Genomic DNA, 112,262 nt, shown 5'->3' with positions numbered 1-112,262 from the left:
CGTGGAGCGTGAAGGGTGCCGTGATCAGGTATTGGTCGGTATCGACTCAGGCGCTAACGTCAACTTCGACCGCCTGCGTCACGTGGCCGAACGTGCCGAGCTGGGTGAGAAGCGCGAAGCGATCATCGCGGTGACCATCCCTGAGCATCCGGGCAGCTTCAAAGCGTTCTGCGAAGCCATCGGTAAGCGCCAGATCACCGAGTTCAACTATCGGTTTCATCAGAACAAAGAGGCGCACATCTTTGTTGGCGTGCAGACCCACCCGGAAAACGATCCGCGTGCAGCCCTGGTGCAGGGCCTGCGTGATCAAGGCTTCCCGGTGCTGGACCTGACCGATAACGAACTGGCCAAGCTGCATATCCGCCATATGGTCGGCGGCCATGCGGCGGCGGTGCCGGATGAATGTGTATTCCGCTTCGAGTTCCCCGAGCGCCCGGGTGCACTGTTTAATTTCTTACAAAAACTCGGTGGCCGCTGGAATATCTCGATGTTCCACTACCGCAACCACGGCGCTGCCGATGGGCGTGTGGTCGCAGGCTTGCAAGTGCCGAGTGGCGAGCGCCATCTGCTGCCGGCGGCGCTGGATGCCATCGGTTACCGCTACTGGGATGAGAGCGATAACCCGGCGTACACACTCTTTCTTGGATAAGCCGGATAACCGGTAGGGCTGAATAAATGGAACATTACCCGTTGCTGAAAATGCTGCACATGCTGCCTGGGATCGTCTTGCTGCTGGGGGTGCTGGCCCACGTGTTTATGCTGTGGAAGGCGTCGCGCAGCGGCGATGCAGCCATTCTGCAGCGCAAGCTAAAGCGTACGCGCCTGATCAGTCTGCCGGTGTTGGGCCTGCTGGCCCTAAGCTTGCCAGTCACGGGCTGGTGGCTGGTTGATTTAGCGGGTTTGCCGCTCAGCCAAACATGGCTGCTGGCCAGCAGCGTGTTGTTCGGCGTGCTGGTGGTGTTCGGCTTGCTACTCAATGGTCGTCTGGCCGCTTGGCAGGCTTTGGGTGAAAGCCCCGCACCGGCAAACCTGAAGCGTCTTGCCGCCGTTTATGCGGTCCTGATTGTTGTGCTGTTGCTGGTGATTATGGGCCTGATGGGTGCCAAGCCGGCTTGATCAAACCCCCATATAAAAACGCCGCCTGATCAGGCGGCGTTTTTATATGGGGTATTTAGCGCAGCGAGATAACCGGCCAGCCGCGCTGTTCGGCCTCGGCGCGGAGTTTCGGGTCGGGGTCGACGGCAAACGGGTGGCTGACCTGTTCCAGCAGTGGCAGGTCGTTCAGCGAGTCGCTGTAAAAATAGCTGTCGTGCAGGCTCAGGCTGGTTTCGCCGAGCCAGCGGTTGAGGCGAGTGACTTTGCCCTCCTTGAAGCACGGCGTGTCGGTCGTGCGACCGGTGTAGCGGCCGTCGGCCATTTCACACTCAGTGGCGAGCAGGGTGTCGACACCCAGGCGCGCGGCAATTGGCGCAGTGACGAAGCGGTTGGTGGCGGTGATGATCAGCAGCTTGTCGCCGGCTTCGCGGTGCTCGGCGAGCAGGGCTTCGCCTTTGGCGAGAATGATCGGCTCAACGCAATCATGCATAAATTCGCGGTGCCACTGCTCAAGCTGGGCCATTTCCGTGCGGCCGAGGATTTCCAGGCTGAAATTCAGGTAGTCGGTAATGTTCAGGCGCCCGGCCAGGTAATCCTGATAGAACGCGTCGTTGCGCGCCTTGTAGGCCATCCCGTCGAGGATGCCGCGCTCACACAGATAATCGCCCCAGGCGTGATCGCTGTCGCCGCCGAGTAGGGTGTTGTCGAGATCGAATAAAGCCAAACGCACAGGACACCTATCTTCGCAAAGGTCTGAGAGGGCTGAGGATAACGGCTTTTAAAGGTCATTCCCATTACGCGACCCGCTCGCGTTGCTGCTGCGACGGCCTTTGTGGAACAATGCCAAAACATGCGTTTACGAGGTTGTGCGCCGTGATCGATTCTGATGGTTTTCGCCCTAATGTCGGCATCATTCTGACCAATGATGACGGCCAGGTGCTGTGGGCGCGTCGGATAAACCAGGACGCTTGGCAGTTCCCGCAAGGCGGGATTAATGACCATGAGTCGCCGGAAGACGCGTTGTACCGCGAATTGAACGAAGAAGTCGGTCTAGAGCAGCAGGATGTGAAAATTCTCGCCTGCACCCGGGGTTGGTTGCGTTATCGTCTGCCTCAGCGTTTGGTGCGCACGCACAGCCAGCCGCTGTGCATCGGGCAGAAACAGAAGTGGTTTCTCCTGCGCCTAACCGGAGCAGAAGACCGTGTGCGTATGGACCTGACCGGCAAGCCGGAATTCGACGGTTGGCGTTGGGTCAGTTACTGGTACCCATTGGGCCAGGTGGTCACCTTCAAGCGCGAGGTTTACCGTCGCGCCCTAAAAGAACTCGCCCCGCGCCTCTTGGCGCGGGACTGACACAGGCTAGAGCCAAGCATGCTCAATACGCTGCGCAAGATTGTCCAGGAAGTAAATGCCGCCAAGGACCTCAACGCGGCGTTGGGCATTATCGTGCAGCGGGTGCGCGAGGCCATGGGCAGCCAGGTCTGCTCGGTCTATCTGCTGGACCCGGAAACCAACCGCTTTGTGCTGATGGCCACCGAGGGCTTGAACAAGAAAGCCATTGGCAAGGTCAGCATGGCGCCCAACGAGGGCCTGGTCGGCTTGGTCGGCACCCGCGAAGAGCCGCTCAACCTCGAACACGCCTCTGAGCACCCGCGCTACCGCTACTTTGCTGAAACCGGCGAAGAGCGTTACGCCTCCTTCCTCGGCTCGCCGATCATCCACCACCGCCGGGTGATGGGTGTATTGGTCGTGCAGCAAAAAGAACGTCGGCAGTTTGATGAGGGCGAAGAAGCCTTCCTGGTCACCATGAGTGCCCAGCTTGCTGGCGTTATCGCCCACGCGGAAGCCACCGGCTCAATCCGCGGCCTGGGGCGTCAGGGTAAGGGCATTCAGGAAGCCAAGTTTATCGGGGTGCCGGGCTCGCCCGGTGCAGCGGTGGGCACGGCTGTGGTGGTGCTGCCGCCGGCCGATCTGGACGTGGTACCAGACAAATCCGTCGACGACATAGTCGCCGAGCTGACCCTGTTCAATAACGCCCTCGAAGGTGTGCGCGCGGACATGCGCGCGCTGTCGGCGAAGATGGCTACTCAGTTGCGCCCGGAAGAGCGCGCGCTGTTCGATGTCTACCTGATGATGCTGGAAGACGCCGCCCTGGGTAACGAGGTGGTCAAGGTCATCCGTACGGGTCAATGGGCCCAGGGCGCACTGCGCCAGGTGATTGGCGAGCACATCAACCGTTTCGAGTTGATGGACGACGCTTACCTGCGCGAGCGCGCCAGCGATGTCAAAGACCTCGGCCGGCGCTTGCTCGCCTATTTGCAGCAGGCGCGACAGCAAACGCTGGTGTACCCAGACAACTGCATCCTGGTCAGCGAAGAGCTGTCGCCGGCGATGCTCGGCGAGGTGCCGGAAGGCAAGCTGGTCGGCCTGGTCTCGGTGCAGGGCTCGGGCAACTCGCACGTGGCGATCTTTGCCCGCGCCATGGGCATTCCTACGGTGATGGGTGCGGTTGACCTGCCGTATTCGAAGATTGATGGCATCCAGTTAATCGTCGACGGCTACCACGGTGAGGTCTTCACCAACCCCAGTGAAATATTGCGCAAGCAATACGCCGAAGTGGTTGAGGAAGAGCGCCAGCTGGCCCAAGGCCTGGATGCATTGCGCGGCTTGCCCTGTGAAACCCTCGACGGCCACCGCATGCCGCTGTGGGTCAACACCGGCCTGCTCGCCGATGTAAAGCGCGCCCAGGAGCGCGGTGCTGAAGGCGTTGGCCTGTACCGCACCGAAGTGCCGTTTATGATCAAGGAGCGCTTCCCCAGCGAGAAGGAGCAATTGGCGATATATCGCGAGCAGTTGGTGGCCTTCCATCCGCTGCCGGTGACCATGCGCAGCCTGGATATCGGTGGCGACAAAGCGCTGAGCTATTTCCCGATCAAGGAAGACAACCCCTTCCTCGGCTGGCGCGGTATCCGCGTGACCCTCGATCACCCGGAAATCTTCCTGGTGCAGACCCGCGCCATGCTCAAGGCCAGTGAAGGCTTGAACAACCTGCGCATCCTGCTGCCGATGATTTCCGGTATTCAGGAGCTAGAAGAGGCGCTGCACTTGATTCACCGTGCCTGGGGCGAGGTGCGCGATGAAGGCACCGACGTGCCGCTGCCGCCCATCGGTGTGATGATCGAGATTCCTGCGGCGGTTTATCAGGTGCGCGAGTTGGCGCGTCAGGTCGACTTCCTCTCGGTTGGCTCCAACGACCTGACCCAGTACTTGCTAGCCGTGGACCGTAATAATCCCCGGGTTGCTGACCTGTATGACTTCCTCCACCCAGCCGTGCTGCAGGCGTTGCAGATCGTGGTGGCAGGCGGGCATGCCGAAGGCAAACCCGTGACCATTTGCGGCGAGATGGCCGGCGACCCAGCGGCGGCGGTATTGCTGATGGCCATGGGCTTTGATGGCCTGTCGATGAACGCCACCAACCTGCCCAAGGTGAAATGGCTGCTGCGGCAGATCAGCATGGGTAAGGCGCAGGAGTTGCTCAGCCAGGTGATGAGCATCGACAGCCCGCAGGTGATCCACAGCACCTTGCAACTGGCCCTGCGCAACCTCGGCCTGGGACGCATGATCAATCCGGCCTCGGATATTCAGGCCTGACAGGCCCGGCGCTGTTGATGCTGGTCAGCAGCTCAGCGCCACCTCGCCCAGATACGCCCCATTGACCCCAAAACTACGCTCCAGCAAATGGCGGCTACCGTCGGCATTGACGATCAATACCGTGCTGGCCCGTGTGCCGTAAGCCGGGCTGGCAATGAAGGCGCTGGACAGTAGACGTTCGCTAGTCAGGCCGATACCGGTTTGGGGCAGCTCAGTGTCTGCGGCTTGGGTTGGGTCTGCCAGCAGGCTGAACAGACGCTGCGGGTGTGGCGCCGTCAGTTCGCGTTGCAACGCGTGTTTAGTTCGCAACAGCTTGGGCCAGGGCGTGTTTAGGTCGGCATTCGAGACCCCATGCACGCCCTCAGTCAACGCGGTGGCGCGCTGCTCCTGGGAGTTGAAATGCCAGAGCTGCTGGCTGTCACCCAGCAGCAAATTGAAACCGCTGTAGTGCGCGCTCTGCGCCTTCAGGTGCTGAAGGAAGTCGGCTGTATTCAGGTCGCCGCCCAGAAACGCCAGCGGCAGCTCACCCCGCGAGCGTGCGCCCATGGGCAGGCTCAGGTTGCGAATGTTGGTGATGGCGGCAAAGCGTCCGTTCGGGCCAACCCCCAGCCAGGTGCCGCCGGCTTGTAAATCGCGCCCGGCAAACACCCCCGGTGCATCGGGCCACTCGTCCAGTGGCTGGCTCGGCCTGGCATAGAACTCATCGCGGTTAGCCGCTACCAGTAGCGGCTGGGCATGACCGGGCCGCCACGCCAGAACAATCAGGCACATGGCTTAGCTCCTCAGTTTCGCCAGTACCCCGGCGCTGTCCAGTTCAGGTCCCATATGCAGGCGCACCTTGCGTGCGCCGCACCCCAGGCCAAGCTCCAGTAAAATGCGTTCCTCGACCTGCGACAGGCCACCTTCCAGGCGCTCCAGTGGTTGAATCAGTAACTGTGGTGGCACGCTCAGGCGCAGGAAGCGCTTGGGCAGTAATTCATCGAGACCACGCTGCAGCAGGTGCTCGGCCGCGGCAAAATCCGCCACCAGCAAGCGCTGACTGCTGAACGGCGGGTCGGCTTGCAGGTGCAGCTCGCGGCCACTTTGCAGGTGCATCTGGTTACAGCTCAGCTTGAGGTACAGGGTCGGGCGCACAGTGCTCTATTCCTTAGAGAGTTCTGGCACTGTACGCAAAGCCCACGAGGACATCCATCGCCCGAAGTAGAGTCCGGCCCTGTGCATCCGTTACCATGCGGGATTGTTTGCGGGGGTGCTGATGGAACTGTTGCTGTATTTAGTCTTGGGGGTTGCTTCTGGAACCTTGGCCGGATTATTCGGCGTGGGTGGCGGCATCATTATCGTGCCGGTACTGGTGCTGAGTTTTGCCGCGCAGGGGTTCGATGCTGCGTTCTTGACGCACTTGGCTGTCGGCACGTCGCTGGCGACCATTATCTTTACGTCGATCAATTCGGTGCTCGAACACCAGCGTAAAGGTGCGGTGCTGTGGCCAGTGTTTGCCTGGATGACCCTCGGCATTCTGTTCGGCGCGGCCATTGGCGCGATGACCGCTACGGCCATTCAGGGGCCGATGCTGCAGAAGATCATCGGGGTATTTGCCATCATCATTGCCATACAGATGGCCCTTGAGCTGAAACCCAACGCCAGCCGTACAGTCCCAGGCAAGCCGGGCCTGACCTTAGCGGGCGTAGTGATTGGCTGGGCGTCGGCCATCTTTGGCATTGGTGGTGGCTCACTGAGCGTGCCGTTCCTGACCTGGCGCAGCGTGCCCATGCAGAAAGCCGTGGCCACCTCCTCAGCCTGTGGCCTGCCGATTGCCGTGGCCAGCGCCCTGAGCTTTATCTGGCTGGGTTGGCATAAGCCTGAGCTGCCGGAGTGGAGCCTGGGGTTTGTTTACCTGCCCGCGCTGGTCGGGATTGCCATTCCCAGCATGTTCTTTGCCCGAGTGGGTGCCCGCTTGGCGCACAAGCTGTCGCCGCGCCTGCTTAAGCGTCTGTTTGCTCTGCTGTTGTTCAGCGTGGGCCTGAGTTTTCTGATTTGAGGAATTGAAATGCTGCCTTACCCGCAGATCGACCCGGTGGCTTTGGACCTGGGGTTAATAAAAATTCATTGGTACGGCCTGATGTACCTGGTCGGCATTGGCGGTGCGTGGCTGCTGGCTTCGCGCCGGTTAGAGCGTTTCGACTCAAGCTGGAGCAAGGAAAAGCTCTCCGACCTGGTGTTCTGGGTGGCCATGGGGGTGATTCTCGGCGGCCGTCTGGGCTACGTGCTGTTCTACGACTTGGCGGCCTATGTTGCTGAACCGATCCGCATGCTGCGTATCTGGGAAGGCGGCATGTCGTTCCATGGCGGTCTGATTGGCGTGATGCTGGCTACTTGGTGGTTCGGCAAGCGCAACAACAAAAGCTTCTTCGAGCTGATGGACTTTATCGCGCCGCTGGTGCCGATCGGTCTCGGGGCTGGGCGCATCGGTAACTTCATCAATGCCGAACTGTGGGGCAAAGCGACCGACTTGCCATGGGCGATGGTCTTCCCCACCGATCCGCAGCAACTGGCGCGGCATCCCTCGCAGCTGTATCAGTTCGCGCTGGAAGGCGTGGCGCTGTTTGCCATCCTCTGGTTCTACTCGCGCAAACCACGGCCGACCATGGCGGTTTCTGGCATGTTCGCCATGTGCTACGGGATCTTCCGGTTTATCGTTGAATTTGTCCGCGTGCCGGATGCCCAGATCGGCTACCTGGCTGGCGGCTGGCTGACCATGGGCCAGGTGCTCTGCGTACCGATGGTGCTCGGCGGCCTGGGTCTTATCGCCTATGCCTACAAACGTCAGGCTGCCCAGGAGGCCGTGCAATGAAACAGTACCTCGACTTAATGCGCCTGGTGCGCGAGACCGGCACCTTCAAGAGTGACCGCACCGGCACGGGGACTTACAGCCTGTTTGCCCACCAGATGCGTTTTAACCTGGCCGATGGTTTCCCGCTGGTGACCACCAAGAAGTGCCACCTGAAATCAATCATTCACGAGCTGCTGTGGTTTCTGCAGGGCGACACCAACATCAAGTACCTGAAGGACAACGGCGTGCGTATCTGGGACGAATGGGCCGACGAAAACGGCGACCTCGGCCCGGTGTACGGTTATCAGTGGCGCAGCTGGCCGGCGCCGAACGGCGAGTCGATCGACCAGATCAGCAAACTGATCGAGATGATCAAAAAGAACCCGGACTCGCGGCGCTTGATCGTTTCGGCCTGGAACCCGGCGCTGGTCGAGCAGATGGCGCTGCCGCCTTGCCACGCGCTGTTCCAGTTCTATGTGGCCGACGGCAAACTCAGCTGCCAGCTGTATCAGCGCTCGGCGGACATCTTCCTGGGGGTGCCGTTTAACATCGCCAGCTATGCCTTGCTGACTCTGATGGTCGCTCAGGTCTGCGGCTTGCAGCCGGGTGATTTCATCTGGACCGGCGGCGACTGCCACCTGTATGCCAACCATATCGAGCAGACCGATTTGCAGCTGAGCCGCGAGCCGCTGCCGTTGCCGACCATGAAGATCAACCCAGAGGTGAAGGACATTCTGGCCTTCAAATTCGAGGACTTCGAACTGCTGGGTTATCAGGCACATCCGCACATCAGTGCGCCGGTGGCGGTCTGATCACGGGGTGAGACGGCCGTATTTGTTACCCTGAGGCGTCTTTTAGTTGGGGGAACAACGCATGCCGAGAGTTCTGATCGCCTTGTGGCTGATGCTGCTGGGGTTAAATGCAGCGGCCGCCGAGCCAAATGAACCGGTCCTGCGGGTGGGCATCAGCGAGGTGCCGCCATTCGTGATCAAAGAGCCGGATGGTAGCTGGCGCGGCATCAGCATCGATTTGTGGAGTACGGTGGCCAGCGCCGCGGGCTACCGTTTCGAGCTGCTGCCCATGCCGTTCGAGCGCTTGCTGCCGAGCCTTGAAGAGGGCCAATTGGACGTGGTGGTGGGCGCGCTGACCATGACCGCCGAGCGTGAGGAACGCTTCGACTTTACCCACCCTTTTTATCGCACCGGCCTGGCCATTGGCGTACAGCGTGATGGCGACAAAAGTGGCTGGATGGCGCTCAGAGGGCTGTTGTCTTGGCAGTTTCTCAGTCTGATCGGCGGCTTGGCCGTGTTGTTGCTGTTGGTGGGGGCGTTGCTCTGGCTGTTTGAGCGGCGCAATAACCAGGAGCAGTTTGGCGGTACGCCGGTGCAAGGCCTGGGCTCCAGTTTCTGGTGGGCAGCAGTCACCATGACCACCGTCGGCTATGGCGATAAAGCCCCGGTCACCTTGGGCGGGCGTTTGGTAGGGCTGGTGTGGATGTTTGCCGGTTTGATCATGGTGTCGACCTTCACCGCCGCGGTTGCCAGCATGCTCACCGTGGGTAATTTACAAGGGGGTATTCAGAGCGTTGAAGACCTGCGCCGCGCCCATGTGGCCAGCGTCGATAACACCTCCGGCGCGCTCTATCTGGAAAGCCAGCGTATTCGTCACAGCACTTACCCCAGCGTGATGAGCGCCATGCAGGCGGTTCAGCGAGGAGAGGCGGAGGCGGTGGTGTATGACTTGCCGATCATGCAGTACCGCAACGGTGAGCTGAATCAAGGCGGCCTGCGCTTGCTGCCTGGTACGTTCGAGAACCAGTCTTACGCGTTTGCGCTGGCCAGTGGCAGCCCCTACCGTGAACCCCTCAACCTGGAGCTGTTGCGCGCCCTGGGCGAGGACGAGTGGGGCAAGGTTCAGCGGCTATATCTGGGCGAGCCCTGAGCCAGGGCTGCTATTCGCTGTTTAGCAGCGTGGCGACCAGTGTGTTGAGTTGAATTTCCCGCTCGCTGTGCTGAAGTTGCGCGCCGGGGTTGAGCGATGACCATTCAGGGTGGGCGCGGGCTTTGTGCAGAGCCTCCGGCAGCTTGCCTTCGCGCCAGCTGGCGTCCTGCGGCGCGGCCAGGTTGATGGCTTCGACGGCCGCATGGCCGCGCGCTTCCAGTGCTTGCAGCAGCAGTTGTTGGCGCAGGGCGAGCAGGCGCAGCACGGCATTGTCCACGCTCAGTTCGCGCTGGCCTTTGAGTTTGCCTTTCAGCCGTTCGCCGTAGTTGCGTAAGGTCTGTGCGCTGCCGCCGATCAGCGCGCCGAGAGCCGCCGCGGCGCCCAGGGTGATGCCGCCGACCAGCAGATCAACACCCACGCCGGTGGCGGCGCCTGCCGCCATACCGCCGCCGACTTTGACGCCAAGTTGTTTGAGGGTTTCTGGGTTAAATAGATCGTCGCCCCAGCGGCCGTCGAGCAAGGGCAGGTCGGCGGCCTTGGCGTCATCCTGACGGAAGCCATACAGGCGCAGCAGAGCCTCTACGCAGCCTTGCTCGCGTTGGCGAATGCTCTGGTGCAGTTCACGGATCGCTTCTTGCTCCGGCAGGCTTTGCACCGCCACGCTGCGGCGGCAGGCCGCGCAATCGAGGAGCAACTCCGCGATCAGCCGTGCGCCGCAGCTGCGGCGCAGTTGCCGTTGCGCCTGGTGGTCGTCGATCAGCCGTTGCAGTTGCGGTCGGGCTTTTTCCAGCAGCAGGGCGAGGCTGTCGTATAGACGGCGCTCGCCATCCAGCGGCGGGGCCACGCTGTCGAAGCACACCAGTGCATGCAGGCCTAAGCGGGCGAGGGCGTCGCGCCAGTCCTGCTCGCGGTGCTGGTGGCTGCTAACGAAATTCAGCACTGGTAACAGCGGCCGGCCGCACATGCTCAGCACGGCCAGCTCGTCGCGGTATTTAGCCAGCACCGGCTCGCGGGCGTCGATCACATACAGGCCGGCGTCGGAAGCGAGCAGTTGCCGCAGTACCTTGGCTTCCTGTTCGAAGCGCTGGCGCGCTTCGCTGCCGTCGAGAAAACGTGTCAGGCGCGCGGGGCCGTCCAAGCGTTCGCCGGGGCGATCCAGGCGCTCCAGATAATCGAGTAGGGCGATGGCGTCTTCCAGGCCCGGCGTGTCGTAAAGCTCCAGCAACGCTTGGCCGTCTACTGACAGGCGCGCGCCCTCGACATGCTGGGTGGTGCTGGGGCGATGGGAGACTTCGCCGAAGCCGACATCGCGGGTCAGGGTGCGTAGCAACGAGGTTTTGCCGACATTGGTGTGGCCGACCACGGCCAGTTTCAGCGGTTTAGTCATGGCCATGCTCCAGCCAGCTGAGCGGTAGGCTGTCGCTATGCGGCAGTTGCAGTTGATCCAATGCGCGGTGCCAATCGCCCAAGCGGGCGCTGTCGAGGGCTTCACCCGGCGCCGGCGGTAGTAGCCAGATACGTGTGCTGCCTGCCGTGCGCGCCAGCTCGCCGAGCAACGCCAGGCTGCCACGGTCTGGCGAGCGGCGTGGGTCACAGGCAATCAGCAGGCGTGCCGGAGGGAAGCGGCTGAGTTGCTCGAGGAGCTGTTTGCGTTGTTCGCGGCTGTCGATCACGCCGGCATGGCCGATGGTTTTGGGTAGCGCGGGGGGCCAGTTGCGTTGTGGGTCCAGCTCGACCCCAACGAGCAACGCGCCCTGACTGTCGAATGCGTTGTGACCGGCCAGGGGCTGATGCAGCTGCGTGGGCACGGCATCGCATACGCCGAGGCGTTCGCTGCTCGGTTGCAGGCGCTCACGCAGTAGGCTGTAGCCGGGCAAGTTGAGGTCCAGGCTCAGCGCGGCATAGCCACGTCGCCAGCGCCACAGGCAAAACAGCAACAATCCCAGGCGTGGCAGCAGACCGTAAACCACCAGTACGCCGACCAACCAGCCGGCCCAGCTCAGCCGCGCACTTTCGTTGGCCAGCGCGTTGTCACCGCTGGCGCGGATCAGATCGGCATCCGGCAGGCTGAAACCGAGCAGCGCCGGCAGGCTGCCGAGAGCTTGGGTGAGGGCAATAAAACTGTCGCCACCGAGCAGGGTGCTTTCCCAAACAAAGCCGTAACGCCGAGTGGCCAGCAAGGCCAGCAGGGTTAGCAGCGCAGTGAGCAGGGTCAGCAGCCAGAAGCCGTGCACCAGCATGCCCAGGCCCCAGCGGCTCAAGCGTTGGCGTTGCAGCATCAGCAGTAATGCCGGCGCCAGCTGCACCGCTTGGGCATCGCGGGCGAGCTTGGCACTCAGCCACAACCACAGATGCCCGAGTGCGCCAGCACTGTCGCGGCTCAGCAGCAGGCCCATCGCCCAGCCCAGCAGCAGGATTAGGTTGAGCCCGAGTAGGCTGCCCAAGGCCCAGAACACATTGACCGGGCGCAAACCGTCGCCCAAGGCCGCCACCGCCAGGCCGCTGCCGCTGAGTATGGCCAGCAGTAAAAACAGCAGCCCGGCCAGGCGCGCACCGTGCAGCCAATGTTGCAGCGCCTGCACCTGACCGTCGCGTTCGCCCAGCAACCAGGCGCGGGTTTGGATACGTTCGCTGAGTTCGCCGCCTTGGGCCTGTGCGCGGCGATTGGCCTCGCTGTCTTCCAGTGGCCCGGCATGCGCTTCACGCAGGCGGATGGTTTCGCTTAGCCAGAGGCGCTGCAGGCGGCTGGGTGGGGGTATCGAGTGGTCGCACGCGATGTTCCGTTGGCGAGTGGTAAACAGAGGATAACCTCAGCCGCTGGTGTATGGCACAGTTGTGCGCGTGTACGCACGCGGCCAGTCCAGCTAGGCTGGTGCAAGCACAGTGGCGGTCTGTCCCGGTGATGGCCCCATGGATGAATAACAATAAAAGCGAGTGCCATCGTGAAGTTACCGCACCTGGAGTGGGTTAATCAGGATTCACCGTACCTGCGTCAGCATCAGCAGGGCTTTCGTTCGCTGAGTTTTGACGGCGAGTTGGAGCAGGCGTTCAAGCGTTATCACGCCAATGTGTTCCTGCGCCGTATGCGCTGGGCACTGCTGGTGGCGACGCTGCTGGCGCTGCTGTTTGTGGCGCTGGATGCGATCAACATGCCCGACCCGCTGCGCGGTCAGGTGCTGGCGCTGCGCCTGGGGGTGATTCAACCGCTGCTGTTACTGGCCTGGCTGGCGACCTATCGGCGTGGTCTGCGTGATCATCTGCAGCTGATTGGCGGCGCTGTGGCGTTGCTCTGCGGGCTGGCCGTGGCGGCCATTATCGGCTTGGCGCGCTATCACAACTTTGCCCTGCCTTATGAAGGCATCATCCTGGTCACGGTGTTCTTCTATTTCCTCACCGGATTGCGTTTTAGCACGGCCGTGCTGTGCGGCTGGCTGACCTTTTTGGCTTACCTGATGGTGGAACTGAGTGTTGGTTTGACCGGTGAGTGGCTGGTGAGCAATGCCCTGTTCTTGGCCCTGGCCAATGTCATCGGCTCGGTGGGCTGTTACTCACTGGAATACGCCACACGGCAGAATTTCCTCGCCCATGGCTTGCTGCAGGACCTGGCCGAAAAGGACTTTTTGACCGGGCTGCTCAACCGCCGCGCCTTCACCGAGCGCGCCGAACGCAGTTGGCGTCAGGCACAGCGGGAAAAGCAGGCGCTGGGTGTGGTGATGATGGATATCGACTTCTTCAAGCGCTACAACGACCACTACGGCCACGCAGCGGGTGATGAGGCATTGCGTCAGGTCGCCCGAGTGATTGGTGAGCACGCCCGGCGGCCGCTGGACTGTGCTGCGCGTTATGGCGGCGAGGAGTTTGTCGGGGTTTGGTATGGCCTGGGTGAAGAGCAGTTGCTGGCCATTTTGCAGGACATCTGCAATGCGACCGAGGCGCTGGCGCTGAGCCATGCGCACTCGGATGCCGCCGGGGTGGTCACACTCAGCATCGGCCTGGCCTACCTGACCCCACAGCCGCACCAGAGTTTGGCTGATGCCCTGCGTCTGGCGGATGTCGCCCTCTACCTGGCCAAGGAGCAGGGGCGTAACCGCGTAGTGGGTAAGCGTCAGGACGGTTGAGTGAACTGAACGCAGGCAAGACTTCAATGATCGCCGCGCAGGCGGTATTCTCGCCGCTATGAAAAATTCCCTGCCCCTTTGCCTGATTGCGGCCCTCGCGGAAAACCGCGTGATCGGCCGCGATAACCAATTGCCCTGGCACTTGCCAGCGGACCTTAAACACTTCAAAGCCCTGACCCTGGGTAAGCCGATCATCATGGGTCGCAAAACCTGGGATTCACTCGGCCGGCCGCTGCCGGGCCGCCTCAACCTAGTGGTCAGCCGCCAGCCCGGCTTGCAGCTGGAGGGGGCGGAAGTGTTCGCCAGCCTGGAAGCTGCAATGGAGCGTGCCGAGGCCTGGGCGCACGCCAATGGTGCCGAGGAATTGATGCTGATCGGCGGCGCGCAACTGTATGAGCTGGGCTTGGCTCAGGCTACGCGGTTGTACCTGACGCGGGTTGCGCTCAGCCCTGAGGGCGACGCTTATTTCCCTGAACTCAGCGCGGCGCAGTGGCAGCTCAGCGAACAGGCCGCCCATGCCGCGACGGCTGAAACCCCTGCCTATGTCTTCGAAACCTGGGCGCGCAAGTAGCCGCAGGTGCTTGAAGCATCACCTGTGTTACTCGAAGTGTCCCGCATGTTGTAAGCCCGCGAAGGCTTGGCGGAAATCCGTGCGACCTTGTTCATCCGTCTTGCAGCAGGTCGGGTCATCGGGCGGAGCCGGCCAGGTACTCCGCCCTCCGGTGGTTACACCTTGAAGTGACTTACCAACTGCTGCAGCTGGTTACCCAGGCGCGCCAGCTCAACACTGGATGCAGCGGTTTCTTCACTGGCGGCGGCGGTCTGTTCGGACACGTCACGCACATTCAGAATGCTGCGGCTGATTTCTTCTGCCACCGAGCTTTGTTGTTCGGCGGCCGCCGCGATCTGCTGGTTCATGGCCTGGATGCCGGAAACCGTTTGGGTGATGTTGCCCAGGGACGTACCCGCCTTGCGCGCCAACGCCACGCTGCTGTTAGTCAGCTCGCGGCTGCTCTGCATGATGCTCGATACCTGGCGAGTACCACTCTGCAAGCCCGCGACTAGGCTCTCAATTTCTTCGGTGGACTTCTGGGTGCGTTGAGCCAGGCCGCGTACTTCGTCGGCGACCACGGCAAAACCACGGCCTGCCTCACCGGCGCGAGCGGCCTCGATGGCGGCGTTGAGTGCCAGCAGGTTGGTTTGCTCGGCCACCGCCTTGATCACGTCCATGACTTTGCCGATGCGCGCGCTTTCCTGCTCCAGCTCGTCCATGGCAACAGCTGAACGGCCCACTTCGTCGGTCAGGCGCTCAATCTGAATAATGGCTTCTGTCACCACGGTGTCGCCTGCACGAGCTTGCTTATCGGCTTCGGTTGCGGCGGCCGAAGCTTCTTCGGCATTGCGTGCGACTTCATGCACCGTGGCGGACATTTCATGCATGGCGGTGGCCACTTGGTCGGTCTCGGTCTTCTGGCTATTGACGCCGGCGCTGGTCTGCTCGGTAACGGCCGAGAGTTCTTCGGCGGCGCTGGCAATCTGGGTCACGCCGTCGCGAATGCCGCCAATCAGGTTGCGCAAGGTGCTGCCCATGCGTTGGATGCCTTGCTGTAAGGCCCCCAGTTCGTCGCGGCGGGTCACGTTCATGTCCTGCGTGAGGTCGCCGGCAGCAATGCGTTCAACCACGGCGAGGGTGTCCTGCAGTGGGCGCGTAATCTGCTGGGTGATGATCAGTGCCGCAAAGAGACCCAGAACCATCGCCAGGGCGGTGCCGCTCAATTGCAGGGTCTGGACCTGGGCGATGTCGTCGTCACGGGCGGCCAATTGGCTGGCGTACATATCCTTGGTCAGGAGGGTGATGGATTCCCCAGCGTCAATGGTGCTTTGCACGGCATTGTCGATTTCGCGGCTGGTGGTGGTGAAGTTTTGCACCGCGCGTTGATAGCCCAGCAGTGCAGCCTCCAGTTGAGTGATGCTGTCGGCATGAGCTGCGCCGAATACGCCATTGAGGGTTGCGATGCCCTTGAGCGCAATATCGAGCCGCCGCGCGGCCGCTTGTTCGGTGCTGCTATTGGGGTTGCCGGTGTAGCCGCGAACTTCATAACGCAGCAGGATCAGGTCTTCCTTGGCCTTGATGATGGCCTTATAGCGGTCATAGCGGCGCTCGTCCGATGCGGGCATGGCTTCGACGTCATCGATGATCTTAGCGATCAAGGCGGCACCTTTAACCGCATTCACCCCCATCTCTTTTCGCGTGGCAGCGTCGTTGCGATAAGCCTCACGCATGGCGTTCAGAGCCATCTGATACTTCGCGCTGGCCTGCTCAACTTGGTCAAGTTTGCGCAGGTTTGCAGGGGTCTTCAGCTCGTCTACTAGGCGTTTTTGCTTGGCGATGAACTGATCCAGTGCCGTCTGGATCAGCGCACCTTTTTGCTCGTCGCCTTTTTCCACTTCGTACTCGAGGCGAGCGCTGCGCAGTTGATCCAGGCGGTCGCTCAGCTCGGTAATGCTGCTCATTCGGTCACTGCGATAGATCAGGGTGTCCAGGCCGGTCCAGCCAGTTATGGCAAGGGCGGCCGTCAGAAGCAGCACGACGGCAAAGCCCAGGGCCAGTTTGAGCATAACGCTGATGTTTGCGAACCAAGAGTTCATGGCATTCCTTTGGTAATAAGCCGCATACGTCAGAAAATGACGCGGTCATCTGGGAAAGCGCATAGTTTAGCTAAAAATTGATATAGATGATTGTATGAATTAAGGCTTATATTGTTGACCGCCAGTGAGTGGTTATATGGCTTATTACGGTTTGGGATGCTGGGTTTCAGGCAGGAACCAGTTCATCAGCAGGGCGCAGATACCGCCGGTGGCAACGCCGGACTCCAGTACATTGCGCAGGGCTGCTGGCATGTGTGCGAGGAATTCCGGCACCTGCGACACGCCGAGGCCCAGGGCCAGGGACACCGAGATGATCAGCAGGGCGCGGCGATCCAGTTGCACGCCGGCAATGATGTTGATCCCCGCGGCGGCGACTGCGCCGAACATCACCAGTGCCGCGCCACCCAGTACCGGTTCAGGCACGGCTTGAATCACCCCGGCCACGCTGGGGAACAAGCCGAGAATCACCAGCATCGCGGCAATCCATAGGCCGATGTGGCGGCTGGCAATACCGGTCAGCTGAATGACCCCGTTGTTCTGCGCAAACACCGAGCTGGGGAAGGTATTGAACAGCCCAGCCAGCAACGAGTTGGCGCCGTTGACCAATACGCCGCCCTTGATCCGCTGCATCCACAGCGGGCCTTCGACCGGCTGACGGGAGATTTTGCTGGTGGCGGTGACATCGCCAATCGCTTCCAGGGACGTCACCAGGTAGATCACCAACATGGGGATGAACAGGCTCCAGGAAAAGCTCAGGCCAAAATGCAGCGGCATCGGCACCTGGAACAACTCGGCCTCGTGCATGCCGGTGAAGTCCAGGCGACCGAGGTAACCGGCCAGGGCATAGCCGACCGCTAGGGCGATGACGATGGCGCAGCTGCGCATCCACACCAGTGGAATGCGGTTGAGCACCACGATCACACCCAGCACCACACCGGACAGCATCAGGTTTTCAGCGTTGGCAAAAGTGCCGTCGGCCATCGCCGAGAAGCCGCCGCCCATGCTGATCAAGCCCACTTTAATCAGGGTCAGGCCAATCATCAGCACCACGATGCCGGTGACCAGCGGCGAGATCAGCCGTTTGACGAAAGGCAGGATGCGCGACACGCCCATTTCGACAAACGAGCCGGCGATCACCACGCCGAAGATCGCCGCCATCACGGCTTCCACAGGCGTGCCTTGCTGCACCATCAATGCGCCACCGGCAATCAGCGGGCCGACAAAGTTGAAGCTGGTGCCTTGCACGATTAGCAGCCCGGCACCGAAGGGGCCAAAGCGTTTGCACTGAACAAAGGTGGCGATGCCGGAAATCACCAGCGACATCGAGACGATCAGGTTAGTGTCGCGCGCCGATACGCCCAGCGCCTGGCAGATCAACAGGCCCGGGGTGACGATCGGTACGATGATCGCCAGCAGATGCTGCAAGGCCGCCAGAAGGCTGATCAGGGGCTTGGGACGGTCTTCCAGGCCGAACACCAGTTCGTCGGTGACGGGCGGCTTGTCGAGTGCGCTCATGGTGGTGCTCCGGAAAAAAGAGCGCGATTCTACTGAGCAATACCCGTCACGCCCAGCGTTGGCTGTTAACTAGCTGCGGGCGTGGCGGGTGGCGGGGCGGCGATATTGCCTGCGGTTTAGCACCGCGAGGCATACCCGGGGCATAAAAAACCCGGCGCAGAGGCCGGGTTTTTGTTGGGCTGGGGCTTAGGGTACCAGTTTCTCTAGCAGCGCTTTGTCGCGTACAGCGCCTTTGTCGGCGCTGGTGGCGAGCAGGGCGTAGGCCTTGAGCGCCGTGGTGACTTTGCGCGGACGCTGTTCCACGGGCTTCCAGCCTTTTTTGTCCTGCTCGTGGCGGCGATGGGCGATTTCTTCGTCGCTGACCAGCAGGTTGATGGTGCGCTCGTGGATGTTGATCAGGATCTTGTCACCCTCCTGCACCAAACCGATGGCACCGCCTGCGGCGGCTTCTGGCGAAGCGTGGCCGATGGACAGGCCCGAGGTGCCGCCGGAGAAGCGGCCGTCGGTGAGCAGGGCACAGGCTTTGCCCAGGCCTTTGGATTTCAGGTAGGAGGTCGGGTAGAGCATCTCCTGCATGCCCGGGCCGCCTTTCGGGCCTTCGTAACGGATGATGACAATGTCGCCTTCTTTTACTTCGTCGGCGAGGATGCCGCGCACTGCGCTGTCCTGGCTCTCGAAGATTTTCGCGTTGCCTTCGAAGACGTGGATCGACTCATCAACACCGGCGGTTTTCACCACGCAACCGTCGAGGGCGATATTGCCGTACAGCACGGCCAGGCCACCTTCCTGCGAGTACGCGTGTTCGACGCTGCGGATGCAACCGTTCTCACGGTCGTCGTCGAGGGTTTCCCAGCGGGTGCTCTGGCTGAAGGCGGTCTGCGTCGGGATGCCGGCCGGGCCTGCGCGGAAGAAGGTGTGCACGGCTTCATCGTCAGTCTGGGTGATGTCCCATTTGGCGATGGCCTCTTCCATGCTGCGGCTGTGTACGGTCGGCAGGTCGGTGTGCAGCAGGCCGCCACGGGCCAGCGAGCCGAGGATGCTGAAGATGCCGCCTGCGCGGTGGACGTCTTCCATGTGGTACTTCTGGATGTTTGGCGCGACCTTGCACAGCTGCGGCACTTTGCGTGAAAGGCGGTCGATGTCGCGCAGGTCGAAGTCGATCTCGGCTTCCTGGGCGGCGGCCAGCAGGTGCAGGATGGTGTTGGTTGAACCACCCATGGCGATGTCCAGGCTCATGGCATTCTCGAACGCCTTGAAGTTGGCAATATTGCGCGGCAGAACCGACTCGTCGCCTTCGCCGTAGTAGCGTTTGCACAGCTCGACCACGGTGCGGCCGGCCTGCAGGAACAGCTGCTCGCGGTCGCTGTGGGTAGCCAGGGTCGAACCGTTACCCGGCAGGGCCAGGCCCAGGGCTTCCATCAGGCAGTTCATCGAGTTAGCGGTAAACATGCCGGAGCAGCTGCCGCAGGTCGGGCAAGCGCTGCGCTCGTATTCGGCAACCTTTTCATCGCTGGCGCTCTCGTCAGCGGCGATCACCATGGCATCGACCAAGTCCAGACCATGGCTGGCCAGCTTGGTTTTGCCGGCTTCCATCGGCCCACCGGAAACAAAGATCACTGGGATGTTCAGGCGCAAAGCAGCCATCAGCATGCCAGGAGTGATTTTGTCGCAGTTGCTGATGCAAACAATCGCGTCGGCACAGTGAGCGTTGACCATGTACTCGACGGAGTCGGCAATGATCTCGCGGCTCGGCAGCGAATAAAGCATGCCGTCGTGACCCATGGCGATGCCGTCATCGACCGCGATGGTGTTGAATTCTTTCGCCACGCCACCGGCCCGCTCGATTTCGCGGGCGACCAGTTGCCCCATGTCTTTCAGGTGCACGTGGCCGGGTACGAACTGGGTGAAGGAGTTGGCAACGGCAATGATCGGCTTTTTGAAGTCTTCGTCCTTCATCCCGGTAGCACGCCACAGGGCGCGGGCGCCGGCCATGTTACGGCCGTGGGTGGAGGTCTTTGAGCGGTAGTCAGGCATGGTGATAAATCCTGCAAAGGCTAATCAGGTTACGCGTTCACAGACACTAGTGCTGTGCTGGCAACGGGCTGTTGGTGCGTATGTTGAGCCGGGTTCAGGCCCAAGGCAAACGCGAGTGAGCATCTGCTGGGCTGGGGCGCTGCTTGGCGCGGTGTGGGCGCTGGCGTGGCCGGGCTACAAGTCCGCCTGGGATGTGGCAGGAGAGTGGCGATTCTAATCCCAGGCGGCGTGAGGCGAAAGCGCGGGGTGCTTATTCAATCTGCTCAATACCGCGCATGCGGGTGGCGCGGCGGCGCAGCAGCTCGATGGTGATCAGCAGCACAATCGACATCAGGATCAGTAGGGTGGCGATGGCCAGGATGCTCGGGTTGATCTGCTCGCGCAGGCCCGAGAACATTTGCCGGGGAATGGTGCGTTGCTGCGGCCCGGCCATAAACAGGATCACCACCACTTCATCGAAAGAGGTGATAAAGGCGAACAGCGCGCCGGAGATCACGCCTGGGCGAATCAGCGGCATGATGATGTCGAAGAACACCCGCAGTGGCGTGGCACCCAGATTCAGCGCCGCGCGGGCCAGGCTGTAGTCGAAACCCGTCAGGGTGGCGGTGACGGTGATGATCACAAATGGTGTGCCGAGGGCCGCGTGGGCGATGATGATGCCCAAGTAGTTACCGGCCAGGCCAAGGTCGGAGTAGAAGAAGAACATCCCGGCGGCAGTGATGATTAGCGGCACGATCATCGGCGACAGCAGCAGGGCGGTAATCAGGCGGCGCATCGGCATATCGTCGCGCGCCAGGCCCACGGCGGCGCAAGTGCCTAGCACGGTGGCCAGCAGGGTGGCGAAGAAACCAATGAAAAAGCTGTTCTTGATTGCCAGCAGCCATTTGTCATCGCTGAAGATGGCGCTGTACCAGCGCAGCGAATAGGCCTCAGGCTGGAAGGTGAGCATGCCTTCGGTAAAGCTGAAGAAGGGCTCGACGTTGAATGACAGCGGAATGATCACCAGGATCGGCATGATCAAAAACAGCAGCACCAGCCAGGAGCTGGTCTTTAACAGCCAGCTACCCAGGTGATACCAAAAACCGTAATAGGCGGGAATCTTGGACATATCAGCTCATCCCAGTTTGATATTGCTGGCACCAACGAAGCGGTCGTAGAGCCAGTACAGCAGCAGGATCAGCGCGAGCAGTAAGGAGCCTAGCGCGGCGGCCAGTTCCCAGTTGTTCGAGCGCTGCATATGGAAGGCGATGATGTTACTGATCATCTGCCCATCGGTGCCGCCGACCAGTGCCGGGGTGATGTAGTAACCCACCGAGATGATGAACACCAGCAGCGCCCCGGCGCTCAGCCCCGGCAGGGTCATCGGGAAATAGATGCGGGCGAAGGCCGGTATCGGTCGTGCACCTAACGACAGCGCTGCACGCAGGTAGCTGGGGTCGATACCGCGCATCACGCTGTACAGCGGCAAAATCATAAACGGCAGCAAGATATGGGTCATCGCGACCACGGTGGCGAACGAGGTGTAGAGCATTTCAATTGGCTCGCCGATCACGCCGACGCCGAGCAGGAAGGAGTTGATCACCCCGTTGGTTTGCAGCAGTGCGATCCAGGCGGTGGTGCGCACCAGCAGCGAGGTCCAGAACGGTAACAGCACCAGCACCAACAACAAGTTGGCGCGGTTTTCCGGCAGACGAGCCAGGTAATAGGCCAGCGGGTAGCCAAGCAGGGCGCAGAAAATGGTGATGACTAGCGCCATGCTCAGGGTCTTGCTGTACAGCTGCAGATAGATCTGCGTGTCTTCGCGTACCTGAATACCGTGCTCTTGGTCGAGTTCAAGGTCGAGCGCGGTCAGGTAGTAATCATAAGTGTAGGGTTTGCCTGCGCGTTGGATGGCGAACCAGATGTCCGGCCTGCTCCATTTGCGGTTGGATTTGAGCAGGATCTCGGCGCCTTGCTGTGCCAACTGCTCGCTATCCAGGCGCGAAAGTTTACGGGCGGTGGATTTGACCACACTGGACATGCCCGCTGAGGCGCGGTTGAACTCTTCGGCGAGTTTGCCGGACTGGCGCACTTTGGCCAGGTCGTGCAGTTCTTGGGCAAAGACGCTCAGGGTTTGTTGATCAGGAACCGTTTTGCCGTCCCAGCGTTGCAGCTCGCTCAGGGTCAGCGGAATCAGGGTGGCCACCGTGGGGTGGTGGACACTGCGCCAGAGCATGCTGGCAATTGGTGCAACAAAACTCAGCAGGATGAAGATCAGCAACGGCACGACAAATAGAAAGGCCGTGAGGCGTTTCTTGTTGCGGGCGCTGGAGGCTTGGCTGGCTTCGGTGCGGGTGAGTGAGGACAAGCGTTAACTCCTTTGCAACCTGAAAGCGACACCCCGCGCCAATGCGACGCGAGGTGTCCGAGGCATTACTTCAACAGCCACTCGTTGAATTTCTCGCCGAGCGATTCGCCGTAGTCCGCCCAGAAGTCCGAGCCGGCCTGGATGCCTTTATCCAGGTGCGCGGTCGGCAGGTGCGGTGCGGCGCTCTGATCGGCCAACGGCATGGAAGACTTGCGGGTCGGGCCGTAGGCTACATCTGGCATGCCGGCCAGTGGCTTGGAACCAGTGGCGTAGGCAATGAACTTCAGCGCGAGGTCTTTCTTCTTCGAGCCTTTGACGATGGCCCAGGCGTCGAGGTCGTAGACGTGGCCGTCCCAGACGATGACGAAAGGTTTTTTCTCCTGGCGGATGGCGTCATAGAAGCGCCCGTTGGCCGACTGCACCAGCACGGCGCCACCGTCGTTGAGTAGCTGCGGGGCTTGCGACCAGGAATCGAACCAGACGATGTCTTGCTTGATGGTGTCTAGTTTGGCAAAGGCGCGGGCCTGGCCTTCCGGCGTGGAGAGCACCTCATAAACGTCGCCCGGCGCTACGCCGTCAGCTAGCAGGGCCCATTCCATGTTCACTTGCGGGCGTTTGCGCAGGGCGCGCTTGCCAGGAATCTTCGTGGTGTCGAAGAAGTCGTTGATGCTGGCAGCCTTGGTGCCACCGATGGTTTTCTCGTTGTAGGCGAACACCACTGACCAGACGATGTTGCCGACCGCGCACTCACTGGCCAGTGCTTCGGGGATAAAGTCTTTAGCGGCAGGGACACCATCGATACCGGCCGGCAGAATGTCGCGCGGGATGGTTTCCAGTAAGCCTTCAGAGCAAGCGCGTTCGAGGTCGATCACTTCGAAGTCGACCACGTCCCACTGGATATTGCCGGATTCGACCTGGGCTTTGATCTCCGCCACGCCGCCGGTGTAATCCTCGAACAGTACCTTGTTGCCGGTGTCTTTCTGGAACGGATCAATCACATGCTTTTGCTGGGCTGCGCCATAGGCACCGCCCCAGGATACGACGGTCAGGGTTTCCTCGGCGCTGGCGGCGAAACTTGCCGTACCCAGTGCAGCTGCGAGGGCGAAGGTGGAAAAGCGGGTGGTCAGTGTTCTAGCCATTGCTGAGCTCCATTGCTTCTTATCGTTCAGGGTGTCGTGACGACGGGGCGATCCAGGGCCTGGCTGTCTTGCGGCTGCCAGGCCAGGGCGACTTCTTCCTTGGCACTGAGTTGCGGGGCGCTGCTGTCATTCATGTTCTTAACCACCAGCTCGGTGCCGTCAGCGGTGATGAAGTGATAGCGGATGTACTCGCCGACATAGTGGCGGGTGACGAACCGTGCCATGACCTGATTGCCGGTGCTGCCAAGGCGTTCGGTAAAGCTGAGCTTCTCCGGGCGAATCGATACGGTGGTGGGCAGGCCGACTTCCGTGCAGTTGGCTTTTAGCGCGCGGACCAAACCGCCGGCGTCCAGGCGCACTTGGACGCTGTCCTCGCTGACGGCTTCGATCACGCCCTTGAGCTTGTTGCTCTCGCCAATAAAATCGGCGACGAACAGATTGGCCGGGCGTTCGTAAAGCACATGGGGTGCCGCGCATTGCTGGACGATGCCGCTTTCGAATACGGCAATCCTGTCGCTCATGGTCAGGGCTTCGGTCTGGTCGTGGGTCACGTAGATCACGGTGAAGCCGAGCTGCTCGTGCAGGCGTTTGATCTCGAACTGCATCTGCTCGCGCAGTTTTTTGTCGAGCGCGCCAAGCGGTTCGTCCATTAATACGATGTCTGGGGCGAAGATCAGCGCGCGGGCTAAGGCCACCCGTTGGCGTTGGCCTCCGGACAGTTGACCAGGGAAGCGGTTGCCGAAATCCAGTAACTCGACCAGCGACAGGTATTCATCGACCTTGGCGCGAATCACGTCTTTGGGCTGCTTACGGATCTTCAGCGGGTAGGCGAGGTTTTCGCGCAGGGTCATGTGCGGAAACAGTGCGTACTGCTGGAACACCATGCCGATATTGCGCTGGTAAGGCGCGATGCTGGTGACCGAGCGGCCATTGATCAGGATCTCGCCACTGGTCACGTCTTCGAAGCCCGCAAGCATCATCAGGCAGGTGGTTTTACCCGAGCCGGAAGGGCCGAGCAGGGTGATAAATTCGCCCTTGGCCACATCCAGGTTGAAGTCCTTGACCACTAGGTTCTTGTGGTCATAAGTTTTTTTCACGTTGGTGAATTGCAGGAACGGTTTGTCCCCTGCTAGGTCAGCCATACCCCTCCCCAATTGTGTGCGTAATAGATAACGGCTTGTGGCCGTTAGCTGAATGCTTGAGTCCGTTGGCCACGGTGTTGATGTGGCGGGCAACGCGTTTGAGTGTTCAAGCAACGCAAGCACTGTGCCATCACTGCTGCAGGGCATCGTAATCACAGCAGTACTGGGGTTTGAGCCTAGCGCAGTGGCGCGGTTGCGCCAGGCGGGTGTGGGGAGTGGTAACAGTGCGGGGTAGAAGGAAGCACCTGCCAAGATGCACTCGGCAGGTGCGCACGCTTAGGCGTGATTGATATATCGGTGCACGTGCTGCGGCATTTAACTGTTGGGCAGCAGGCGCACAGTGAGGCTTTTGATATAGCGGGTTTCGGCAATCGCCGGGTGCACCGGATGGTCCGGGCCTTGGGCGCCGCGTTCGAGCAGCTGGATGTTGCGATCCAGGTGGCGCGCACTGGTCAGTAGGATGTTCTGCAGGTTGTCCTCTTCCAAGTGCATGGAGCAGCTGGCGCTGATCAGGATGCCGTCCTTGTTGAGCAGGCGCATAGCTTGCTCGTTGAGGCGGCGGTAGGCGCCTTCGCCGTTTTTCTGGTCTTTCTTGCGTTTGATAAAGGCGGGCGGGTCGGCGACGATCACGTCGAAGCGCTCTTCTGATGCCTTGAGCTGTTTCAGAGCTTCGAAGACATCGCCTTCAACACAGGCGACTTTATCGGTCAGGCCGTTCAGCGCGGCGTTGCGCTCAACCCCGTCGAGGGCGAAGCCGGAGGCGTCCACACACATCACGTCGCTGGCACCGAAAGCTGCCGCTTGCACACCCCAGCCGCCGATATAGCTGAACAGGTCGAGTACGCGCTTGCCTTTGACGTAGGGCGCCAGGCGTGCACGGTTCATGCGGTGGTCGTAGAACCAGCCGGTTTTCTGCCCTTCAATGACCGGGGCTTCAAACTTCACGCCGTTCTCTTCCAGCGCGACCCACTCCGGGACCACACCAAATGGCGTTTCAACGTAACGCGGCAGGCCTTCGGCGTCGCGTGCGGCGGAGTCATTCTTGAGCAGGATGCCGCTGGGCTTGCACACCTGAATCAGCGCGGCGAGCACCTCATCTTTATGGCGTTCCATGGTGGCGGAGGCCAGCTGCACCACCAGAATGTCGAAGAAACGGTCGACCACCAGGCCCGGCAGCAGGTCGGAGTCGCCGAATACCAAACGGTAGCAGGGCTTGTCGAACAGGCGCTCGCGCAGCGACAGGGCCACGTTGAGGCGGTGAACCAATAGGGATTTGTCCAGCACATGCTTGAGGTCACGCGACAGCAGGCGCGCACAGATCAGGTTGTTCGGGCTCATCGCTACGACGCCCAGCGCTTTACCGCCGGCCGCTTCGAGGATGGCCTGGTCGCCGGCCACAAAGCCGCTCAGTGGCGTGGCGGTGACGTCGATTTCGTTGCTGTAGACCCACAGGTGGCCGGCGCGCAGGCGTCGGTCGGCGTTGGCTTTCAGGCGCAGGCTGGGCAGGGACATGCTGGGGACTCCGAAAAAAGAGCGGAATTATAGCTGGTTCATCAGGCTCTGTTGGCGTTTCCGCTGCGGTCGCGCTGAAAGGTCAACAAACCCTAGCGTCGCGACGGTTACAAAACGCGACTGTGGAAGTGTTGGGGGAATCGCTAAACTGTGGCACACCTCTCATTTCGGTTTTCCCTGTCATGTCTCAAGAGCTCTCCGCCGACTATATCCGGCAAGTACTGCAAGGCATCAGCGTGCCGCCGCAGCCGCAGATCATGGTGGATTTGCAGATGGAGCAGGTGATGCCCGATCCGGACCTGCGCGCCATCGCCAAACTGATTAGCCAGGACCCGGGGTTGTCCGGCGCGCTGCTTAAACTGGTGAACTCGCCGTTCTTCGGCCTGGCCAACCGCATCGCCTCGATCCAGCAGGCGGTCAACTTGCTGGGCTGCAATACGGTGATCAACCTGATCAATGCGCAGTCGATTCGTGGCGAGCTGACGGATGAGGCCATCGTCACCCTCAACCGCTTTTGGGACACTGCTCAAGACGTGGCCATGACCTGCCTGAGCCTGGCCAAACGTATCGGTTACCACTCGCCGGATGAGGCCTACGCGCTGGGCCTGTTTCACAATTGCGGCATCCCGCTGATGCTCAAGCGTTTCCCCCATTACATGAGCGTGCTGGAAGAAGCCTATGCCAGCGCCACCGATGAGCGCCGGGTGGTGGATACCGAAAATCGTCTGCTGAATACCAACCATGCGGTGGTTGGCTACTTCACCGCCAAGTCGTGGAACCTGCCGCTGCACCTGTGCGAAGCGATTGCCAGCCACCACAATGCGCTGGCGATTTTTAGCGAAGACGCCAGCCGCGATGCGCAGCTGAAAACTCTGCTGGCGATTCTGAAGATGGCGGAGCACATCTGTGCCAGCCATCGGGTGCTTGGCAATCAGGCTGAAGACCATGAATGGCAAAGCATTGAGCAGCTGGTGCTGGAGTATGTCGGGCTGTCGGAGTATGACTTCGAGAACCTGCGCGAGAGCATTCGCGACCTGGGGGCACGCTAGCCTGTGGCGTCGTTTTCGGGGCATTCCTGATAAGGTAAGCGCCCGCTCCAATTGCTCAGCTGATGATTCGGTATGCCAGAACTTCCAGAAGTAGAAACCACCCGCCGCGGCATTGCGCCCTTCCTTGAAGGTCAGTGCGTTAGCCGGGTGATCGTGCGTGAGCGCCGGCTGCGCTGGCCGATCCCCGAGGACCTGGATATCCAGCTGTCCGGGCAGCGTATCGAATGCGTCGAACGCCGCGCCAAGTACCTGCTAATCAAGGCCGAAACGGGCAGCTTGATAAGCCACCTGGGCATGTCTGGCAGCCTGCGCCTGGTCGAGTGCGGCCTGCCGGCGGCTAAGCATGAGCATGTGGATATCGAGCTAGAGTCCGGCCTGGCCTTACGCTACACCGACCCCCGGCGTTTCGGTGCACTGCTCTGGAGTGCCGACCCATTGAGCCATGTGCTGTTGAGCAAGCTAGGGCCGGAGCCCTTGACCGAACTGTTTGACGGCGAGCGGTTGTTTCAGCAGTCGCGTAGCCGGGTCATGGCGGTTAAGCCCTTTATCATGGACAACGCCGTGGTGGTCGGTGTGGGCAATATCTATGCCTCGGAGGCGCTGTTTGCGGCGGGCATTGATCCGCGTCGCGAAGCCGGTTCCGTGTCGCGGGCGCGCTACCTAAAGCTGGCGGTTGAGATCAAACGCATTCTCGCTCACGCGATTGAGCGCGGCGGCACCACCCTGCGCGACTTTGTCGGTGGTGATGGTCAGCCGGGGTATTTCCAGCAGGAACTGTTCGTCTATGGCCGTGGCGGTGAGTTCTGCAAGCACTGCGGCAGCACCCTGCGCGAGGTTAAGCTGGGCCAGCGCGCCAGCGTGTATTGCCCGCGCTGCCAGCGCTAAGGTATTTGCGGCGCGTTGAGATTTGACTGCTCGGCCGCAACTGGCAGGCGCTGAGCACATAACAATAAGAAAGACCGAGGTATTGATGTCCGGTAACTATCTACCCCGCAACCGGCTGGCCGAATGGGTGGGCCGCGTGGCGCTGAAACTGATGGGTTGGCGTATCGAAGGCCAGCTGCCGAAACTCGACAAGTTTGTCGTCATCGGCGCGCACCACACCTCCAACTGGGACTTTGTGATTTTTATCGCAGTGAAATTTGTGCTGCGCCTGAATGCCCGCTGGTTCGGTAAGCACACGATCTTTCGCTGGCCCTTTGGTGCGCTGATGCGTTTGTGGGGCGGTATTGCCATTCGTCGTGAGCGCCAGGGCAATACCGTCGAGCAGGCCATACGGGCCTTCAGCGAGCATGAGCATTTTATGTTGATACTCTCGCCCGAAGGCACGCGCAAGAAGGTCGAACGCTGGAAAATGGGCTTCTATCACATTGCCCTGGGAGCCGGCGTGCCGATCGTGATGGGTGCGCTGGACTATCAGAATCGGCGCGTGTTTATCGGGCCGACTTTTATGCCGACGGGGGACGAAACAGCGGATCTCAATGCGATCCTGGCGTTTTACCGGCCCTTTATCCCGAAAAAACCTGAATATGCCTTTTATGGGGATTGACGGGCGTCACGCTGACAATTATCAATGCGCTGTTATAGTTAGTCTCACTGCCTCCTAAACACTGAAGGATCGCCCCATGAAACTGTTCCGCTCAACCGCTGCTGCTCTGGCGCTGACCACTGGCCTGCTGGCGTTGCCAGCCCATGCTGAGGTAGCGCAGCAGAACACTAGCGGCGACCCTCTCTACACCGCCAATGCGCCAAAAGCTTATTCGATGCTGGGTGATCTGCTGATCGCGCGGCCATTGCTGATCGGGGCAACGGCTATTGGCGTTGTAGCCTTTGTTGTCAGCCTGCCGTTTACTGCTTTGGGTGGCAATGTGGGCGAAGCCGCTCAAGCGATGGTCGTTGAACCTGGCAAAGAAGCTTTCGTACGCTGCTTGGGTTGCACCACCAGCGGTTACCGCCAGAACTAATAGCGTTGACAACGCCTGGCTACCGATTCGGGCTGGCGGCCAGGTGTAATGTAAACAAGCTCCGCCAGTAAGCGAATTACTGCGGTGCGGCTGGTTTGACTACCGCCGTGCCGATGCCTCTCGGGTCACTGGCCGCCTCAACCCCTCCGCCTTGTTTGTCCCAGAACAGCACCTGCTGATTCCCGTATTGCCGCCCCGTCGATTTCAATTGATGCCCCAGTGCGTTTAGCGCCGCGCGTTGTGCAGCGCTGAATGTGTTTGGCTCGTGCTCGATCAGGTCCGGGCGGAACTGATGGTGGTAGCGCGCGACACTGGGCCAGCGTTCGATGGGTTGTTGATCCAAGTACTCGAGCATCGCCAGCAGCACCATGCTGGGAATCCGGCTGCCGCCTGGCGTGCCGAAGCTGGCGAAGTCCTCAGGGCTTTCGATAAAGCTCGGGCTCATGCTCGACAGGGGCCGTTTACCGGCGGCAATGCTGTTGGCCTGGCTGCCACTCAGGCCGTAGGCGTTACTGCCTTGTATGTCGGCGGCAAAGTCATCCATTTCGTTGTTCAGCAATACGCCGGTGCCGGGCACGGTGAAGGCGGCGCCGAAGGGCAGGTTGACCGACAGTGTGGCGGCCACTGCATTGCCCTCGGTGTCGAGCACCGTGAAATGCGTGGTGTGATCGCCTTCTTTCCAGGGGCTGCTCGGTGGCAGGCTGTCGCTTGGTGTGGCGTGTTGCGGGTCGATGCTGCTGGCCAGTTGCTTCAGGTAGTCAGGCGCAAGCAGTTGGGCGGCGGGGTTGTTCACAAAGTCGGGGTCGCCGAGTAGACCGCGGTCGCGGTAAGCACGGCGCAGTGTCTCGACCACGAGGTGGGTGCGCTGTACGGCATCACCCTGCTGCCAGGGCAGTTGCTGCAGCATCAGCAGGCTTTGCCCCAAGGCAATGCCGCCCGCTGACGGTGGCGGTGCGCTGATCAGCTCGCGGCCTTGATCAAGCTGGACGCGCAACGGCTTGCGCTCAACGATGCAATAGTCGGCCAAGTCGTTGAGCGACCAGATACCACCTGCCGCCTGTACCGCCTGGACGAGTGTTTCGGCGACCTTGCCGCCGTAAAAGCCTTGATGACCCTGAACGGCCAGTTGCTCCAGTGTCAGGGCCAGTTCGGGTTGACGCAGTAAGTTGAACTCTTGCGGTATGTCGCCTTTTTCGAGGAACAGTCGCGCGGTTTCTGCATCATTGCGCATGGCCTCAAGGCGCCAGCCTGCGCGCTCGCGGTAAACCCGGTCGATGCTGACGCCGCTGCGGGCCAGGCGAATAGCCGGGGCCAGCGAGTCACGCAGCGGTAGGCGGCCGAAACGCTCTGCCAGTTGCACCAACGCCGCTGGCAAGCCGGGAATAGCAGCCGCCAGTGCGCCGTTCAGAGACAGCTGTTTGTGTACTTCGCCATCGACTTTATAGAGGTCGGTGTGGGCCGCCAGTGGCGCACGCTCGCGGGCATCGAGAAAGCGATAGGTGGGCGATTCGCCGGCTTCTCGCAGTAAAAAGAAGCCGCCGCCGCCGAGTCCGGAACCGTAAGGTTCGACTACCGCGAGAGCGGCGCTGATGGCGACGGCCGCATCGAAGGCATTGCCGCCCAGCGCCAGGGTTTCCTGGCCCGCGACGGTAGCGGCGGGGTGCGCCGTGGCAACCGCAATGCGTTCGGGCAGGGCGGCGGCATGCAGCTCAAGGGCGCAGAGTAGGGCAAGCGCACCGAAAAGGGCGCGCCAGGGAAGATGGCCGCGGATCAGGCGGCCGGTCTTCATGCTTTACCGGTAATGATCAGGTACTTCTGCATCAAATCATCCTTGCTCTCGACATTGTTCTCATCGAGCGGGATGCAATCGACCGGACAGACCTGCTGGCATTGCGGCTCATCGTAATGGCCGACGCATTCCGTACACAGGTTGGGGTCGATCTCGTAGATTTCTTCGCCCTGGGAAATTGCCGCGTTAGGGCACTCGGGTTCGCAGACGTCGCAGTTAATGCAGTCGTCGGTGATGATCAGTGACATGTGTAACCACTCCCGCTGCAAACCGATGGCGCAGCCTAGATGTGTACAGAAAGACGTTGGCGCAAATTGTGCCGCATCGGGGCCACGCATGCACGTGGCCATGCGGTAATGACTTAGCGCTTGAAGCGTTCAGTCAGCGCGGCGGCTACGGCCGGGTGTACGAAGTTGGAGATATCACCACCCAGGGCGGCGATCTCACGCACCAGTGTTGAGGAGATAAACGAGTACTTTTCCGACGGCGTTAGGAACAGGCTTTCCACGTCAGGGGCCAGTTGACGGTTCATATTGGCCAGTTGGAACTCGTATTCGAAGTCGGACACCGCCCGCAGGCCGCGCAGAAATACATTCGCACCCTGTTCCTTGGCGAAATGCGCCAGCAGGGTTGAGAAACCCACTACTTCAACGTTGGGCAGGTGTTGGGTGACCTCCCGAGCCAGTTCGACGCGTTGTTCCAGGCTGAACAGCGGGTTCTTCTTCGGGCTGGCGGCGACTGCAATGATCACGCTGTCGAACAGCCGTGCCGCGCGCTCGACCAAGTCGCCGTGCCCCTTGGTGATGGGGTCGAAGGTGCCTGGGTATAACACTCGATTCATCGTGACGTCCTGGCGGGTTCGTTGGGGAGACGGATGGTAGCGCAGCGCTTCACCGTGGCCAAGTCGGGCACGGCGGATCGCCGTGATTCACGGGCGCAGAATGGCCCGTGAATACCCTGTCATCAGGCGTGCTTGAGACGTTCGGCGAGTTTTGTCGCGAGTTTGGCGGTCAGGCCGTAGATCGACAGCTGCGGGTTGGCGCCGATACTGGTGGGGAACAACGAGCCGTCATGGATCGACAGGTTACTCAGTTGGTGATGGCGGCCAAGGCTGTCAGTCACGGCATGCTGTGGGTCTTCGCCCATGGCGCAGCCACCCATGACGTGGGCGCTGCCCAGGCGTGTGCGATACAGCTCCAGGCTGAAGCTGTCGATCAGGCGTTTTGCCTCCGCCAGGGTGTTCACGTAACCGGCATCGGCGTGCAGCGGCAGTACCGCTTTGGCACCAGCGGCAAACTGAATTTCGGCCATGGTATGGAAGGCGCGGCGTATGCCGTCCCAGGTGTAATCGGTCATTTGGTAGTCGAGCACCGGGCTACCGTCGCCGCGCAGCTCAACTTTGCCTTCGGCGCTGTCTGGGTGAAAACCATCGCGCATCAACGCCAGCATCACGTTGGTGTGGGGCAGCTGCTCCATGCGCATGGCGTTGTCGATGCCAAAACGCCCGAGCATTGTGGCGGTGATGGCGGGTTGCAGCGGCGGCACTTCGAGCTTGTAAGAGAGGCGACCTGCCGCACCGTCATCCCATTGGAAGTGGTCGGAATAGATCGATTGCGGCGCGCCATAGAACGGGTTGATCACCTGTTCGAACAGCGCGGCCGAGAAGTTCACCAGGTGCAGATAGGTGCGTTTGCCGGTGCGCTGATGGGGGTCTGGGGCGCCGGAGCGCAGGAGAATGCCCGGCGTGTTGATTCCGCCGCCGGACAGTACGTAATGCTTGGCTTTAACGGTAATTTTGCGGCCATTGGGCGCGACACTGCGCGCGTCCATGCCCAGGCACTCGATGCCCGTGACTGTGTCGCCATCCAGTAGCAAACGTTCGGCGCGCGCCAGATAGAGCAGTTCGCCGCCCTTTTCCAGGGTCGCTGGAATGGTGGTGACCAGCATCGACTGTTTGGCGTTGGTCGGGCAGCCCAGGCCGCAATAGCCGAGGTTCCAGCAGCCGCGCACGTTGCGCGGAATCACTTGCCACTCGTAGCCGAGCTTGCTGCAGCCGGTGCGAATCACCTCGTTATTGGCATTCGGCGGTACGGCCCAAGGGGCAACGCCCAGGCGTTGTTCCATCTGCGCAAACCAGGGCTCCATGTCTTCGGCGCTGTGGCCTTGGACACCATGCTCCTTGGCCCAGTGTTCCAGGGTCGGCGTGGGCGTGCGGAAACTGGAGGTCCAGTTGATCAGGGTGGTGCCACCGACCGCACGGCCTTGCATGATGGTGATCGCGCCATCCTTGCTCATGCGCCCGATGCCTTCCTGATACAGCTCAGCATAGGCCTTGTCTTCGAGCATCTTGAAGTCATCGCTGGTTTTCAGCGGGCCTTCTTCAATCAGCAGCACCTTAAAGCCGGCTGCGCTGAGGATTTCAGCCGTAGTGCCGCCGCCCGCGCCGCTGCCGACGATGGCGACGTCCGCTTCGAGGGTCAGGTCGTTGTCTAGCTGCGAACCGTTGTAGGTCTTCCAGCCACGGGCCAGGCCTTCTTTGAAACTATCGGGTACGGGCATTTGAGGTGCTCTCAGGCGAATTCTTATTAGCGTCCAGCGGTTCCGCTCATTGACGATCTCGCGGCATGGCCGACGCGCAGCAGGTCGTGGTCAAACAGTTGGCGGGCCGGGGTAGCCGCAGTGCGCCCACGACTCGGCGCGGCTGTACCAACTCATCATGACTAACTGCAGCAGCGAGGCTTGGCCCATTTTCAGCAGCGCCAACGAGCTGTTTTGCCAGCGCTCAAAAAACGCCTGTATATCGGCAGCCGAGGCGTTCTGCCAGCTGCCCCAAACCCCGGTCAGTGGGCCGCGGGTGATGGGCAGGGCCAGCACATCGAACAGCTGCACGGTCAGCTTGAGCAGTTCGGGCGATAGATGATTGAGGCTGTAGTCGAGGTTCTCCAGGGTGCCGCTGATGGCCTGCGGCATCTGCGCCGGGGGTACCGCGCCCGCGAGCATCACCGGGATCAGCGCCTGCAGGAAGGGCAGGTCGGTTTCGCGAATTACCGCAAAACCGGCTTTCGGTGTGCTGGCCGAGCAGCCGCTGAGGGTGGCGGTCAGGCCGGCCGTGCCGAGCAGGGCAGTGCCCAGTAGGCCGACTTTGAGCAGGCTGCGGCGTGACAGGTTAGGTGCTTCAAGTGTGCGGGTGTGCATTTTATTGTTATCACCGAATCAGGCTGTGGGCGGGCGCAGGGCGACTGAGCCCGCCCGGATCAGGTCAGCGTACGAACAGCTTGTAGATCAGTTTTTGCAGGGTTTTGCCATAGGGTGGGTAGATCGTTTTGGCGGCGTTGAAGCGCTGCTTGATAAACACCCCCTTGGCCTTGCTAAAGGTCAGAAAACCTTCATGGCCGTGGTAATGGCCCATGCCGGAAGGGCCGACGCCGCCGAATGGCATGTCGTCCTGGGCCACATGCAGCAGGGTGTCGTTGATGCACACACCGCCGGAGTGGGTTTCGTGCAGGACACGCTGCTGCTCGCTCTTGTCGTAACCGAAGTAGTACAGCGCCAGCGGCCGATCGCGCTGATTGATATAGGCAAAGGCGTCTTCCAGTTTGTCGTACGGGATGATCGGCAGCAGCGGGCCGAAGATCTCGTCCTGCATCACCTTCATCTCATCCGTCACATTCAGCAGCACGGCCTGTGGCATGCGTCGGTCCTGGGCTTCTGGGTACAGCGAGATAACGGTTGCGCCCTTGCTTTCGGCGTCCTTCAGATAGCTGTTGAGGCGCTGTTGCTGGCGTTCATTGATGATGGCGGTGTAGTCCGGGTTGTCCGCAAGCGTCGGGAAGAAGCTTTGCACCGCGTGGCGGTAAGCCTCGACAAAGCCGTCCACGCGGTCCTTCGGCACCAGCACATAATCCGGGGCCACGCAGGTTTGACCGGCGTTCATGGTCTTGCCGAAGGCGATGCGTTCGGCGGCGTCACTCAGCGGTACGTCGGCGGAGACAATGGCCGGCGACTTGCCGCCCAGCTCCAGGGTGACTGGGGTGAGGTTTTCGGCGGCGGCACGCATCACGTGTTTGCCGATGCTGGTGGCACCGGTGAACAGCAGGTGGTCGAACGGCAGTTTGGAGAAGGCCATGCCCACTTCCGCCTCACCCAACACCACGGTGACCAGGTCTTCGGGGAAGACCTTGGCCAGCAGGTCCTTGACCAGTTGCGAGGTGGCCGGGGTCGACTCGCTCATCTTGATCATCACCCGGTTACCGGCCGACAGCGCGCCCACCAGCGGGCCGACGGCGAGAAACAGCGGGTAGTTCCACGGCACGATCACCCCAACCACGCCCAGCGGTTGATAGATCACCTTGGCGGCTGCGGGCATAAATTGCATGCCGACGCTGCGCCGTGACGGCTTCATCCATTTTTTGATGCGCTTGGTCGCGTAATGGATGCCATGCAGGCTGGGCATCAGCTCGGCGAGCAGGGTTTCATCGGCGCTGCGGTTGCTGAAGTCCTGGCTGATGGCGCTGATCAAGGCTTCCCGCTCGTTGCTGAGCAGCTCGCGCAGCGCGTTGAGCCACTGCATGCGTTGTTCCGCCGAGGGCATTGTGTTGGCGTTGTATGCCTGGCGCTGACGGGCAAAGCTGCTCTCCAGCTGGCTGATCTGCTGTTGGCTGTTGTGCAGGCTTTGTTCGAGGTAAGAGACGTCGGCGACCATCATGCTGCTCCTTGGCGTTCCGGCAATGCAGTGCATCAGATGAGTGAGGCCACTGCAGAAAAGGGATGCTGGATTTTTAGAGCAATTGCTCTAATCTGTCAAATCGCAGGATACGATCAACCGGCTGGCGCATGCCCGCAGAGTTTAAGCGCGTGATCTGGCTCGGCGCTGGGTAGCTCTTTATGCGGTTGAACGTGTACTTTTGCCGGGCTTTGAATTGAGAACGAGCCGCTATGTCAGCCCCACTTAAAACCCGCGAACGCATCATTCAAGAGAGCCTGGCGCTGTTTAACGCCCAGGGCGAGCGCAACGTCAGCACTAACCACATCGCGGCGCACCTGGGGATTTCACCGGGCAATCTGTATTACCACTTCCGCAATAAGCAGGCGATCATCGCCGAACTGTTTGCCCTGTACGAAAGCCAGGTGGATATCTTCCTGCGTCGTCCGGAAGGTCGGGCGTTGACCGTGCAAGACAAAACCTTCTACCTGGAGGCGCTGCTCGCGGCCATGTGGCACTACCGGTTTTTGCACCGCGACCTCGAGCATTTGCTCGAAAGCGATGCGGCGTTGGCTGAGCGCTACCGGCAATTTGCCCAGCGCTGCTTGGCGCAGGCGCAGGCGATTTATCAGGGCTTTGTCGAGGCCGGCATCCTGCTGATGGATGCGTCGCAAATTGAGGCGTTGACCCTCAATAGCTGGATCATCATGACGTCTTGGGTGCGCTTCCTTTGCACCACGCGCGGCAGCCCCGACGACCTCAGTGAGGACATGCTGCGCCGTGGCATCTACCAGGTGCTGGCGCTGGAAGGCGGCTACACTGCACCGCAAGCACGCGAGGCCGTGGAGGCGTTGTACGCCAAGCTGCATGTGCCGCTTGAACAGGTGATCTGAGTTGTAGCCACCCTACAGTGGCTTGGCCGCCTGCTCGGCCAACCACTGCGGAATGCGCCGCTCCAGGTAATAACCCGGTTTACCCAGGCTGCCTTCGACAAAACCGACATGGCCGCCGTGGGCGTGCAGTTCGAATTCGATGCTGGGCGACAGTTCGCTGGCTTCGGGCAGGCTGTGGGGGAACACGAAGGGATCGTCAGCGGCCTGGATAATCAGCGTCGGTGTTTCGATCTGGCCGAGGAAATAGCGGCTGGACGCGCGGCGGTAGTAGTCCTCGGCATCGGCGTAGCCATGCAGCGGTGCGGTAATGCGGCCGTCGAAGTCCCAGAAAGTGCGCATATTGTCCAGTGGGCCGAGCTTCTCCAGGGTGGACAGGCGATCACTCATGCCCTGATGAGCGAACAGGCGCTGCTTGTCCTTCACGTAGGCGACCATCTCGCGCATGAAATGGCTTTGATAAACCCGAGAAAAGCCCATGCCGATGCGGTCAGCGCACTGATCCAGGCGAAACGGCACCGAGACTGCCGCTGCGCCCTGCAAATGGCTGTCGGCGCCGGTTTCCCCCAGATACTTGAGCAGCACATTGCCGCCTAGCGAATAACCCACCGCATACAGCGGTGCCATGGGGCGCTGGGCGCGCAGGTGGCGCACGGTTTCCGCCAAATCCTCACTGGCGCCGGAGTGATACCCCCGTGCCAGCAGATTGGGCTCACCCGAACAACCGCGCCAGTTCAGCGCCACGCTGGCCCAGCCCTGCGCCGCCAGTGTCTGCTGCAAGCCCAGTACATACAGCGAATCGGATGAACCGGTCAGGCCATGCAACACTAACACCAGCGGGGTATTGGCTTCATGCGGGCCATGCCAGTCCAGATCGAGAAAGTCGCCATCCTCCAGCCACAGCCGTTCGCGTGTGCGTGCCAGTTTCGCCGGTTGGCGACACATCGGGTTCCACAGCGTTTGCAGGTGCGGGCCGGGCAGCCACCACGCGGGTTTGAAGGACGTGCTCATGGTTGCGGTATCAAGAGGGTAAGCGCTCAGGCTAGGGCCTGAGGCGGTGAAACGGAAGCTAAATGCAGCGGCTGAATGGCGGAACCCGACTTAGGTTGGCCTTGCTCTCAGCTTGGTGGGTTACGCCGCGTCTGGCCCAGCGTGGCGGCAGACTGATTTGGCGCGGCTAACCCACCCTACAAAAGCCTTAAGCTGCTGCCGTTCGCTGCCACAACGCGTAATACACCTGTCCCGCTTTTTGCTCGCGGTGCAGGCGCCAGTTGCCGGGCATGCCGAGGCTGGAGGGTGAGTTCTCGCTTTCGGTATAAACCCAGGCATCGGCGGCCAGCCAGCCGTTGTTTTCTAAGGACTGGCAGGCTGGGAGCAGCAGGCTCTGGTTGAACGGCGGGTCGAGAAACACCAGATCGAACGGCGTTGCTGTCGGGTTCTGCAGGTAGAGCAGGGCGTCAGTCTGCTGCAGCTGGCCGTTGTCGCAGTTCAGCGTTTGCAGGTGCCCGCGCAGGCTGTTGATGGCGGCTGGATTGAGGTCCAAGGCCAGGGCGCTGCCGGCACCGCGCGACAGGGCTTCAAGAAACAGTGCGCCGCTGCCGGCGAACAGGTCGAGCACCTTGGCCCCTTCAACGTAGGGCGCCAGCCAGTTGAACAGGGTCTCGCGGACACGGTTCGGTGTTGGCCGCAGCCCGGCAGCCATGGGGAAGTTGAACTGGCGCGAGCGCCATTGCCCGCCGATGATCCGCAGCTGGCCATCGCCACTATGGGCGGGGTTGGCTTTCGGCGGTTTGGGTCGCTTGCTCATTAATGCTCCGGTACTGCAGAAGGTTGCTCGGCGGGGGTGTCGGTGGGCGGTGGCAGTTCTTTCTGCGCCACGGTCGGGCCAGCAGTGACGATCACCAGGGCTTCTGGGTCGAGGTGTCTGGCCATGGCCGCTTTGACCAGCGCCACGTCCAGCGCCTGCACATCACGCATAAAGTCTTCCAGGTAGCTCAGCGGCAGGTCGTAAAACCCCATCGAACCCAGCTGGCCGACGATGGCGGCGTTACTGGCGGTGGACAGCGGGAAGCTGCCGGCCAGCTCGCGTTTGGCGTTGTTCAACTCGTCAGCGGTCGGGCCATCCTTGATAAAGTCGGCCAGCATGCTTTTGACCAGTTGCAGGGTGCCATCGCTGAGTTCGGCGCGGGTCTGCAGGTTGATCATAAATGGGCCGCGCGCCTGCATGGCGCTGAAGCCTGAGTAGACGCCGTAGGTCAGGCCGCGTTTCTCGCGCACTTCGGTCATCAGGCGCGTGCCAAAACCACCGCCGCCGAATACCTGGTTACCCAGGTAAAGCGCGGCGTAGTCCGGGTCGCGGCGGTCAATGCCGAGCTGGGCGATCATCAGGTGAGTCTGGTTCGAGGGGAACTCGATGTGCTGCAAGCCGGCCTTGGGCTCTTGCGGCTGGGCGATGCGTGGCAGCGCCGGGCCTTTAGGCAGGGCGGCGGACACCGCATTGGCTAGAGCTTCGGCATCACTGCGCGAGAGGTCGCCGACCAGTGCGATGATCGCGTTATTGGCGGTGTAGGCTTTGGCGTGGAAGGCTTGCAGCTGTTCACGGCTGATTGCCGGAATCGACTCGGCATTGCCGTCGCTGGGATGCGCGTAAGGGTGCGTGCCGTACAGCCGCTCGAACAGTGCCAGGCTGGCCAGTTTGCCCGGGTTCTGCTTCTGGTATTCGAAGCCAGCCAGTAGCTGGTTCTTGATCCGCGCCAGCGAGTCTTCTGGGAAGGTCGGCTGGCCGATGACCTGATTGAACAGCTGCATGGCCGGTTCGCGTTTGTCCGCAGCGCTGAGGCTGCGCAAGCTAGTAATGGCCATGTCGCGGTAAGCGCCGTTACCAAAGTTGGCGCCGAGGTTTTCGAAGCCTGCTGCAATCGCGCCAACATCCTTACCCGGTACGCCTTCGTTGAGCATGGCATTGGTCAGCATGGCCAAGCCGGCGATGCCGTCGTCATGGCTGCTGCCGGCGGCAAAGGTCAGTTGCAGGTCGAACATCGGCAGCTCGCGGGCTTCAACGAACAGCACCTTGGCGCCTTCGGCGGTTTGCCAGGTCTGGATGTTCAGGTCGCGGCGACTTGGCGCCTGGTCACCCAGCGCAGCCAGGGACTCAATGCTGTCCGACTCGACGGCCGCAGCGGGTGTTGGGCTGCTATCCGGGCGGTTGATCACCAGGGCCAGCAGCGCCAGCAATATCAGTAGCGCTAGGCCGAGCAGGCCGTAACGTAGGCCGTTGCGCTCACTCATTGCCCTTCTCCTCAGGTAGAACATGGGCGACGCTCAGGCGGTCGCGGGTAAAGAAGGTGCTGGCGGCTTTTTGAATATCCGCAGGGGTGACGGCTTCCAGTTCAGCCAGCTCCTGATCGATCAGCTTCCATGACAGACCGACGGTTTCCAGCTGGCCAATGGCGGTGGCTTGGCTGGTGATGGAGTCGCGCTCGTAGACCAGCCCAGCAATCACTTGCGCCCGCACGCGGGCCAGTTCCTCGGCGCTCGGTGGAGTGTTCTGCAGGTCCTCTAGTTCACGCCATAAGCCGGCCTCCACTTGCTCCAGGGTTTTGCCAGTCTGCACGTTAGGCGTGGCGGAGAGGATGAACAGGCTGTCACCACGGGAGAAGCCGTCGTACCAGGCCGACGCACCGGATACCAGTTCCTCGCCGCGCTCCAGGCGCGTCGGTAGGCGGGCGCTGTAGCCGCCATCGAGCAGGGCAGCGGCCAGGCGTAGGGCGTGCACCTGACGCGGTTGTTCGGCGGTGGCCAGGCCGGGCACGTTGAAGCCCATCATCAGGCTCGGTAGCTGGGTTTTCAGGTGCAGGGTAATGCGCCGCTCACCCGGTGCGGCCAGTTCACGCGGGGCTTTGGCGGTGGGCACGCTGCGCTTGGGAATGGCACCGAAATAACGTTCGGCGAGGGTCTTCACTTCGCTGGCACTGACGTCGCCGACCACTACCAGGGTGGCGTTGTTCGGCGCGTACCAGGCCTCATACCAGGCGCGCAGCTCCTCGACGGTCATGCGCTCGAGATCGGCCATCCAGCCGATGGTCGGCGTGTGGTAACCGCTGGCGGGGTAGGCCATGGCCTTGAAGCGCTCGTAGGCCAGGCTCGACGGCTTGTCGTCGGTGCGCAGGCGGCGCTCTTCCTTGATGACCTCGATTTCTTTAGCGAACTCGTCGGCCGGCAGCTTGAGGCTGGCCAGGCGGTCAGCTTCCAGCTCCAGGGCGACGGCCAGGCGGTCACGCGCCAGCACTTGGTAATAGGCGGTGTAATCGTCGCTAGTAAAGGCGTTTTCCTCGGCGCCCAGCTCGCGCAGGATGCGTGATGCTTCGCCGGGGCCAAGCTTGCGGCTGCCCTTGAACATCATGTGTTCGAGGGCATGGGACAGGCCGGTCTGGCCGGGCGTCTCGTAGCTGGAGCCAGCTTTGTACCAAAGCTGGGAGACCACCACGGGCGCACGGTGGTCCTCGCGCACGATGACTTTAAGGCCATTGTCCAGGCTGAATTCGTGAGTCGGCTGCGGCGCGGCGGCAAAGGCCAGCAGCGGTGTGCAGAGCACGCCCAGCAATAAAGCGGCAGTGCGTTGGGCAATTATTGACATAGATTCTCGACCTGTCGGACGGGCCCGCTTGGTCTTAGCGTCGGCGGGCGCGGAGGTGCTAGGATACGCATCCGTTTTACTGACGACCACGCCTACTAAGGCATCTGATTGTTACTGCGTACACTCTTCAGCTTTTAATGCTGCGTGAGTAATGCCTTCAGAGCCTGTTGCTGCGCGCGTCGCTCCTTTGAGATAGCCGTCCTCCATGTTTGGTTCCAACGACGACAAGAAGACCCCCACTCCTTCTGGCGACAAGCCTGCGGAGAAGAAAGACCTGTTCGGCTGGCTGCGTAAAAAGCCGCAAGCGCCGGCCAGCCCTGCGCCGCAACCCGCGCCTGTTAGCGAACAACCGGCTATCCCGGTTGCTCCAGAGGTTGCCGCCCCTGCACCGTTTGAGCCCGTCAACGATGCGCCGGTGCCCGCTGAAAAACCACTCGACACGCCTGTGGCTGAGCCGCAGGTTGCTCCGGTTGCTCCGGTTGCTCCGGTTGAGCAGGCCGCGCCGGCCGTAGCTGCACAGCCTGAAGCCAGCGAAGCGAGCCCGTTGCCACGGCCGTCACGGTTCCGCATCAATGCCGGCAGCGAAGTGCTGCATGCCCATGTTGAGCAGCCGGTGGTGGTGGAGCCGGTCGTTGAGCCGCTAGCGCCAGTGGTTGAGCCGGTCAAGGTAGAGGCGGCGGTCAAAAGTACTGAAGAAAATCGTGCCGGCTTTCTTGAGCGCCTCAAGCAAGGCTTGTCAAAAACCAGCGCCAGCCTTGGCGAAGGCATGGCCAGCCTATTCCTTGGCAAGAAAGTCATCGACGATGACCTGCTGGAAGACATCGAAACCCGCCTGCTAACCGCCGACGTGGGCGTCGAGGCCACCACCGCCATTGTGCAGAACCTCACCAAACGCGTGGCGCGCAAGGAGCTGGCCGACAGTGGTGCGCTCTATAAAGCCTTGCAGGAAGAATTGACCACGCTGCTCAAGCCGGTCGAGCAACCGCTGAAAATCGACAGCAGCAAGCAGCCCTACGTGATTCTGGTAGTCGGCGTGAATGGTGCGGGCAAGACCACCACCATCGGCAAACTGGCGAAAAAACTCCAGCAGGATGGCAAGAAAGTCATGCTGGCCGCCGGTGACACCTTCCGCGCAGCGGCTGTCGAGCAGCTGCAGGTGTGGGGGGAGCGCAACCAGATCGCGGTGATCGCTCAGCACACCGGCGCTGACTCTGCTTCGGTGATCTTCGATGCTGTGCAAGCGGCGAAATCGCGCGGGATGGATGTGCTGATCGCCGATACCGCTGGCCGTCTGCACACCAAAGACAACCTGATGGAAGAGTTGAAGAAGGTACGCCGGGTGATCGGCAAACTGGATGACACCGCACCGCACGAGGTGTTGCTGGTGCTGGATGCTGGCACCGGGCAGAACGCGATCAATCAGGCCAAGCAGTTCAACCAGACCGTCAGCCTCACCGGCCTGGCCCTTACCAAGTTGGACGGCACCGCTAAAGGCGGGGTGATTTTCGCCCTGGCCAAGCAGTTCGCCCTGCCGATTCGCTATATCGGCGTCGGTGAGGGCATCGACGACCTGCGTACCTTCGAGGCCGAAGCCTTCGTTCAGGCGCTGTTCGCGGAGAAATAGGATGATCAAATTCGAGCAGGTCGGTAAACGCTACCCCAACGGCCACGTCGGGCTGCACGAACTGAGTTTCCATGTGCGCCGTGGCGAGTTTCTGTTCGTCACCGGCCACTCCGGCGCGGGCAAAAGTACCTTGCTGCGCCTGCTGCTGGCGATGGAACGGCCGAGTAGCGGCAAATTGCTGCTGGCCGGGCAGGATTTGTCGCATATCACCAATGCGCAGATTCCCTTTCTGCGCCGGCAAATCGGTGTGGTGTTCCAGAATCACCAATTGCTCTTCGACCGCAGCGTGTTCGACAACGTAGCGCTGCCCTTGCAGATTCTGGGGTTGTCCAAGGACGAAATCGGCAGCCGTGTGCGCACCGCCCTAGAGCGCGTATCGCTGGCCGACAAAGCCGAGCAATTCCCCGGCGACCTGTCCACCGGTCAGCAGCAGCGCGTTGGTATTGCTCGCGCTGTGGTGCACCGTCCGGCCTTGTTGTTGGCGGACGAGCCCACCGGCAACCTTGACCCGCGTCTGGCCGCCGAGATCATGGGCGTGTTTGAAGACATCAACCGCCTGGGCACCACGGTGCTGATTGCCAGTCACGATTTGGCGCTGATCGCCCGCATGCGCCACCGTATGTTGACCTTGCAGCGTGGCCGCTTGATCGGCGACGGGGAGGCGGCATGAGCGCCACCCGTATGCCACCGCCGCAACCGGCGCAGCGCGTTGGTGCCGCGGCGAAAAAAAACGAGCCGCCAACCCCGGATGACGGTCCAAGCTTTTCCCATCAGTTGCATGCCTGGTTGGAAAGCCACCGCGCCAGCCTGGTCGACAGCCTGCGCCGGCTGGGCAAACAGCCCATTGGCAGCTTTTTCACCTGCCTGGTGATGGCGGTGGCGCTGAGCCTGCCCATGGGGCTGGCCTTGCTGCTGGATAATGTCGAGCGCCTCGGTGTGTCTTGGCAGCGTGCGGCGCAGATTTCCCTGTTTTTACAGATCGATGCCACTGAGTCTCAGGGGCAGGCACTGCGCGAGCAAATCGCCGAAATGGATGATGTGGCCGAGGCGGAATGGATCAGCCGTGAGCAGGCGCTGGCCGAGTTTCAGCAGCAGTCAGGGTTGGGCGAGGCGCTGAAAGAACTGCCGGATAACCCGCTGCCGGGCGTGATTGTGGTCACCCCGCAGGAAGTCGATAAAGTTGCTCTGGAAGCCTTGCGCTTGCGCCTGGCCGAGTTGCCGCGGGTGCAGCAGGCGCAGTTGGATCTGCTTTGGGTCGAGCGCCTTAGCGCGATGCTTAAGCTGGGCGAGCGCTTTGTCTTCGGTCTGACGCTGCTGCTGGTGATGGCCCTGCTGCTGGTGATCGGCAACACCATTCGTCTGCATATCGAAAACCGCCGCACTGAGATCGAAGTGATCAAGCTGGTCGGCGGTACCGACAGCTATGTGCGCCGGCCCTTTCTTTATATGGGCACACTCTACGGTTTAGGCGCTGGGTTGCTGGCTTGGTTGCTACTGGCCTATGGCCTGGGCTGGCTGAATGACGCCGTGGTGCGCCTGGCAGGTTTGTACGGCAGCGACTTCGCCCTAGATGGCGTGCCGATGGCCGATGGTCTATCCCTACTGCTCGGCGCGGTACTGTTGGGCTATATTGGCGCTTGGCTGGCCGTAGCAAGGCACTTGAACGAGCTTGCCCCAAGGTAGTAAGTTATTGTTTTGCTTGATATTGACTATGTGTAAGGGAACTTGTAGATAGGCACAACGTCTTATTGAGCAGTGCTAGACTGCCACACGATTTCGTAAGTAGGAGGATCCAAATGTCCACTTCCATGCAACCTGTTCATGCTTTGGTTCCGGGTGCCAACCTGGAAGCTTACGTGCATGCGGTAAACGGCATCCCGCTGTTGACCCCCGAGCAGGAGCGTGAGCTGGCGGAGAATCTCTTCTACAGGCAAGACCTCGAAGCCGCCCGGCAAATGGTCTTGGCGCACCTGCGCTTTGTGGTGCATATCGCCCGTAGCTACTCCGGTTACGGCTTGGCCCAGGCTGACCTGATTCAGGAAGGCAATGTTGGCCTGATGAAGGCGGTCAAGCGCTTCAACCCGGAAATGGGTGTACGCTTGGTGTCGTTCGCCGTGCACTGGATCCGCGCCGAGATTCACGAGTTCATCCTGCGCAACTGGCGCATCGTTAAGGTGGCCACCACCAAGGCGCAGCGTAAGCTGTTCTTCAACCTGCGCAGCCAGAAGAAGCGTTTGGCCTGGCTGAACAACGATGAAGTGCACGCCGTGGCCGAAAGCCTAGGTGTTGAGCCGCGCGAAGTACGCGAGATGGAAAGCCGTCTGACTGGGCATGACATGGCTTTCGACCCCGCTGCCGAGGCGGATGACGAAAGCGCGTTCAAGTCGCCGGCCAATTACCTGGAAGACCATCGCTACGACCCGGCGCGTCAGCTGGAGGATTCAGACTGGACCGACAGCTCTAGTGCCAACCTGCACGAAGCGTTGGAAGGACTGGACGAGCGCAGCCGTGACATCCTTTACCAGCGCTGGCTGGCCGAAGAAAAAGCCACGCTGCATGACTTGGCGGCTAAGTACAACGTGTCGGCCGAGCGCATTCGTCAGCTGGAAAAAAACGCGATGAACAAGCTCAAGGGTTCGATCGCCGCGTAAATCGCGCTACTGTCAAAAGCCGCACCTAGGTGCGGCTTTTTTATGGCCGAGCATCACTGGCGGCCACCCTTCGGACCATCGCTGCGCGACGTTAAAAATCGCTTTTGGCGATTTTTATGGTCAAGGAAAACTCGATGAAATTACCGCCCATACGCCCGCAGCACTGGCTGATCTTTGCCGTGGTTGCTGCCCTGTTCTTTGCTTGGGGATCCTGGTTGATGCGTCCGCAGCCGGCCGCGCAACCTTTGCCCTGGCTGGCGCAATGGCAAGCTGAGGTGCTGACGCCCCTGGCCGATGATCGGCTGAGCGTGGTGCACCTGCGTGATGCCCTGGAGGGCGAGCTGTGGCTGCAGCCCAGCCTGGATGGTGCGCGCCTGCTCTATCGCGGTGAATTGCAGGACGGCAATGAAGCGTGGTCGTTGGAGGCGGAGGTGGGGCTGGAGGCCGCTGAGCGCGAGAGCTTGCTGGCGGCCGCGGGGCTAAAACCGACGGATAAGGCGCAGCCACTGGGCAGTCAGCTGCTGGTGTCTTTGGCGAATCGGCCGATTATTGCGCTGACTCTGTTGCCGCCTGCGCCGCTTGATGCGGCGCGGTTAGCGGCCAGCATCGGCCAGCCGCGCCTGACGCTGGAGCTGGCCGAGGGGCAGGCTTGGGTGTATCCCGAGTTGGGCATGACCGCGCACCTGCAGGATGGCGAGCTGTATTTTCTCTACGCCGTACCGCGCCATCTACTCAAGCAGCGCTAGTTTAGAGCCCGCTGGGGAGCCACTCACGCAACCACTCGGGACGGCTTGGCTGTAAACGACTGAGGTAATGATTGCCGCCCAGTTGGCGCATTTGTTGGCGAATCCAGCTGGCACGGCGGCTGATGTGAGCGCTGGGTCGGCTGGCGCTCCATTCGCGCGGGTTGGGCAGTACTGCGGCGAGCAAGCTGGCCTGCTGGCGTGACAGATAAGGGGCGCCGATGTTGAAGTGATGCTGCGCCGCCGCCTCTGCGCCGAATACGCCATCACCCCATTCAACGCTATTAAGGTACACCTCAAGAATCCGCTGCTTCGGCCAAAGCAGTTCGACCAGCCCGGTGAACCACACTTCAATGCCCTTGCGCAGCCAACTGCGGCCGGACCAGAGGAACAGATTTTTCGCCACCTGTTGGCTGAGGGTGCTTGCACCCCGCAGTGAGCCGCCTTGCTGGTTGTGCGCCAAAGCGGCCTGGATCGCGGCGATATCGAAGCCCCAGTGCTCGGCAAATTTTTGATCTTCGCCGGCGATAACGGCCATCTTCAAGTCGTCAGGCAGTTCATTCCAGGGGCGCCAGTTGCGCTGCAGGTCGATGGGCTGGTCGTGGAGCCAGGATTCGACCTTGCGCTCGACCATCAGGGCAGTGCCGGGCGGTGGCATCCAGCGCAGCAATAGCACCAGCAATACCGAGGCGATCATCAACCAGAGCAGGAGTTTGAGCAGTCGGCGGAAGAGGGAGCGAACCATGCGTGCTTGGCCAGGACGAATTTGCCGGCCATTATAGCCAGCCTTGTCTTTATCGCTGGAGTGATGGATGGCGCGTCTGTGGTTATTACTGTCTGGGTGTGCCGGCTTTACCGGTGTTGCCCTGGGCGCTTTTGCTGCGCATGGCTTGAAGAGTCAGCTGACGCCGGCGTATCTCGCGGTGTTCCAGACCGGCACGCAGTATCAGTTGGTGCACGCCTTGGCGCTGTTTGGCGTCGGCCTGCTGGCCTTGCTGCGCCCGGCGCGCCTGGTCAGCTGCGCGGGCAGCTTATTTGCCCTCGGCATCCTGTTGTTCTCTGGCAGCCTCTATGCGTTGACCTTGAGTGGTATCAGTGCGCTGGGCATAGTTACCCCCTTGGGCGGCGTAGCGTTTCTCGCGGGTTGGGCATGTCTGGGTGTCGCTGCCTGGCAGCTGCCGGAGCGCAGCGAGCCCTGACCCGTAAGTCAGAAAACGTGACGGGCAGCAGCCTTTAGCCTTGGTCAACGCCGGTGATCAGGCTAGAATGCCGGCCCTTTTCCCGTTGGGAGCGAGCCGTCATGCGTATTCTGTTAAACGGTGAACCATTCGAATTGCCCGAGGGCGCAACCGTCGACGGGTTGATTGAGCGCCTGGATCTGGCCGGCCGCCGCGTCGCGGTAGAGCTTAATCTGGATATCGTGCCGCGCAGCCAGCACTGCGCCACCGCCCTGCGCGAGGGTGACCAGGTTGAGGTGGTGCATGCCATTGGTGGTGGTTGAAGGGCGTTATCGTCCGCAGCCTGCCCGCCCATTTCAAGAGGATTACCCATGAGCCACGTTCCCAACGACAAACCCTTTACCCTGGCTGGCCGTACCTACCAGTCGCGCTTGCTGGTCGGTACCGGCAAGTACAAAGGCCTCGAAGAAACCCGTCTGGCCATTGAAGCCTCGGGTGCCGAGATCGTTACCGTTGCGGTGCGCCGTACCAATATCGGGCAGAACCCGGGCGAGCCGAACCTGTTGGATGTGATCAGCCCCGAGCGCTACACCATCCTGCCAAACACTGCCGGTTGTTACGACGCCGTTGAGGCGGTGCGCACATGCCGTCTGGCCCGTGAGCTGCTCGACGGCCATAAGCTGGTCAAGCTGGAAGTGCTGGCCGACCAGAAGACCCTGTTCCCTAACGTGATCGAAACCCTCAAGGCCGCCGAAGTGCTGGTCAAGGACGGTTTCGACGTGATGGTGTACACCAGCGATGACCCGATCATCGCCCGCGAACTGGCGGCCATGGGCTGCATCGCGGTCATGCCGTTGGCCGGCCTGATTGGCACCGGTCTGGGCATCTGCAACCCCTACAACCTGCGCATCATCCTCGAAGAAGCCACGGTGCCGGTGCTGGTCGATGCCGGCGTGGGCACGGCTTCGGATGCCACCATCGCCATGGAGCTGGGCTGCGAGGCAGTATTGATGAACAGCGCGATTGCCCATGCACAAAACCCGATTCTGATGGGCGAGGCGATGAAGCACGCCATCATCGCCGGGCGTATGGCCTATCTGGCCGGACGCATGCCGAAGAAACTCTATGCCAGCGCTTCGTCGCCGCTGGACGGCCTGATCAAGTAAGAGCGCGTTTACGCTTTGCTGCGCTTCGGCCCTGCTGCGTTAAAAACAGGCTCGGAATGCTCATTTACAACTCGTAAACTCCGCTTCCTCGCCTGTTTTTGCCTTGCATGGCTCTAGCTCGCGAAATCATAAAAGCACTCTAAAAGCACTTTAAGAGCACAGCATGACTGACTTGCCACAACAGCCCGAGCCGGCTGAAGACACTTCCAAGCACCGCGCGATCAAAAGTTTTGTCATGCGTGCCGGGCGCATGACTGAAGGGCAGCAGCGCGGCCTCGATCAAGGCTGGCCGAAATTCGGCCTGCAACTGGAGGATGGCCTGCGCGACTTCGACCAGCTGTTTGGTCGCAGTGCGCCGCGCACGTTCGAGATCGGCTTTGGCATGGGCCACTCGACCCTGGAAATGGCCGCTGCAGCGCCTGAGCAGGACTTTATCGGGGTTGAGGTGCACCGTCCCGGTGTTGGTGCGTTGCTCAACGGCCTGATGACGCAAAACCTCAACAACATGCGCGTGTACAGCTGCGATGCCATGGAAGTGCTGCGTGACTGTGTGGCTGATGCCAGCCTTGACCGCGTGCTGCTGTTCTTCCCGGACCCATGGCACAAGGCCAAACATAACAAGCGTCGGATCGTCCAGCCGGCGTTTGCCGAACTGGTGCGGCAAAAGCTCAAGGTCGGCGGTGTGCTGCACATGGCCACCGATTGGCAGCCCTATGCCGAGTACATGCTCGAGGTGATGAGTGCCGCCCCCGGCTATCAGAACCTGGCTGAAGATGGCCAGTATGTGCCGCGCCCGACAGAGCGCCCGACCACCAAATTTGAACGCCGCGGCGAGCGCCTTGGGCATGGCGTGTGGGACTTGAAGTTCCAACGCATCAGCTGACTTCCCCGCGCTGCAGCGACAGTGCCGCAAGACCATAAGCCAAGGATGATTGCACTAGATCGGAATAATCCGGCATTCGCCAGGACGGCTCCTCACTAAGACAGCACTTACACCTGGGCAGGATTGCCCGAGCCATAACAACAGCAGCCCTGCCACTGGCCAGGCTGCGAGGAGATCGCTGTGTTGAGAGTATTTACAATTCTGCTACTGGCAGCCTGCACGCTGCAGGCGCAAGCCAAGGTCGACAGTGCCCAGGCCGCCCGCCTGGGCCAGGACCTGACCCCGCTGGGTGGTGAGCGCGCAGGTAATGCCGCTGGCACTATTCCGGCTTGGAGCGGTGGCTTGGCGCAACCGCCGGCCAACTACCAGTCGGGCATGCATCATCCCGATCCTTTCAGCGGCGACCCCGTGCTGTACCAGGTCAACAGTCAGAACCTGGCGCAATATCAGGCGCTGCTGCCGGCTGGGTTGCAGGCGTTGTTGGAAAAGAACCCCGAGTACTTCCTGCGGGTGTTTCCGACCCGTCGCAGTGCCGCCGCACCACAGCGCATCTATGACGCCACGCGTTTCAACGCGCAGGCTGCCGAGCTGATTTCCGGCGGTAATGGGGTCGATGGTGTGGCGGCCGGCATTCCTTTCCCTCTGCCGAAAACTGGCCAGGAAGCCATCTGGAACCACATCATGCGTTACCGTGGCGACCAGATCAGCTTTGTCACCAACCAGGCGGCCGTGCTGTCTAACGGTGCCTACAACCTGCTCAAGCTGGAACGTGATATTTACTTCCTCTACGGTCGTGAAGGCGTCACGCCGCAGGACCTGGATAACACCCTGTTCTACTACAAGTACAAGGTCGTCGCTCCGGCCAAGCTATCTGGCTCGGCACTGGTGGTGCAAGAAACCCTCGATCAGGTGCTGGCGATCCGCAAGGCCTGGCGCTTCAACCGTGGCGAGCGCCGCGTGCGCCGCTTGCCGATGCTGGCCTATGACACCCTGCAGCCCGACACCAACGGCATGGCCACTGCCGACGTGGTCGACGCCTACAACGGTGCGCCGGACCGCTACGAGTGGACGCTGGTCGGCAAGCAAGAAAAACTGGTGCCGTACAACAGCTATGCCGTCCACCAGAAGGGCATCCCCTACGACAATATCCTGCGGCGCAACACCGTTAACCCTGACCTGTTGCGTTACGAGTTGCACCGCGTGTGGATAGTCGACGCCCAGCTGCGTAAAGGCTTCAGCCATCCGTACGCCAAGCGCCGTTTCTATATCGACGAGGACAGCTGGCAGGTGCTTGCCGTCGACTTGTATGACAAGAGCGGTGAGCTGAGTGGCGTGCAGGAAAGCCACCCGATCAGCTACTACAACATGCCGATGTTCGGCAGCACCTTGGAAACCATCTACGACTTCAAAGGCGAGCGTTACTTCGTCGACGGGATGGATAACAACGAGCCGATGTACAACTTCAACGCCAAGCTGACGCCGCGCGATTTCACCCCACAAGCGCTGCGCCGCGAAGGTAACTAAGCCGACGCCCTGGCAATAGCGCAAAGCCGCCCTTGTTGGGCGGCTTTTTTATGCCTGGCAGAAAGCCGGGTGTTGATGCACGGCAGCTCGGGTTTGCTGTACCTGGACTACAGTGATTTCTCCTTACAGGCGGTAATGGAGAACGTTCATGAGCATGATGAAAGCAGCAGTGTTTATCGAACCTGGGCGCATCGAATTGGTGGATAAGCCGATTCCGCCGGTCGGCGCTAACGACGCCTTGGTGCGCATTACCACCACTACTATTTGCGGCACTGATGTGCACATCCTCAAGGGCGCGTATCCGGTCGCCAGGGGCCTGACCATTGGCCATGAGCCCGTCGGTATCATTGAGAAGCTGGGCAGTAATGTGCAGGGCTATACAGAAGGCCAGCGGGTGATTGCCGGTGCTATTTGCCCGAGCTTTACCTCGTATGCATGCCAGGATGGCGTCCCCTCGCAGGATGGCGGTTGCGCCTGCCACGGTTATAAACCCATGGGCGGCTGGCGGTTTGGCAACACAATCGACGGCACTCAGGCCGAGTATGTGCTGGTGCCTGACGCGCAGGCCAACCTGGCGCCGGTGCCTGATGGGTTGACCGATGAACAGGTGCTGATGTGTCCGGACATCATGTCCACCGGCTTTGCCGGGGCCGAGGCGGCGAATATCAAGATTGGCGACGTGGTGGTGGTGTTTGCCCAGGGCCCCATCGGCCTGTGCGCCACGGCTGGGGCCAAGCTGCGCGGTGCCAGTACCATCATTGCCGTCGACGGTGTCGATAAGCGCCTGCAAATCGCCCACAAGATGGGCGCGGATGTCACCCTCAATTTCAATCAGGTCGATGTGGTTGAGGAGATCCTGCGCCTGACCGGTGGGCGCGGCGTGGATGTGGCGATCGAGGCGCTTGGCCTGCAATCCACCTTCGAGAATGCCCTGCGGGTGCTTAAACCCGGCGGGACCTTGTCCAGCCTGGGCGTTTACTCAACCGATCTGGTGATTCCGCTGAGCGCCTTTCATGCCGGCCTGGGTGATAACAAAATCATCACCTCGCTGTGCCCGGGCGGCAAAGAGCGCATGCGCCGCTTGCTGAGCGTGGTGGCCTCGGGGCGGGTTGATCTCGGCGCGCTGGTCACCCACGAGTACCCGCTGGATGACATCGTCGCGGCTTACGAACTGTTCAGCCATCAGCGTGATGGCGTGCTCAAGGTGGCGATCAAACCGTTTTGACGCGTTGCCCCGTCAGCCCAGGCTGGTGGGGCGTCAGTTACGGTCGGCCAGGATGCCGATGATAAAGAACACCAGGATCAGTATTGGCGCCAGGGTGAAGTTGTTGAAGAAGCCCAGGCCCTTGGCCAGGTACGGCGTGGCGAAGATGATCAGCAGGCCGTAGCCGACGGCACAGAGCAGCACGAAGATCAGCGTGCGCAAGATGAAGTTCATGCTGCTGGTATTACGTTGCACCCAGGCATTGATGCCGGGTCCAAATAGCACCAGCAGGGTGGCCATGATGGTCAGTGAAATGTCGTAGAGGTGGCTGCGGCTCCAGCGTGACAGGGTAACGATCAGGTCAAGTAGCAGGTCCATCAAGGTTTCCTTAGCCGTGTGGGCGCATGCGTTAGGGTAGAAAGTGTTGCAGCAGGTCATTGAGAAACAGCTGGCCTTCGCGGGTGGCGCTTAGGCGCGCGGGGTCGCTGTGGAGCAGGCCGCGCTGCTGAGCTTCAAGGCGTGCCGCTGCGAGTTGGCTCAGCGGCAGGCCGGTGCGCTGAGTGAACAGTTCGCTGGCGACGCCGTCGGTGAGGCGCAGCACATTCATCAGAAACTCGAAGGGCAGCTCCTCGGCACTCAGCACCCGTTCGCCCGCATTGAAGCGTTTACTGCTGTCCAGGTAGTCCTTGGGCAGGCGGGTTTTCCAGCTGCGGCTGATGCGCCCGTCCGGGCTGCTCAGCTTGGCGTGAGCGCCGGCGCCGATGCCGAGAAAGTCGCCAAAGGTCCAGTAATTCAGGTTGTGCCGCGCCGCCTTGCCGGCCTGGGCATAAGCCGAGACTTCATACTGCGCGTAGCCTTCGGCGGCCAGCAGGGCCTGGCCGGCTTCCTGAATGTCCCAGAGAATGTCGTCTTCGGGCATCACCGGCGGCTGGTTCCAGAACACTGTATTGGGCTCAACCGTCAGCTGATACCAGGACAGGTGCGTCGGCTGCTGGGCGATGGCGATGCGCAAGTCACCCAGCGCGTCCTCGATGGACTGGTCCGGCAGGCCGTGCATCAGGTCCAGATTGAAATTATCGAAACCAGCGGCGCGGGCCATGTCGGCAGCGTGCACGGCTTCATCGCCATCGTGGATGCGCCCTAGGGCGATCAGCTTGGGTGCCTGGAAGCTCTGCACGCCAATCGACAGGCGATTGATGCCCAGGCTGCGGTAGTCGCGAAATTTGGCTTGCTCGAAGGTGCCGGGGTTGGCTTCCAGGGTGATTTCAATGTCCGGTGCAAACGCCACGCGCTGCTCGACGCCTTGCAGCAAGCGCCCCAGCGCCTTGGCTGAAAACAGGCTGGGGGTGCCGCCGCCGAAGAAAATCGAGGTCAGCGGCCGGCCATGTACCTGCGCCAAATCGGCTTCAAGGTCAGCCAGAAGGGCATCAACATAGGCCTCTTCCGGCAAGTTTGGCCCGGCGGTGTGGGAGTTGAAGTCGCAATACGGACACTTCTTCACGCACCAGGGGATGTGTATATAGAGCGCCAGTGGCGGCAGTTCGAAGCCGCCGCCGGAGGTGTGGCTCATGCCAGCCCCAGCCGTTGTTTCAGCAGGGCCATGGCGCGGGCGCGGTGGCTGATCTGGTTTTTCTCGGCGGCCGGCAACTCGGCGCTGGAGCAGTCGCGTTCGGGCACCCAGAACAGCGGGTCATAGCCGAAGCCTTCCACACCTTGCGCCGCGTGGAGGATGCGCCCGTGCCAGAGGCCTTCGCAGATGATCGGCAGCGGGTCGTCGGCATGCCGCACCAGCGCCAGGCAGCAAACGAACTGCGCGCCGCGTTCGGCATCCGGCACGGCCTTCATCACCTCGAGCAGCTTGGCGTTATTCGCCGCATCGCCCTGGCCATCGGCATAGCGGGCTGAATAGATACCCGGCGCGCCGCCGAGAAAGTCCACCGCTAGCCCGGAATCGTCGGCCAAGGCCGATAAGCCGGAAACACGCGCCGCGTTACGCGCCTTGAGAATGGCGTTTTCGATAAACGATAGGCCGGTTTCTTCCGGCTCGATGGATGAGAACTCACCCACCGAGCGTACGCGCACACTGCTGCCAAGCATGGCTTGCAGCTCTTTGAGTTTGCCGGCGTTATGGCTGGCCAGCACCAATTCGTTGAAGTGGATCATCGGTCTGGGAAAAATTCCTGATTGAAGTCGACGCTGTGCGCTACGCCATCGGCCGCGCGAACAGTGATGGTGAAGCGCAGCATTTCTTGCTGAGTGAAGGGGAACTGCGCCAGGTAATAGATGGCTTCGCCTTCAGTCACCTGCTTGAAGGTCAGCGGCTGGCTGCGCCCGACCAAGTCTTTGACCTCACCGCTGACGCTGGCGTTGCTGGCCTTGCCGTCCTTGAGTACGGAAATGTTGACCACGCCCAGGGTTTTGCTGCGGATCAGGCCGTTGGCGGCGGCAATGTCTGGCTGCAGGAAGCTGGAGTTGAAGGCAATGTAGTGCACATCCAAATCGCCAAAGCTCTGCTTGCGTTCAGCGAGCGCAGGCAGACTTAGGCACAGGGCGATAAACAACAGGGCAATGCGATGCATGGGGAATCTCCTGATTCAATCTGAACAACAGCCCGTTCAGCGGTTGGCGTTTACGCCTAGAGTGTTGCGCCGCTAATCCGGTAAATGCCGATTTCACCTAATAGATTAGGCCAGATACGACTGGCCCAGCCGTGCCGATGGTCGCGATCCACAGCCAGGCGGTCTTTGATTTTGGCGCCCTGGTCGTGGCACAGGTTTTCGAAGTCTTCGAAGGTGCAGAAGTGGATGTTCGGCGTGTTGAACCAGGTGTACGGCAAAAAGTCCGACACCGGCATGCGGCCCTTGCTGGTGAGGTACCAGCGGCAGCGCCAGTGGGCGAAGTTGGGGAAGGTAATGATGCAGGTTTTGCCGACCCGGAGCATTTCCGCCAACACCTTGTCGGGGTAGTGCAGGGCTTGCAGCGACTGGGTCATCACCACCACGTCGAAACTGCTGCTGGCGAAGTTGCTCAGGCCTTTATCGAGGTTTTGCTCGATCACGTTAACGCCCTTGCTGACGCACTGGGCGATGTTGTCCGCATCGATTTCCAGGCCGTAGCCGCTAACCTGCTTGTGCTCGGTCAGCCAGGCGAGCAACTCGCCGTTGCCGCAACCGAGGTCCAGCACGCGACTGCCGGCGGGAATCCACTCTTGGATGATTTCGAGATCCGCGCGCATGACTACACCTTAATCCGTTTCATATAACTGTCGAACGCCTGCAGGTAGCGCGGAATGGGGATCAGGAAGGCGTCGTGGCCCTGCGGCGCGTCAATTTCCAGGTAGCAGACGTTCTTGCGTGCGGCGGTCAGGGCGTCGACGATCTCGCGCGAGCGCGCCGGCGAAAAGCGCCAGTCAGTGGTGAAGGACATCACACAGAAGTCGGCGCTGACCCCGGCCAAGGTTTTGGCCAGGTCGCCATCGTGCTGAGCCGCCGGGTCGAAGTAATCGAGCGCCTTGGTCATCAGCAGGTAGGTGTTGGCATCGAAGCGCGTGGAGAACTCTTCGCCCTGATAGCGTAGGTAGCTTTCCACCTGGAACTCGACACTGTGGAAGTCGTAGTTGAGCTTCTCACTCTTCAGTCCACGGCCGAATTTCTCGCCCATGGCGTCGTCCGACAGGTAGGTGATGTGGCCGACCATGCGCGCCAGCATCAAGCCGCGCTTGGGGATCACGCCTTGTTCCTGGAAGTGCCCGCCATGAAATTGCGGGTCGGTGAGGATCGCCTGGCGCGCGACTTCGTTGAAGGCGATGTTTTGCGCCGACAACTTGGGTGCCGAGGCAATGGCCAGGCAGTGGCGCACGCGCTCGGGGTAGCTGATGGTCCACTGCATGGCTTGCATGCCACCGAGGCTGCCGCCAACCACCGCGGCCCATTGCTGGATGCCGAGGCTGTCGGCCAGGCGCGCCTGGCTGTGCACCCAGTCTTCCACGGTCATCACCGGAAAGTCCGCGCCAAACGGCTTGCCGGTGGCCGGGTTAAGGCTGCTGGGGCCGGTAGAACCGTTGCAGCCGCCGAGATTATTCAGGCTGACCACAAAGAACTTATTGGTATCGATAGGTTTGCCGGGGCCGATGCAACTGTCCCACCAGCCGGGCTTGCGGTCATCCACGCTGTGGTAGCCCGCGGCGTGATGATGGCCGGACAGAGCATGGCAGATCAATACGGCGTTACTGGCCGTGGCGTTGAGCTCGCCATAAGTTTCGAAGATCAGCTGATAGTCAGCCAGGCTGCGCCCGCAAGCCAGCGCCAGAGGTTCTGCGAAGTGCAGTACTTGCGGAGTGACCAGGCCAACAGAGTCTTGGGGGAAAACAATCGACATCGACCCTGCTCGCAATAAAGGAAGAGCCGCAGTCTAAAGAGCGCCGCCCCGTGCGGCAAGCACGCGGGGCGGCGGGTGTATGGCGGATAAGGCGCTGTTGGCTGCGGTTATTCGCCCATGCTCTGCGGCCGGCTAAGCCCTGGCAGGCTGACCACCTTAGCCTGCCGTTGCGCGGGGCCGGGCGGCGCAGAATGCGCAACATGTCGCTGGCCTGCGCCAGTTGCTGCTCCAGCTCGGCGCTGTACCGCGCTAATTGCTGGCCGCGCTGGCGTGCTTGTTGGGTTTCCTGCGCCAGGGCCTTGAGCCGCAGCATGTGGGTTTCCAGCAGTTGTTTGTGTTCCAGGGTGTGCTGCATCAAGGGCATTAGCGCATCGTTGGCCCACTGCTCGGCGTCTTGGCGCATGCGTTGATGCAAGCCGATGACTTCCTGCACCAGGGTGGCGAAGAAGCGTTTGCTCAGGCTGCGCTGTTCGGTCAGCAGGGTTTTCAGCTGCAGGCGGAACTGGTCGGCTTTGCGCTGCTGCTGTTCGAGTTCACGCTTGTAGCGGTTGACGTTGAACTGCGGGGCGTCGACGCCATGCAGTGGGTTTTCCTCGTTGTGCCGCCGGTAGATGGCGGCCACCATGGTGTTGGCCATCTCAGCTTCCTGGCTCAGGTTGTGCAGGTCCTGCTCCACGCTGCGGAAGAAATCCAGGATCGCCTGGTTGATGCCCAGGGTGGTCCAGCTGCCAGTGAGGTCCCGGCGTACGGTGTTGAGGTGTTCATCCAGGCGCTCGCTGCGTGAAGCATGGCGTAGCAAGTCGCCCTGGCGCTTGAGCAGGCGCTGGTTGGTTTTAAGGCCAAGTAGACGTTTGTGGTGCTGGCTGTGGTCGTCCTTGGTCTTAGCGGTCAGCTCAAAGAGCATCTGGCCATTGTCGTGCTGGTGGTTACTCAGCAGTGCCTGCTGCTCGTTGACCTTCTCCAGGCGCAGGTTGAGCAGGTGTTGGCTGTTCTGCAGCAGGGCCATTACCTGAAAGACCACACGGTCTTCGAGCAGGCGCTCTTTCTGCGCGATGATGCGCTCGCACAGCAGGTTTTCCAGGTTGCTTATCTGGCTGCGCGTCAGCAGGTCGGCGTCTTTGCGCACCTTGGCCAGCATGGCCTGTTTGGCCGACAACGGCAGTACGTCTTCAGGCCGGATGCCCAACTGCTTGGCAGTGTTGGTCTGAATGATGCGGATGGCGTTTTGCACAAAGCTCTCGCCCGCCAGGTCATCCCACAGCACGTCGATCTTATTCAGCACGGCGAACAGGCAAGTCTGGGTGTCTTCGTCTAGCTGGCGGATGTGCTGCTGCCACACGGCCATGTCGCTGGCGGTGACGCCGGTGTCGGCGGACAGCAGAAAGATGATCGCCTGGGCGTTGGGCAGCATCGACAGAGTCAGTTCCGGCTCGCTGCCGAGGGCATTCAGGCCGGGAGTGTCGAGGATGCGCAAGCCCTGACGCAGCAGCGGATGGTCGAAGTTGACCATGGCATGGCGCCAGGCCGGCACCAGCACTTCGCCCGGGCGGTGGGTGCTTTCCAGCATGTCCGGGTGAAAGCCCAGGGCTATGGCTTGCTCAACCGGCATGGGCTTGCTGCGGGCCACTTGATTAAAGGCCTGGACCATGTTGTCCGGGTCGCTGAGGTCCAGGGTGATATTCACCCAGTGGCGAGGAGCGCGCTTGAACTGCGCGATGCTGGCTTCGGACACCCGTGTTTCGATGGGCAGCAAGCGAATATATGAGCGTTCCGACTGCGGGTCGAAGAACAGCTCAGTGGGGCACATGGTGGTGCGCCCGGCCTGGGACGGCAGCATGCGCTGGCCATAGGACGAGAAGAACAGGCTGTTGATTAACTCGGTTTTACCGCGCGAGAACTCGCCGACAAATGCCAGGGTAATGTGGTCGGTGCGCAGCAGTTTCAGCGCCCGTTCAAGCTTGCCTTCTACGGCCTCGGAGTTCAGTCGATTGCTCACCAGCCAGCTGCGGTAGCGGGTGATTTCGCGCATCAACTCGCGCTTCCAGGTGACGTAGGCGTCGACCTGCTCACTGAGACGTTGCATGCTCATCCTTGGCTTTCCTCTAGTTGGTTCATCCATTGTGGGGCGGTTGTGTCGCCCGGATGAAACCGTGCACCGATTCAACGATGCCGCGCCTCAGGCTGGCGTGGCCGGCAATGTTTTAACACCTATGGAGTGGCGTCAGGCCCACCCAATCCATGAATAGGCCTGTCGGGCATTATGCGGGTCGCAGCTGTGGCGTCAATTGCATGCCGTCGCACGCCCGCCTTATGGTCGCTCAGGATGGCTGAATGGTTAGTTCGAGTGCGTCAGGTAGTTGCTGCGGCTGTTTGATCCGCACGCGTTTTTGCCGACTCTGCTGGCCGCTTTCCAGGCTGACCTGGCTTTTACTGACGGCCAAGGCGCTGGCCAGAAAGGCCAGCAGGTGGGCGTTGGCTTTGCCGTCTACGGGCGGTGCGGTGAGGCGAATCTTCAAACGATCACCATGCAGCCCGGCGAACTCGTCACGGCTCGCCTTGGGCTGCAGATGGCATTCAAGGATCAGGTCGTTGCCGTCCCAGCGGAAATGACTCATCTGTCGGTTAGATCGCCAGGCTCAAGCCTTTGAGCATGCCGGTCATGATCGCCAGATTGCGGATCACCATCATGTCGATCAGGTTGAGAATTAAGAACGCCACGATCGGCGACAGATCCAGCCCACCCATGCTTGGCAGGATGCGACGAATCGGCGACAGCAAGGGCTCGCATATTTGGTTGACCAAGCCTACCGCGGGGTTTTGGCTGCCTTGTGCGACCCAGGAGAGAATCACGCTGATGATCAAGGCAAAGAAGAACACCTTGAGGAACAGCGCGGTGACGCCAATGATCGACCAGACCAGCAGCTGCACAGGGTTATCCAGGCCATAGCCGAGCAGCATCAGGGTCAGTGCCATCAGCACCAGCTGCACCAGAATCGCTAACACCAGCGACGCCAGGTCCAGCCCGGCCAGGCTGGGGATGACCTTGCGCAGGGGTTTTAGCAGCGGGTGAGTGGCGCGCACGATAAATTGGCTGAGCGGATTGTAGAAGTCCGCACGAACCAATTGCAGGATAAAGCGCAGCAAGACGATCAGCAGGTACAGGCTGCCAATGGTTTGCAGGATATAAACAGCGGCGGTGTTGAGTCCGATCATTTTCGTTCCTTATTGGCCCAGTTGTTCGGCCAGCTCGGCAGAACGGTGGGCGGCAGCGTTAAGTGCTTTTTCGACCAATGCTTCGAAACCATCGGCCTGGAAACTCTTGATGGCGGCTTCGGTGGTGCCGGCAGGCGAGGTGACGCGGCGGCGCAGCTCGCTGGCATCGACATCGCTGGCCACGGCCATGCGCGCCGCCCCAAGGGCGGTGTGCAGGGTCAGTTGGGCGGCGGTATCACGCGGCAGGCCGAGCTTTTCGCCGGCAGCGGTCATGGCCTCGATCAGCAGGAAGAAGTAGGCCGGGCCGCTACCCGATACGGCCGTAACGGCGTCGATCTGCTCTTCTTTATCCAGCCACAGGGCCAGGCCTACGGCGCTGAGCAGCTGTTCGGCCTGCTGGCGCTGGTTTGGTGAGACCTGGGCGTTGCTATACAGGCCGCTGACGCCTTGGCGCAGCAAGGCTGGGGTGTTGGGCATGCAGCGCACGATGGCGCGTGGGCCGAGCCAGTTTTCCAGGCTGGCGCAGCTGATGCCGGCGGCAATGGAAACCACCAGCTGCTGCTCGCCGACATGCGCGGCGAGGTCCAGGCAGACATCTTTCATGACTTGCGGCTTTACCGAGAGCACGATGATGTCGGCATCTTTGATCGCGTCGGCGTTGGCGGCGAAGGTTTCGATGCCATGCTCGGTGCTGATTTTACTGCGCTGTTCGGCTCCACGGTCACTGGCGCGAATGGCGCTGGCGTCGATGCCTTGCGCGCGCAGACCGCCGATCAAACTAGCGGCCATATTGCCTGCGCCGATAAAGGCAATGCGGGGAGTGGTCATAACGGGTTTCCTCAATAAGGCTCAAGACAAGTTCAATCAGGTCTTGCTGTAATCACGTGCGCCGAACAGTGCAGTGCCAATGCGCACCCAGGTTGCACCTTCGGCAATGGCCGCTTCCAGGTCATGGCTCATGCCCATGGACAAAGTGTCGAGGCCCAGGTTCAGGCCTTGCTGCAGTTCGCGCAAACGGGCGAAGGCGGCGCGTTGTTCAATGGGGTCGTCAGTGGGCTCGGGAATGGTCATCAATCCGCGCAGGCGCAGGTTGGGCAGTTGTGTAACCGCTTGTGCCAGGGCCGGGAGTTCATCGGGGTGGCAGCCGGACTTGCTGGCTTCACCGCTGACATTGACCTGCAGGCAGATATTCAGCGCCGGCAAGTGTGCCGGTCGCTGCGCCGACAGCCGTTCGGCGATTTTCAGGCGGTCCACCGAATGTACCCAGCTGAAGTGCTCGGCAATGGCCTTGGTTTTGTTCGACTGGATCGGGCCAATGAAGTGCCAGGTCAGTGGCAGGTCATACAGCTCTGCCTTTTTATCCAGCGCTTCCTGCAGGTAGTTCTCGCCGAAGTCCTGGGCGCCGGCGGCAAATGCTTCACGCACCGCCGCAGCCGGTTTGGTTTTGCTCACCGCGAGCAGGCCGATAGACCCACAATCTCGCTGTGAGGCTTGCGCCGCCTCACGTATGCGCACTCCGACCTTTGCAATATTCTCTGCTATCGTGGACATTACTCGCGCCCGCCGCCTGGGTTTTGCGGCATTCTACCTGCTTGTTTGTCATTAGGGAGTCCCATGGATATCACTGAATTGCTGGCCTTCAGCGCCAAGCAAGGTGCATCGGACCTGCACCTCTCCGCTGGCCTGCCTCCGATGATTCGGGTTGACGGTGATGTCCGCCGGATCAACTTGCCTGCGCTGGACCATAAACAAGTGCATGCGCTGATCTACGACATCATGAACGACAAGCAGCGTAAGGATTTCGAGGAGTTCCTCGAGACCGACTTTTCCTTCGAAGTGCCGGGTGTGGCGCGTTTCCGGGTTAACGCCTTCAACCAGAACCGCGGTTCTGGTGCGGTATTCCGGACGATTCCGTCGAAAGTGCTGAGCATGGAAGACCTCGGCATGGGTGAGATCTTCCGTAAGATTTCCGATGTGCCGCGTGGGCTGGTGTTGGTCACCGGGCCCACGGGCTCCGGTAAGTCGACCACCCTGGCGGCGATGCTCGACTATATAAACAGCAACAAGTACCACCACATCCTTACGGTCGAAGACCCGATAGAATTTGTGCATGAGTCGAAAAAGTGCCTGATCAACCAACGTGAGGTGCACCGCGACACCCTCGGCTTCTCCGAGGCCCTGCGCTCGGCGCTGCGCGAAGACCCGGACATTATCCTGGTTGGCGAGATGCGTGACCTGGAAACCATCCGCCTGGCCCTGACCGCCGCGGAAACCGGCCACCTGGTCTTCGGCACCCTGCACACCACCTCGGCGGCCAAGACCATCGACCGCGTGGTAGACGTATTCCCGGCCGAAGAGAAGTCCATGGTCCGCTCCATGCTCTCCGAGTCCTTGCAGTCGGTGATCTCGCAGACCCTGCTGAAGAAAGTTGGCGGCGGTCGCGTGGCAGCCCACGAAATCATGATTGGCACCCCGGCCATCCGTAACCTGATTCGTGAGGACAAGGTCGCGCAGATGTACTCGGCTATTCAGACTGGTGGTTCGCTGGGCATGCAGACCCTGGATTCCTGCCTGAAGACTCTAGTTTCCAAGGGCATCGTCAGCCGTGAAGCGGCGCGCGAGAAGGCCAAGACCCCGGAAAACTTCTAAATCGACAGCGCTTGGCAGGCTGTCGCCTGTCGGGTTCAGCCCAGCGGCAATACACGCGCCTGCCGCTGGCGCTTGCATAACCGCGTGATGCACATGGGCGAACAAAGATGGAATTCGAAAAACTGCTGCGCCTGATGGTCGAAAAGGGCGGCTCTGACCTGTTTATTACCGCTGGTGTGCCGCCGTCGATGAAGGTCAACGGCAAGATTATGCCGATCACCAAGACGCCCATGTCGCCTGAGCAGACCCGTGAAACCGTGCATGCGGTGATGAACGAACAACAGCGCCGCGACTTTACCGAGAATCACGAGTGCAACTTCGCCATCAGCGCTCGTGGTATTGGCCGTTTCCGCGTCAGTGCCTTTTACCAGCGTAATCTGGCCGGCATGGTGTTGCGCCGTATCGAAACCAATATCCCGACACTCGATGAGCTGAAACTGCCGGAGATTCTCAAGAAACTGGCACTGACCAAGCGCGGATTGGTGTTGTTTGTCGGTGCTACCGGTACCGGTAAATCGACCTCGCTGGCAGCGATGATTGGCTACCGCAACAAGAACAGCAGCGGCCATATCATCTCTATCGAAGACCCGATCGAATACATCCACCAGCATCAGAGCTGCATCGTTACTCAGCGCGAAGTGGGCATCGACACCGAATCTTTCGAAGTGGCGCTGAAGAACACTCTGCGTCAGGCACCGGATGTGATTCTGATCGGTGAGGTGCGCACCCGTGAAACCATGGACCATGCGGTAGCCTTCGCTGAAACGGGCCACTTGTGTCTGGCCACCTTGCACGCTAACAACGCTAACCAGGCGCTGGACCGGATCATCAACTTCTTCCCGGCGGACCGGCAGAATCAGGTGTGGATGGACTTGTCGCTGAACCTCAAGGCCATCGTTGCCCAGCAATTGATCCCGACCCCCGACGGCAAGGGTCGTCGCGCGGTGATCGAGGTGCTGATCAACACCCCGCTGGCCGCCGACCTGATCCGCAAGGGCGATGTGCACGAACTCAAAGCACTGATGAAGCGCTCCACCGAACAGGGCATGCAAACCTTCGATCAGGCGCTTTATACCCTCTATAGCCAGGGTGAGATCACCTACGAAGATGCGCTGCTATATGCGGATTCGGCCAACGACCTGCGTCTGATGATCAAGCTCGGTTCGGAAACCGATGGCGATCACCTGAGCAGCATGAGCCAGGGCTTGTCGCTGGAAGTCAGCGAGGATGATCCGGGTCGACGTTTTCGCTGACTTGCGGCACCTTTGCTGCGCTACGGCGAATGCTTTTGCCGGCCTGCTGGGCGACGGCGGCAGCCTGACCGTCGCGCTGTGCACCGGCGCGGGCCTGGCTCATGAGTTGGGGAATCAGCGGGCCTTCCGGCAGGTTTTTCCAGAAGCGCACCGGCAGGCTGTTCTCCAGCGCGCTGCGGTTTAGCCGCGCTGGATTAAAGGTGCTGCCGTAATAGGCCAGCCACAAGGCTTGCCCGTTATCTTCAGGCGTTTGCGCCAGGCGCTGCCACTCATCCGGGCAGGGGCGCTGATAGTGCAAATGCTGGCCATCCCAGTAGATGCCGTCATCTGGTGTAGCAATTAGCCAGGTGCTGCGGCCTAGGCGTTCCGCGAAGTGCTCGCTGGCGCTGTGCAGAATGTCATGGGCGGGTTCGTGCCAAGCCACCAGGTGCGGGCCTTCGGCATGTTCCGGGCGGGGATGAAAGCGCACAAATGCATGCAGGTGATGGGCTTCGCGGCGCACCGCTTTGAGTCGCTTATGCAGCTGGCTGCCGTCGATATCTCCGGGCAGCATGGCGGCGCGATCACCCTGGGCGACGCGCCAGAGAATTCGGTACAACAGGCTCCAGCGGTCCTCCACCCGAAAGCATGCCGCGCTCTGCAGCAGCGCGAGTAGTTGCCTGGGGATGCGCGGCGCCTCAGCTGCAGGCGTTGTATTTACTGGGCTGGGTGCTTGGTCAAACAGGCCGCCGCGGTCGCCGTCCCCCCGCCAGTTGACTTGATGCGGCGCCAGACCCTGGCGCAGCAGCGCGCGGGCCGTATCACGCCAGCCAGCAAAGCTGCCATCGAAATGCGCGCTGTGCATTACCACAGTGCCATCTGGGCCGGTGTTTCACTCAATTGCTGGCGCAAGAGCAGTGATTCGCGGCTGGCCTGCAGTGGCCGATAGTCTTGGGTGACGATAAACGGCTTGGCTTTTTCCAGGGCGCAGCGCAAACGCGTGAGGTCTTCAAAGCGGATACGTCGCTGGCGGCGCAGCGCGACCAAGCGTTTTGCGCTGAGTACGCCGATGCCGGGCACGCGGGCAATCATGGCGGGTTCGGCGCGGTTGAGGTCAACCGGGAAATGCTCGCGGTTGTTCAGTGCCCAGGCCAGTTTCGGGTCGATATCCAGCGCCAGATTACCGGGGCCGGTGAGCAGCTCGCTGGCCTCGAAACCATAACCGCGCATGAGGAAATCCGCCTGATACAGGCGATGTTCGCGAAGCAGCGGCGGCGCTTCGAAGGGCACGGTATTGGGGCTTTGCGGGATCGGGCTGAAGGCCGAGTAGTAAACGCGGCGCAGCCGGTAATTGTCATAAAGCGAGGCGGCGGTGTGCAGGATGGTGCTGTCATCGGTGGCGTCGGCGCCAATAATCATCTGTGTGCTTTGCCCGGCGGGTGCGAAGCGTGGCGCACGTACTTCAGTGCGGGCTTCGCTTTCACCCAGATGAATCGAGTGCATGGCCTGCTTGATGGTGCGCACCTGTTTCTCCGGTGCTAGGCGGACTAGGCTGGCCTCGGTGGGCAACTCGATGTTCACGCTGAGGCGGTCTGCATAGCGTCCGGCTTCGGCAATCAACAACGGGTCGGCGTCGGGAATGGTTTTGAGGTGGATATAGCCGCGAAACTCATGCTCTTCGCGCAGCAATTTAGCCACGCGGATGAGCTGCTCCATGGTGTAGTCGGCGGAGCGGATGATCCCGGAGCTGAGAAACAGCCCGCTGATGCAGTTGCGTTTATAGAAGTCGATAGTCAGGGTCACCACTTCTTCTGGGGTAAAGCGCGCGCGCGGCACGTCGCTGGAGCGGCGGTTAACGCAGTACTGGCAGTCATACAGACAGAAGTTGGTCAGCAGGATTTTCAGCAGGGCCACGCAGCGACCATCAGGGGTGAAGCTGTGGCATATACCCATGCCGCTGGTTGAGCCGATGCCGCTCTTGCCTTTTGAACTGCGTGTGGGCGCGCCGCTGCTGGCGCAGGACGCGTCATACTTGGCGGCGTCGGCGAGCACGGTGAGTTTCTCGATCAGCTGCATGGTAGTGCCTGAAATAGCTGTTTATGCATACAGTATTTAATAATCTTAGGCAGGCAGCAAGCGCTGCTTTTGCAGTCTGCTCAGCGGATTGCCCCGCTCGGCGAACCTTGCGTAGAGTGTGGCGTCAAAGCGTTATCAGCCATCAGGAGGCACGCATATGCAGCGACAGGACACGCACAGCAAACTCATCGGCTATTTGCTGTGGATTTTCGGCTTTCTCGGCGCACACCGTTTCTACTACGGCAAACCGGTCACCGGGACCATCTGGTTTTTCACCTTCGGCTTGCTGTTTATCGGCTGGATCGTTGACCTGTTTCTGATCCCGGCCATGGATCGAGAAGCGGATCTGCGTTTTACTGCCGGTGATACCGATTACAACGTGGCGTGGATTCTGTTGACCTTTCTCGGTATTTTCGGCGTGCACCGTATGTACCAAGGCAAGTGGATTACCGGGATCATTTACCTATTTACCGGCGGCCTGTTTCTGTTGGGCGTGCTGTATGACTTCTGGACATTGAATACCCAGGTGTCGATTAAAAACGCCGAACGCGGCTAAGGTCTTGATACGAAAAAGCCCGCCAATTGGCGGGCTTTTTCATGCTGCGCGGCTTACGCCTGGTAGCTGATGTGCCCATCAACCAGGGTGTAGCGCACCGCACCGGGTAGACAGTGGCCCATAAACGGGCAGTTACTGCCTTTTGAAAACCAGCTTTCTCCAGCCAGCGTCGATGCCTGTGGGTCGAACAGCAGCAGGTCGGCCGCAGCGCCGACCGTGAGCCGACCAAGCGGTAGGCCCAGCGCATCGGCCGGGCCGTTGCTTAGGCGTGCCAGTAGGGTCGGTAGGTCGAGCAAACCGTCTTGTACCAGGCTCATGGCCAATGGTAGAAGCAGTTGCACGCTGCTGATACCCGGCTCTGTCGCGCCGAACGGGGCCAGTTTGGCGTCGCGTTCGTGCGGCTGGTGGTGGCTGGCAATGGCGCTAATTACGCCGCTTTTTACCGCGGCACGCAGGCCGTCACGATCACGGGCGGTGCGCAGTGGCGGTTGCACGTGATACAGGCTGGAGAAGCCTTCCAGTGCTTCGTCGGTGAGAATCAGTTGGTACAGCGCCACATCGGCAGTCACTGGCAGGCCGCGGGCCTGCGCGTCGGCGATCAGCTGGGCGCCACGGGCGCTGGTCAGTTGACTGAAGTGCGCGCGTACACCGGTCTGCTCAACCAGCAGCAGATCGCGGGCCAGAGCCACGGTTTCCGCGCTTTCCGGAATGCCCGGTAGGCCGAGGAAGCTGGCCATTGCGCCTTCGTGGGCCAGGCCGCCTTCGGCGAGGTCATGGTCTTGCGAGTGGAAGACCACCGTCAGGTCGAAGGTGGCTGCATATTCCAGCGCGCGGCGCAGGGTACGGTTGTTGCGAAAGCTATCGAGGCCGTTGCCGAAGGCCACGCAACCGGCGTCACGTAGCGCGACCAGTTCGGCCAACTGCTCGCCTTCCAGGCCTTTGCTCAGGGCGCCAATCGGGAACACCTTGGTGTGCCCGGCTTCGCGAGCACGGTCAAGAATCAGCTCGGCCACCGCCGGGGTGTCCAGTACTGGCTTGGTAAAGGGCGGGCAGCACAGGCTGGTGACGCCGCCAGCGGCTGCCGCCAGAGTTTCCGTGGCGATGCTGCCTTTGCGGCTATAACCCGGCTCGCGCAGGGCGACGTTCAGATCGACCAGACCTGGGGCGGCCACAAGGCCTTGGGCATCGATGCTTTGCTCGACGACAAAGCCGGCTGGCGCCTGGCCAATGGCGACGATCTTGCCGCTTTCAATAAAGATATCGGCGAGCTGATCGAAGTGGTTGCTGGGGTCAATTACCCGGGCGCCGAGGATACGCATACGCATCAGTTCTGCTCCTCAGCGTCTTGATTGAGTTGGCGTTGGGCGTTCTGCCCGCTCATGGTCATGGACAGCACGGCCATGCGGATGGCGATGCCGTAGGTCACCTGATTGAGAATTACTGATTGCGGGCCATCGGCTACGGCCGATTCGATCTCAACCCCCCGGTTGATGGGGCCTGGGTGCATGACCAAGGCATCGGGTTTGGCCAATTTCAAGCGCTGCTCGGTGAGACCGAACAGGCGGTAGAACTCGCCCTCGCTGGGCAGCAGGCCGCCGCTCATGCGCTCACGTTGCAGGCGCAGCATGATCACCACGTCGACATCTTTGAGGCCTTTGGCCATGTCGCTGTACACGGTGACGCCGTATTGCTCGATGCCGACCGGTAGCAGGGTTTTCGGCGCGATCACGCGGATATCCGGGCAGCCGAGGGTCTTCAGCGCGAGCATGTTGGAGCGTGCCACCCGTGAGTGCAGGATGTCACCGACGATGGCCACCGAGAGGTTCTCGAAGCTGCCTTTGTGGCGGCGGATGGTCAGCATGTCGAGCATGCCCTGGGTCGGGTGCGCGTGGCGCCCGTCGCCGCCGTTGATAATCGCCAGGTTCGGGCACACGTGCTCGGCGATAAAGTGCGCTGCGCCGGAGTCCGCATGGCGCACGACAAAGATGTCGGCGGCCATGGCTTCGAGGTTGCGCAACGTGTCGAACAGGGTTTCGCCCTTGCTGGTCGAACTGGTCGATACGTTAAGGCTGATGACGTCAGCCGACAGGCGCTGAGCCGCCAGTTCGAAAGTGGTACGGGTGCGCGTGGAGTTCTCAAAGAACACGTTGCACACGGTCTTGCCGCGCAACAGCGGAACTTTTTTCACCGCACGGGCGCCGACTTCGAGGAAGGAGTCAGCGGTGTCGAGAATTTCGGTCAGCAGTTCGCGCGGCAGGCCATCGATGGAGAGGAAATGGCGCAGCTGGCCTTGGTCGTTAAGCTGCAGCGGGCGCTTGGCGGCTTGGGTCGTCATCGGGCGAGTCTCAGTTGGCAAGCGTCTGGAGTTCGAGGGTCAGGGGCGTGGGGCCGGATAATTTTACCCGTTGATCCACCGCCAGTGACAGGGTTGCACCGACTACATCCGGGCGGATCGGCAGTTCGCGGGCATTCAGGTCGAGCAGGCTGACCAGGGTCACGCTGGCCGGGCGGCCGTAGTCGAACAGTTCATTGAGTGCGGCGCGGATAGTGCGGCCGCTCATCAGTACATCGTCGATCAGCACCAGGTGCTGGCCTTCGATCTCGAACGGCAACTCGGACGGCTGCACCTGCGGGTGCAGTCCGTTCTGGGTGAAGTCGTCACGGTAGAAGGACACATCGAGAATGCCCAGCGCGTCCTGGCGGCCTAGAGCTTCAAGCAGCGCCTGGGCAACCCAGACGCCGCCGGTGCGGATGCCGATAAAGCGCGGCTCGCTGATCTGGCGCTGGTTCAGATGGCTGGTCAGGGCCGTGGCCATTTGCGGTAGCAATTCAGCGGGGTTGGGTAAGCTCATGGCAACACTCCAGATGCAATCTCAGTGGGGGTTAGCCCAGGCAATTTTCTTCAAGCCAACCTTGTAGCAGTAGGGCGGCAGCAAGCGCATCGACCGGGCGCTCACGGTAGCCGCTGCTCTGGCCTTGTTGCAGCCGCTGGCCCTTGGCTTCATAGGTGGTCAGGCGTTCGTCATGGGTGTGCACGGGCAGGTTGAAGCGGCCATTGAGGCGCCGGGCGAATTTCTCAGCGCGCTCGCTCATCTCGCTTTTTGTGCCGTCCATGTTCAGCGGCAGGCCGACGACGATGGCGTCTGGTTGCCACTCCTTAATCAGCGCTTCTACCTTCAGCCAGTCAGGTACGCCGTTTTGTGCCTTGAGGATGCACAGCTCACGAGCCTGACCGGTGATGACCTGTCCGACCGCAACGCCGATCTGTTTGCTGCCGTAATCGAAGCCCAGCAGCAGGCGCAGCGGCTTGGCCTTTGACTCGGCCATTAGGCGTGCCCAGCTTGTGAGGTAAGCAGGCTGAGATTGACGCCCAGGCGCGCGGCTGCGGCATTCAGGCGTTGGTCGAAGGGCAAGTCGAAAAGGATGGCGTTGTCGGCTGGGCAGGTTAACCAGGCATTGTCGGCCAGTTCTGCTTCGAGCTGGCCAGCCTCCCAGCCGGCGTAGCCGAGGGTGATCAGGTATTTGTCCGGGCCGCTGCCGTCGGCAATCGCAAACAGCACGTCCTGCGAGGTCGACAGGCTCAGCTCGCCCAGCTCTAGGGTGGCCTGAAACTGCGGGCCGCTGGGATGCAGCACAAAGCCGCGGTCAGTCTGCACCGGACCGCCGGTAAAGATCGGCAGGCTCTGGCACATCACGGGCGGCTCGTCATCTGGGCGCAGTTGTTCGAGTACATCGGCCAGGTTGAGGCCGTTGGGTTTGTTGATCACCAGGCCCATGGCGCCGAACTCGTTATGGTCGATCAGGTAGGTGACGGTCTGCGCGAAATGCGGATCGGCCATGTGCGGCATGGCAATCAGGAAATGGTGCTTGAGGTAGCTGGGGCTGGCGTCTTTCATGGGGGGTAGTTTGGAGCTTTGCGTGGCAAGCCTCAAGCCCATACGTTGAGCCGTGATGGTCCCTGGCTGGTTTTGCGTCGCTGCTCAGTTACTCGACAGGCGGTCGCCGCGGGCGAAGCGCCAGGTACGGATGATTTCCAGGCGGTCGACATCAGCCAGGTCTCCGGTGAACGGCGCGAACGGTGCGGCTAGGCGCACGATACGCAGTGCTGCCTGATCGAGCAGGCGCTGTCCGGAGGATTCCAGTACTTGCACTTCGTACAGCGTGCCATCGCGGTTGATCGATACCAGTAAGCGCAGGTTGCCGTAGATGCCCTGGCGGCGTGCTTCATCGGGGTAGTTGAGGTTGCCGACGCGCTCAACTTTTTTGCGCCACTCATCTTTATACCAGGCACCTTTGTCGCGCATGGTTGAGGCCGCGCTGATGCGATGGACCTTCGGGCGTTTGGCGTACTGCTGCACTTCCAAGGCCAGTTCAGCCTCTAGGCTGGCAATCTCCGACGACAGTTGAGCGCTGTCAAACACCGGCGCTGGTCGGGTTTGCGGCGTGGGCTTGGCTTCTTCGCGTTTGACCGGGGTTTTCTGTTGTTGCGGGGCGCGCGTGGCGACAGCTGCTTTAGGGGCTTGCTGGCGCACGGCGGGCTGTTGCGGCGCGGCGGGTGGGGTTACGCGCTTCACCTCGCTGTCCTGGAACAGCGCCTGCTCAGTGGTTTTCGGCGCGGCTTTGTGTTCCAGGGTGCCGCTGCCCTGTTGATTGTCCTGGGCGAGGAAGTCCGCCTCTTTAGGCTTTTCTTCGCTTTTGAAGGTGGAGAGGGTGATCTCCAGGGTTTTGCTGATCTGGCTGGGCTCGGCCAGGGTAAACCCCAGGCCAAGAATCAGTGCGGCATGCAGCGCGGCAGCGAGGAACAGGGTAAAGCCCAAGCGGTCCGCCGGCTGTACGCCGGCGCTGGGAAGTTCTGGGAGTTGGGCTGTTGCGTTCATTGCATGCCGGGTCTGCTCAGGTTGCCGCGCAGTCTGCCGAGGGTGCATGGAAAAGTCTATGAAGCACTGCGCGCATTGAGCTTCTCGGCAATTTTGTCCATCAGGCGCTCGCCGATACGTGTATCGAAGGCCGTATCGATCTCGCGGATGCAGGTCGGGCTGGTGACGTTGATCTCGGTCAGGTGTTCACCAATCACGTCCAGGCCGACGAACAGCAGGCCTTTCTCACGCAGGGTTGGCCCGACGGCGGCAGCGATTTCACGGTCGCGTTCGCTCAAAGGTCTGGCTTCGCCGCGGCCACCGGCGGCGAGGTTGCCACGGGTTTCGCCGGCCGCTGGAATCCGTGCCAGGCAATAAGGCACGGGTTCGCCGTCAATCATCAGGATGCGCTTGTCGCCATCCTTGATCGCCGGCAGATAGCCCTGAGCCATAATCTGCTGCTGGCCGTGATTGGTCAGGGTCTCGAGAATCACCGAAAGATTGGGATCGCCTTCGCGATGGCGAAATATCATCGATCCGCCCATGCCATCGAGTGGTTTGAGAATGATGTCACGCTGCTCTTTGGCAAACTCGCGCAGAATGTCGGCTCTACGGCTGACCACGGTCGGCGGGGTGTATTGGCTGAACTGGGTGGCAAAGTACTTTTCATTGCAGTCGCGCAGACTTTGCGGGCGGTTGACCACCAGCGTGCCGGCTTGCTCGGCTTGCTCCAGCAGGTAGGTGGAGTAGACGAACTCGTTGTCGAAGGGCGGATCCTTGCGCATCAGGATCACATCCAGCTCGCTTAGCGCGACATCCTGCTCACTGCCCAGCTCGAACCAGCGTTGCGGATCGTTGAATACCTTAAGCTCTGAAAGCCGAGCGCGTGCGACACCCTTGGCTTGGTAAAGATCTTTCTGTTCCATATAGAAGAGGGTCCAGCCGCGCGCTTGCGCGGCCAGTAACATGGCCAGCGAGCTGTCCTTCTTGAAGGCGATCTGGGCGATGGGATCCATGACAATGCCGAGGCGGACGCTCATGGCGGTGTTCTCCGTAAATGGTAGCGATTAGGGTGTGACTGGACGCGATATGGCGTCAGGGTGGCGTTGACAAGCCAGGTGGTCAAGGAAAAATCTTGGCCCAGCCGGCTTATAGATTGCATCTGGAGAGTGTGCTAAAAAGGCCCGACGATTGGGAGGTAGCCCGTCGGTGACAGGGTCTCAGGCGCACTGATATAACGCAAAAATAACGACTCACCGAGGCGATGGTAGGGCAAACATGGAACAGCATTCCGAGGGCTTGAGGGTGATGGTGATCGACGACTCGAAAACGATTCGTCGCACCGCGGAAACCCTGCTGAAAAAGGTGGGCTGCGAGGTAATTACCGCAGTTGACGGCTTCGATGCTTTGGCAAAGATCGCCGATACTCACCCAAATATCATTTTTGTCGACATTATGATGCCGCGACTCGATGGCTATCAGACCTGCGCCTTGATCAAGAACAACAGCGCTTTCAAATCCACCCCGGTGATCATGCTGTCTTCTAAAGATGGTTTGTTCGATAAAGCCAAAGGGCGCATCGTCGGCTCCGATCAATACCTGACCAAGCCCTTCAGCAAAGAAGAGCTGCTTGGGGCGATCAAGGCTCATGTGCCCGACTTTATTCCGGTGGAACAAGCGTCCTGACGCCGGCTGACCAGCTGCGCGTCTTTTTAAAGTATTGGGAAACACCATGGCTCGAATTCTGATTGTTGATGACTCGCCGACTGAAATGTACAAACTGACCGCCATGCTGGAAAAGCACGGTCATCAAGTACTTAAAGCGGAAAATGGCGCCGATGGCGTTGCCCTGGCACGCCAGGAAAAGCCGGATGCGGTGCTGATGGATATCGTTATGCCTGGCCTCAATGGCTTTCAGGCGACCCGCCAGCTGACCAAAGATGCCGACACCAGCCATATCCCGGTGATCATCGTCACCACCAAGGATCAAGAAACCGACAAGGTCTGGGGCAAGCGCCAGGGTGCGAAGGATTACCTGACCAAGCCGGTTGATGAAGACACCCTGGTTAAAACCTTGAATGCAGTATTGGCCGGTTAAACCGAGTCAGTCGGCAATTAAAAAACAATAAGGCCGCAGCTGGCATGTCGGACGCGCAAACACCTTTTCAAACCCTTCTGGATATCGACGCGCTTTGTCGTTCGCTGGCGGCTGGCTTGCCTTCGCAGCAAGCGGTCGTGCAAACCTGGAGCGGTATCGGTTTTCGCATGGGCGAGCGCTTTTTTGTTGCGCCCATGGGTGAGGTCGGCGAGGTTCTGCATGAGCCGCGTCACACCCTGTTGCCCGGCGTGAAAAGCTGGGTGAAGGGCGTAGCCAACGTGCGCGGACGCTTGCTGCCGGTCATGGATCTGTGCGGTTTCTTCGGCAATGAGTTGTCGCCGCTGCGCAAAAAACGCCGAGTGTTAGTCGTCGATCACCAAGAGGTCTTTGCGGGTCTTACGGTCGATGAAGTGTTTGGCATGCAGCATTTTCCAGTGGACACCTTCTCCGAGCAGCTGCCGCCGCTCGAGGCGTCCATCACACCTTTTATCCACGGAGTATTTCAACGTGAACAGCCCTGGCTGGTGTTCAGCCCACACGCGCTGGCCCAGAACGCGGGTTTTCTCGACGTGGCGTATTAACAGTTTATCGGTGGGGTCGGCATTGCCGGCCTTTTGGCGTTACATGGGAACCGTAGTGCGGTCGGTCCAGGCGGGGGCCAGTAAATGAAAAAACTAAATGCAGGTAATTTGTTAGCAGGTGCGCGCAGTAGCACATTGATCGCAGGGCTGTTTATTGTCCTGATCGTGTCGATCGTTTTGTTGTTCGCCAACTTCGCCTACATCAACACCCAATCCAACTACGACACGGAATACATCGGCCACGCCGGTGAGCTGCGCGTACTGTCCCAGCGTATTGCCAAGAACTCCTCTGAAGCTGCCGCCGGTACGCCAGAAGCGTTCGGTTTGCTGCGTGATGCCCGTAACGACTTTCAGGCGCGTTGGGGCTATCTGACTGACGGTAACGAAGAGACCGGTCTGCCAGCTGCTCCAGAGGCCCTGCAGCCGCAGATGACTGCGGTGCAGCAGGACTGGGATACGCTGCGGCAAAACACCGACGCCATTCTGGCCAACGAACAGACTGTTCTGTCGTTGCACCAGGTAGCCGCCACGCTCGCTGAAACCATTCCGCAGCTGCAGGTCGAGTACGAAGAAGTGGTCGACATTCTGCTGGAAAGCGGCGCGCCGGCGGCTCAGGTCTCGGTTGCTCAGCGTCAATCCTTGCTGGCAGAACGTATCCTCGGTTCGGTCAACAAGGTACTGGCCGGCGACCAAGACTCGGTACAAGCCGCTGACATGTTCGGCCGTGACGCCAGCCTGTTCGGGCGTGTGTTGAGCGCGATGCTTGAAGGCAACGCGGCCATGGAAATTACCCAAGTGGGCGACGCGGAGGCTCTTGAGCGTCTCGCGGAAATTTCCGAGCTGTTTGAGTTCGTTTCCGGCTCGGTGGACGAGATTCTCGAAACCTCACCTGAGCTGTTCCAGGTACGTGAGTCGGCTAACGTGATCTTCAGCGTTTCGCAGACCCTGTTGGACAAAGCGTCTGAATTGGCTGTCGGCTTTGAAGCGCAGTCCAGTGGCCGCGCGATCAACACCCTGATCGGTTATGTGCTGGGTGCTTTGGCACTGGCTTCGATCATCCTGATCGGTTTGGTGATGGTGCGCGAAACCAACAGTCGCTTGGCCTCCACCGCCGAGAAGAACGAACGTAACCAAACAGCGATTTTGCGCCTGCTCGACGAAATTGCCGACCTCGCCGATGGTGACTTGACCGTAGCCGCGACGGTAACCGAAGACTTCACCGGTGCCATTGCTGACTCCATCAACTACTCCATCGACCAGCTGCGTGATCTGGTAGCCACGATTAACCTGACCGCCGTTCAGGTAGCCGGTGCGGCCCAGGAAACCCAGGCCACGGCGATGCACCTGGCCGAGGCTTCCGAGCACCAGGCCCAGGAAATTGCCGGTGCTTCTGCGGCGATCAACGAAATGGCCGTGTCGATTGACCAGGTATCGGCGAACGCCTCGGAGTCCTCCGCGGTAGCGGAACGTTCCGTAGCCATCGCCAACAAAGGCAACGAAGTGGTGCACAACACCATCACCGGCATGGATAACATCCGTGAACAGATCCAGGACACCTCCAAGCGTATTAAACGCCTCGGTGAATCGTCCCAGGAGATCGGTGACATCGTTAGCCTGATTAACGACATTGCTGACCAGACCAACATCCTCGCACTGAACGCCGCGATTCAGGCCTCCATGGCCGGTGATGCGGGTCGAGGCTTCGCTGTGGTAGCGGACGAAGTACAACGCCTTGCAGAACGTTCCTCGGCTGCGACCAAGCAGATCGAGGCACTGGTTAAGACGATTCAGACCGACACCAACGAAGCCGTTATCTCGATGGAACAAACGACTTCCGAAGTGGTGCGCGGTGCGCGTCTGGCGCAGGACGCCGGGGTTGCACTGGAAGAGATCGAGAAGGTATCCAAGACCCTCGCGGCCTTGATTCAGAACATCTCTAACGCGGCACGCCAGCAGGCCTCTTCGGCAGGCCACATTTCCAACACGATGAACGTGATCCAAGAGATCACCTCGCAAACTTCCTCCGGTACCACTGCCACCGCCAAGAGCATTGGTAACCTGGCCAAGATGGCCAGTGAGATGCGTAAGTCGGTATCCGGTTTTACCTTGCCGGGTGGTGAACAGGCTTAATTGGTTGCTGTGCAACAGGCTGGAAGCCTGTTGCACAGTGGGCTATGGCCGTAAGCGAGGGGCACGACATGCAGTCAGGCGTTTGGGCCTTGCAGCCTCTGGCAGACATGACAGCCACGGAGTTTCGTGACTGGCAGGTGCTGCTTGAGGAACGTACTGGGGTCGTTCTCAATGAACGGCGGCAGGCGTTTTTGCAAACCAATCTGAGTGCGCGGATGCGTGAGCTGGGCGTAACGGATTACGCCACGTACTACCAGCAGGTCACCGATGGTCCCCGCGGTGCCGTGGAGTGGTCGACCCTGCTGGATCGGCTGACGGTGCAAGAAACCCGTTTTTTCCGCCATCGGCCGTCATTTGATGTGCTTGAGGGCTATTTGCGTGAGCGCTTGCAGCAAGGCATGACAGAGCCATGGGCGCTCTGGAGCGTGGGCTGTGCCAGCGGCGAAGAGCCTTATTCACTGGCCATTAGCGCTGCAGAAGTCTTACGCGAAAGTGAGTATTCGGAGCATTTTGGCGTAACGGGCACCGATATCAGCCTGAATGCGCTGAATAAAGCGCGCGATGGCCAATACGGTGCGCGCCGTCTGGAACAGTTGGATGCTGACCTGTGCCAGCGCTACTTCCTGGCCCAGGATGATGGACGTTTCAAAGTGCTGCCGAACCTGGCCGCACGCGTGTGTTGCGCCCGGCTCAATGTATTGGAGCTGGCCAAGGCGCCCATGTCCGGTATGGACGTTATTTTTTGTCAGAACTTGTTGATCTATTTTCGTCGCTGGCGGCGCCGCGAGATCCTTAATCGCCTGGCTGAGCGCTTGGTGCCCGGAGGGCTGCTGGTGGTCGGAGTAGGTGAAGTAGCGGGTTGGCAGCATCCGGAGTTGATTCCGGTGGCCGACGAGCGAGTGCTGGCGTTTACCCGCAAGGGATAACAGGTTGTTGATAAACGTAAGCGAGGCAGCCAGTGCAAGGCAAAAGCAGGCGAGAACGCGACTGGGGTCGCATTCGACTTTACGAGCTGTAAATGAGCAGTTCGAGCCTACTTTTAACGCAGCAATGGCAACGCAGGTAGTTTTTCAGCAGCTTGATAAGGCAGAAGAGCCAAGTATATGAGTGGAGTGGCTATGGGTGATCGGCACGATTATGTCGCCCTGGAATGGGTTAAAGGCGAGATCGCGGAAACCCTGAAACAGGCGCGTCAGGCGCTGGAGGCGTTCGTTGAGAACCCCCAGGACGCTACGCGCATGCGTTTCTGCCAGACCTATGTGCATCAGGTGCTGGGCACCTTGCAGATGGTCGAGTTTTTCGGCGCGGCGCTGCTCGCTGAGGAAATGGAGCAGCTGGCTGGTGCGCTGATTGATGGCCGGGTGAGCAACCAGGGCGAAGCCTTGGAAGTGCTGATGCAGTCGATTTTGCAACTGCCGGTATACCTCGACCGCATCCAGACTGCGCGCCGCGACCTGCCGATGGTCGTGCTGCCGCTACTCAATGACCTGCGCGCTGCGCGTGGGGAAAAACTGCTCTCGGAGACCAGCCTGTTTGCCCCGGATATGTCCGGACGCAATCCGGCGCTGTCCAATGATTCAATCGCACAGCTAAGTACCGCCGAGTTACCAGGGCTGTTACGTAAGCTGCGGCAGATGCTGCAGATGGCCTTGGTGGGGGTGATCCGCAATCAGGACTTACCGACCAACCTAGGTTATATGGCACGGGTGTTCGCCCGCCTGGAAAACCTGTGCAAAGACTCGCCCCTTGGCCCACTGTGGCAGATCGCCTCGGGCGTGGTCGAAGGCCTGGCCAACGGCAGCGTAGCCAATGGCTCTTCTGTGCGTACCTTGTTGCGCCAGGTGGACAAAGAACTCAAGCGTCTGCTTGAACAGGGGGCTGAAGGCCTGAATCAGCCGGCGCCTGATGAGCTGAGTAAGAACCTGCTGTTCTATGTGGCGAAATCCACGGCTCAATCGCCGCGCGTGCGTGGCCTTAAAGACCAATACCGCCTCGACGATGCACTGCCGGACAACGATGTTGTCGATGAAGAACGTGCGCGCCTGGCCGGTCCTGACCGCGACGCGATGCGCTCGGTGGTGGCCGCGCTCTGTGAAGAGCTGGTTCGCGTTAAAGACAGCCTCGATCTATTTGTCCGCAGCGACCGCACCCAGGTGGCTGATCTGGAGGCGCTGGCGGCACCGCTCAAACAAATTGCCGACACCCTTGCGGTTTTGGGCTTTAGCCAGCCCCGTAAAGTGATTGTCGACCAACTCGATGTGATCAACGGCTTGGCCAAAGGCCAGGGCGAGCCCAGCGATGCGGTATTGATGGATGTTGCCGGTGCCCTGCTGTACGTAGAGGCCACTCTGGCCGGCATGGTTGGCCCCGCACAGGACGGCGGCCGTGAAGAAAGCCACCTGCCGACCACCGACGTGGCGCAGATTCACCAGCTGGTGATCAAAGAAGCGCGCACCGGCCTGGAGCAGGCCAAAGACGCGATTATCGAATTTATCGCCTCGCAGTGGAACCATGAACACTTGGCCCGCGTGCCCGAGCTACTGACTCAGGTGCGTGGCGGTCTGGCGATGATTCCGCTGCAGCGCGCCGCCGACCTGCTCAATGCCTGCAACCGCTACATCCAAGAACAACTGCTGGCGCGCAAGGCCGTGCCCAACTGGCAAAACCTCGACACCCTGGCGGACGCCATTACCAGTGTTGAGTATTACCTCGAACGCCTGGCTGAAGACCATGCCAGCCAAGGCGATCTGATCCTTGATGTGGCCGAGGAAAGCCTCGACAGCCTGGGTTATCCGCTTAAAGAAAAGCCGTCGATTCTTGACCGCATTGACACGCCTGCAGAAACCTTCGCGCCATTGGCTGATCCGCTGCTCGATATAGAGGTGTTGCGTGACGAGCCCGAGCCCGAGCCCGAAGTCAGTCCGCCGGCGCTTGACGATGAACCGCTGAGCCTGGATTTGACGGATGACTTCAGTGCCGAGTTTGCGGATCTAGATTCGACCGCCCTGGATGCGCCGTCGGCTGAGCTTGAGCTGATCGACTTCAGTAGTGATCTGAGTGACGCCGAGCTATTGCCACAGGCGGAAACCGCGGAAGAGCCGTCATTACCCAGCGAAGAGTTGTCGCTCGACAGCTTTGAGCTGGATGACAGCGATAGCCCAGCCAATTGGGGTGAAGACGAGCTGGCCGCGCTGGAGTTACCTGAAGTTGACCTGCCGAGCCCCCCGCCAAGCGAGGAGTCGGCGCCGCCTGTTGCTGAAAAAGCGCTGTCGATGGCCGATGTCATGGCCGCTCCCGTGCAGGCGATCAACCCACCCGCGCACGATGTACCGCCAAGCCTGCTACCGCCGCCGGCCGATGAAGAACCGATTGATGAAGAGCTTATGGAGGTCTTTATCGAAGAGGTGGGCGAGGTGCTGGAAACCATCGCGGAGTATTTTCCGCAGTGGTGCGCGGACACCGATAACAAAGATGCCCTGAGCGAAATTCGCCGCGCCTTCCACACCCTCAAGGGCAGTGGTCGCATGGTCCGCGCGTTGGTGATCGGTGAGTTGGGCTGGTCGATTGAGAACCTGCTCAACCGCGTGCTCGACCGCAGCATTCAGCCGGGTGCCGAAGTGCAGCAGGTGATTGCCGACGTGGTCGCCCTGATGCCGGCCTTGGTCGATGAGTTTGCTAATAAGGCACAACGTCAGCGTGATGATGTCGACCATTTGGCCGCCACGGCCCATGCCTTGGCCAAAGGCCGAAGTCTCCCAAAACCTCAAGCCTCGGTTGAGCAGGTAGCTGAGCCCGAGGGTCTGTCTAGCGCTACCGACGAGAGCGGCGCAGACGCTGAAGGTCTGGACCCGCAGTTGCTGGAGATTTTCCGCAACGAAGCGGAGATGCACCTCGATACGTTGGTTGGCTTCCTGGCTGACTGTGCTCAGGAGCTGCCGCAGCCTGTAACCGACGACTTGCAACGGGCCTTGCACACCCTTAAAGGTAGCGCTTCGATGGCCGGCATTCTGCCGGTGGCTGAGATCGCTTCGCCATTAGAGAAGCTGGTTAAGGAATTTAAAGCCAACCTGATCCCTATGGACCTGGCCGAAGCGGAATTGCTCAGCAGCGCTGAGAAGCTCTTCCGCCTCGGGCTTGAGCAGCTTGAAAGTCAACCGCTGGGCGTATTGCCGGGTGCTGCCGAATTCCTTGAGCGCGTGCAGAAACTGCACAATGAGCGCCTCGAACAGGCGGAAAACAGCCGGCAGAGCGAGCAGGGTGGGGAAAAGCGCGACCCGCAGATGATCAGCATCTTCCTCGCTGAAGGCATGGATATCCTGCTGGATGCCGAAGGTCTACTGCGCCAGTGGCGTGAGCATCCGTCCGAACGCCAGGAACTCAACTCACTGTTGGATGAGTTGACTACCTTGGGCCGCGGTGCCGAAATGGCCGACCTGCCGCAGATCGACGAACTCTGCGAAGCCTTGCTCGACCTTTATGGCGCCGTGGAAGAAGGTCGCCTGGCTGTCAGCGAGCGCTTCTTCAGCGAAGCTGAGCAAGCTCACGAAGCCCTGATCGGCATGATGGATCAGGTGGCTGCGGGCTTGCAGGTAAGTGCTGCCCCTGAGCGCGTGCAAGCCCTGCGTGATTTGATGATGGAGGCGCTGGATCCTAATACCCTGGCGCTGTTGTCCAACAACGGTACTGCCGGTATCGAGATTGTTGAACTGACAGACGCCACTGCTGCGTTGGCAGAACTCAGCCTGGGCGAGCCGGATGAAGTGATTGAGCCGTTGTCGCTCGATGTGCTGTCTGAATCTACTGAGCCTGTTAGCGAGCCGCTGGCTGAACAGCCTAGTGCTTCGCTGTACGAATCGCTCGACGAAGAAATGGTGTCGATCTTCCTCGAAGAAGCCGTGGATATTCTGGACAGTGCCGGCCAGGCGCTGGAGCGCTGGTTGGCAGACCCAGACAACAAAGCCGCACTGTCATCCCTGCAGCGTGATCTGCACACCCTCAAAGGTGGTGCGCGCATGGCCGAAATTCGTCCGATTGGCGATCTCGCCCATGAACTCGAATCGCTGTATGAAGGCTTGGTCGATCGCCGTTACAGCGCCTCCCCGGCGTTGGCGAGTCTCCTGCAGCAAAGCCATGACAGCTTGGCGCAATTGCTCGAGCAGTTGCAGGCCCGCGCGGCGATGCCTTCCCCGGTGGCGTTGATTGAGGCCATTCGCAACTTCCGCCAGAGTGGTGGGCAACGCTTGCCGGTCAGCCCCACGATGCCCGAACCTGCTGCCGAAGCCGAAGCCGAAGCCGAAGCCGAAGCCGAAGCCGAAGCCGAAGCCGAAGCCGAAGCCGAAGCCGATGAAGAAATCGACTTCGGTATTCTCACCGATGAGCCGCAAGACGCGCTGGACAGCGAGCCATTAGCGGCTGAGTCGCTAGACATCGAGGTGACCGAGCTGCCTGCCGTCGAGTTCGACGATCCCGAATTGCTCGATCCCGAGCCTGAAACGGACGCGGTTGAACTTGCGGATATTGCGCCCGAGCAGCTCGATACAGCGCCGGCCCCCACGGCCATTGAAGACGAACGCGATCCAGAGTTGGTGGAGATCTTCCTGGAGGAAGGTTTCGACATCATCGACAGCGCTGGTGCGGCGTTGCAGCGCTGGATGGACGACGTCAACAACAGCCTTGAACTGGAATCGCTGCAGCGTGATCTGCACACCCTCAAGGGTGGTGCGCGCATGGCTGAAATCCGTGAAATCGGTGACTTGGCCCACGAGCTGGAATTCCTCTATGAAGGCCTTGGCGATGGCCGTTTGCGCGCCAGTCAAGAGTTGTTCAGCCTGCTACAGGCCTGTCACGACAGCCTGGCGGAGATGCTCGAAGCTGTGCGCGGCAAGCACAGCGTGCCAAGTGGTGAGGTGCTGATCGACACCATCAAGCGCTTCCGCGCCAACCCGGATGAGCAGCTGAGTATGCCGTCTGCGGTTGCGCTTAAAGCCGCCGAAGACCAGCCCGATGAGGGTGAGTCAGACATCCTCGATATCTTCCTTGAGGAAGCGGATGACCTGCTGGAAGCCATGGAAGTTTCGATTGGCCGCTGGGAAGCTGATCGCGAAGACGCCAGCGCCATCGATGATATGTTGCGCACCCTGCACACCCTCAAAGGCGGTGCACGTCTCGCCGGGCAAAAGCGTTTGGGCGACCTTAGTCACGACCTCGAACAGCATCTAACCGAAGCACAGGTTCAGGGCGCACCTTGGCCGCAGAGCCTGTTTGTCGATGTGCAGTCGGGCTTTGAAGGGTTGCAGCAGGAGCTCGAGGTTCTGCGCCAGCGCTTGGATGACAGCCTGCTTGACGACGCCGCCAGTGCACACACACCTGCGCCAGCAGCTCGCCTGCCGGAGTTGAGCACACCGATTGTGGCAGCCAGTGTGCTGCCTGCGCAGGAGCTGGTGGCCAAGGTGCTGCCATTCGTGCGCCGCGCACAAGAAGCCGCGCAGGAAGCGGCATCGCGCCGTGCGCCGCAGGAGCTGGTCAAGGTACCCGCCGAATTGCTTGAAGGCCTGGTTAACCTGGCGGGTGAAACCTCGATTTTCCGTGGCCGAGTCGAGCAACAGGTCAGTGACTTTGGTTTCACCCTGAGTGAAATGGAAGCCACCATTGACCGTGTACGCGACCAGCTGCGCCGCCTCGATACCGAAACCCAAGCGCAGATCCTCAGCCGTATCGAGGCTGAAGCCGAGCGTATGGGTTATGAAGATTTTGACCCGCTGGAAATGGATCGTCATTCCCAGTTACAGCAGCTGTCGCGCGCCCTGTTTGAGTCGGCGTCCGACTTGCTCGACCTGAAAGAAACCCTGGCGGCGCGTAACCGCGATGCGGAAACCCTGTTGCTACAACAAGCGCGGGTCAACTCGGAGCTGCAGGAAGGCCTTATGCGCACGCGCATGGTTCCGTTCGATCGCCTGGTGCCGCGTTTGCGCCGTATCGTGCGGCAGATCTCCGGTGAGCTGGGCAAGCAGGTTGAGTTTGTCGTCGGTAACGCCGATGGCGAGATGGACCGTACCGTCCTCGAGCGTATCGTCGCGCCGCTGGAGCACATGCTGCGTAACGCCGTCGACCACGGTATTGAGGCCGCTGATGTGCGGCGTGCTGCCGGTAAGCCTGAGCAGGGCACCATTCGCCTGGCGCTCGGCCGTGAGGGTGGCGATATCGTCATGACCCTGGCGGATGACGGCGGCGGTATTCGCCTTGATGCGGTCAAGCGCAAAGCCATTGAGCGCGGCTTGATGGACGCAGACTCCGACCTGAGCGATTACGAAATCCTGCAATTTATTCTCGAGGCCGGCTTCTCCACGGCTGAGAAGGTCACGCAGATCTCCGGCCGTGGCGTTGGCATGGACGTGGTGCACTCGGAAGTGAAGCAGCTGGGTGGCTCGATGAGCATCGAGTCGCTGCCGGGCACCGGCACCACCTTTACCATTCGCCTGCCGTTCACCGTGTCGGTTAACCGCGCGCTGATGGTGTTGTCCGGTGAAGACCTCTACGCCATTCCGTTGAACACCATTGAAGGTATCGTGCGGGTTTCCCCCTACGAGCTGGAAGCCTATTACGCTCCTGACGCACCGCGCTTCGAGTATGCCGGGCAGAGCTATGAACTGCGCTACCTGGGCGACCTGCTCAACAACGGGCAGCAGCCTAAACTGGTTGGCCAGAGCCTACCGTTGCCGGTGATTCTGGTGCGTTCCAAGGAGCACGCGGTGGCGGTACAGGTTGACTCCCTGGCCGGTTCCCGCGAGATCGTGGTGAAGAGCCTCGGCCCGCAGTTTGCCGGTGTGCACGGGATCTCCGGTGCGACCATTCTGGGTGACGGCCGCGTGGTGGTGATTCTTGACCTGCTGGCGACCATCCGTGTGCTGCACGCGCATCTACTTACCCAGTTGCAGCCGCGCCAGCTCAGGCAATCAGCCAGCGCTGCCGAGATTGAAGCGGATCGGCCAACGCTGGTCATGGTGGTCGATGACTCGGTCACCGTGCGCAAGGTCACCAGCCGTCTGCTTGAGCGCAACGGCATGAACGTGCTGACCGCTAAAGACGGTGTCGATGCCATCTCGCAACTGCAGGAGCGCAAGCCCGACATCATGCTGCTGGATATTGAAATGCCGCGCATGGACGGCTTTGAAGTGGCGACCCTGGTGCGCCATGACGAAGGCCTGAAAGACCTGCCAATCATCATGATTACCTCGCGTACTGGTGAGAAGCACCGTGAGCGGGCCATGAGCCTCGGCGTCAACGAATACCTGGGTAAGCCTTACCAAGAGTCCTTGTTGCTTGAAACCATTCAGCAGCTGGTGGGCCGTCAGCCGGTAAACCGCACATGACCGATAAAACTGCAGCCCGCATCGCGGTGATTGCTGACACCTCATTGCAACGCCATGTGCTGCAGCAAGCGCTGACGGGTAGCGGCTATCAGGTGGTGATGAACAGTGATCCGGCGCGTCTCGATCAGGCCACCCTGAGTGCGTGCGAGACCGATCTATGGCTGGTCGATCTGGCGCAGTCGGATGATTCGCCGCTGATCGATAACCTGATGGAAAATGCCGTGGTTCCCGTGCTGTTTGGCGAAGGCCATGCGCCTGAGCGTCATTCGGAAAACTACCCACGCTGGGAGCGGCGGCTGTTCGGCAAGCTGAAGAAGCTGGTGGGCGACCCGTCGCAAGCCGTTGGTCCTAGCTTGGAAGCCTTGCTGGCCGAAGCGCAGCGGCCGTCGCGTCTGGATTTACCGGCTGTTCTAGCGGACACCCCGCTAGTCGCCGGCGAACCGGCGCGTCAGGTTTGGTTACTGGCCGCTTCTTTGGGTGGCCCTGCGGCGGTAAAGGCCTTTCTCGATGCCTTGCCAGGCGGTTTGCCGATAGGCTTCGTCTACGCCCAACATATTGCTGCCAGTTTTGAGAGTTCGCTGCCGCAGGCTGTGGGCCGCCACAGTCAATGGCACGTTAACCCGGCCCGTCACGGCGATGCCGTGCGCTGCGGTGAAGTGGTGGTGGTGCCGATCAGCCATGAGCTGGGCTTCAACGATCAAGGTCAGATGCAGATAGCCGAACGCGGCTGGCCGGAACCCTACAGCCCGTCGATCGACCAGATGATGCTTAATCTGGCTCAGCACTTTGCGGCGCTGAGTGGCGTGATTGCCTTCAGCGGGATGGGCAGCGACGGCAGCGCCGCCGCCGCCTATGTGCGCCGTCAGGGTGGCTTGATCTGGACCCAGCGGGCCGACAGTTGCGCCTGCCCGAGCATGCCCGACAGTCTGCGCGAAGGCGGTTACAGCAGCTTTAGCGGTGACCCGCGCGAGTTGGCCGGTGCATTGGTCAACCACTTGGCCGAGCAGTGCCGTTAATCCGGGGCCGTGCCCTGTACAGGATAAATTTATGAGCCAAGCCGTCGCCACGCAGAACAGCGTCACTAGCCTGACCGGCCTGCTGATGCCGTTGACTGATCGCACTTTGCTGCTGCCCAACGTGGCGGTCGCCGAGCTAATCCCTTACCGCGCGCCGCAGGTCAGTGAAGGGTTGCCCAGCTGGTTCCTCGGGCAGATTGCCTGGCGTGATCTACGCCTGCCGCTGTTGTCGTTCGAGGCCGCGTCGGATGGCCAGGCGACTGTTAGCTCGGGCTCGCGGGTGGCGGTGATCAATGCCTTGGGCGGTCGCCCGGCGGTCAAGTTTATTGCCGTACTGGTGCAAGGTATTCCACGTTCGATCAAGGTCGGTGCCGAGCTGGTGCGTGCCGATGTCGCGTTGTCGCCACTGGAGTTGGACGCGGTGCAGTTCGGTGACACGGTGCTCAAGATTCCCGACCTGCTCGGGCTGGAACAGAAGCTGGCTGACGCTGGATTGATCTGACCGTTAAAAACCGAAAAGCCCGCATCAGCGGGCTTTTTTATGCCGGGGGCTTAGAAGTCGCCCCACAACTGTTGCGCCACACTCAGCGCCACCACCGGCGCGGTTTCGGTGCGCAGGACCCGCGGGCCGAGGCGCGCGGCATGAAAGCTGTGATGCTTGGCCAGTGCCACTTCGTTGTCGCTGAGGCCGCCTTCCGGGCCGATCAGGAACGCCAAGGACTGAGGCTGCGGGTGGCTGGCCCAAGGTTCGGCGACCGGGTGCAACACCAACTTCAACTCGGCGCGGGTCTGCACCAGCCATTCGTTGAGGCTGATGGGCGGGTGAATGATCGGCAGCACCGAGCGGCCGCATTGTTCGCAGGCGCTGATTGCCACTTGTCGCCAGTGGGCCATGCGTTTGTCAGCACGTTCGTCCTTGAGGCGCACCTCACAGCGCTCGCTGACGATCAGGCTGATTTCATTGGCGCCTAGCTCGGTGGCCTTCTGGATCGCCCAGTCCATCCGCTCGCCGCGCGATAAGCCCTGACCGAGGTGAATACGCAAGGGGGATTCGGCCTGGCCGGTGAATGCCTCGCGCAACTCGACGCGCACATTCTTTTTACCAACCTCAATCAGTTCGCCCAGGTACTCCTGGCCACTGCCGTCGAACAATTGCACCGTATCGCCGACGGCGTGACGCAGCACACGCCCGATATAGTGGGCCTGGGCTTCTGGCAGCTCGTGCTGGCCGAGGGAGAGGGGGGCGTCGATAAAGAATCGGGATAGGCGCATAAGACGTGAACCTAGAGTAAAGGCGCGAATTCTAGCCGCAGAGCGCGTGGTGCGCATGGATATCCGTAGGGTGGATGACAAGCGCGTCATCCACCCCGCTGCTGTATTTAGCCCGGATCGCGAAAGCCTGGATAGTTGGCGTTGCCCATTGCCACGCTGACCGAGTTACGGGTGGCGATATCGATGCCTTCACTGGCTACTTCCGCGAGGAAGTCGATCTGCTCAGGGGTAATCACATAAGGCGGCAGGAAGTACACCACGCTGCCCAGCGGACGCAGCAGTGCGCCGCGCTTGAGGGCGTGCTGGAATACTTTGAGGCCGCGGCGTTCCTGCCAGGGGTAGGCGGTTTTACTGGCCTTGTCCTGCACCATCTCGATGGCCAGCGCCATGCCTGTTTGGCGAACCTCGGCGACATGCGGGTGGTCGACCAGGTGCGCGGTGGCGCTGGCCATCCGTGCGGCCAAGGCTTTGTTGGCCTCGATTACATTGTCCTGCTCGAAGATGTCCAGGGTTGCCAGGGCCGCCGCGCAGGCCAGCGGGTTACCGGTGTAACTGTGTGAATGCAGGAAGGCGCGCAGGGTCGAATAGTCGTCATAGAACGCTTCATACACCTCGTTGGTGGTCAGACACGCTGCCATGGGTAGATAGCCGCCGGTGAGGGCTTTCGACAGGCAGAGGAAGTCCGGACGGATACCGGCCTGTTCGCAGGCGAACATCGTCCCGGTGCGGCCAAAGCCCACGGCGATCTCGTCATGGATCAGGTGCACGCCGTAGCGGTCGCAGGCTTCACGCAGCAGCTTGAGGTAGATCGGGTGGTACATGCGCATGCCGCCGGCGCCCTGGATCAGCGGCTCGACAATTACCGCCGCGACTTCATGACCATGCTCGGCCAGGGTCTGCTCCATGTGGGCGAACATAGTGCGTGAGTGCGCTTCCCAGCTTATGCCGTCGGGGCGGTGGTAGCAGTCCGGACTGGGCACCTTGATAGTGTCCAGCAGTAGTGCTTTATAGGTGTCGGTGAACAGCGCCACATCGCCCACCGACATCGCCGCGATGGTTTCGCCGTGGTAGCTGTTGCTCAAGGTGACGAAGCGTTTCTTCGCTGGTTTACCGACGTTGAGCCAGTAGTGAAAGCTCATCTTCAGTGCGACTTCGATGCAGGATGAGCCGTTGTCGGCGTAGAACACCCGGTCGAGTCCGGCCGGGGTCATGTTGACCAAGCGCTCGGAGAGTTCGATCACCGGTTGATGGCTGAAGCCCGCGAGAATCACATGCTCCAGTTGGTCGACCTGATCTTTGATGCGCTGGTTGATGCGCGGGTTGGCATGGCCGAAGACGTTGACCCACCAGGAGCTTACCGCGTCGATATAGCGTTTGCCGTCGAAGTCTTCCAGCCACACGCCTTCACCGCGTTTGATCGGTACCAGGGGCAGTTGTTCGTGATCCTTCATTTGCGTGCAGGGGTGCCACAGCACCTTCAGGTCACGTTGCATCCACTGGTCATTCAGGCTCATCGCGGGTCTCCCATGAAAATCTGCGCCAAGCCTATCAGAAGCACCGTGGACGATGAGCGGCACACGCATGTCGGTATTCCTCTGGCAGCCCGCCGATTGGCTCTATCATGGCGCCTGCAGAGCGGTCGCGGAACGTTGTGGCGCGCCGCTAGACTAATGACTCTGCGTAAGAGACTCGAATGAAGTATCGTATTTCTCGATATTTCAAAGCGAAAAATTCCGCTTTTAGTCGATAGGTTTGTTGCTAGTCTTGCTCGATTCGCGGCCCCGACCTTTATTTTTTGGAACCTTTGCAATGCAATGGCGCAATAGCTCTTCTCACTACGGCCTTGTCAGCATCCTGATGCACTGGCTGGTGGCGCTGGCCGTGTTCGGCCTGTTTGCCTTGGGTTACTGGATGGTCGGGCTGGACTATTACAGTGGCTGGTACAAGACCGCGCCGGACCTGCATAAAAGTATCGGCCTGGTGTTGTTTACTGTGATGCTGGCTCGGGTGCTGTGGCGCTGTTTCAGCCCGCCGCCGGCGAGCTTGCCCGACCATGGGCGGTTGACTCGCCTGGCCAGCAAGTTAGGTCACAGCTTTCTCTACCTGGGGCTGTTTGTGCTAATGCTGTCCGGCTACCTGATCTCTACAGCTGACGGACGCGGCATCCCGGTATTCGGCTTGTTTGAAGTGCCGGCCAGCCTGACCAGCATTCCTGACCAGGAAGACGTGGCCGGGTTGGTGCATGAGTATCTGGCGTGGGCGCTGATGATCTTTGCCGGCATTCATGCCCTGGCTGCTTTGAAACATCACTTTATTGATCGCGACCGTACGCTGATGCGGATGTTCGGTCGCTAGTTGCGTTTGCTGTTTCCGGGGCTGGACTGGCCCCATCCCACACTCACAAGGAGTATGCCGATGTTGAAGAAAACCCTCGTAGCCCTGGCACTGGGTGGCGCATTGATGGGCGCTGGTCAGGCGATGGCTGCTGATTACGCCATCGACAAGCAGGGCCAGCACGCCTTCGTCAATTTCAAGATCAGCCACCTGGGCTACAGCTGGTTGTACGGCACGTTCAAGGACTTCGACGGCAGCTTCAGCTTCGACGCTGCCAAGCCGCAGGACAGCAAGGTCAACGTGACGCTGAATACCACCAGCGTCGACACCAACCATGCTGAGCGTGACAAGCACCTGCGCAGCGCTGACTTCCTCAACGTCAGCAAGCATCCAACCGCGACCTTCGCCTCCACCGCTGTTACCTCCACTGGCGAAGGCACGGCTGATATCGCCGGCGACCTGACCCTCAATGGCGTGACCAAGCCGGTGGTGATTGCTGCCACCTTTATTGGTGAAGGCAAAGACCCGTGGGGCGGCTACCGTGCCGGCTTTGCAGGCAGCACCACGCTGAAGCTGAAAGACTTCGGCATCACCAAGGACCTAGGCCCGGCGTCGGAAAGCGTCGAGCTGATCATCTCGGTTGAAGGCGTACGCCAGTAAGCTCGTAGGATGGGTTAGCCGCGCAGCGGCGTAACCCATCGCTGAGCGAATGCAGCACCAACAAAAACGCCGCCCAATGGGCGGCGTTTTTGTGTGCGACTAACTGACTATGACTCTTCGCGGTTGCGTGTCAGCAGGGCCGGTTTTTCGCCGCGCGGACGTGCACTCGCCAGTTCGTCGAGTTGCTCCGCCGTTGGCAGGCGATCCAGGCGTGAGCCCTTGTGCACGATTACCGGCTGCTTATCGCGTGGGCTTTTCACTGCCGCTTCCTGGCGTGGCAGCTCATCGCGGTTCAGCGAGGTGGTACGGGTGTCGCGCGCTGGGCGTGCACGGCCGGAGCCATTACGGCCCTGGCCGCCGTTGGCCGCCGCGCCAGCACCCTGGCGACGGCCTTGGCCGCCGGCACCCGCGCCGCCAGCATTACTGCGTGGCTTATTGGCTGGACGCGCACCTTGGCCGACACCATTGCTGGCGCTTGGCCCGGTAGCAGGCGCACCGGGCCGACGGCCACGGTTCTGCTGCTTATTCTGGTTAGGGCTTACATAGTCGACACGGTTGCCGAAATTATCGATTTCATCGTCGCGGAACTCGTCCGGCGCGCGATCCGGAGGGAGTGCGGGCACGGCCGGTGTGCTGGTGCGGGCCGCTGATGCGCTGCGTGGCTGCTGGCTACGACCGCCCTGCGGCTTGCTGCGGCTGTTGTTGTCACGGCCGCTGTCTTTGCCTTTGTCTTTACGACCGCCGCCATGGCGTTCGCCTTCTGGCTTTGCGCCGCGCGGTGCGCGTGGCTTCTGCGGCTCACGCACTTCCGGACGCTCGGCCTCAACGGTGCTGGCATCAAAGCCGAGCAGGTCGCCGTCAGCGATCTTCTGCTTGGTCATGCGCTCAATGCCCTTGAGCAGCTTCTCTTCATCCGGGGCAACCATGGAGATTGCTTCACCGCTACGGCCGGCACGACCGGTACGGCCAATGCGGTGCACGTAGTCTTCTTCGATGTTAGGCAGCTCGAAGTTGACCACATGCGGCAGCTGGTCGATATCCAGGCCGCGTGCGGCGATATCGGTGGCAACCAATACGCGGACCTTGCTGGCCTTGAAGTCAGCCAAGGCTTTGGTGCGAGCGTTCTGGCTTTTGTTACCGTGGATCGCCACAGCCGGCAGGCCGTGCTTATCGAGGTATTCGGCCAGGCGGTTGGCGCCGTGCTTGGTACGGGTGAACACCAGTACCTGTTCCCAGGCGCCAGCGGTGATCAGGTGGGCGAGCAGGGCGCGCTTGTGGCTGGCCTGAACGCGGAACACGCGTTGTTCGATGCGCTCGACCGTGGTGTTCGGCGGCGTCACTTCGATGCGTTCCGGGTTGTGCAGCAGCTTACCGGCCAGATCGGTGATGTCTTTCGAGAAGGTCGCCGAGAACAGCAGGTTCTGGCGCTTGGCCGGAAGCTTGGCGAGGACCTTCTTCACGTCATGGATAAAGCCCATGTCGAGCATGCGGTCGGCTTCATCGAGGACGAGGATTTCCACGTGCGAGAGGTCGATGGCACGTTGGTTGGCCAGGTCGAGCAGGCGTCCGGGGCAAGCCACCAGTACGTCGACGCCTTTGGCTAGGGCCTGGACCTGCGGGTTCATGCCAACGCCGCCGAAGATGCAGGCGCTGACGAATTTCAAATCGCGGGCATACAGCTTGAAGCTGTCATGCACCTGGGCGGCCAGTTCGCGGGTGGGGGTCAACACCAGCACGCGCGGTTGTTTCGGGCCGTGACGCTGTTCGCGATCCGGGTGACCGTTGGGGAACAGTCGCTCAAGGATCGGCAGGGCAAAGCCGCCTGTCTTACCTGTACCCGTCTGGGCTGCAACCATCAGGTCGCGACCTTGCAACGCGGCGGGGATGGCCCGCTGTTGCACCGGAGTGGGTTGGGTGTAGCCGGCGGATTCGACCGCACGGACTAAAGCCTCGGAGAGACCGAGGGAGGCAAAGGACATGTGTAATCCTGTCTAGTGAGGGCGCAGCCCTATGGGGTGTATTGCCTGGCTTGAATCACGCTTGGGGGGCGCAATCCCGTCCGGTACTACTGGCCTCTGGGGGCTAGCATCCGGGCGCAAGCCTGGCGGGAAGGCCCGAGTATAACAGAGCTGGGTCGATCTGCAGCATTCGCCTGCTTAACGGGCTGCAGGGGTTTTGGGCGCGGGTTATAGGTACAGCGGTATGGCTCAGCGGGTGTAGCGGGCGCTGAGGGCAGCATAAGCCGGTTCACGTTTAAAACGGCGCAGCGCGTTGCTGAAGCGCTGGGCGAATGCTTCCAGACCGGCGCTGCGGCGTAGGCCCAGATACAGCTGGTCGCGGCTAATCACTTGGGAGTGATGGCCAATGTCATTCTGGATGCCCATCTGCTGGGCCAGAAATAGGCCGCCGCGTCTGTCGTTGATCACCAGGTCGACCCGGTCGCGCAGCAGCTTGCCGAAGTTCGCGATATGGCTGGGCGCGGGCTCACGGGTGAACAGGTCGGACTCGCGAAACGCGCGATTGGCATACCAATAGCCAGCGGATACACCGACTTTCAGGCCTTGCAGGTCCTCTAACTGGCTGAACGGGTAAGGCCTGGCGCTGGCGTAGAACAGCACGAACTCGATCTGCGACATGGGCTCGTCTGGGTAAAGGATGCTGGTTTCGCGTTCAGGGGTGCGGAAGATATCCAGGATGGCGTCGGCCTGCCCCTGTTCAATTGCCGCTAGGCAGCGCTTCCATGGCAGGAGCTGCCATTCAGCCTCGACGCCCAGGCGCTGCAGGACGATTTGTGTGGCCTCGTAGTCGAGGCCTTTTACTGTACCTTGCTCTTCATACACATAGGGCGCCCAGCTTTCACTGACGATGCGCAGTGTCTGGGCGTGAGCGCAGAGGCTCAGGCCCATCAGGCACAGTGCAGCGATCATGTGGCGCGGGGAGGTTGGCATGTGGCCAGAGTAGCGACTTGGATCGACTCTGAGTAGTCAGGGTGCGATGAATAGTTGCGCTCAGGTACTCGCCCGTCACAACCGCTGACGGCGCTGCCCATGCAGCGCCGTTCAGCCTACTGACTGTGCAACCTGGAGGCTATTTGGTCAGACGGTAGCAGGGCTCATAGGCGCTGTTGCCCGGCAGTTTCATCCGGTGTTGATCAACGAAGGCCTGCAGCAGCGTATCGAGCTGCTGCATGATGTCGCGGTCACCGGTGATTTCGTAGGGGCCATGTTGTTCGATCAGGCGAATGCCCTTGTCCTTGACGTTACCCGCGACAATTCCGGAAAACGCCCGGCGCAGGTTGGCCGCCAGTTCGTGTGCGGGTTGCTCGCGGGTCAGCTTGAGGCTGGCCATGTGGGCGTGCGTCGGCTCGAAGGGGTGCTGGAAGCTTTCGTCGATCTTCAGCAGCCAGTTGAAGTGGAACGCATCGTTATGTTCACGGCGGAATTGTTTGACTGCCTTGATCCCGGCGGCCATTTCCCGGGCGACCTGCTCGGGGTCGTTGATGATGATGCTGTAGCGCTGCTGCGCCGCTTCGCCCAGGGTCGCGCCGATAAACTCATGCAGCTGTTCGAGGTAGGCGGCGGCGCTACTTGGCCCGGTCATGATCAACGGGAAGGGGATGTTCTGGTTGTCCGGGTGCATGAGGATGCCGAGGAAATACAGCAGCTCTTCGGCTGTGCCCGCGCCGCCGGGGAAGATGATGATGCCGTGGCCAATGCGCACGAAGGCTTCCAGGCGCTTTTCGATATCCGGCAGGATCACCAGCTCATTGACGATCGGATTCGGCGCTTCGGCGGCGATGATCCCCGGCTCGGTCAGGCCCAAGTAGCGGCCATGCACGTTGCGCTGTTTGGCGTGGGAAATGGTCGCGCCTTTCATCGGCCCCTTCATCACGCCGGGGCCGCAGCCGGTGCAGATATCCAGCCCGCGTAGGCCCAGCTCGTGGCCGACTTTCTTGGTGTATTTGTATTCCTCGGTGCTGATCGAGTGGCCGCCCCAGCACACCACGATCTTCGGCTCGGCACCGGCCCGCAGGGTGTGAGCGTTGCGCAGCAGGTGGAAGACGTAGTCGGTGATGCCTTGGGAGCTGCTGAAGTCGACCCGCTTGTTCTCCAGCTCGCTCTGCGTGTAGACGATGTCGCGCAGGGCGCTGAACAGCATTTCGCGGGTGCTGGCGATCATCTCGCCATCGACGAAGGCGTCGGCCGGGGCATTGAACAGCTCCAGGCGAATGCCACGGTCTTGCTGCACGATGCGGATTTCGAAGTCCGGGTAGGCTTCCAGAATGGTCTTGGCGTTGTCGCTGTGCGAACCGGTGTTGAGGATCGCCAGGGCGCACTGACGAAACAGCGCATAGACGCTGCCTGAGCCGGTTTCGCGCAGCTGCTGCACTTCACGCTGCGAAAGGGTTTCCAGGCTGCCTTTGGGGTTAACTGAGGCATTGATGGTTTTTCGTGCGGCCATTGCGGCGCTCCATGGTTGTCATATCGCGTAAGCCGTACATGGCTAAACGCTTGCTGAAAATAGTGGGGGCGGTTAAGTGCCTTGGCCTGTGCGTTGAGCAGGCCTTGCGTTGCAAAAGGCTACCCCGGTTTGTCGGGGCGATGGAAAAAAACTGCAACCGAGGATCGGTGAGTCATGCCGAATGGCGGGTGAAAGTATCGACACCCGCAAGACGCAGGTGCCGATGTAGCGGGTGTTAAAACTTAACGAGGCAGCTTGAGGTTGTTCCAGATCGCCAGGCTTGGTTCAGCCTGGTTCATGCTGTAAAAGTGCAAGCCCGGGGCGCCGCCTTGCAGCAGGCGCTCGCACATTTCAGTAATGACCTGCTCGCCATACGCCTGGATGCTGTCGGTATCGTCACCGTAAGCCTCCAGTTGCTTGCGCACCCAACGCGGGATCTCCGCACCGCAGGCGTCGGAGAAGCGTGCCAGCTTGCTGTAGTTAGTGATCGGCATAATGCCTGGCACCACTGGGATATCCACACCCAGCTTTTGCACGCGTTCGACGAAGTAGAAGTAGCAGTCGGCGTTGAAAAAGTACTGCGTAATCGCACTGTCAGCGCCGGCCTTGGCCTTACGCACGAAGTTGGCTATGTCGTCTTCGAAGTTGCGTGCCTGCGGGTGCATTTCCGGGTAGGCGGCCACTTCTATATGGAAGTGGTCACCGGTTTCTTCGCGGATAAAGCTGACCAGCTCGTTGGCGTAGCGCAGCTCGCCGCTGGCCATGCCCATGCCGGATGGCAGGTCACCACGCAGGGCGACGATGCGCTTGATCCCGGCGCTTTTGTACAGGGTCAGCAGGTCGCGCAGTTCGGCCTTGCTGTCACCGACGCAGGACAAGTGCGGCGCGGCCGGCACTTTGATCTCGCCATCGAGTTGCAGCACTGTGTTCAGCGTGCGGTCGCGGGTGGAGCCACCGGCACCGTAAGTGCAGGAGAAGAAATCGGGGTTGTAGGTCGCCAGTTGGCGCGCCACATTCATCAGCTTTTCGTGCCCGGCTTCGGTCTTGGTAGGGAAGAACTCGAAGCTGTAACGGCGTTCTTGAGACATGGAGAAGGTTCCGTTCAAACGAAGGGTGGGTTAACCGCGCACGGCTAACCCACCCTGCGGGCTGCTAGTTAGTAACGGTAAGCGTCTGGCTTGAATGGGCCTTCAACAGTTACACCGATGTAGTCGGCCTGAGTCTTGGTCAGCTGAGTGACTACGCCACCGAAGCCTTTGACCATTTCCAGGGCTACTTCTTCGTCGAGCTTCTTCGGCAGCACTTCCACGGTCAGGCGCTCAGCTTTCTGTGCAGGCGACAGGTCGGCGTACTTCTGGCCGAACAGGAAGATCTGCGCCAGTACCTGATTGGCGAAGGAACCGTCCATGATGCGGCTTGGGTGGCCAGTGGCGTTACCCAGGTTTACCAGGCGGCCTTCCGACAGCAGGATCAGGTAGTCATCATTCTGCGCGTCGAATGCGCCTGGGCCGGTGCGGTGGATCTTGTGCACCTGCGGCTTCACTTCTTCCCATGCCCAGTTCTTGCGCATAAAGGCCGTGTCGATCTCGTTGTCGAAGTGGCCGATGTTGCACACCACAGCGCGTTTTTTCAGCGCTTTGAGCATGTTCGAGTCGCAGACGTTGAAGTTACCGGTGGTGGTCACCAGCAGGTCGATCTTACCCAGCAGTTGTGCGTCGATGCAGGCTTCGCTGCCGTCGTTGATGCCGTCTTTGAATGGCGAAACCACTTCATAGCCATCCATGCAGGCTTGCATGGCGCAGATTGGGTCGACTTCAGTGACGCGTACGATCATGCCTTCCTGGCGCAGCGACTGTGCCGAGCCCTTGCCCACGTCGCCGTAGCCGATGACCAGCGCTTGCTTGCCGGACAGCAGGTGGTCGGTGCCGCGCTTGATCGCGTCGTTCAGGCTGTGACGGCAGCCGTACTTGTTGTCGTTCTTGCTCTTGGTGACCGAGTCGTTGACGTTGATCGCCGGGATTTTCAGCTCGCCCTTGGCCAGCATGTCCAGTAGGCGGTGTACGCCAGTGGTGGTCTCTTCGGTGACGCCGTGGATGCGTTCCAGCATCTGTGGGTATTTCTTGTGCAGGATCTCGGTCAGGTCGCCGCCGTCGTCGAGGATCATGTTGGCATCCCACGGCTGGCCATCCTTGAGGATGGTCTGCTCGATGCACCACTCGTATTCTTCTTCAGTCTCGCCTTTCCAGGCGAATACCGGGATACCGGCGGCCGCGATGGCCGCAGCGGCCTGGTCCTGAGTGGAGAAGATGTTGCACGACGACCAGCGTACTTCGGCGCCCAGTGCAGTCAGGGTTTCGATCAGCACGGCGGTCTGGATGGTCATGTGGATGCAGCCGATGATCTTCGCGCCTTTCAGCGGTTGCTCGCCGGCATACTTGCGGCGCATGCCCATCAGGGCTGGCATTTCGGATTCGGCGATGATGGTTTCGCGACGGCCCCAGGCAGCTAGGGAAATATCGGCGACTTTGTAATCGGTGAAACCGGCAGGCGTCAGTACAGCGCTCATAAATGAGTTCTCCATTCGTTTGTGTCGAATGGGCGCCGTTGATGCGTATGGTTAACGCCCCATCCGAGCCTGACAGGCGGAAGTCTGATTTGAATCCGCCTGATTGCATTGCTGGAATGCAGAGCTTGGGGATTCACAACAAACTTACCGCGTGCTGCAGCGCCCCTCGGACAGGTGGCGGGAGCGACCGGAGCTGTGCCGGTTGCGTGAAGCGGTGATGATTATAGCCATGCTGAGGATTTAGCCCAAGGCTTTCCGTCGCCCAGCCTCGACGCGGATGGTAGCCTTGCTGCATCGCGTAGTTATGGACCTGTCATGGCCAATCACAAAATCGAGATTCGCCGCCGCAACGTTGAAAAGATTCTGCTGGCTGCGGAAAAGGTCTTCGCCGAAAAGGGCCATGGCGGCACGTCCATGGGCGATATCGCCGCAGAGGTCGAGCTGCCGCGCTCCAACCTGCATTACTACTTCAGCACCAAAGACGAATTGTACCGCGCGGTGCTGCTCGACCTGCTGGAGGTGTGGAAGCAGGACGCGCTGTGCTTCGAGATGTATGACGATCCGCGCGTGGTGCTGAGTACCTATATCCGCGCCAAGATGAACCACTCGCGCAGTCGGCCGCACGGTTCCAAAGTCTGGGCCAACGAGATCATCCATGGTGCGCCGATGCTCGGCGCAACCCTTGATGACAGCCTGTATACCTGGGCCAAGATGAAGGAAGCGAAGATCCGCCAATGGGTCGAAGACAAACGCATCCTCGCCGTCGAGCCGTCCGCGTTGCTGTATATGATTTGGGCGTCAACCCAGCACTACGCCGACTTTAGCCATCAGGTCAGCGTGCTGAACGAGCACCAGGCGCTGTCCGAGCTGCAGTTCGAGCGCGCAGTGCAGACGGTGACCAGCGTGATATTGCGTGGGATTGGCTTGGAGCCATAGCCGCAGTCACTGCCTGTCGCGGCTAAAACGGAACGCCGTCCGGCCCTTCCCACGGCCCGAGTGTAATTCGTGGGAGGGGCTTTAGCCGCGATCCGTTTTAGCAGCGAGTCTGTTAACTGGCCACGCGATACGGATTGCGCGGGTCGTGGTTCCAGTCGAGGAAGGGCTTGCCGGTGTCCTGAGTCACCATTTCAATGCAGTTTTCCACCGGGCAGGTGATTTGACACAGGTTGCAGCCCACACACTCGTCGTCGATCACCTCATATTTATGCGTGCCGTCGGCCTGGGTCAGGCTGGCGATGGCTTGGTGCGAGGTGTCTTCGCAGGCGATATGGCAGCGGCCGCAGCCGATGCAGGCGTCCTGATCGATCTTGGCGATCACCTGATAGTTGATGTCCAGGTACTTCCAGTCGGTGGTGTTGCCCACCGCGCGGCCTGAGAAGTCCGCGAGGCTGTCGTAGCCCTGACTGTCCATCCAGCGCGACAGGCCGTCTTTCATCTCCTCGACAATGCGAAAGCCATGCAGCATGGCCGCCGTGCATACCTGTACCGCGCCGCAGCCCAAGGCGACAAACTCCGCCGCATCGCGCCAGCTGCCGATGCCGCCGATACCGCAGATCGGCAGGCCTTGGGTTTCCGGGTCGCGGGCGATTTCCGCGACCATGTTCAGGGCGATGGGTTTGACTGCCGAGCCGCAATAACCGCCATGGGTGCTTTGATTGCCGACGATAGGGTGGGCGACCATGCGATCGAGATCGACGCTGGTGATTGAGTTGATGGTGTTGATCAGCGACACCGCATCCGCGCCGCCACGATGAGCCGCGCGGGCGGACAGGCGCACGTCGGTGATATTCGGCGTCAGCTTGACGATCACCGGCAGCGAGCTGTAGGTCTTGCACCAGCGGGTGACCATTTCCACGTATTCCGGCACTTGGCCGACCGCCGCGCCCATGCCGCGCTCGGGCATGCCGTGGGGGCAGCCGAAGTTCAGTTCGATGCCGTCGCAGCCGGTGGCTTCCACCAACGGCAGAATGGCTTTCCAGGATTCTTCGACGCACGGCACCATCAGCGACACGATCATCGCGCGGTCCGGCCAGTCCTTCTTCACCTGGGTAATTTCACGCAGGTTGATTTCCAGCGAGCGGTCGGTGATTAGTTCGATGTTATTGATGCCCTGCACTTGGCGGTTCGGGCCGAAGTGCGCGGAGTAACGCGACGAGACGTTGACCGCCGCCGGGTCTTCGCCGAGGGTTTTCCACACCACGCCGCCCCAGCCGGCTTCAAAGGCGCGGACCACGTTGTAGGCTTTGTCGGTCGGCGGCGCGCTGGCCAGCCAGAACGGGTTGGGAGCTTTGATACCGGCGAATTCGATAGATAAATCGGCCATTTATGCGGCCTCCACATTGAGCATCAGATGAGAGTGGATGGCCTCGGCGGCCAGCTTGCCGTGCTGCACGGCTTGTACGGTGAGGTCCTGACCTAGCGCAGTGCAGTCGCCGCCGGCATAGATGCCGGGCACGCTGGTTTGCTGCTGGGCATCGACCCAGATGCGCTCGCCCTCGCGCTTCAGTTCGCTGGCCAGCGGATCACTCAGGGCTTGGCCGTCAAAGGCTTGGCCAATGGCGCTGAAGATGGCGTCGGCGGCCAGCTCGAAGGTTTGCCCGGTGCTCTGCAGTCGGCCGTTCTCAACGCGGGTACGGGCGAAGCGCATACCGCGTACTTGGCCCTGTTCATTAAGCAGAACGTCTTGCGGCTGTGCCCAGGTCAGCAGACGCACCTGATTGGCTTTGGCGATGTCTTGTTCATGTTCGGTGGCGCCCATTTCCTCGAAGCCACGGCGATAGACCAGGTTGACGTCGCGGGCGCCGAGCTTGCTCATCTGCACCGCCATGTCGATGGCGGTATTGCCGGCGCCGAGGACGATGCAGCGCTCGGCCACGGGCAGTTGGCTAAGGTCATCGCTCTGGCGTAGCTCGCGGATGTAGTCGGTGGCGGCGAGCAGCCCCGGCGCGTCTTCGCCAGCCAGGCCGAGGCGTTTGCTGGCGGCCAGGCCGATGCCGAGAAACACCGCGTCGAACTGCTGGTGCAGCTCGCTCAAGCTGAGGTCGTCACCGAGCTTGTGGCCGTGGCGAATCTCGATGCCGCCGATCTGCAGGAGAAAGTCCACTTCGCGTTGAGCGAAATCGTCCACCAGCTTGTAGGCGGCGATGCCGTATTCGTTGAGGCCGCCGGCTTTCTCGCGCGCCTCGAAGATCACCACGTCGTGACCATGCATGGCCAGGCGGTGGGCGCAGGACAAACCTGCAGGCCCGGCGCCGACTACGGCGATGCGTTTACCGCTGGCTGGGGCGCGTTTAAACGGGTGCTCGTTGAACTGCGCGTTGTCGATGGCGTAACGCTGCAGCAGCCCGATCAGCACTGGCGCGCATTCCTCGGCGTTATTACGCACGCAAGCCTGCTGGCAGAGAATTTCGGTTGGGCAAACGCGGGCGCAGCTGCCTCCGAGGATATTCGCCGAGAGAATTTTCTCGGCGGCGCCCTGAACGTTTTCATGGCTGATATTGCGAATAAATGAGGGGATGTCGATCTCGCTCGGGCAAGCATTGATGCAGGGCGCGTCATAGCAGTACAGGCAACGGGCGCTTTCCAGTGCGGCTTGGCGAGCGTTAAGCGGCGGGGCCAGATCGCTGAAACGATCGGCCAGTTCGGCAGCGTCGGCATCCGGTCGTGGTAAATGGCTGAGGGTGTCTATCACGGTTATTGCCTCACGGTTTTGTGGCTTTTATTGGGCAGTTAACAGCTGATAAGCGGCCGTCCGGCCTCTGTGGGTCGGTGCGGCTAAGTCATGTGTGGTGCCTGGGCGCGGGTTTAGCGCTCAACGGCGATCGGGCGATTGTTTTCGGCGCGTTTACTCAGCAGGTCGAATACCGCCGGGTACGCCGGGCGCTCGACATAGCGGCCGGCGCCACGTTCGGCGCGCAGGTCGCCATCGACCCAGACCAGCTTGCCCTGGCTGATGGTGTGGCTGGGCACGCCGCGCACGGTCTTGCCTTCGAAGATGTTGAAGTCGACCTGCTGGTGATGCGTTTTGGCCGAAATGGTGCGCGTGCCCTGTGGGTCCCAGAGCACCAGGTCAGCATCGGCGCCTAAGCGTAGCGCGCCCTTGCGTGGGAACAGGTTGAAGATCTTCGCCGTATTGGTGCTGGTCAGCGCGACGAAGTCGGTGATCGACAGCTTGCCGCTGTTGACCCCTTCGTCCCACAGCACGGCCATACGGTCTTCAATACCGGCAGTGCCGTTGGGGATTTTGCTGAAATCGTCACGACCGGCGGCTTTCTGCTCGGCGCAGAAACAGCAGTGATCGGTGGCGGTGGTGTGCAGATTGCCCGACTGCAGGCCGCGCCATAGCGCTGCTTGATGCTCCTTGGGGCGGAACGGCGGGCTCATCACGTAACCGGCGGCCATCTGCCAATCGGGGTGGCGATAGACGCTGTCATCGAGCAGCAGGTGGCCGGCTAATACTTCGCCGTACACCGGCTGGCCTTTAGCGCGGGCATAGGTGATTTCATCCAGGGCTTCCTGGGTGGAAACATGCACCAGGTACAACGGTGTACCCAGGGTTTCAGCAATGCGGATGGCGCGACTGGCGGCTTCGCCTTCGACCTGCGAAGGACGTGACAGCGGATGCGCTTCTGGCCCGGTCATGCCCTGAGCCAGCAGTTTTTGTTGCAGGTGATAGACCAACTCGCCGTTTTCCGCGTGCACGGTGGGCACTGCGCCCAGTTGCAGGCAGCGCTCGAAGCTGGCGACCAGGGTGTCGTCGGCGGCCATGATGGCGTTTTTGTAGGCCATAAAGTGCTTGAAGCTGTTGACCCCGAACTTCGCCACCAGCTCGCCCATCTCGGCGGCAACCTGCTCGCTCCACCAGGTGATGGCGACATGGAAGCCGTAGTCGGATGCGGACTTCTCCGCCCAGCCGCGCCAGGTGTGGAAGGCTTCGAGCAGCGATTGCTGCGGGTTGGGAATGACGAAGTCGATGATCGAGGTGGTGCCGCCGGCCAGGCCTGCTGCCGTGCCGCTGAAAAAGTCTTCGCTGGCCACGGTGCCCATGAACGGCAATTGCATATGGGTGTGCGGATCGATGCCGCCGGGCATCAGGTACTGGCCGCTGCCGTCGAGTACTTGGCAACCGGCGGGGGCGTCGAGGTTGTCGCCAATGGCCTGGATCAGACCGTTGGCACAGAGCACGTCAGCGCGGTAGCTCTCTTCATGGGTGACCAGGGTGGCACCGCGTATCAACAGCGACATAGCGAGTTCCTCTCAGGCTGACCGGTGCATGCCGGTTCTTAGTGTTATGACCTGTCAGGTGAGAGGTTTTATTCCTGTCACTGCTGACAGGAATTGAATCTAGTCGCTGCTCAATGATTGATCAAGAATATTTTTAAATACTCTTTTTGTATTTTAAGTTATTGAAAATAAAGGAAAAAATAAAGAAATAAACAAAATGGTGCAGGCCCTAACCATTTTGACGCACTTGACAAGAACCAAATATGAGCAAGATTTCCTATGCAAAATCAGGCGTTTGAACCCGACGCAGGGTCCGCGCTGCGGGCGCAAAAAATATTTGCCTGCACCACTTTGAATCCTGACGGGTGAGACAGGCTTGTTGGTGGCGGAAAAAGCCGGCATGTGAGGTGCAGAGGGAGAATCTAGCAGTTGATATAAAGTCCATATAAATCAGCTATTTATGCGTTTTATTGGCAAGCAATGCATGAGTTGAACAGGTTCCCGGCACGCTTATTGATAGCCGTCGCTATCGAGCTGGCCGGCCGAGATGAACGCGTACTCCGGCCATCGCGAACGGCCTTTGCCAGTGCCGCCCCTGGCAAATGGTTGGTAATCCCGATGAGCAAATAATCAGAACAATCACTGGAGAGGCCCCATGCAACAGAGCAGATCGCAAGTGACTGAGCGCGATGGCTTGTACGAACTGGCCGCTGGCCCCGACGTACTCGACAGCCCGCGTTATAACCATGACATCGCTCCGACCCAGGTCCATGAGCGCACTTGGAACAAGTGGCACATCACCGCCCTATGGGTCGGTATGTCGATCTGCGTGCCGACCTATACCCTGGGCGGCGTGCTGACCGCCTACTTCGGGTTGTCGGTGAGCGAGGCGCTGCTGGCGATCTTGCTGGCCAATATCATTGTGTTGGTTCCACTGACGCTGAATGCCTTTCCCGGCACCAAGTACGGCATTCCCTTTCCGGTCTTGCTGCGATCATCGTTCGGGGTGATCGGCTCCAACGTGCCCTGTCTGATTCGCGCGGTCGTGGCCTGTGGTTGGTTTGGTATTCAGACCATGTTCGGCGGCCTGGCCATTCACTTGCTGCTCGGCTCGATCTTCGAGGGCTGGAAAAGCCTCGGTGGCACCGGTGAGGTGATCGGCTTTATGGTCTTCTGGACCCTCAACCTGTGGGTGGTATTACGCGGAGCCGAATCGATCAAGTGGCTGGAAACCCTGTCCGCGCCGCTGCTGGTGCTGGTCGGTGCCGGCTTGCTGGTGTGGGCGCTGCCCAATGTATCGATGAGCGAACTGCTGGCGCAGCCGGCCAACCGTCCTGAGGGCGCCGGTGTCACCAGTTACTTCCTGGCCGGGCTGACCGCCATGGTTGGTTTCTGGGCCACCTTGTCGTTGAACATTCCCGACTTCAGCCGTTACGCCAAGAGCCAGAAAGATCAGATCGTCGGCCAGATCATTGGTCTGCCGCTGACCATGTTCCTGTTCGCCGCCCTCGGTGTGGTGATGACTGCCGCGTCGGCCTCGCTGGTCGGTGAAACCGTGTCGGACCCGGTCACCCTGATCGGCCATATCCAGAGCCCAGGCTGGGTCGCCTTGGCCATGGCATTGATCATTGTCGCCACGCTATCGACCAATACGGCGGCGAATATCGTTTCGCCCACCAATGACTTCCAGAATATCGCGCCCAAGCTGATCAACCGTACCAAGGCGGTGATGCTCACCGGCCTGATTGGCCTGGGCCTGATGGGCCACGAGTTGCTGAAGAAGCTCGGCCTGCTGGTCTCGGACCTGAGCCTGGAAAGCGTCTATTCCAACTGGTTGCTGGGCTACTCCAGCCTGCTCGGGCCGATCGCCGGGATCATGGTGGTGGACTACTTCCTGATCAAGAAACAGCGCCTCGACCTGGCCGGCCTGTACCGCGATGACGTGTACCCAGCGTGGAACTGGATCGGTTTTGTTGCCTTCGCGGTGCCAGTGGCGCTGACCCTGTTGTCGCTAGGCAGCAACGCCTTCAGCTGGTTCTACGACTACGGCTGGTTTACCGGCTCGTTCTTCGGCGGCTTGATTTATTTCGGCCTCTGCAGCCTGCGCAATACGCAGCCGGTGGTGGTTGATAGCGCCGCCTAGAGCAGTCATCTGGCGGGCTAGCACAGCTGCGCGTGCTGGCCCGCAAAGCCACCCAATATGCTCGCCGTTCTGTCAGGCGGGTCAAACATGATCGACAAGGAGAACGCCATGAACACGGTTAGCGAGGTTCTGCAATCCACTCAACCGCACATCAACAGTGAGCGTCTGTGGCAATCGCTAATGGAGCTGGCGCAGCTTGGTGCCACGGTTAAAGGCGGTGTCTGCCGGCTGGCGCTGACCTACCTCGACCGCCAAGCGCGTGACCTGTTTGTGCGCTGGTGCGAGGACGCCGGCTGTACCGTGACGGTTGATGGGGTTGGCAACATCTTTGCCCGCCGCCCCGGGCGTAATGCGGCACTGCCTCCGGTGATGACCGGCAGCCATATCGACACCCAGCCCACTGGCGGCAAGTTTGACGGCTGCTTTGGCGTGCTGGCTGGCGTCGAGGTGCTGCGTACCCTGAATGATCTGGGCGTACAGACCGAAGCGCCGCTGGAGGTGGTGGTGTGGACCAACGAGGAGGGCTCGCGCTTCGCCCCGTGCATGATGGGCTCCGGGGTGTTCGCCGAGAAATTCACCCTGGAAGAAACCCTGGCCAAGCGCGATGCCGAAGGCGTCAGTGTCGGTGAGGCACTGAATGCCATCGGCTATGCCGGCAGCCGTGCGGTGACCGGGCATCCGGTCGGTGCTTATTTCGAGGCGCATATCGAGCAGGGGCCAATTCTTGAAGATCAGAAGAAAACCATCGGCGTGGTGCTCGGCGCACTCGGGCAGAAGTGGTTCGATCTGAATCTCAAGGGCGTTGAAGCGCATGCCGGCCCAACGCCGATGCACCTGCGCAAGGACGCCCTGGTCGGTGCGGCCGCAGTGGTAGCGGCGGTCAATCGGGTGGCGTTGGAGCATCAGCCGCATGCCTGTGGCACGGTCGGTTGTCTGCAGGCCTACCCCGGTTCGCGCAACGTGATTCCCGGCGAGGTGCGCATGACCCTGGATTTCCGTCATCTCGAACCGGCACGGCTGGATTCGATGATCGAAGAGGTGCGTGGAGTGATTGATGAGACCTGCGCCAAGCATGGCCTGAGCTTCGAGCTAACGCCGACGGCAGACTTCCCGCCGCTGTATTTCGAGCAGGGCTGCGTTGAGGCGGTACGCAGTGCTGCACTGGGACTGGGTCTGTCGCACATGGATATCGTCAGCGGCGCTGGGCATGACGCGATCTTTCTCGCTGAGCTGGGCCCGGCGGGGATGATTTTTGTGCCGTGCGAGGGCGGCATCAGCCACAACGAGATCGAGAATGCCGCGCCGGGTGATCTCGCTGCCGGCTGCGCGGTATTGCTGCGTGCCATGCTCGCAGCCTCTGTGGCGCTGGCCAACGGAAAACTGGCGGCATGATTGGCTGAATTGCCGCCGCATTTCACGCTGGGGTCATGGACGCGGGCTAAGGTTGCAGGCCAAGCTGCAGCCTTGTTGTCCTGACCCTAGGAGTTGCTATGACCGTTGCTTACTGGTGTGTGTTGATTGCGCTGTTTCTGCCTTACCTGTCGACCGTTACGGCGAAAGCCGTCAGTGGCGGCTTCAGCCCCCGGCACAATCATGACCCGCGTGCCCTGTTGGACAACCTCAGCGGTCTCGGCCGCCGCGCCAACAATGCCCAGCTTAATAGCTTCGAAATCACCCCGGCATTTTCTGCGGCGGTGATCATTGCGCACCTGGCGGGTGGTGCCGAGCAGGCATTGCTCGACCAATTGGCCATGGCGTTTATTGCCAGTCGTATCCTCTATTTCATCTTCTATGCGGCCGACTGGGCGACCCTGCGTTCGCTGGTGTGGTTCGTCAACATGGGCCTGATAATCAGCCTGTTTGTAGTCTCCGCCTAAGAACCTGTGCAAAGCCTGCTGCGCTTCGGCCCTGCTGCGTTAAAAACAGATTCGGTACGCCGCTTGCGGCTAACGCGCTTTAGCGCGACCCGAAGGGCGAGTGAAGCGAGTAATGCTCATGTTCAAAAGTACACTCGCATGCGAGCCCACTCCGCTTGATTCGCTGCGCTCACCCTGCGGACCAGCCTACGGCTGTTACTTCGCTACGCTACATTTCTCGTCTGTTTTGACCCGCCTGAGGCTGTTACTAACGTAGCGCCTTGCATGGCTCTCGCTCGCCAGCCGTTACATCAGGTTCTGCTCTCTGCGGCAAAACACCACGCTTGGCCGTTGGCGGGTGGGTGGCGATACTGTCACCCGTTATCCACCCGGTTGTTGGCATTGAAGGTGTTATGAAGCTTAAAACCCTGTTCCTCGTTTTATTGGCGCTGACCATGAGTGGTTGTGGCGGTGTCGATCCCAATTCGCCGCAAGGCCAGCGCCAAGCGCTTTTCAAGCAGATGCTCAAGGTCAGCGAAAACCTGGGGGGCATGCTGCGCGGACGGGTGGCGTTCAAGGAGGAGGCGTTTGTTGCCGGTGCAGCCGAGCTTGACCAGCTGACGCGTAAGCCTTGGCAGCACTTCCCGCAGGTGCGTGAAGAGGGTGGCGAGACTCGCGCCAAGGATGAAGTGTGGCAGCGTCAAGCGCGCTTCCAGGAGCTGGCGCGCGCGATGGAAGCCAGCACCGCAGCGCTGGTTAGCGCCACCCAAGCTCCGCCATTAACCCCGGAGTTGCTGGCGGCGCCGATGCAGCGTGTTGAAGACAGCTGCAAGGCGTGCCATGAAGAGTTCCGCGCCTTCTAAGTCAAGGCGCACAGCCTGTGCGTAGCGGCGCCGCTCGATTTAACAGGCGCAAGGCCCGTTAAGCGAGTAGTGCCCAAGGGCGGACGCGCGCCTGTATTCGGTCGCTGCGCCCCGCCCGGCATGGCTTTAGTTGAGCCGTCATACGCGCGTTATTTGTTGAGTTCTTCGCGGGCTTGCTGCAGCTCTGTACGCGATTCCTGAAGTTTGCGCTGGCGTTTGCTGATGTCGTCCTGATCGCCGTCGGCCTGTGCTTCACGCAGATCCTGCTCGCGCTCTGCAACTTCTTCCTCGGCTTTGCTCACCTTGGCTTCGCGCTTGGCGCGCAGGTCGGCATCGTTGCAGTTGCTTTCAACTTCCTTCAGGGCTTTCTCCAGGCCGGCTTGCTGGTTGCTATTGCCGTGGCTTTTGGCGATTTCGAGTTGCGCGGCGATGGCCTGAAGTTTGGCCGCACAGCCAGTGAGCGGTGTTGCGCTTTGATCGGCGTGGACCAGTGTGCCGGTCAGCAGTAGGGCGCTCAGGAGCAAGGTTCTGTGCATGGGTATTCCTCGATATGGGGTGTGCAACCGACAGTTCAGTCGGGGCAAAGTTTATCGGCAGTTTAGAAGCCAGCGATTTGCGCTGTGCGCAGCTGTGTAAGCAGGGCTTGTACTTCCGGGTGTTGAAAAAACGCCTGCAGCTGCGCAGCCCGCTGTGGGCCGACGCCGGGCTGGTGCTGCCAGTCGGTGATGCTGCGTTGCGCCAGGGTGTCCCAGTCGGCGTCCAATGTCACGTTGCCCGGCACGCCCAGGGCGCGCAGCCAGGCCTGCTGCGGGCGTTGGCGCGCCAGGTTGAAACTCTGTTGCAGGGTGGCGGCGCTGCGTGGGCCAAGGCCTGGCACGCGCCTGAGCTGCTCGGTCGAGAGGTCTAGCCAGTCGGTGAGGCTGTTGATCTGTTGGGCGCGCAGCAGCTTATCCCAGGTGCCGGGGCCCACACCCGGTAACGCCAGACCCTGTTTGCCGCTGAGCCAGACCAGGCGTGCGCGAAACTGACTGGCGCACGCCGCCGTGGCGCGCCAGCAACTGAGGCTGTGATAGGCCTTGGCATCCGGCACCTGCAGTTCGGCGCGCTGCTGGGTGCGCCAGAGCACGCTGTCCAGCGCGGGGATAGTCAGCCCGGCCAGGCGAATTACTACCTGATCACCGGGGCGAATATCCAGGGTTTGCCAGCGTTGCAGGGAGCCGGCGCTGACATACTCGATGCGTCGGTCATCCAGTTTCACCGGTTGTACGCGTAGCACGGGGGTGATGCGCCCGCTGCGGCCGATGCGAAAATCTACCGCTTGCACCACGGCCAATGCCTGGCTGGCCGGGTACTTCCAGGCGACGGCCCAGTGCGGCGGTTCGGCTTGCCAGCGGGCGGCGGCTGGACGTTTGCCTTGACGCAACACGACCCCGTCAGTCGCGAAGGGCAGGGGGCTGTTGTACCACTGTGCGCGCCAGTGGCTGGCATCGGTCAGCGTGTGGATCGGTTGGCTGAAGTTCAAACTGTCGGCAAAGCCCAGTGTGCTGAGCCGCTGCAGGCGTTCGCTGATGTTGCTCGGGCCGTCGGGCCAGTCCCAGATAAACAGGCCGATGCCCGCGCTTTCCTCGGCCGTTAGCGTCTGTCGGGCCAGCAGTCCGGCGACCTTGCTTCGCGCACCCAGGCTGCCGGCCTGGTGCTGAATATGAGCAGGCATGCGCCAATACAGCTCGCCCTGTAATACCAGGTCCAGTTGGCTGGGCAATTGTTTGGGAATGGCTGGCAGCTGGCGCGCCTGGGTGGTCCAGTCCTGGCCGCTGCGGCCGTCGCCGCGACTAATCAATTGCGCCAGCTGACCCTGGCGATAGACCAGGCTAACGGCCACGCCATCAACCTTGGGTTGAACCCAGAGGTCTTCTCGGCTGGCGATCCAGTTGGCGACGGCGCGGCTGTCCGCGAGCTTACGCAGCCCGGTTTGTGCAACCGGGTGGGGGACTGGGCCGGTACTGCTATAGAGCGGGTTTTCTACCGCCGGGCCGGCGCCGGGGAAGCAGCGTCGCCAGTGTTGCAGGTTGGCGCTGGCCTGATCGTAGAGCTCATCGGCAACCAGGCTCTGGCCTTGGCGGTGGTAGGCGTCGTCCCAGGTGTTTAATTGCTGGGCCAGGGCGTTCAGTTCGCGTTCGGCGCGTTGCGCTGGCCAGTCCGGGCAGGCGGCCCACAAGGGTTGGCTGAGTAGCAGTAGGCCGACGATTAGCGCTTTCATCATGAGCATCCTTGCTCGGCGGGTGGCCAGGTAAGGCTAGTTGCTTTTTTATCCGGCGTTTAACGTGCACACAATAAAAAGCCCCGCACTGGGCGGGGCTTGTGGTGTTGCCGTGAGGCTTACAGGCCGGCAGCCGCGCGCAGTTCGGCAGCTTTGTCGGTCTTTTCCCAGGTGAAGGTGGTGAAGGTATCGTCGCCAACCGTCTTTTGCGCAGGGGTACGACCGAAGTGGCCGTAGGCGGCGGTTTCCTGGTACATCGGGTGCAGCAGGTCGAGCATCTTGGTGATGGCGTATGGGCGCAGGTCGAAGAGCTCGCGCACCAGCTTGATGATCAGCTCTTCAGCCACCTTGTTGGTGCCAAAGGTGTTCAGCGAGATCGAGGTTGGCTGAGCCACGCCGATGGCGTAAGACACCTGAATTTCGCAGCGCTCAGCGAGGCCGGCGGCGACGATGTTCTTCGCCACGTAACGACCGGCGTAGGCGGCCGAACGGTCAACCTTGGACGGGTCCTTGCCAGAGAACGCACCGCCGCCGTGACGGGCCATGCCGCCGTAGGAGTCGACGATGATCTTACGGCCGGTCAGGCCGCAGTCGCCCACCGGGCCACCGATAACAAAGTTGCCGGTTGGGTTGATGTGGAACTGAGTGTCCTTGTGCAGCAATTCAGCCGGCAGGGTGTGCTTGATGATCAGCTCCATCACCGCTTCGCGCAGGTCGGGCAGCGAAACATCCGGGTTGTGCTGGGTGGACAGCACCACGGCGTCGATGCCGACGACCTTGCCGCCGTCATAGCGGCAGGTGACCTGGGACTTGGCGTCCGGGCGCAGCCACGGCAGCAGACCGGATTTGCGTGCTTCGGCTTGACGCTCAACCAGGCGGTGGCTGAACACGATTGGCGCGGGCATCAGCACGTCGGTTTCGTTGCTTGCATAGCCAAACATCAGGCCCTGGTCGCCAGCGCCCTGATCTTCTGGTTTGGCGCGGTCAACACCCTGGTTGATGTCCGGGGACTGCTTGCCAATGATGTTGATGATGCCGCAGGTGTTGCCGTCGAAGCCGACGTCGGAGCTGGTGTAGCCGATGTCGCAGATCACCTTGCGGGTGATTTCTTCCAGGTCGACCCAGGCGCTGGTGGTGACTTCGCCAGAAACAATAGCCACACCGGTCTTAACCATGGTTTCACAGGCGACGCGGGCATGTTTGTCCTGGGTGATGATGGCGTCGAGCACGGCATCGGAAATCTGGTCGGCGATCTTGTCGGGATGGCCTTCGGAGACGGACTCGGAGGTAAAGAGGGAGTATTCGCTCATCGTTCGGGTTCCTGTGAGTGATCGTTGATTGCGGCCCTTGGGCCATAAGGTGTTGAAGGTTTGGCGAAGTGCCGCACCTGAATCTGAAAGCCGTTGCGTAGGCCCACATACAGGCTTTCGCAGGTGGTCAAGCCGGCGGCGGCGGCCCAGCGCGCCAGGTCGTCTTGTTCGAAGCCCAGCCACAAGTCGCCGCAGGCCTCGCGGGCCCAGCTCTGGTTGTGGCTGCACAGCTCGGTAATCAGCAGGCTGCCGCCAGGTTTCAAGTGCTGTGCAAGCTGCTTGAGTGCCTCGGCGGGGGCAGCGAAGTGGTGCAAAACCATGTTCAGCACCAGGCAATCGGCCGCTGGGTAGTCGTCATGCAGGGCATCGGCAAGTTGCAGCGCAACGTTATCCAGGCCTTCCTCGGCGCAGCGCAGGCGTGCCAGTTCGAGCATGGCAGCGCTGTTATCCAGCGCCAGCACCCGCCGAAAACGCCGCGACAGCTCCGGCAGGAAGCCACCATCGCCGGGGCCGACTTCCACCGCGCTGGCGTCACTGGCAAAGCCCAGGGAGTCGAGTAGGGCCAGCACGCTGTCACGGTATTGCGGCAGCCCGGCGATCAAGTCCTGTTGCGCCTGGAAGCTCGCGGCGCTGCGGGTGAAAAAAGCTTGGCTGGCGGCGGCGCGTTGGCTGTGTACGGCGGCGATGCGCTGTTGTATCTCGGCCGGCAGCTGCAACTGGTCGACTTCATCCAGCAGGGCACTGTGCAGGCGGCTGCCCAATTGCTCGGCCTGAGCCAGGGCGCGGCGGTAGAAAATCGCATTGCCTTCGCGGCGCGTGGCCACCAGCCCGGCTTGTGCCAGCACTTTAAGGTGGTGGCTGATGCCGGATTGGCCGGTGGCGAAGATCTGCGCCAGCTCGAGCACGCCGAATGAGTCGTTGGCCAGGGCGCGCAGGATATTCAGGCGCAACGCATCACCACTGGCCTTACACAGGGCAGCGAGGGCGTCGACGGGCTGAAAGGCCAAATGGGAGGCGCGCATATTCATAGGTTGGGCAGTCTAATCGGTCATTTTTTATCCAGCAAGACCAATATCAAAAAGTTTTGATATTGGTCTTGCTGGCGTTCAGAGCGTCTTGCACTTGGTTGAGCAGGGCTTCGGCCGCTGGGCTCAGGCAGTGTTCACGGCGCCAGACCGCATGCAGGTCGCGGTTGATGCGCATGTCGGTAACGGCCAGGCAGCACAACTGGCCGTTGCGCAGTTCCTCCTGCACCGCCAGCTCGGAGATCCAGGCGATGGCTTGCCCGGCGACGAGGCTGCGCTTGAGGGCTTCGCTATTGCCCAGCGCCATGGCGATGCACGGTTGCAGGTCACGTGCCTGGTAGGCCTGTTCCAGGCTGGCGCGGGTGCCGGAACCCAGCTCGCGGATCAGCAGCGGGGCGGCCGTCAGTTCGGCGGGGCTCACTTCGCGGCATCCTGCCAACGGGTGGTGCGGGCTGGCCACCGGCAGTAGGGCATCAGTACCGAGGTGGCGGTGGTTAAAGTGCTCGCGCTCAAACGGGCCTTCGATAAAGGCCAGAGTGGTTTCATTGTTCTGCAGTTGCCGCAGGCTGGCGGCGGTGTTGCCGATTTGCAGGCTGAGCTGAAGCTGTGGGTACTGCTGGTGAAAGTGGGCGATCAGCGGCGGCAGTAGGTAGCTACCAAGCGTGGCGCTGGCGCCCAGCTGCAGCTCGCCGCAGCTCAGGTTGGCAAAGGCCTGCAGGTCGCGTTCAGCGGCCTGCTCCAGGGCAAAGATGCGTTCGGCGTAAGGCAGTAGGCGCTGTCCGGCGGCGGTCAGGCTGACGCCACGGCTCTGGCGATCAAACAGGCGTAGCTGCAGGCGCGCTTCCAGTTCGCGAATTTCCCGCGTGACGGCGGGCTGGCTGATAAACAGGCGTGCGGCGCCGGCGCTGATGCTGCCGGTTTCAGCGATGGCGAGAAACACCTTGAGGTGATGTAGGTTCATAAATAGAAGGTATGCCTTGTATCTTTTATATGTATTTTACCTATAGCACGCTGCGCCCTAACCTCACAGGTATAGACCGCTGACTCGGTCCCTTGTGAGGAATGCCGTGATGCTGCGCCCTTTTACTCGTTTGCATGAACCGCTGGCGTTCGTGCGTCAGTTCACCCCCAACTGGTTTGCCATGACCATGGGTACCGGC

General features: G+C 60.8%; 102 protein-coding genes, 3 pseudogenes and 1 riboswitch (2 of these 106 cut by a window edge). Of the genes and pseudogenes, 45 read left to right on the top strand and 60 right to left on the bottom strand.

The genetic code is table 11. The features are described from left to right. Both ilvA and ACEPAJ_RS20120 read left to right on the top strand, forming a co-directional pair. Positions 1–649, top strand: a pseudogene (gene ilvA, locus ACEPAJ_RS20125) (threonine ammonia-lyase, biosynthetic) (it extends 865 nt beyond the left edge of the window). Between the two features lie 26 nt (positions 650–675). Beyond that, on the top strand, positions 676–1,116 hold the full coding sequence (locus tag ACEPAJ_RS20120) for a DUF2269 family protein (RefSeq protein ID WP_425917352.1): 441 nt from the start codon (positions 676–678) through the stop codon (positions 1,114–1,116). A 55-nt stretch (positions 1,117–1,171) separates the two neighbouring features. Here ACEPAJ_RS20120 and ACEPAJ_RS20115 read toward each other — a convergent pair whose 3' ends face one another. After that, a complete protein-coding gene (locus ACEPAJ_RS20115) occupies positions 1,172–1,825 on the bottom strand; it encodes an HAD family hydrolase (RefSeq protein ID WP_425917350.1) in 654 nt (217 codons plus the stop codon). Positions 1,826–1,968: 143 nt separating this feature from the next. Between ACEPAJ_RS20115 and ACEPAJ_RS20110 the strand changes: the two genes are divergently transcribed. Together ACEPAJ_RS20110 and ptsP are read left to right on the top strand one after the other, a co-directional pair. Beyond that, positions 1,969–2,448: an RNA pyrophosphohydrolase gene (locus ACEPAJ_RS20110; RefSeq protein ID WP_274087126.1), complete on the top strand. Its 480-nt coding sequence runs from the start codon at positions 1,969–1,971 to the stop codon at positions 2,446–2,448. An 18-nt stretch (positions 2,449–2,466) separates the two neighbouring features. Beyond that, positions 2,467–4,746, top strand: a complete 2,280-nt coding sequence (gene ptsP / locus ACEPAJ_RS20105; protein ID WP_425917347.1) for a phosphoenolpyruvate--protein phosphotransferase — start codon at positions 2,467–2,469, stop codon at positions 4,744–4,746. A gap of 24 nt (positions 4,747–4,770) precedes the next feature. Here ptsP and ACEPAJ_RS20100 read toward each other — a convergent pair whose 3' ends face one another. Together ACEPAJ_RS20100 and ACEPAJ_RS20095 are read right to left on the bottom strand one after the other, a co-directional pair. Further along, positions 4,771–5,517: an NRDE family protein gene (locus tag ACEPAJ_RS20100; RefSeq protein ID WP_425917345.1), complete on the bottom strand. Its 747-nt coding sequence runs from the start codon at positions 5,515–5,517 to the stop codon at positions 4,771–4,773. A 3-nt stretch (positions 5,518–5,520) separates the two neighbouring features. Continuing rightward, a complete protein-coding gene (locus tag ACEPAJ_RS20095; RefSeq protein WP_425917343.1) occupies positions 5,521–5,880 on the bottom strand; it encodes a hypothetical protein in 360 nt (119 codons plus the stop codon). Between the two features lie 121 nt (positions 5,881–6,001). Between ACEPAJ_RS20095 and ACEPAJ_RS20090 the strand changes: the two genes are divergently transcribed. From ACEPAJ_RS20090 to ACEPAJ_RS20075, 4 genes are all read left to right on the top strand, one after another. Next, the gene (locus tag ACEPAJ_RS20090) at positions 6,002–6,784 is read left to right on the top strand and encodes a sulfite exporter TauE/SafE family protein (RefSeq protein WP_425917341.1); all 783 of its coding nucleotides are present in this window, start codon (positions 6,002–6,004) and stop codon (positions 6,782–6,784) included. A 9-nt stretch (positions 6,785–6,793) separates the two neighbouring features. Beyond that, positions 6,794–7,597 carry a prolipoprotein diacylglyceryl transferase gene (gene lgt / locus ACEPAJ_RS20085; RefSeq protein ID WP_425917339.1) on the top strand — a complete coding sequence of 268 codons (804 nt, stop codon included), beginning with the start codon at positions 6,794–6,796 and terminating at the stop codon, positions 7,595–7,597. After that, positions 7,594–8,388: a thymidylate synthase gene (locus ACEPAJ_RS20080; protein ID WP_425917337.1), complete on the top strand. Its 795-nt coding sequence runs from the start codon at positions 7,594–7,596 to the stop codon at positions 8,386–8,388. The genes lgt and ACEPAJ_RS20080 overlap by 4 nt, the downstream gene beginning before the upstream one ends. A 61-nt stretch (positions 8,389–8,449) precedes the next feature. Continuing rightward, complete coding sequence (locus ACEPAJ_RS20075; protein ID WP_425917335.1) at positions 8,450–9,517, top strand: transporter substrate-binding domain-containing protein; 1,068 nt, start codon at positions 8,450–8,452, stop codon at positions 9,515–9,517. 10 nt (positions 9,518–9,527) lie between these two features. Here ACEPAJ_RS20075 and ACEPAJ_RS20070 read toward each other — a convergent pair whose 3' ends face one another. Beyond that, on the bottom strand, positions 9,528–10,904 hold the full coding sequence (locus ACEPAJ_RS20070) for a DUF3482 domain-containing protein (RefSeq protein WP_425917333.1): 1,377 nt from the start codon (positions 10,902–10,904) through the stop codon (positions 9,528–9,530). Continuing rightward, a complete protein-coding gene (locus ACEPAJ_RS20065; RefSeq protein WP_425918129.1) occupies positions 10,897–12,276 on the bottom strand; it encodes a DUF2868 domain-containing protein in 1,380 nt (459 codons plus the stop codon). Before ACEPAJ_RS20065 ends, ACEPAJ_RS20070 begins: the two co-directional genes overlap by 8 nt. 183 nt (positions 12,277–12,459) lie before the next feature. On the opposite strand from ACEPAJ_RS20065, the gene ACEPAJ_RS20060 reads away from it, so the two are divergent. Next, complete coding sequence (locus ACEPAJ_RS20060; RefSeq protein WP_425917331.1) at positions 12,460–13,635, top strand: diguanylate cyclase; 1,176 nt, start codon at positions 12,460–12,462, stop codon at positions 13,633–13,635. 58 nt (positions 13,636–13,693) lie between these two features. Further along, positions 13,694–14,206: a dihydrofolate reductase gene (locus tag ACEPAJ_RS20055; protein WP_425917329.1), complete on the top strand. Its 513-nt coding sequence runs from the start codon at positions 13,694–13,696 to the stop codon at positions 14,204–14,206. A 155-nt stretch (positions 14,207–14,361) separates the two neighbouring features. Here the strand turns inward: ACEPAJ_RS20055 and ACEPAJ_RS20050 are convergent, their stop codons facing one another. The 9 genes and pseudogenes from ACEPAJ_RS20050 to ACEPAJ_RS20010 all read right to left on the bottom strand — a co-directional run bounded on the left by ACEPAJ_RS20050 (position 14,362) and on the right by ACEPAJ_RS20010 (position 25,973). Further along, the gene (locus tag ACEPAJ_RS20050) at positions 14,362–15,075 is read right to left on the bottom strand and encodes a methyl-accepting chemotaxis protein (protein ID WP_425918127.1); all 714 of its coding nucleotides are present in this window, start codon (positions 15,073–15,075) and stop codon (positions 14,362–14,364) included. Positions 15,076–15,219: 144 nt separating this feature from the next. Next, positions 15,220–16,254: pseudogene (locus tag ACEPAJ_RS20045) on the bottom strand (methyl-accepting chemotaxis protein); the annotation flags it as partial. Between the two features lie 174 nt (positions 16,255–16,428). Further along, positions 16,429–17,799, bottom strand: coding sequence for a nucleobase:cation symporter-2 family protein (locus tag ACEPAJ_RS20040; RefSeq protein WP_425917327.1), 1,371 nt, complete (start codon positions 17,797–17,799; stop codon positions 16,429–16,431). 186 nt (positions 17,800–17,985) lie between these two features. After that, a complete protein-coding gene (gene ilvD, locus ACEPAJ_RS20035) occupies positions 17,986–19,833 on the bottom strand; it encodes a dihydroxy-acid dehydratase (protein WP_425917325.1) in 1,848 nt (615 codons plus the stop codon). Between the two features lie 250 nt (positions 19,834–20,083). After that, on the bottom strand, positions 20,084–20,941 hold the full coding sequence (locus ACEPAJ_RS20030; protein ID WP_425917323.1) for an ABC transporter permease: 858 nt from the start codon (positions 20,939–20,941) through the stop codon (positions 20,084–20,086). Positions 20,942–20,947: 6 nt separating this feature from the next. Next, positions 20,948–22,180: an ABC transporter permease gene (locus ACEPAJ_RS20025; protein ID WP_425917321.1), complete on the bottom strand. Its 1,233-nt coding sequence runs from the start codon at positions 22,178–22,180 to the stop codon at positions 20,948–20,950. Positions 22,181–22,245: 65 nt separating this feature from the next. Further along, positions 22,246–23,319: an ABC transporter substrate-binding protein gene (locus tag ACEPAJ_RS20020; protein ID WP_425917319.1), complete on the bottom strand. Its 1,074-nt coding sequence runs from the start codon at positions 23,317–23,319 to the stop codon at positions 22,246–22,248. 26 nt (positions 23,320–23,345) lie between these two features. Continuing rightward, entirely contained in the window at positions 23,346–24,461 is a 1,116-nt protein-coding gene (locus ACEPAJ_RS20015; protein ID WP_425917317.1) for an ABC transporter ATP-binding protein, read from the bottom strand. 315 nt (positions 24,462–24,776) lie between these two features. Then, entirely contained in the window at positions 24,777–25,973 is a 1,197-nt protein-coding gene (locus ACEPAJ_RS20010) for a class I SAM-dependent rRNA methyltransferase (protein WP_425917315.1), read from the bottom strand. Positions 25,974–26,209: 236 nt separating this feature from the next. Here ACEPAJ_RS20010 and ACEPAJ_RS20005 point away from each other — a divergent pair, with 236 nt between their 5' ends. The 4 genes from ACEPAJ_RS20005 (at position 26,210) to ACEPAJ_RS19990 (ending at position 28,986) form a co-directional block, all read left to right on the top strand. Further along, positions 26,210–27,022, top strand: a complete 813-nt coding sequence (locus tag ACEPAJ_RS20005; RefSeq protein ID WP_425918125.1) for an HDOD domain-containing protein — start codon at positions 26,210–26,212, stop codon at positions 27,020–27,022. Positions 27,023–27,094: 72 nt separating this feature from the next. Continuing rightward, positions 27,095–27,907 (top strand): bifunctional DNA-formamidopyrimidine glycosylase/DNA-(apurinic or apyrimidinic site) lyase, encoded by an 813-nt coding sequence (gene mutM / locus ACEPAJ_RS20000; protein ID WP_425917313.1) that lies wholly within the window; start codon positions 27,095–27,097, stop codon positions 27,905–27,907. An 85-nt stretch (positions 27,908–27,992) separates the two neighbouring features. After that, complete coding sequence (locus ACEPAJ_RS19995; protein ID WP_425917311.1) at positions 27,993–28,571, top strand: lysophospholipid acyltransferase family protein; 579 nt, start codon at positions 27,993–27,995, stop codon at positions 28,569–28,571. A gap of 76 nt (positions 28,572–28,647) precedes the next feature. Continuing rightward, the gene (locus ACEPAJ_RS19990; RefSeq protein ID WP_425917309.1) at positions 28,648–28,986 is read left to right on the top strand and encodes a multidrug transporter; all 339 of its coding nucleotides are present in this window, start codon (positions 28,648–28,650) and stop codon (positions 28,984–28,986) included. Between the two features lie 76 nt (positions 28,987–29,062). Here ACEPAJ_RS19990 and ggt read toward each other — a convergent pair whose 3' ends face one another. The 6 genes from ggt to ACEPAJ_RS19960 all read right to left on the bottom strand — a co-directional run bounded on the left by ggt (position 29,063) and on the right by ACEPAJ_RS19960 (position 35,477). Then, positions 29,063–30,775, bottom strand: coding sequence for a gamma-glutamyltransferase (ggt, locus tag ACEPAJ_RS19985; RefSeq protein ID WP_425917307.1), 1,713 nt, complete (start codon positions 30,773–30,775; stop codon positions 29,063–29,065). Continuing rightward, on the bottom strand, positions 30,772–31,023 hold the full coding sequence (locus ACEPAJ_RS19980; RefSeq protein WP_136663464.1) for a YfhL family 4Fe-4S dicluster ferredoxin: 252 nt from the start codon (positions 31,021–31,023) through the stop codon (positions 30,772–30,774). Before ACEPAJ_RS19980 ends, ggt begins: the two co-directional genes overlap by 4 nt. A 113-nt stretch (positions 31,024–31,136) precedes the next feature. Further along, positions 31,137–31,616, bottom strand: a complete 480-nt coding sequence (gene coaD, locus ACEPAJ_RS19975) for a pantetheine-phosphate adenylyltransferase (protein WP_160013623.1) — start codon at positions 31,614–31,616, stop codon at positions 31,137–31,139. Between the two features lie 122 nt (positions 31,617–31,738). Then, positions 31,739–33,334 (bottom strand): GMC family oxidoreductase N-terminal domain-containing protein, encoded by a 1,596-nt coding sequence (locus ACEPAJ_RS19970; protein WP_425917304.1) that lies wholly within the window; start codon positions 33,332–33,334, stop codon positions 31,739–31,741. A 90-nt stretch (positions 33,335–33,424) separates the two neighbouring features. Next, complete coding sequence (locus ACEPAJ_RS19965; protein WP_425917302.1) at positions 33,425–33,970, bottom strand: twin-arginine translocation pathway signal protein; 546 nt, start codon at positions 33,968–33,970, stop codon at positions 33,425–33,427. Between the two features lie 64 nt (positions 33,971–34,034). Then, complete coding sequence (locus ACEPAJ_RS19960; protein ID WP_425917300.1) at positions 34,035–35,477, bottom strand: coniferyl aldehyde dehydrogenase; 1,443 nt, start codon at positions 35,475–35,477, stop codon at positions 34,035–34,037. A gap of 233 nt (positions 35,478–35,710) precedes the next feature. On the opposite strand from ACEPAJ_RS19960, the gene ACEPAJ_RS19955 reads away from it, so the two are divergent. Continuing rightward, positions 35,711–36,370: a TetR/AcrR family transcriptional regulator gene (locus tag ACEPAJ_RS19955; protein ID WP_425917298.1), complete on the top strand. Its 660-nt coding sequence runs from the start codon at positions 35,711–35,713 to the stop codon at positions 36,368–36,370. A gap of 12 nt (positions 36,371–36,382) precedes the next feature. Here the strand turns inward: ACEPAJ_RS19955 and ACEPAJ_RS19950 are convergent, their stop codons facing one another. The 4 genes from ACEPAJ_RS19950 to ACEPAJ_RS19935 all read right to left on the bottom strand — a co-directional run bounded on the left by ACEPAJ_RS19950 (position 36,383) and on the right by ACEPAJ_RS19935 (position 41,003). Next, on the bottom strand, positions 36,383–37,378 hold the full coding sequence (locus ACEPAJ_RS19950; RefSeq protein WP_425917296.1) for a hydrolase: 996 nt from the start codon (positions 37,376–37,378) through the stop codon (positions 36,383–36,385). A 187-nt stretch (positions 37,379–37,565) separates the two neighbouring features. Next, positions 37,566–38,174: a 16S rRNA (guanine(966)-N(2))-methyltransferase RsmD gene (gene rsmD, locus ACEPAJ_RS19945; protein ID WP_425917294.1), complete on the bottom strand. Its 609-nt coding sequence runs from the start codon at positions 38,172–38,174 to the stop codon at positions 37,566–37,568. Further along, positions 38,174–39,655 carry a M16 family metallopeptidase gene (locus tag ACEPAJ_RS19940; protein ID WP_425917292.1) on the bottom strand — a complete coding sequence of 494 codons (1,482 nt, stop codon included), beginning with the start codon at positions 39,653–39,655 and terminating at the stop codon, positions 38,174–38,176. Before ACEPAJ_RS19940 ends, rsmD begins: the two co-directional genes overlap by 1 nt. Beyond that, positions 39,648–41,003, bottom strand: a complete 1,356-nt coding sequence (locus ACEPAJ_RS19935) for a M16 family metallopeptidase (RefSeq protein WP_425917290.1) — start codon at positions 41,001–41,003, stop codon at positions 39,648–39,650. The genes ACEPAJ_RS19940 and ACEPAJ_RS19935 overlap by 8 nt, the downstream gene beginning before the upstream one ends. 205 nt (positions 41,004–41,208) lie before the next feature. Here ACEPAJ_RS19935 and ftsY point away from each other — a divergent pair, with 205 nt between their 5' ends. The 5 genes from ftsY (at position 41,209) to ACEPAJ_RS19910 (ending at position 46,024) form a co-directional block, all read left to right on the top strand. Then, positions 41,209–42,627, top strand: a complete 1,419-nt coding sequence (gene ftsY / locus ACEPAJ_RS19930) for a signal recognition particle-docking protein FtsY (protein ID WP_425917289.1) — start codon at positions 41,209–41,211, stop codon at positions 42,625–42,627. A gap of 1 nt (position 42,628) precedes the next feature. Beyond that, positions 42,629–43,297 carry a cell division ATP-binding protein FtsE gene (gene ftsE / locus ACEPAJ_RS19925; RefSeq protein WP_274087158.1) on the top strand — a complete coding sequence of 223 codons (669 nt, stop codon included), beginning with the start codon at positions 42,629–42,631 and terminating at the stop codon, positions 43,295–43,297. After that, a complete protein-coding gene (ftsX, locus tag ACEPAJ_RS19920) occupies positions 43,294–44,310 on the top strand; it encodes a permease-like cell division protein FtsX (protein WP_425917286.1) in 1,017 nt (338 codons plus the stop codon). Before ftsE ends, ftsX begins: the two co-directional genes overlap by 4 nt. A gap of 113 nt (positions 44,311–44,423) precedes the next feature. Further along, positions 44,424–45,278 carry an RNA polymerase sigma factor RpoH gene (rpoH, locus tag ACEPAJ_RS19915; RefSeq protein ID WP_425917284.1) on the top strand — a complete coding sequence of 285 codons (855 nt, stop codon included), beginning with the start codon at positions 44,424–44,426 and terminating at the stop codon, positions 45,276–45,278. 134 nt (positions 45,279–45,412) lie between these two features. Next, complete coding sequence (locus tag ACEPAJ_RS19910; RefSeq protein WP_425917282.1) at positions 45,413–46,024, top strand: hypothetical protein; 612 nt, start codon at positions 45,413–45,415, stop codon at positions 46,022–46,024. A gap of 1 nt (position 46,025) precedes the next feature. Here ACEPAJ_RS19910 and mtgA read toward each other — a convergent pair whose 3' ends face one another. Further along, on the bottom strand, positions 46,026–46,766 hold the full coding sequence (mtgA, locus tag ACEPAJ_RS19905) for a monofunctional biosynthetic peptidoglycan transglycosylase (protein WP_425917280.1): 741 nt from the start codon (positions 46,764–46,766) through the stop codon (positions 46,026–46,028). A 67-nt stretch (positions 46,767–46,833) separates the two neighbouring features. On the opposite strand from mtgA, the gene ACEPAJ_RS19900 reads away from it, so the two are divergent. The 6 genes from ACEPAJ_RS19900 to ACEPAJ_RS19875 all read left to right on the top strand — a co-directional run bounded on the left by ACEPAJ_RS19900 (position 46,834) and on the right by ACEPAJ_RS19875 (position 51,997). Next, a complete protein-coding gene (locus tag ACEPAJ_RS19900) occupies positions 46,834–47,220 on the top strand; it encodes a DUF423 domain-containing protein (protein ID WP_425917278.1) in 387 nt (128 codons plus the stop codon). Positions 47,221–47,321: 101 nt separating this feature from the next. Further along, on the top strand, positions 47,322–47,522 hold the full coding sequence (gene thiS, locus ACEPAJ_RS19895) for a sulfur carrier protein ThiS (RefSeq protein WP_425917277.1): 201 nt from the start codon (positions 47,322–47,324) through the stop codon (positions 47,520–47,522). A gap of 48 nt (positions 47,523–47,570) precedes the next feature. Beyond that, a complete protein-coding gene (locus tag ACEPAJ_RS19890; RefSeq protein ID WP_425917275.1) occupies positions 47,571–48,365 on the top strand; it encodes a thiazole synthase in 795 nt (264 codons plus the stop codon). Between the two features lie 163 nt (positions 48,366–48,528). Continuing rightward, the gene (gene trmB, locus ACEPAJ_RS19885) at positions 48,529–49,248 is read left to right on the top strand and encodes a tRNA (guanosine(46)-N7)-methyltransferase TrmB (RefSeq protein ID WP_425917273.1); all 720 of its coding nucleotides are present in this window, start codon (positions 48,529–48,531) and stop codon (positions 49,246–49,248) included. Between the two features lie 180 nt (positions 49,249–49,428). After that, positions 49,429–50,772 (top strand): DUF1329 domain-containing protein, encoded by a 1,344-nt coding sequence (locus tag ACEPAJ_RS19880; protein ID WP_425917271.1) that lies wholly within the window; start codon positions 49,429–49,431, stop codon positions 50,770–50,772. Between the two features lie 148 nt (positions 50,773–50,920). Continuing rightward, entirely contained in the window at positions 50,921–51,997 is a 1,077-nt protein-coding gene (locus ACEPAJ_RS19875; RefSeq protein WP_425917269.1) for an NAD(P)-dependent alcohol dehydrogenase, read from the top strand. Between the two features lie 33 nt (positions 51,998–52,030). Here the strand turns inward: ACEPAJ_RS19875 and ACEPAJ_RS19870 are convergent, their stop codons facing one another. The 11 genes and pseudogenes from ACEPAJ_RS19870 to ACEPAJ_RS19820 form a co-directional block, all read right to left on the bottom strand. Continuing rightward, on the bottom strand, positions 52,031–52,354 hold the full coding sequence (locus ACEPAJ_RS19870) for a DUF3392 domain-containing protein (protein WP_274089202.1): 324 nt from the start codon (positions 52,352–52,354) through the stop codon (positions 52,031–52,033). A 31-nt stretch (positions 52,355–52,385) separates the two neighbouring features. Continuing rightward, positions 52,386–53,546 (bottom strand): radical SAM family heme chaperone HemW, encoded by a 1,161-nt coding sequence (gene hemW / locus ACEPAJ_RS19865; protein WP_274089203.1) that lies wholly within the window; start codon positions 53,544–53,546, stop codon positions 52,386–52,388. Beyond that, complete coding sequence (gene rdgB, locus ACEPAJ_RS19860) at positions 53,543–54,139, bottom strand: RdgB/HAM1 family non-canonical purine NTP pyrophosphatase (protein ID WP_322949064.1); 597 nt, start codon at positions 54,137–54,139, stop codon at positions 53,543–53,545. Before rdgB ends, hemW begins: the two co-directional genes overlap by 4 nt. Further along, positions 54,136–54,555: a DUF4426 domain-containing protein gene (locus tag ACEPAJ_RS19855; RefSeq protein WP_322949063.1), complete on the bottom strand. Its 420-nt coding sequence runs from the start codon at positions 54,553–54,555 to the stop codon at positions 54,136–54,138. Before ACEPAJ_RS19855 ends, rdgB begins: the two co-directional genes overlap by 4 nt. 56 nt (positions 54,556–54,611) lie before the next feature. After that, positions 54,612–55,211, bottom strand: coding sequence for a methionine biosynthesis protein MetW (gene metW / locus ACEPAJ_RS19850; RefSeq protein WP_322949062.1), 600 nt, complete (start codon positions 55,209–55,211; stop codon positions 54,612–54,614). Between the two features lie 2 nt (positions 55,212–55,213). Then, positions 55,214–56,353 (bottom strand): homoserine O-succinyltransferase MetX, encoded by a 1,140-nt coding sequence (gene metX, locus ACEPAJ_RS19845; protein WP_274089207.1) that lies wholly within the window; start codon positions 56,351–56,353, stop codon positions 55,214–55,216. 107 nt (positions 56,354–56,460) lie between these two features. Continuing rightward, a pseudogene (locus tag ACEPAJ_RS19840) lies at positions 56,461–58,442 on the bottom strand (dynamin family protein). A 229-nt stretch (positions 58,443–58,671) separates the two neighbouring features. Continuing rightward, positions 58,672–58,968, bottom strand: coding sequence for a DUF167 family protein (locus ACEPAJ_RS19835; RefSeq protein ID WP_090240445.1), 297 nt, complete (start codon positions 58,966–58,968; stop codon positions 58,672–58,674). Positions 58,969–58,975: 7 nt separating this feature from the next. Then, positions 58,976–59,566 carry a YggT family protein gene (locus tag ACEPAJ_RS19830; RefSeq protein ID WP_274089210.1) on the bottom strand — a complete coding sequence of 197 codons (591 nt, stop codon included), beginning with the start codon at positions 59,564–59,566 and terminating at the stop codon, positions 58,976–58,978. A gap of 9 nt (positions 59,567–59,575) precedes the next feature. Next, positions 59,576–60,394, bottom strand: a complete 819-nt coding sequence (gene proC, locus ACEPAJ_RS19825) for a pyrroline-5-carboxylate reductase (protein WP_425917264.1) — start codon at positions 60,392–60,394, stop codon at positions 59,576–59,578. Positions 60,395–60,430: 36 nt separating this feature from the next. Beyond that, on the bottom strand, positions 60,431–61,117 hold the full coding sequence (locus ACEPAJ_RS19820) for a YggS family pyridoxal phosphate-dependent enzyme (RefSeq protein WP_274089212.1): 687 nt from the start codon (positions 61,115–61,117) through the stop codon (positions 60,431–60,433). Between the two features lie 63 nt (positions 61,118–61,180). Here ACEPAJ_RS19820 and ACEPAJ_RS19815 point away from each other — a divergent pair, with 63 nt between their 5' ends. Both ACEPAJ_RS19815 and ACEPAJ_RS19810 read left to right on the top strand, forming a co-directional pair. Further along, on the top strand, positions 61,181–62,215 hold the full coding sequence (locus ACEPAJ_RS19815) for a type IV pilus twitching motility protein PilT (protein ID WP_322949057.1): 1,035 nt from the start codon (positions 61,181–61,183) through the stop codon (positions 62,213–62,215). A 107-nt stretch (positions 62,216–62,322) separates the two neighbouring features. Continuing rightward, positions 62,323–63,468 carry a PilT/PilU family type 4a pilus ATPase gene (locus ACEPAJ_RS19810; protein WP_425917261.1) on the top strand — a complete coding sequence of 382 codons (1,146 nt, stop codon included), beginning with the start codon at positions 62,323–62,325 and terminating at the stop codon, positions 63,466–63,468. Here ACEPAJ_RS19810 and ACEPAJ_RS19805 read toward each other — a convergent pair. After that, the gene (locus ACEPAJ_RS19805) at positions 63,434–64,312 is read right to left on the bottom strand and encodes a TIGR03915 family putative DNA repair protein (RefSeq protein ID WP_425917260.1); all 879 of its coding nucleotides are present in this window, start codon (positions 64,310–64,312) and stop codon (positions 63,434–63,436) included. The two genes, ACEPAJ_RS19810 and ACEPAJ_RS19805, sit on opposite strands and share 35 nt — an antisense overlap. After that, on the bottom strand, positions 64,312–65,523 hold the full coding sequence (locus tag ACEPAJ_RS19800; protein ID WP_274089215.1) for a putative DNA modification/repair radical SAM protein: 1,212 nt from the start codon (positions 65,521–65,523) through the stop codon (positions 64,312–64,314). The genes ACEPAJ_RS19805 and ACEPAJ_RS19800 overlap by 1 nt, the downstream gene beginning before the upstream one ends. Before the next feature lie 157 nt (positions 65,524–65,680). On the opposite strand from ACEPAJ_RS19800, the gene ACEPAJ_RS19795 reads away from it, so the two are divergent. Continuing rightward, a complete protein-coding gene (locus ACEPAJ_RS19795; protein ID WP_311089592.1) occupies positions 65,681–66,079 on the top strand; it encodes a TM2 domain-containing protein in 399 nt (132 codons plus the stop codon). Positions 66,080–66,132: 53 nt separating this feature from the next. Here the strand turns inward: ACEPAJ_RS19795 and ACEPAJ_RS19790 are convergent, their stop codons facing one another. The 7 genes from ACEPAJ_RS19790 to gshB all read right to left on the bottom strand — a co-directional run bounded on the left by ACEPAJ_RS19790 (position 66,133) and on the right by gshB (position 71,975). Further along, a complete protein-coding gene (locus ACEPAJ_RS19790; protein ID WP_425917257.1) occupies positions 66,133–67,404 on the bottom strand; it encodes a dihydroorotase in 1,272 nt (423 codons plus the stop codon). After that, a complete protein-coding gene (locus ACEPAJ_RS19785) occupies positions 67,404–68,414 on the bottom strand; it encodes an aspartate carbamoyltransferase catalytic subunit (protein WP_274089218.1) in 1,011 nt (336 codons plus the stop codon). The genes ACEPAJ_RS19790 and ACEPAJ_RS19785 overlap by 1 nt, the downstream gene beginning before the upstream one ends. Positions 68,415–68,424: 10 nt before the next feature. After that, positions 68,425–68,931: a bifunctional pyr operon transcriptional regulator/uracil phosphoribosyltransferase PyrR gene (pyrR, locus tag ACEPAJ_RS19780; RefSeq protein WP_425917254.1), complete on the bottom strand. Its 507-nt coding sequence runs from the start codon at positions 68,929–68,931 to the stop codon at positions 68,425–68,427. A gap of 31 nt (positions 68,932–68,962) precedes the next feature. Then, positions 68,963–69,406: a Holliday junction resolvase RuvX gene (gene ruvX, locus ACEPAJ_RS19775; RefSeq protein ID WP_425917252.1), complete on the bottom strand. Its 444-nt coding sequence runs from the start codon at positions 69,404–69,406 to the stop codon at positions 68,963–68,965. Next, entirely contained in the window at positions 69,406–69,975 is a 570-nt protein-coding gene (locus tag ACEPAJ_RS19770) for a YqgE/AlgH family protein (protein ID WP_425917250.1), read from the bottom strand. The genes ruvX and ACEPAJ_RS19770 overlap by 1 nt, the downstream gene beginning before the upstream one ends. A gap of 84 nt (positions 69,976–70,059) precedes the next feature. Then, positions 70,060–70,956 carry an energy transducer TonB gene (locus ACEPAJ_RS19765; RefSeq protein WP_274089222.1) on the bottom strand — a complete coding sequence of 299 codons (897 nt, stop codon included), beginning with the start codon at positions 70,954–70,956 and terminating at the stop codon, positions 70,060–70,062. 56 nt (positions 70,957–71,012) lie between these two features. Next, entirely contained in the window at positions 71,013–71,975 is a 963-nt protein-coding gene (gene gshB / locus ACEPAJ_RS19760; protein ID WP_274089223.1) for a glutathione synthase, read from the bottom strand. Between the two features lie 238 nt (positions 71,976–72,213). Here gshB and pilG point away from each other — a divergent pair, with 238 nt between their 5' ends. The 8 genes from pilG (at position 72,214) to ACEPAJ_RS19720 (ending at position 85,631) form a co-directional block, all read left to right on the top strand. After that, the gene (pilG, locus tag ACEPAJ_RS19755; RefSeq protein WP_090446514.1) at positions 72,214–72,621 is read left to right on the top strand and encodes a twitching motility response regulator PilG; all 408 of its coding nucleotides are present in this window, start codon (positions 72,214–72,216) and stop codon (positions 72,619–72,621) included. 46 nt (positions 72,622–72,667) lie between these two features. Further along, a complete protein-coding gene (gene pilH / locus ACEPAJ_RS19750; RefSeq protein WP_090250086.1) occupies positions 72,668–73,033 on the top strand; it encodes a twitching motility response regulator PilH in 366 nt (121 codons plus the stop codon). Positions 73,034–73,077: 44 nt separating this feature from the next. Next, entirely contained in the window at positions 73,078–73,614 is a 537-nt protein-coding gene (locus tag ACEPAJ_RS19745) for a chemotaxis protein CheW (RefSeq protein WP_274089224.1), read from the top strand. An 84-nt stretch (positions 73,615–73,698) separates the two neighbouring features. Beyond that, entirely contained in the window at positions 73,699–75,744 is a 2,046-nt protein-coding gene (locus ACEPAJ_RS19740) for a methyl-accepting chemotaxis protein (protein ID WP_274089225.1), read from the top strand. Positions 75,745–75,812: 68 nt separating this feature from the next. Then, complete coding sequence (locus tag ACEPAJ_RS19735; protein WP_322949047.1) at positions 75,813–76,670, top strand: protein-glutamate O-methyltransferase; 858 nt, start codon at positions 75,813–75,815, stop codon at positions 76,668–76,670. A gap of 192 nt (positions 76,671–76,862) precedes the next feature. After that, on the top strand, positions 76,863–84,113 hold the full coding sequence (locus tag ACEPAJ_RS19730) for an Hpt domain-containing protein (protein ID WP_425918123.1): 7,251 nt from the start codon (positions 76,863–76,865) through the stop codon (positions 84,111–84,113). Continuing rightward, on the top strand, positions 84,110–85,129 hold the full coding sequence (locus tag ACEPAJ_RS19725) for a chemotaxis protein CheB (protein ID WP_274089227.1): 1,020 nt from the start codon (positions 84,110–84,112) through the stop codon (positions 85,127–85,129). The genes ACEPAJ_RS19730 and ACEPAJ_RS19725 overlap by 4 nt, the downstream gene beginning before the upstream one ends. Positions 85,130–85,160: 31 nt before the next feature. After that, entirely contained in the window at positions 85,161–85,631 is a 471-nt protein-coding gene (locus ACEPAJ_RS19720; RefSeq protein ID WP_425917244.1) for a chemotaxis protein CheW, read from the top strand. Positions 85,632–85,681: 50 nt separating this feature from the next. Here ACEPAJ_RS19720 and ACEPAJ_RS19715 read toward each other — a convergent pair whose 3' ends face one another. After that, positions 85,682–86,401 carry a 16S rRNA (uracil(1498)-N(3))-methyltransferase gene (locus ACEPAJ_RS19715; RefSeq protein ID WP_274088930.1) on the bottom strand — a complete coding sequence of 240 codons (720 nt, stop codon included), beginning with the start codon at positions 86,399–86,401 and terminating at the stop codon, positions 85,682–85,684. Between the two features lie 107 nt (positions 86,402–86,508). After that, on the bottom strand, positions 86,509–87,915 hold the full coding sequence (locus ACEPAJ_RS19710; protein ID WP_425917241.1) for an adenosylmethionine--8-amino-7-oxononanoate transaminase: 1,407 nt from the start codon (positions 87,913–87,915) through the stop codon (positions 86,509–86,511). A 295-nt stretch (positions 87,916–88,210) separates the two neighbouring features. On the opposite strand from ACEPAJ_RS19710, the gene ACEPAJ_RS19705 reads away from it, so the two are divergent. Together ACEPAJ_RS19705 and ACEPAJ_RS19700 are read left to right on the top strand one after the other, a co-directional pair. Continuing rightward, positions 88,211–88,756, top strand: coding sequence for a cytochrome b (locus ACEPAJ_RS19705; protein ID WP_425917239.1), 546 nt, complete (start codon positions 88,211–88,213; stop codon positions 88,754–88,756). Positions 88,757–88,816: 60 nt separating this feature from the next. Beyond that, the gene (locus ACEPAJ_RS19700; RefSeq protein WP_425917237.1) at positions 88,817–89,395 is read left to right on the top strand and encodes a YceI family protein; all 579 of its coding nucleotides are present in this window, start codon (positions 88,817–88,819) and stop codon (positions 89,393–89,395) included. A gap of 107 nt (positions 89,396–89,502) precedes the next feature. Here ACEPAJ_RS19700 and ACEPAJ_RS19695 read toward each other — a convergent pair whose 3' ends face one another. The 5 genes from ACEPAJ_RS19695 to ahcY all read right to left on the bottom strand — a co-directional run bounded on the left by ACEPAJ_RS19695 (position 89,503) and on the right by ahcY (position 96,422). Then, a complete protein-coding gene (locus ACEPAJ_RS19695; protein WP_425917235.1) occupies positions 89,503–91,374 on the bottom strand; it encodes a DEAD/DEAH box helicase in 1,872 nt (623 codons plus the stop codon). Positions 91,375–91,602: 228 nt separating this feature from the next. Next, the gene (locus ACEPAJ_RS19690) at positions 91,603–92,343 is read right to left on the bottom strand and encodes a substrate-binding periplasmic protein (RefSeq protein ID WP_425917233.1); all 741 of its coding nucleotides are present in this window, start codon (positions 92,341–92,343) and stop codon (positions 91,603–91,605) included. Between the two features lie 139 nt (positions 92,344–92,482). Then, entirely contained in the window at positions 92,483–93,856 is a 1,374-nt protein-coding gene (gene ppnN, locus ACEPAJ_RS19685) for a nucleotide 5'-monophosphate nucleosidase PpnN (protein ID WP_425917231.1), read from the bottom strand. A 242-nt stretch (positions 93,857–94,098) separates the two neighbouring features. After that, positions 94,099–94,944, bottom strand: coding sequence for a methylenetetrahydrofolate reductase [NAD(P)H] (gene metF / locus ACEPAJ_RS19680; RefSeq protein ID WP_425917229.1), 846 nt, complete (start codon positions 94,942–94,944; stop codon positions 94,099–94,101). A gap of 68 nt (positions 94,945–95,012) precedes the next feature. Beyond that, entirely contained in the window at positions 95,013–96,422 is a 1,410-nt protein-coding gene (gene ahcY / locus ACEPAJ_RS19675; RefSeq protein WP_425917227.1) for an adenosylhomocysteinase, read from the bottom strand. 23 nt (positions 96,423–96,445) lie between these two features. Continuing rightward, a riboswitch (S-adenosyl-L-homocysteine riboswitch) is annotated at positions 96,446–96,596 on the bottom strand. 141 nt (positions 96,597–96,737) lie between these two features. Between ahcY and ACEPAJ_RS19670 the strand changes: the two genes are divergently transcribed. Further along, positions 96,738–97,358, top strand: coding sequence for a TetR/AcrR family transcriptional regulator (locus tag ACEPAJ_RS19670; protein ID WP_425917225.1), 621 nt, complete (start codon positions 96,738–96,740; stop codon positions 97,356–97,358). A gap of 112 nt (positions 97,359–97,470) precedes the next feature. Here the strand turns inward: ACEPAJ_RS19670 and preA are convergent, their stop codons facing one another. The 3 genes from preA to hydA all read right to left on the bottom strand — a co-directional run bounded on the left by preA (position 97,471) and on the right by hydA (position 101,666). Beyond that, entirely contained in the window at positions 97,471–98,745 is a 1,275-nt protein-coding gene (preA, locus tag ACEPAJ_RS19665; RefSeq protein WP_425917223.1) for an NAD-dependent dihydropyrimidine dehydrogenase subunit PreA, read from the bottom strand. Further along, positions 98,746–100,113, bottom strand: coding sequence for an NAD(P)-dependent oxidoreductase (locus tag ACEPAJ_RS19660; RefSeq protein WP_425917221.1), 1,368 nt, complete (start codon positions 100,111–100,113; stop codon positions 98,746–98,748). It abuts the gene before it with no gap. Between the two features lie 113 nt (positions 100,114–100,226). Further along, positions 100,227–101,666, bottom strand: a complete 1,440-nt coding sequence (hydA, locus tag ACEPAJ_RS19655) for a dihydropyrimidinase (RefSeq protein WP_425917219.1) — start codon at positions 101,664–101,666, stop codon at positions 100,227–100,229. A gap of 634 nt (positions 101,667–102,300) precedes the next feature. Here hydA and ACEPAJ_RS19650 point away from each other — a divergent pair. The 4 genes from ACEPAJ_RS19650 (at position 102,301) to ACEPAJ_RS19635 (ending at position 106,507) form a co-directional block, all read left to right on the top strand. After that, positions 102,301–103,788 (top strand): NCS1 family nucleobase:cation symporter-1, encoded by a 1,488-nt coding sequence (locus tag ACEPAJ_RS19650; protein WP_425917217.1) that lies wholly within the window; start codon positions 102,301–102,303, stop codon positions 103,786–103,788. 108 nt (positions 103,789–103,896) lie between these two features. Further along, entirely contained in the window at positions 103,897–105,180 is a 1,284-nt protein-coding gene (locus ACEPAJ_RS19645; RefSeq protein WP_425917215.1) for a Zn-dependent hydrolase, read from the top strand. A gap of 98 nt (positions 105,181–105,278) precedes the next feature. Continuing rightward, entirely contained in the window at positions 105,279–105,665 is a 387-nt protein-coding gene (locus tag ACEPAJ_RS19640; RefSeq protein ID WP_425917213.1) for an MAPEG family protein, read from the top strand. A 392-nt stretch (positions 105,666–106,057) separates the two neighbouring features. Continuing rightward, on the top strand, positions 106,058–106,507 hold the full coding sequence (locus ACEPAJ_RS19635) for a c-type cytochrome (RefSeq protein WP_425917211.1): 450 nt from the start codon (positions 106,058–106,060) through the stop codon (positions 106,505–106,507). Positions 106,508–106,656: 149 nt separating this feature from the next. On the opposite strand, the gene ACEPAJ_RS19630 is transcribed toward ACEPAJ_RS19635, so the two are convergent. The 5 genes from ACEPAJ_RS19630 to ACEPAJ_RS19610 form a co-directional block, all read right to left on the bottom strand. Then, a complete protein-coding gene (locus ACEPAJ_RS19630) occupies positions 106,657–107,043 on the bottom strand; it encodes a DUF1090 domain-containing protein (protein WP_425917209.1) in 387 nt (128 codons plus the stop codon). Positions 107,044–107,105: 62 nt separating this feature from the next. Then, positions 107,106–108,767 (bottom strand): NAD-dependent DNA ligase LigB, encoded by a 1,662-nt coding sequence (ligB, locus tag ACEPAJ_RS19625; protein ID WP_425917207.1) that lies wholly within the window; start codon positions 108,765–108,767, stop codon positions 107,106–107,108. A 119-nt stretch (positions 108,768–108,886) separates the two neighbouring features. Continuing rightward, positions 108,887–110,077 (bottom strand): methionine adenosyltransferase, encoded by a 1,191-nt coding sequence (gene metK, locus ACEPAJ_RS19620; protein ID WP_425917205.1) that lies wholly within the window; start codon positions 110,075–110,077, stop codon positions 108,887–108,889. Next, positions 110,074–111,105 carry an ArsR/SmtB family transcription factor gene (locus ACEPAJ_RS19615; protein WP_425917203.1) on the bottom strand — a complete coding sequence of 344 codons (1,032 nt, stop codon included), beginning with the start codon at positions 111,103–111,105 and terminating at the stop codon, positions 110,074–110,076. Before ACEPAJ_RS19615 ends, metK begins: the two co-directional genes overlap by 4 nt. A 46-nt stretch (positions 111,106–111,151) precedes the next feature. Then, a complete protein-coding gene (locus ACEPAJ_RS19610) occupies positions 111,152–112,063 on the bottom strand; it encodes a LysR family transcriptional regulator (protein WP_425917201.1) in 912 nt (303 codons plus the stop codon). Between the two features lie 109 nt (positions 112,064–112,172). On the opposite strand from ACEPAJ_RS19610, the gene ACEPAJ_RS19605 reads away from it, so the two are divergent. Further along, on the top strand, positions 112,173–112,262 hold the 5' portion of the coding sequence (locus ACEPAJ_RS19605; RefSeq protein ID WP_425917199.1) for a TDT family transporter. It continues 1,035 nt past the right edge of the window; the window shows 90 of its 1,125 coding nt (coding positions 1–90); its start codon is at positions 112,173–112,175; its stop codon lies off the right edge, out of view.

Source organism: Pseudomonas sp. GWSMS-1 (assembly GCF_049847425.1).
Lineage (GTDB): Bacteria > Pseudomonadota > Gammaproteobacteria > Pseudomonadales > Pseudomonadaceae > Aquipseudomonas.
Note: the sequence above shows the minus strand (reverse complement) of the source record. Positions and strands in the feature narration are given on the sequence as shown.

What these genes read in the sequence shown, in the direction of transcription:
- metX (WP_274089207.1), bottom strand. Translation starts at nt 56,353, where the DNA reads ATGTCGATTGTTTTCCCCCAAGACTCTGTTGGCCTGGTCACTCCGCAA.
- ACEPAJ_RS20090 (WP_425917341.1), top strand. Translation starts at nt 6,002, where the DNA reads ATGGAACTGTTGCTGTATTTAGTCTTGGGGGTTGCTTCTGGAACCTTG.
- ACEPAJ_RS19770 (WP_425917250.1), bottom strand. Translation starts at nt 69,975, where the DNA reads ATGAAAGACGCCAGCCCCAGCTACCTCAAGCACCATTTCCTGATTGCC.
- ACEPAJ_RS19935 (WP_425917290.1), bottom strand. Translation starts at nt 41,003, where the DNA reads ATGTCAATAATTGCCCAACGCACTGCCGCTTTATTGCTGGGCGTGCTC.
- ACEPAJ_RS19995 (WP_425917311.1), top strand. Translation starts at nt 27,993, where the DNA reads ATGTCCGGTAACTATCTACCCCGCAACCGGCTGGCCGAATGGGTGGGC.
- ftsX (WP_425917286.1), top strand. Translation starts at nt 43,294, where the DNA reads ATGAGCGCCACCCGTATGCCACCGCCGCAACCGGCGCAGCGCGTTGGT.
- ACEPAJ_RS19820 (WP_274089212.1), bottom strand. Translation starts at nt 61,117, where the DNA reads ATGTCCACGATAGCAGAGAATATTGCAAAGGTCGGAGTGCGCATACGT.
- ilvD (WP_425917325.1), bottom strand. Translation starts at nt 19,833, where the DNA reads ATGCCTGACTACCGCTCAAAGACCTCCACCCACGGCCGTAACATGGCC.
- ACEPAJ_RS19805 (WP_425917260.1), bottom strand. Translation starts at nt 64,312, where the DNA reads ATGCACAGCGCGCATTTCGATGGCAGCTTTGCTGGCTGGCGTGATACG.
- ACEPAJ_RS20120 (WP_425917352.1), top strand. Translation starts at nt 676, where the DNA reads ATGGAACATTACCCGTTGCTGAAAATGCTGCACATGCTGCCTGGGATC.
- pilG (WP_090446514.1), top strand. Translation starts at nt 72,214, where the DNA reads ATGGAACAGCATTCCGAGGGCTTGAGGGTGATGGTGATCGACGACTCG.
- ftsE (WP_274087158.1), top strand. Translation starts at nt 42,629, where the DNA reads ATGATCAAATTCGAGCAGGTCGGTAAACGCTACCCCAACGGCCACGTC.
- ACEPAJ_RS19695 (WP_425917235.1), bottom strand. Translation starts at nt 91,374, where the DNA reads ATGTCCTTTGCCTCCCTCGGTCTCTCCGAGGCTTTAGTCCGTGCGGTC.
- ACEPAJ_RS19990 (WP_425917309.1), top strand. Translation starts at nt 28,648, where the DNA reads ATGAAACTGTTCCGCTCAACCGCTGCTGCTCTGGCGCTGACCACTGGC.
- gshB (WP_274089223.1), bottom strand. Translation starts at nt 71,975, where the DNA reads ATGAGCGTCCGCCTCGGCATTGTCATGGATCCCATCGCCCAGATCGCC.
- ACEPAJ_RS19870 (WP_274089202.1), bottom strand. Translation starts at nt 52,354, where the DNA reads ATGGACCTGCTACTTGACCTGATCGTTACCCTGTCACGCTGGAGCCGC.
- metF (WP_425917229.1), bottom strand. Translation starts at nt 94,944, where the DNA reads ATGTCTCAAGAACGCCGTTACAGCTTCGAGTTCTTCCCTACCAAGACC.
- pyrR (WP_425917254.1), bottom strand. Translation starts at nt 68,931, where the DNA reads ATGAGCTTACCCAACCCCGCTGAATTGCTACCGCAAATGGCCACGGCC.
- ACEPAJ_RS19965 (WP_425917302.1), bottom strand. Translation starts at nt 33,970, where the DNA reads ATGCACACCCGCACACTTGAAGCACCTAACCTGTCACGCCGCAGCCTG.
- ACEPAJ_RS19785 (WP_274089218.1), bottom strand. Translation starts at nt 68,414, where the DNA reads ATGACGACCCAAGCCGCCAAGCGCCCGCTGCAGCTTAACGACCAAGGC.
- ACEPAJ_RS19910 (WP_425917282.1), top strand. Translation starts at nt 45,413, where the DNA reads ATGAAATTACCGCCCATACGCCCGCAGCACTGGCTGATCTTTGCCGTG.
- ACEPAJ_RS19810 (WP_425917261.1), top strand. Translation starts at nt 62,323, where the DNA reads ATGGAATTCGAAAAACTGCTGCGCCTGATGGTCGAAAAGGGCGGCTCT.
- ruvX (WP_425917252.1), bottom strand. Translation starts at nt 69,406, where the DNA reads ATGGCCGAGTCAAAGGCCAAGCCGCTGCGCCTGCTGCTGGGCTTCGAT.
- ACEPAJ_RS20100 (WP_425917345.1), bottom strand. Translation starts at nt 5,517, where the DNA reads ATGTGCCTGATTGTTCTGGCGTGGCGGCCCGGTCATGCCCAGCCGCTA.
- ACEPAJ_RS19690 (WP_425917233.1), bottom strand. Translation starts at nt 92,343, where the DNA reads ATGCCAACCTCCCCGCGCCACATGATCGCTGCACTGTGCCTGATGGGC.
- ACEPAJ_RS19670 (WP_425917225.1), top strand. Translation starts at nt 96,738, where the DNA reads ATGGCCAATCACAAAATCGAGATTCGCCGCCGCAACGTTGAAAAGATT.
- ACEPAJ_RS19855 (WP_322949063.1), bottom strand. Translation starts at nt 54,555, where the DNA reads ATGCATCGCATTGCCCTGTTGTTTATCGCCCTGTGCCTAAGTCTGCCT.
- ACEPAJ_RS20080 (WP_425917337.1), top strand. Translation starts at nt 7,594, where the DNA reads ATGAAACAGTACCTCGACTTAATGCGCCTGGTGCGCGAGACCGGCACC.
- ACEPAJ_RS19830 (WP_274089210.1), bottom strand. Translation starts at nt 59,566, where the DNA reads ATGATCGGACTCAACACCGCCGCTGTTTATATCCTGCAAACCATTGGC.
- ACEPAJ_RS19730 (WP_425918123.1), top strand. Translation starts at nt 76,863, where the DNA reads ATGGGTGATCGGCACGATTATGTCGCCCTGGAATGGGTTAAAGGCGAG.
- metK (WP_425917205.1), bottom strand. Translation starts at nt 110,077, where the DNA reads ATGAGCGAATACTCCCTCTTTACCTCCGAGTCCGTCTCCGAAGGCCAT.
- ACEPAJ_RS19610 (WP_425917201.1), bottom strand. Translation starts at nt 112,063, where the DNA reads ATGAACCTACATCACCTCAAGGTGTTTCTCGCCATCGCTGAAACCGGC.
- ACEPAJ_RS20010 (WP_425917315.1), bottom strand. Translation starts at nt 25,973, where the DNA reads ATGTCCCTGCCCAGCCTGCGCCTGAAAGCCAACGCCGACCGACGCCTG.
- ACEPAJ_RS19705 (WP_425917239.1), top strand. Translation starts at nt 88,211, where the DNA reads ATGCAATGGCGCAATAGCTCTTCTCACTACGGCCTTGTCAGCATCCTG.
- ftsY (WP_425917289.1), top strand. Translation starts at nt 41,209, where the DNA reads ATGTTTGGTTCCAACGACGACAAGAAGACCCCCACTCCTTCTGGCGAC.
- ligB (WP_425917207.1), bottom strand. Translation starts at nt 108,767, where the DNA reads ATGAAAGCGCTAATCGTCGGCCTACTGCTACTCAGCCAACCCTTGTGG.
- ACEPAJ_RS19715 (WP_274088930.1), bottom strand. Translation starts at nt 86,401, where the DNA reads ATGCGCCTATCCCGATTCTTTATCGACGCCCCCCTCTCCCTCGGCCAG.
- ACEPAJ_RS19800 (WP_274089215.1), bottom strand. Translation starts at nt 65,523, where the DNA reads ATGCAGCTGATCGAGAAACTCACCGTGCTCGCCGACGCCGCCAAGTAT.
- ACEPAJ_RS20050 (WP_425918127.1), bottom strand. Translation starts at nt 15,075, where the DNA reads ATGCATGAAATGTCCGCCACGGTGCATGAAGTCGCACGCAATGCCGAA.
- rpoH (WP_425917284.1), top strand. Translation starts at nt 44,424, where the DNA reads ATGTCCACTTCCATGCAACCTGTTCATGCTTTGGTTCCGGGTGCCAAC.
- ACEPAJ_RS19835 (WP_090240445.1), bottom strand. Translation starts at nt 58,968, where the DNA reads ATGAGTCATTTCCGCTGGGACGGCAACGACCTGATCCTTGAATGCCAT.
- ACEPAJ_RS19740 (WP_274089225.1), top strand. Translation starts at nt 73,699, where the DNA reads ATGAAAAAACTAAATGCAGGTAATTTGTTAGCAGGTGCGCGCAGTAGC.
- ACEPAJ_RS19725 (WP_274089227.1), top strand. Translation starts at nt 84,110, where the DNA reads ATGACCGATAAAACTGCAGCCCGCATCGCGGTGATTGCTGACACCTCA.
- ACEPAJ_RS20030 (WP_425917323.1), bottom strand. Translation starts at nt 20,941, where the DNA reads ATGTCCAAGATTCCCGCCTATTACGGTTTTTGGTATCACCTGGGTAGC.
- ACEPAJ_RS19645 (WP_425917215.1), top strand. Translation starts at nt 103,897, where the DNA reads ATGAACACGGTTAGCGAGGTTCTGCAATCCACTCAACCGCACATCAAC.
- ACEPAJ_RS19815 (WP_322949057.1), top strand. Translation starts at nt 61,181, where the DNA reads ATGGATATCACTGAATTGCTGGCCTTCAGCGCCAAGCAAGGTGCATCG.
- ACEPAJ_RS20015 (WP_425917317.1), bottom strand. Translation starts at nt 24,461, where the DNA reads ATGGCTGACCTAGCAGGGGACAAACCGTTCCTGCAATTCACCAACGTG.
- ACEPAJ_RS19940 (WP_425917292.1), bottom strand. Translation starts at nt 39,655, where the DNA reads ATGAGTGAGCGCAACGGCCTACGTTACGGCCTGCTCGGCCTAGCGCTA.
- rdgB (WP_322949064.1), bottom strand. Translation starts at nt 54,139, where the DNA reads ATGATCCACTTCAACGAATTGGTGCTGGCCAGCCATAACGCCGGCAAA.
- ACEPAJ_RS19640 (WP_425917213.1), top strand. Translation starts at nt 105,279, where the DNA reads ATGACCGTTGCTTACTGGTGTGTGTTGATTGCGCTGTTTCTGCCTTAC.
- ACEPAJ_RS19900 (WP_425917278.1), top strand. Translation starts at nt 46,834, where the DNA reads ATGGCGCGTCTGTGGTTATTACTGTCTGGGTGTGCCGGCTTTACCGGT.
- ACEPAJ_RS19635 (WP_425917211.1), top strand. Translation starts at nt 106,058, where the DNA reads ATGAAGCTTAAAACCCTGTTCCTCGTTTTATTGGCGCTGACCATGAGT.
- ACEPAJ_RS20055 (WP_425917329.1), top strand. Translation starts at nt 13,694, where the DNA reads ATGAAAAATTCCCTGCCCCTTTGCCTGATTGCGGCCCTCGCGGAAAAC.
- preA (WP_425917223.1), bottom strand. Translation starts at nt 98,745, where the DNA reads ATGGCCGATTTATCTATCGAATTCGCCGGTATCAAAGCTCCCAACCCG.
- ACEPAJ_RS19790 (WP_425917257.1), bottom strand. Translation starts at nt 67,404, where the DNA reads ATGCGTATGCGTATCCTCGGCGCCCGGGTAATTGACCCCAGCAACCAC.
- lgt (WP_425917339.1), top strand. Translation starts at nt 6,794, where the DNA reads ATGCTGCCTTACCCGCAGATCGACCCGGTGGCTTTGGACCTGGGGTTA.
- ACEPAJ_RS19960 (WP_425917300.1), bottom strand. Translation starts at nt 35,477, where the DNA reads ATGGTCGCCGACGTCTCTTACCTCGAACAAAGCCTGCACAACAGCCAA.
- ACEPAJ_RS19735 (WP_322949047.1), top strand. Translation starts at nt 75,813, where the DNA reads ATGCAGTCAGGCGTTTGGGCCTTGCAGCCTCTGGCAGACATGACAGCC.
- hydA (WP_425917219.1), bottom strand. Translation starts at nt 101,666, where the DNA reads ATGTCGCTGTTGATACGCGGTGCCACCCTGGTCACCCATGAAGAGAGC.
- coaD (WP_160013623.1), bottom strand. Translation starts at nt 31,616, where the DNA reads ATGAATCGAGTGTTATACCCAGGCACCTTCGACCCCATCACCAAGGGG.
- trmB (WP_425917273.1), top strand. Translation starts at nt 48,529, where the DNA reads ATGACTGACTTGCCACAACAGCCCGAGCCGGCTGAAGACACTTCCAAG.
- rsmD (WP_425917294.1), bottom strand. Translation starts at nt 38,174, where the DNA reads ATGAGCAAGCGACCCAAACCGCCGAAAGCCAACCCCGCCCATAGTGGC.
- ACEPAJ_RS19650 (WP_425917217.1), top strand. Translation starts at nt 102,301, where the DNA reads ATGCAACAGAGCAGATCGCAAGTGACTGAGCGCGATGGCTTGTACGAA.
- ACEPAJ_RS20070 (WP_425917333.1), bottom strand. Translation starts at nt 10,904, where the DNA reads ATGACTAAACCGCTGAAACTGGCCGTGGTCGGCCACACCAATGTCGGC.
- ACEPAJ_RS19745 (WP_274089224.1), top strand. Translation starts at nt 73,078, where the DNA reads ATGTCGGACGCGCAAACACCTTTTCAAACCCTTCTGGATATCGACGCG.
- ACEPAJ_RS19980 (WP_136663464.1), bottom strand. Translation starts at nt 31,023, where the DNA reads ATGTCACTGATCATCACCGACGACTGCATTAACTGCGACGTCTGCGAA.
- ACEPAJ_RS19720 (WP_425917244.1), top strand. Translation starts at nt 85,161, where the DNA reads ATGAGCCAAGCCGTCGCCACGCAGAACAGCGTCACTAGCCTGACCGGC.
- ahcY (WP_425917227.1), bottom strand. Translation starts at nt 96,422, where the DNA reads ATGAGCGCTGTACTGACGCCTGCCGGTTTCACCGATTACAAAGTCGCC.
- ACEPAJ_RS19875 (WP_425917269.1), top strand. Translation starts at nt 50,921, where the DNA reads ATGAGCATGATGAAAGCAGCAGTGTTTATCGAACCTGGGCGCATCGAA.
- mutM (WP_425917313.1), top strand. Translation starts at nt 27,095, where the DNA reads ATGCCAGAACTTCCAGAAGTAGAAACCACCCGCCGCGGCATTGCGCCC.
- ggt (WP_425917307.1), bottom strand. Translation starts at nt 30,775, where the DNA reads ATGAAGACCGGCCGCCTGATCCGCGGCCATCTTCCCTGGCGCGCCCTT.
- ACEPAJ_RS19710 (WP_425917241.1), bottom strand. Translation starts at nt 87,915, where the DNA reads ATGAGCCTGAATGACCAGTGGATGCAACGTGACCTGAAGGTGCTGTGG.
- thiS (WP_425917277.1), top strand. Translation starts at nt 47,322, where the DNA reads ATGCGTATTCTGTTAAACGGTGAACCATTCGAATTGCCCGAGGGCGCA.
- hemW (WP_274089203.1), bottom strand. Translation starts at nt 53,546, where the DNA reads ATGAGCCACACCTCCGGCGGCGGCTTCGAACTGCCGCCACTGGCGCTC.
- mtgA (WP_425917280.1), bottom strand. Translation starts at nt 46,766, where the DNA reads ATGGTTCGCTCCCTCTTCCGCCGACTGCTCAAACTCCTGCTCTGGTTG.
- ACEPAJ_RS19700 (WP_425917237.1), top strand. Translation starts at nt 88,817, where the DNA reads ATGTTGAAGAAAACCCTCGTAGCCCTGGCACTGGGTGGCGCATTGATG.
- ppnN (WP_425917231.1), bottom strand. Translation starts at nt 93,856, where the DNA reads ATGGCCGCACGAAAAACCATCAATGCCTCAGTTAACCCCAAAGGCAGC.
- metW (WP_322949062.1), bottom strand. Translation starts at nt 55,211, where the DNA reads ATGCGCGCGGATCTCGAAATCATCCAAGAGTGGATTCCCGCCGGCAGT.
- ACEPAJ_RS19615 (WP_425917203.1), bottom strand. Translation starts at nt 111,105, where the DNA reads ATGAATATGCGCGCCTCCCATTTGGCCTTTCAGCCCGTCGACGCCCTC.
- ACEPAJ_RS19765 (WP_274089222.1), bottom strand. Translation starts at nt 70,956, where the DNA reads ATGAACGCAACAGCCCAACTCCCAGAACTTCCCAGCGCCGGCGTACAG.
- ACEPAJ_RS19630 (WP_425917209.1), bottom strand. Translation starts at nt 107,043, where the DNA reads ATGCACAGAACCTTGCTCCTGAGCGCCCTACTGCTGACCGGCACACTG.
- ACEPAJ_RS19970 (WP_425917304.1), bottom strand. Translation starts at nt 33,334, where the DNA reads ATGCCCGTACCCGATAGTTTCAAAGAAGGCCTGGCCCGTGGCTGGAAG.
- ACEPAJ_RS19795 (WP_311089592.1), top strand. Translation starts at nt 65,681, where the DNA reads ATGCAGCGACAGGACACGCACAGCAAACTCATCGGCTATTTGCTGTGG.
- ACEPAJ_RS20020 (WP_425917319.1), bottom strand. Translation starts at nt 23,319, where the DNA reads ATGGCTAGAACACTGACCACCCGCTTTTCCACCTTCGCCCTCGCAGCT.
- proC (WP_425917264.1), bottom strand. Translation starts at nt 60,394, where the DNA reads ATGACCACTCCCCGCATTGCCTTTATCGGCGCAGGCAATATGGCCGCT.
- ACEPAJ_RS19890 (WP_425917275.1), top strand. Translation starts at nt 47,571, where the DNA reads ATGAGCCACGTTCCCAACGACAAACCCTTTACCCTGGCTGGCCGTACC.
- ACEPAJ_RS19950 (WP_425917296.1), bottom strand. Translation starts at nt 37,378, where the DNA reads ATGAGCACGTCCTTCAAACCCGCGTGGTGGCTGCCCGGCCCGCACCTG.
- ptsP (WP_425917347.1), top strand. Translation starts at nt 2,467, where the DNA reads ATGCTCAATACGCTGCGCAAGATTGTCCAGGAAGTAAATGCCGCCAAG.
- pilH (WP_090250086.1), top strand. Translation starts at nt 72,668, where the DNA reads ATGGCTCGAATTCTGATTGTTGATGACTCGCCGACTGAAATGTACAAA.
- ACEPAJ_RS20040 (WP_425917327.1), bottom strand. Translation starts at nt 17,799, where the DNA reads ATGAGCGCACTCGACAAGCCGCCCGTCACCGACGAACTGGTGTTCGGC.
- ACEPAJ_RS19955 (WP_425917298.1), top strand. Translation starts at nt 35,711, where the DNA reads ATGTCAGCCCCACTTAAAACCCGCGAACGCATCATTCAAGAGAGCCTG.
- ACEPAJ_RS20075 (WP_425917335.1), top strand. Translation starts at nt 8,450, where the DNA reads ATGCCGAGAGTTCTGATCGCCTTGTGGCTGATGCTGCTGGGGTTAAAT.